This is a genomic window from Sphingosinicellaceae bacterium (assembly GCA_019285715.1).
Taxonomy (GTDB): domain Bacteria; phylum Pseudomonadota; class Alphaproteobacteria; order Sphingomonadales; family Sphingomonadaceae; genus Glacieibacterium.
The window spans coordinates 340,853-456,195 of the sequence record CP079108.1; the positions used below are offsets into that span (position 1 = coordinate 340,853).

102 protein-coding genes and 3 tRNA genes (2 of these 105 running past the window's edge) are annotated in these 115,343 nt (G+C 65.4%); 56 read left to right on the top strand and 49 right to left on the bottom strand.

Translation table 11 applies throughout. The features are described 5' to 3' along the window. The 4 genes from KX816_01700 to KX816_01715 form a co-directional block, all read left to right on the top strand. Positions 1 to 405 carry the final stretch of an arsenic transporter gene (locus tag KX816_01700; GenBank protein QXQ06809.1) on the top strand. Its footprint begins 855 nt before the window's first position, so the window shows 405 of its 1,260 coding nt (coding positions 856–1,260); its start codon lies off the left edge, out of view; the stop codon is at positions 403 to 405. Positions 406 to 577: 172 nt separating this feature from the next. Then, positions 578 to 1,057 (top strand): Hsp20 family protein, encoded by a 480-nt coding sequence (locus KX816_01705; protein ID QXQ08346.1) that lies wholly within the window; start codon positions 578 to 580, stop codon positions 1,055 to 1,057. Next, positions 1,057 to 1,284, top strand: a complete 228-nt coding sequence (locus KX816_01710; GenBank protein QXQ06810.1) for a hypothetical protein — start codon at positions 1,057 to 1,059, stop codon at positions 1,282 to 1,284. The genes KX816_01705 and KX816_01710 overlap by 1 nt, the downstream gene beginning before the upstream one ends. A gap of 72 nt (positions 1,285 to 1,356) precedes the next feature. Further along, on the top strand, positions 1,357 to 1,950 hold the full coding sequence (locus tag KX816_01715; GenBank protein QXQ06811.1) for a hypothetical protein: 594 nt from the start codon (positions 1,357 to 1,359) through the stop codon (positions 1,948 to 1,950). A gap of 66 nt (positions 1,951 to 2,016) precedes the next feature. Here KX816_01715 and KX816_01720 read toward each other — a convergent pair whose 3' ends face one another. Beyond that, entirely contained in the window at positions 2,017 to 3,264 is a 1,248-nt protein-coding gene (locus tag KX816_01720; protein QXQ06812.1) for a 3-phosphoshikimate 1-carboxyvinyltransferase, read from the bottom strand. Positions 3,265 to 3,552: 288 nt separating this feature from the next. Here KX816_01720 and KX816_01725 point away from each other — a divergent pair, with 288 nt between their 5' ends. Both KX816_01725 and KX816_01730 read left to right on the top strand, forming a co-directional pair. Beyond that, the gene (locus tag KX816_01725; GenBank protein QXQ08347.1) at positions 3,553 to 5,868 is read left to right on the top strand and encodes a TonB-dependent receptor; all 2,316 of its coding nucleotides are present in this window, start codon (positions 3,553 to 3,555) and stop codon (positions 5,866 to 5,868) included. Positions 5,869 to 6,099: 231 nt separating this feature from the next. Then, entirely contained in the window at positions 6,100 to 7,278 is a 1,179-nt protein-coding gene (locus tag KX816_01730; protein ID QXQ06813.1) for a GMC family oxidoreductase N-terminal domain-containing protein, read from the top strand. A 15-nt stretch (positions 7,279 to 7,293) separates the two neighbouring features. Here KX816_01730 and KX816_01735 read toward each other — a convergent pair whose 3' ends face one another. From KX816_01735 to KX816_01770, 8 genes are all read right to left on the bottom strand, one after another. Continuing rightward, complete coding sequence (locus KX816_01735; protein ID QXQ06814.1) at positions 7,294 to 8,355, bottom strand: aromatic ring-hydroxylating dioxygenase subunit alpha; 1,062 nt, start codon at positions 8,353 to 8,355, stop codon at positions 7,294 to 7,296. A gap of 194 nt (positions 8,356 to 8,549) precedes the next feature. Further along, complete coding sequence (locus KX816_01740) at positions 8,550 to 9,131, bottom strand: cytochrome c (GenBank protein QXQ06815.1); 582 nt, start codon at positions 9,129 to 9,131, stop codon at positions 8,550 to 8,552. Continuing rightward, a complete protein-coding gene (soxC, locus tag KX816_01745; protein QXQ06816.1) occupies positions 9,118 to 10,383 on the bottom strand; it encodes a sulfite dehydrogenase in 1,266 nt (421 codons plus the stop codon). The genes KX816_01740 and soxC overlap by 14 nt, the downstream gene beginning before the upstream one ends. A gap of 17 nt (positions 10,384 to 10,400) precedes the next feature. Beyond that, positions 10,401 to 10,619: a hypothetical protein gene (locus KX816_01750; GenBank protein QXQ06817.1), complete on the bottom strand. Its 219-nt coding sequence runs from the start codon at positions 10,617 to 10,619 to the stop codon at positions 10,401 to 10,403. After that, a complete protein-coding gene (locus KX816_01755; protein QXQ06818.1) occupies positions 10,616 to 11,398 on the bottom strand; it encodes an alpha/beta hydrolase in 783 nt (260 codons plus the stop codon). Before KX816_01755 ends, KX816_01750 begins: the two co-directional genes overlap by 4 nt. A 95-nt stretch (positions 11,399 to 11,493) precedes the next feature. Beyond that, complete coding sequence (locus tag KX816_01760) at positions 11,494 to 12,528, bottom strand: SLAC1 anion channel family protein (GenBank protein ID QXQ06819.1); 1,035 nt, start codon at positions 12,526 to 12,528, stop codon at positions 11,494 to 11,496. A 2-nt stretch (positions 12,529 to 12,530) separates the two neighbouring features. Continuing rightward, positions 12,531 to 13,001, bottom strand: a complete 471-nt coding sequence (locus tag KX816_01765; GenBank protein ID QXQ06820.1) for a nuclear transport factor 2 family protein — start codon at positions 12,999 to 13,001, stop codon at positions 12,531 to 12,533. After that, positions 12,994 to 13,743: an SDR family oxidoreductase gene (locus tag KX816_01770; protein ID QXQ06821.1), complete on the bottom strand. Its 750-nt coding sequence runs from the start codon at positions 13,741 to 13,743 to the stop codon at positions 12,994 to 12,996. The genes KX816_01765 and KX816_01770 overlap by 8 nt, the downstream gene beginning before the upstream one ends. Before the next feature lie 199 nt (positions 13,744 to 13,942). On the opposite strand from KX816_01770, the gene KX816_01775 reads away from it, so the two are divergent. From KX816_01775 to KX816_01795, 5 genes are all read left to right on the top strand, one after another. Next, a complete protein-coding gene (locus tag KX816_01775; protein ID QXQ06822.1) occupies positions 13,943 to 16,963 on the top strand; it encodes a TonB-dependent receptor in 3,021 nt (1,006 codons plus the stop codon). 168 nt (positions 16,964 to 17,131) lie between these two features. After that, entirely contained in the window at positions 17,132 to 17,626 is a 495-nt protein-coding gene (locus tag KX816_01780) for an RNA polymerase sigma factor (GenBank protein ID QXQ06823.1), read from the top strand. Beyond that, positions 17,623 to 18,645 (top strand): FecR domain-containing protein, encoded by a 1,023-nt coding sequence (locus KX816_01785; protein QXQ06824.1) that lies wholly within the window; start codon positions 17,623 to 17,625, stop codon positions 18,643 to 18,645. Before KX816_01780 ends, KX816_01785 begins: the two co-directional genes overlap by 4 nt. Before the next feature lie 584 nt (positions 18,646 to 19,229). Further along, a complete protein-coding gene (locus KX816_01790; protein ID QXQ06825.1) occupies positions 19,230 to 19,751 on the top strand; it encodes a tryptophan-rich sensory protein in 522 nt (173 codons plus the stop codon). Positions 19,752 to 19,988: 237 nt separating this feature from the next. Next, complete coding sequence (locus KX816_01795; GenBank protein ID QXQ06826.1) at positions 19,989 to 20,246, top strand: hypothetical protein; 258 nt, start codon at positions 19,989 to 19,991, stop codon at positions 20,244 to 20,246. Positions 20,247 to 20,562: 316 nt separating this feature from the next. Here the strand turns inward: KX816_01795 and KX816_01800 are convergent, their stop codons facing one another. Further along, positions 20,563 to 21,465 carry an SDR family oxidoreductase gene (locus KX816_01800; GenBank protein QXQ06827.1) on the bottom strand — a complete coding sequence of 301 codons (903 nt, stop codon included), beginning with the start codon at positions 21,463 to 21,465 and terminating at the stop codon, positions 20,563 to 20,565. 94 nt (positions 21,466 to 21,559) lie between these two features. Between KX816_01800 and KX816_01805 the strand changes: the two genes are divergently transcribed. The 3 genes from KX816_01805 to treF all read left to right on the top strand — a co-directional run bounded on the left by KX816_01805 (position 21,560) and on the right by treF (position 27,135). Continuing rightward, positions 21,560 to 22,489, top strand: a complete 930-nt coding sequence (locus KX816_01805) for a helix-turn-helix transcriptional regulator (GenBank protein ID QXQ08348.1) — start codon at positions 21,560 to 21,562, stop codon at positions 22,487 to 22,489. A 500-nt stretch (positions 22,490 to 22,989) separates the two neighbouring features. Continuing rightward, positions 22,990 to 25,425 (top strand): TonB-dependent receptor, encoded by a 2,436-nt coding sequence (locus KX816_01810; GenBank protein QXQ06828.1) that lies wholly within the window; start codon positions 22,990 to 22,992, stop codon positions 25,423 to 25,425. Between the two features lie 72 nt (positions 25,426 to 25,497). After that, positions 25,498 to 27,135, top strand: coding sequence for an alpha,alpha-trehalase TreF (gene treF / locus KX816_01815; protein QXQ06829.1), 1,638 nt, complete (start codon positions 25,498 to 25,500; stop codon positions 27,133 to 27,135). A 359-nt stretch (positions 27,136 to 27,494) separates the two neighbouring features. On the opposite strand, the gene istB is transcribed toward treF, so the two are convergent. The 8 genes from istB to KX816_01855 all read right to left on the bottom strand — a co-directional run bounded on the left by istB (position 27,495) and on the right by KX816_01855 (position 36,861). Further along, positions 27,495 to 28,274, bottom strand: coding sequence for an IS21-like element helper ATPase IstB (istB, locus tag KX816_01820; protein ID QXQ08349.1), 780 nt, complete (start codon positions 28,272 to 28,274; stop codon positions 27,495 to 27,497). Continuing rightward, positions 28,264 to 29,790: an IS21 family transposase gene (istA, locus tag KX816_01825; GenBank protein ID QXQ06830.1), complete on the bottom strand. Its 1,527-nt coding sequence runs from the start codon at positions 29,788 to 29,790 to the stop codon at positions 28,264 to 28,266. Before istA ends, istB begins: the two co-directional genes overlap by 11 nt. A gap of 1,424 nt (positions 29,791 to 31,214) precedes the next feature. Beyond that, a complete protein-coding gene (locus KX816_01830; protein ID QXQ06831.1) occupies positions 31,215 to 32,387 on the bottom strand; it encodes a tyrosine-type recombinase/integrase in 1,173 nt (390 codons plus the stop codon). A 287-nt stretch (positions 32,388 to 32,674) separates the two neighbouring features. Then, positions 32,675 to 33,997: an AAA family ATPase gene (locus KX816_01835; protein ID QXQ06832.1), complete on the bottom strand. Its 1,323-nt coding sequence runs from the start codon at positions 33,995 to 33,997 to the stop codon at positions 32,675 to 32,677. 844 nt (positions 33,998 to 34,841) lie between these two features. Next, positions 34,842 to 35,204: a hypothetical protein gene (locus tag KX816_01840; GenBank protein ID QXQ06833.1), complete on the bottom strand. Its 363-nt coding sequence runs from the start codon at positions 35,202 to 35,204 to the stop codon at positions 34,842 to 34,844. A gap of 277 nt (positions 35,205 to 35,481) precedes the next feature. Next, on the bottom strand, positions 35,482 to 35,925 hold the full coding sequence (locus tag KX816_01845; GenBank protein QXQ06834.1) for a hypothetical protein: 444 nt from the start codon (positions 35,923 to 35,925) through the stop codon (positions 35,482 to 35,484). Then, positions 35,915 to 36,310, bottom strand: a complete 396-nt coding sequence (locus KX816_01850) for a hypothetical protein (protein QXQ06835.1) — start codon at positions 36,308 to 36,310, stop codon at positions 35,915 to 35,917. The genes KX816_01845 and KX816_01850 overlap by 11 nt, the downstream gene beginning before the upstream one ends. Positions 36,311 to 36,444: 134 nt before the next feature. Beyond that, on the bottom strand, positions 36,445 to 36,861 hold the full coding sequence (locus tag KX816_01855; protein ID QXQ06836.1) for a hypothetical protein: 417 nt from the start codon (positions 36,859 to 36,861) through the stop codon (positions 36,445 to 36,447). Between the two features lie 176 nt (positions 36,862 to 37,037). Here KX816_01855 and KX816_01860 point away from each other — a divergent pair, with 176 nt between their 5' ends. Then, a complete protein-coding gene (locus tag KX816_01860; protein ID QXQ06837.1) occupies positions 37,038 to 37,352 on the top strand; it encodes a hypothetical protein in 315 nt (104 codons plus the stop codon). Between the two features lie 60 nt (positions 37,353 to 37,412). On the opposite strand, the gene KX816_01865 is transcribed toward KX816_01860, so the two are convergent. The 3 genes from KX816_01865 to KX816_01875 all read right to left on the bottom strand — a co-directional run bounded on the left by KX816_01865 (position 37,413) and on the right by KX816_01875 (position 39,214). Further along, on the bottom strand, positions 37,413 to 37,838 hold the full coding sequence (locus KX816_01865; GenBank protein QXQ06838.1) for a hypothetical protein: 426 nt from the start codon (positions 37,836 to 37,838) through the stop codon (positions 37,413 to 37,415). 53 nt (positions 37,839 to 37,891) lie between these two features. Continuing rightward, positions 37,892 to 38,713, bottom strand: a complete 822-nt coding sequence (locus KX816_01870; GenBank protein ID QXQ06839.1) for a DUF4230 domain-containing protein — start codon at positions 38,711 to 38,713, stop codon at positions 37,892 to 37,894. 294 nt (positions 38,714 to 39,007) lie between these two features. Further along, complete coding sequence (locus KX816_01875) at positions 39,008 to 39,214, bottom strand: hypothetical protein (protein QXQ06840.1); 207 nt, start codon at positions 39,212 to 39,214, stop codon at positions 39,008 to 39,010. A 150-nt stretch (positions 39,215 to 39,364) separates the two neighbouring features. On the opposite strand from KX816_01875, the gene KX816_01880 reads away from it, so the two are divergent. Continuing rightward, entirely contained in the window at positions 39,365 to 40,291 is a 927-nt protein-coding gene (locus tag KX816_01880; GenBank protein ID QXQ06841.1) for a restriction endonuclease, read from the top strand. A 372-nt stretch (positions 40,292 to 40,663) separates the two neighbouring features. Then, positions 40,664 to 41,418, top strand: a protein-coding gene (locus KX816_01885) for an IS5 family transposase (protein QXQ06842.1) whose coding sequence is annotated in 2 segments (ribosomal slippage) — positions 40,664 to 40,997 and positions 40,997 to 41,418 — 756 coding nt in all. Because the reading frame shifts where the segments join, the coding sequence is not laid out codon by codon here. Positions 41,419 to 41,765: 347 nt separating this feature from the next. On the opposite strand, the gene KX816_01890 is transcribed toward KX816_01885, so the two are convergent. From KX816_01890 to KX816_01905, 4 genes are all read right to left on the bottom strand, one after another. Next, positions 41,766 to 42,602 carry an HNH endonuclease gene (locus KX816_01890; protein QXQ06843.1) on the bottom strand — a complete coding sequence of 279 codons (837 nt, stop codon included), beginning with the start codon at positions 42,600 to 42,602 and terminating at the stop codon, positions 41,766 to 41,768. Beyond that, complete coding sequence (locus KX816_01895; protein QXQ06844.1) at positions 42,599 to 44,107, bottom strand: ATP-binding protein; 1,509 nt, start codon at positions 44,105 to 44,107, stop codon at positions 42,599 to 42,601. The genes KX816_01890 and KX816_01895 overlap by 4 nt, the downstream gene beginning before the upstream one ends. A gap of 173 nt (positions 44,108 to 44,280) precedes the next feature. Next, positions 44,281 to 46,281 carry a hypothetical protein gene (locus tag KX816_01900; GenBank protein ID QXQ06845.1) on the bottom strand — a complete coding sequence of 667 codons (2,001 nt, stop codon included), beginning with the start codon at positions 46,279 to 46,281 and terminating at the stop codon, positions 44,281 to 44,283. Positions 46,282 to 46,704: 423 nt separating this feature from the next. Further along, a tRNA-Thr gene (locus KX816_01905) sits at positions 46,705 to 46,777 on the bottom strand. Positions 46,778 to 46,913: 136 nt separating this feature from the next. On the opposite strand from KX816_01905, the gene KX816_01910 reads away from it, so the two are divergent. Both KX816_01910 and KX816_01915 read left to right on the top strand, forming a co-directional pair. After that, positions 46,914 to 47,447 (top strand): hypothetical protein, encoded by a 534-nt coding sequence (locus KX816_01910; protein ID QXQ06846.1) that lies wholly within the window; start codon positions 46,914 to 46,916, stop codon positions 47,445 to 47,447. A 91-nt stretch (positions 47,448 to 47,538) separates the two neighbouring features. Further along, the gene (locus KX816_01915; GenBank protein QXQ08350.1) at positions 47,539 to 52,269 is read left to right on the top strand and encodes an NAD-glutamate dehydrogenase; all 4,731 of its coding nucleotides are present in this window, start codon (positions 47,539 to 47,541) and stop codon (positions 52,267 to 52,269) included. 4 nt (positions 52,270 to 52,273) lie between these two features. Here KX816_01915 and KX816_01920 read toward each other — a convergent pair whose 3' ends face one another. Further along, positions 52,274 to 53,416 (bottom strand): acyl-CoA dehydrogenase family protein, encoded by a 1,143-nt coding sequence (locus KX816_01920; protein QXQ06847.1) that lies wholly within the window; start codon positions 53,414 to 53,416, stop codon positions 52,274 to 52,276. Positions 53,417 to 53,560: 144 nt separating this feature from the next. Here KX816_01920 and KX816_01925 point away from each other — a divergent pair, with 144 nt between their 5' ends. The 8 genes from KX816_01925 (at position 53,561) to KX816_01960 (ending at position 64,117) form a co-directional block, all read left to right on the top strand. Then, positions 53,561 to 55,309, top strand: coding sequence for a hypothetical protein (locus tag KX816_01925; GenBank protein ID QXQ06848.1), 1,749 nt, complete (start codon positions 53,561 to 53,563; stop codon positions 55,307 to 55,309). Between the two features lie 132 nt (positions 55,310 to 55,441). After that, a complete protein-coding gene (locus KX816_01930; protein QXQ08351.1) occupies positions 55,442 to 57,826 on the top strand; it encodes a PBP1A family penicillin-binding protein in 2,385 nt (794 codons plus the stop codon). Beyond that, positions 57,826 to 59,322, top strand: coding sequence for an apolipoprotein N-acyltransferase (lnt, locus tag KX816_01935; GenBank protein ID QXQ06849.1), 1,497 nt, complete (start codon positions 57,826 to 57,828; stop codon positions 59,320 to 59,322). Before KX816_01930 ends, lnt begins: the two co-directional genes overlap by 1 nt. A gap of 82 nt (positions 59,323 to 59,404) precedes the next feature. Beyond that, positions 59,405 to 60,634 carry a methionine adenosyltransferase gene (gene metK / locus KX816_01940; protein ID QXQ06850.1) on the top strand — a complete coding sequence of 410 codons (1,230 nt, stop codon included), beginning with the start codon at positions 59,405 to 59,407 and terminating at the stop codon, positions 60,632 to 60,634. Positions 60,635 to 60,687: 53 nt separating this feature from the next. Then, positions 60,688 to 61,380, top strand: a complete 693-nt coding sequence (gene trmB, locus KX816_01945; protein ID QXQ06851.1) for a tRNA (guanosine(46)-N7)-methyltransferase TrmB — start codon at positions 60,688 to 60,690, stop codon at positions 61,378 to 61,380. Between the two features lie 399 nt (positions 61,381 to 61,779). Beyond that, the gene (locus tag KX816_01950) at positions 61,780 to 62,412 is read left to right on the top strand and encodes a Crp/Fnr family transcriptional regulator (protein ID QXQ06852.1); all 633 of its coding nucleotides are present in this window, start codon (positions 61,780 to 61,782) and stop codon (positions 62,410 to 62,412) included. Positions 62,413 to 62,504: 92 nt separating this feature from the next. Then, positions 62,505 to 63,683: a hypothetical protein gene (locus KX816_01955; GenBank protein ID QXQ06853.1), complete on the top strand. Its 1,179-nt coding sequence runs from the start codon at positions 62,505 to 62,507 to the stop codon at positions 63,681 to 63,683. After that, positions 63,680 to 64,117 (top strand): (deoxy)nucleoside triphosphate pyrophosphohydrolase, encoded by a 438-nt coding sequence (locus KX816_01960; GenBank protein QXQ06854.1) that lies wholly within the window; start codon positions 63,680 to 63,682, stop codon positions 64,115 to 64,117. The genes KX816_01955 and KX816_01960 overlap by 4 nt, the downstream gene beginning before the upstream one ends. Here KX816_01960 and KX816_01965 read toward each other — a convergent pair. Beyond that, positions 64,109 to 64,936 (bottom strand): class I SAM-dependent methyltransferase, encoded by an 828-nt coding sequence (locus tag KX816_01965; GenBank protein ID QXQ06855.1) that lies wholly within the window; start codon positions 64,934 to 64,936, stop codon positions 64,109 to 64,111. The two genes, KX816_01960 and KX816_01965, sit on opposite strands and share 9 nt — an antisense overlap. A 41-nt stretch (positions 64,937 to 64,977) precedes the next feature. Then, positions 64,978 to 65,751 carry a slipin family protein gene (locus KX816_01970; GenBank protein ID QXQ06856.1) on the bottom strand — a complete coding sequence of 258 codons (774 nt, stop codon included), beginning with the start codon at positions 65,749 to 65,751 and terminating at the stop codon, positions 64,978 to 64,980. Positions 65,752 to 65,816: 65 nt separating this feature from the next. Here KX816_01970 and KX816_01975 point away from each other — a divergent pair, with 65 nt between their 5' ends. The 6 genes from KX816_01975 (at position 65,817) to KX816_02000 (ending at position 69,759) form a co-directional block, all read left to right on the top strand. Next, complete coding sequence (locus KX816_01975) at positions 65,817 to 66,578, top strand: ComF family protein (GenBank protein QXQ06857.1); 762 nt, start codon at positions 65,817 to 65,819, stop codon at positions 66,576 to 66,578. Positions 66,579 to 66,582: 4 nt separating this feature from the next. Beyond that, positions 66,583 to 66,840, top strand: coding sequence for a glutaredoxin 3 (gene grxC / locus KX816_01980; protein ID QXQ06858.1), 258 nt, complete (start codon positions 66,583 to 66,585; stop codon positions 66,838 to 66,840). Beyond that, positions 66,837 to 67,664 carry a carbon-nitrogen hydrolase family protein gene (locus KX816_01985; GenBank protein QXQ06859.1) on the top strand — a complete coding sequence of 276 codons (828 nt, stop codon included), beginning with the start codon at positions 66,837 to 66,839 and terminating at the stop codon, positions 67,662 to 67,664. The genes grxC and KX816_01985 overlap by 4 nt, the downstream gene beginning before the upstream one ends. Further along, positions 67,661 to 68,080: a DUF1178 family protein gene (locus KX816_01990; GenBank protein ID QXQ06860.1), complete on the top strand. Its 420-nt coding sequence runs from the start codon at positions 67,661 to 67,663 to the stop codon at positions 68,078 to 68,080. The genes KX816_01985 and KX816_01990 overlap by 4 nt, the downstream gene beginning before the upstream one ends. Before the next feature lie 17 nt (positions 68,081 to 68,097). After that, positions 68,098 to 69,612 carry a peptidase S10 gene (locus tag KX816_01995; protein ID QXQ06861.1) on the top strand — a complete coding sequence of 505 codons (1,515 nt, stop codon included), beginning with the start codon at positions 68,098 to 68,100 and terminating at the stop codon, positions 69,610 to 69,612. Between the two features lie 70 nt (positions 69,613 to 69,682). After that, positions 69,683 to 69,759, top strand: a tRNA-Arg gene (locus KX816_02000). Positions 69,760 to 69,779: 20 nt separating this feature from the next. On the opposite strand, the gene KX816_02005 is transcribed toward KX816_02000, so the two are convergent. The 4 genes from KX816_02005 to KX816_02020 all read right to left on the bottom strand — a co-directional run bounded on the left by KX816_02005 (position 69,780) and on the right by KX816_02020 (position 74,552). Next, entirely contained in the window at positions 69,780 to 71,996 is a 2,217-nt protein-coding gene (locus KX816_02005; protein QXQ06862.1) for a xanthine dehydrogenase family protein molybdopterin-binding subunit, read from the bottom strand. Then, on the bottom strand, positions 71,993 to 72,946 hold the full coding sequence (locus tag KX816_02010) for a xanthine dehydrogenase family protein subunit M (GenBank protein QXQ06863.1): 954 nt from the start codon (positions 72,944 to 72,946) through the stop codon (positions 71,993 to 71,995). Before KX816_02010 ends, KX816_02005 begins: the two co-directional genes overlap by 4 nt. Continuing rightward, entirely contained in the window at positions 72,943 to 73,578 is a 636-nt protein-coding gene (paoA, locus tag KX816_02015) for an aldehyde dehydrogenase iron-sulfur subunit (protein ID QXQ06864.1), read from the bottom strand. The genes KX816_02010 and paoA overlap by 4 nt, the downstream gene beginning before the upstream one ends. Positions 73,579 to 73,826: 248 nt before the next feature. Then, positions 73,827 to 74,552, bottom strand: a complete 726-nt coding sequence (locus KX816_02020; protein ID QXQ06865.1) for a hypothetical protein — start codon at positions 74,550 to 74,552, stop codon at positions 73,827 to 73,829. Positions 74,553 to 74,617: 65 nt separating this feature from the next. Here KX816_02020 and KX816_02025 point away from each other — a divergent pair, with 65 nt between their 5' ends. Further along, positions 74,618 to 75,658: a metallophosphoesterase gene (locus KX816_02025; protein ID QXQ06866.1), complete on the top strand. Its 1,041-nt coding sequence runs from the start codon at positions 74,618 to 74,620 to the stop codon at positions 75,656 to 75,658. Next, positions 75,655 to 76,698: a hypothetical protein gene (locus KX816_02030; GenBank protein ID QXQ06867.1), complete on the top strand. Its 1,044-nt coding sequence runs from the start codon at positions 75,655 to 75,657 to the stop codon at positions 76,696 to 76,698. The genes KX816_02025 and KX816_02030 overlap by 4 nt, the downstream gene beginning before the upstream one ends. Here KX816_02030 and KX816_02035 read toward each other — a convergent pair. The 8 genes from KX816_02035 to KX816_02070 form a co-directional block, all read right to left on the bottom strand. Next, the gene (locus KX816_02035) at positions 76,695 to 77,480 is read right to left on the bottom strand and encodes a hypothetical protein (GenBank protein ID QXQ06868.1); all 786 of its coding nucleotides are present in this window, start codon (positions 77,478 to 77,480) and stop codon (positions 76,695 to 76,697) included. The genes KX816_02030 and KX816_02035 overlap by 4 nt on opposite strands. A gap of 71 nt (positions 77,481 to 77,551) precedes the next feature. Next, complete coding sequence (locus KX816_02040) at positions 77,552 to 78,922, bottom strand: lipopolysaccharide biosynthesis protein (protein QXQ06869.1); 1,371 nt, start codon at positions 78,920 to 78,922, stop codon at positions 77,552 to 77,554. A gap of 11 nt (positions 78,923 to 78,933) precedes the next feature. Then, on the bottom strand, positions 78,934 to 80,067 hold the full coding sequence (locus KX816_02045) for a glycosyltransferase (GenBank protein QXQ06870.1): 1,134 nt from the start codon (positions 80,065 to 80,067) through the stop codon (positions 78,934 to 78,936). Further along, entirely contained in the window at positions 80,067 to 81,218 is a 1,152-nt protein-coding gene (locus KX816_02050) for a glycosyltransferase (protein QXQ06871.1), read from the bottom strand. Before KX816_02050 ends, KX816_02045 begins: the two co-directional genes overlap by 1 nt. Before the next feature lie 2 nt (positions 81,219 to 81,220). Next, positions 81,221 to 83,152 carry an asparagine synthase (glutamine-hydrolyzing) gene (gene asnB / locus KX816_02055; GenBank protein QXQ06872.1) on the bottom strand — a complete coding sequence of 644 codons (1,932 nt, stop codon included), beginning with the start codon at positions 83,150 to 83,152 and terminating at the stop codon, positions 81,221 to 81,223. A gap of 91 nt (positions 83,153 to 83,243) precedes the next feature. Further along, complete coding sequence (locus KX816_02060) at positions 83,244 to 84,788, bottom strand: DHA2 family efflux MFS transporter permease subunit (GenBank protein QXQ06873.1); 1,545 nt, start codon at positions 84,786 to 84,788, stop codon at positions 83,244 to 83,246. A 5-nt stretch (positions 84,789 to 84,793) separates the two neighbouring features. After that, positions 84,794 to 85,846 carry an HlyD family secretion protein gene (locus tag KX816_02065; protein QXQ06874.1) on the bottom strand — a complete coding sequence of 351 codons (1,053 nt, stop codon included), beginning with the start codon at positions 85,844 to 85,846 and terminating at the stop codon, positions 84,794 to 84,796. After that, positions 85,846 to 86,301 carry a MarR family transcriptional regulator gene (locus tag KX816_02070; protein ID QXQ06875.1) on the bottom strand — a complete coding sequence of 152 codons (456 nt, stop codon included), beginning with the start codon at positions 86,299 to 86,301 and terminating at the stop codon, positions 85,846 to 85,848. The genes KX816_02065 and KX816_02070 overlap by 1 nt, the downstream gene beginning before the upstream one ends. A 104-nt stretch (positions 86,302 to 86,405) precedes the next feature. Between KX816_02070 and KX816_02075 the strand changes: the two genes are divergently transcribed. After that, a complete protein-coding gene (locus KX816_02075) occupies positions 86,406 to 86,906 on the top strand; it encodes a GAF domain-containing protein (GenBank protein ID QXQ06876.1) in 501 nt (166 codons plus the stop codon). On the opposite strand, the gene KX816_02080 is transcribed toward KX816_02075, so the two are convergent. Together KX816_02080 and KX816_02085 are read right to left on the bottom strand one after the other, a co-directional pair. Continuing rightward, entirely contained in the window at positions 86,903 to 87,763 is an 861-nt protein-coding gene (locus KX816_02080) for a phosphodiesterase (protein QXQ06877.1), read from the bottom strand. The two genes, KX816_02075 and KX816_02080, sit on opposite strands and share 4 nt — an antisense overlap. Positions 87,764 to 87,868: 105 nt before the next feature. Further along, the gene (locus KX816_02085) at positions 87,869 to 90,166 is read right to left on the bottom strand and encodes an adenylate/guanylate cyclase domain-containing protein (GenBank protein ID QXQ06878.1); all 2,298 of its coding nucleotides are present in this window, start codon (positions 90,164 to 90,166) and stop codon (positions 87,869 to 87,871) included. Positions 90,167 to 90,377: 211 nt separating this feature from the next. Here KX816_02085 and KX816_02090 point away from each other — a divergent pair, with 211 nt between their 5' ends. The 7 genes from KX816_02090 (at position 90,378) to ccmI (ending at position 96,974) form a co-directional block, all read left to right on the top strand. Next, a complete protein-coding gene (locus KX816_02090; protein QXQ06879.1) occupies positions 90,378 to 91,199 on the top strand; it encodes a hypothetical protein in 822 nt (273 codons plus the stop codon). A gap of 228 nt (positions 91,200 to 91,427) precedes the next feature. Continuing rightward, entirely contained in the window at positions 91,428 to 91,721 is a 294-nt protein-coding gene (locus KX816_02095; GenBank protein ID QXQ06880.1) for a hypothetical protein, read from the top strand. A gap of 3 nt (positions 91,722 to 91,724) precedes the next feature. Next, positions 91,725 to 92,666, top strand: a complete 942-nt coding sequence (locus KX816_02100) for a FecR domain-containing protein (protein QXQ06881.1) — start codon at positions 91,725 to 91,727, stop codon at positions 92,664 to 92,666. 112 nt (positions 92,667 to 92,778) lie between these two features. Further along, complete coding sequence (locus tag KX816_02105) at positions 92,779 to 94,770, top strand: heme lyase CcmF/NrfE family subunit (GenBank protein QXQ06882.1); 1,992 nt, start codon at positions 92,779 to 92,781, stop codon at positions 94,768 to 94,770. After that, a complete protein-coding gene (locus KX816_02110; GenBank protein QXQ06883.1) occupies positions 94,767 to 95,300 on the top strand; it encodes a DsbE family thiol:disulfide interchange protein in 534 nt (177 codons plus the stop codon). The genes KX816_02105 and KX816_02110 overlap by 4 nt, the downstream gene beginning before the upstream one ends. Then, complete coding sequence (locus KX816_02115) at positions 95,297 to 95,758, top strand: cytochrome c-type biogenesis protein CcmH (protein ID QXQ06884.1); 462 nt, start codon at positions 95,297 to 95,299, stop codon at positions 95,756 to 95,758. The genes KX816_02110 and KX816_02115 overlap by 4 nt, the downstream gene beginning before the upstream one ends. 22 nt (positions 95,759 to 95,780) lie before the next feature. Beyond that, complete coding sequence (gene ccmI / locus KX816_02120; protein QXQ06885.1) at positions 95,781 to 96,974, top strand: c-type cytochrome biogenesis protein CcmI; 1,194 nt, start codon at positions 95,781 to 95,783, stop codon at positions 96,972 to 96,974. Here the strand turns inward: ccmI and KX816_02125 are convergent. The 3 genes from KX816_02125 to gyrB form a co-directional block, all read right to left on the bottom strand. Next, positions 96,971 to 97,360, bottom strand: coding sequence for a nuclear transport factor 2 family protein (locus KX816_02125; GenBank protein QXQ06886.1), 390 nt, complete (start codon positions 97,358 to 97,360; stop codon positions 96,971 to 96,973). The genes ccmI and KX816_02125 overlap by 4 nt on opposite strands. 362 nt (positions 97,361 to 97,722) lie before the next feature. Continuing rightward, a complete protein-coding gene (locus KX816_02130; GenBank protein ID QXQ06887.1) occupies positions 97,723 to 98,829 on the bottom strand; it encodes a GGDEF domain-containing protein in 1,107 nt (368 codons plus the stop codon). A gap of 190 nt (positions 98,830 to 99,019) precedes the next feature. After that, positions 99,020 to 101,455: a DNA topoisomerase (ATP-hydrolyzing) subunit B gene (gene gyrB / locus KX816_02135; GenBank protein QXQ06888.1), complete on the bottom strand. Its 2,436-nt coding sequence runs from the start codon at positions 101,453 to 101,455 to the stop codon at positions 99,020 to 99,022. Between the two features lie 199 nt (positions 101,456 to 101,654). On the opposite strand from gyrB, the gene KX816_02140 reads away from it, so the two are divergent. Both KX816_02140 and KX816_02145 read left to right on the top strand, forming a co-directional pair. Further along, positions 101,655 to 102,227, top strand: coding sequence for a PEPxxWA-CTERM sorting domain-containing protein (locus tag KX816_02140; protein ID QXQ06889.1), 573 nt, complete (start codon positions 101,655 to 101,657; stop codon positions 102,225 to 102,227). 71 nt (positions 102,228 to 102,298) lie between these two features. After that, complete coding sequence (locus KX816_02145; protein ID QXQ06890.1) at positions 102,299 to 102,598, top strand: hypothetical protein; 300 nt, start codon at positions 102,299 to 102,301, stop codon at positions 102,596 to 102,598. 9 nt (positions 102,599 to 102,607) lie between these two features. On the opposite strand, the gene recF is transcribed toward KX816_02145, so the two are convergent. Both recF and KX816_02155 read right to left on the bottom strand, forming a co-directional pair. Continuing rightward, positions 102,608 to 103,678 (bottom strand): DNA replication/repair protein RecF, encoded by a 1,071-nt coding sequence (gene recF / locus KX816_02150; GenBank protein ID QXQ06891.1) that lies wholly within the window; start codon positions 103,676 to 103,678, stop codon positions 102,608 to 102,610. A 192-nt stretch (positions 103,679 to 103,870) separates the two neighbouring features. Continuing rightward, positions 103,871 to 104,401, bottom strand: a complete 531-nt coding sequence (locus KX816_02155; GenBank protein ID QXQ06892.1) for a hypothetical protein — start codon at positions 104,399 to 104,401, stop codon at positions 103,871 to 103,873. 95 nt (positions 104,402 to 104,496) lie between these two features. Between KX816_02155 and KX816_02160 the strand changes: the two genes are divergently transcribed. From KX816_02160 to KX816_02190, 7 genes are all read left to right on the top strand, one after another. Further along, a tRNA-Arg gene (locus KX816_02160) sits at positions 104,497 to 104,573 on the top strand. A gap of 297 nt (positions 104,574 to 104,870) precedes the next feature. After that, positions 104,871 to 106,079, top strand: a complete 1,209-nt coding sequence (locus KX816_02165; GenBank protein QXQ06893.1) for a DUF932 domain-containing protein — start codon at positions 104,871 to 104,873, stop codon at positions 106,077 to 106,079. 169 nt (positions 106,080 to 106,248) lie between these two features. Further along, positions 106,249 to 108,414, top strand: coding sequence for a ParB/RepB/Spo0J family partition protein (locus KX816_02170; protein ID QXQ06894.1), 2,166 nt, complete (start codon positions 106,249 to 106,251; stop codon positions 108,412 to 108,414). Positions 108,415 to 108,471: 57 nt separating this feature from the next. Then, positions 108,472 to 109,497: a toprim domain-containing protein gene (locus KX816_02175; protein QXQ06895.1), complete on the top strand. Its 1,026-nt coding sequence runs from the start codon at positions 108,472 to 108,474 to the stop codon at positions 109,495 to 109,497. Between the two features lie 332 nt (positions 109,498 to 109,829). Next, entirely contained in the window at positions 109,830 to 110,741 is a 912-nt protein-coding gene (locus tag KX816_02180; GenBank protein ID QXQ06896.1) for a DUF2493 domain-containing protein, read from the top strand. Positions 110,742 to 110,897: 156 nt separating this feature from the next. Continuing rightward, complete coding sequence (locus KX816_02185) at positions 110,898 to 111,362, top strand: hypothetical protein (protein QXQ06897.1); 465 nt, start codon at positions 110,898 to 110,900, stop codon at positions 111,360 to 111,362. A gap of 553 nt (positions 111,363 to 111,915) precedes the next feature. Then, complete coding sequence (locus tag KX816_02190) at positions 111,916 to 112,239, top strand: DUF736 domain-containing protein (GenBank protein ID QXQ06898.1); 324 nt, start codon at positions 111,916 to 111,918, stop codon at positions 112,237 to 112,239. 42 nt (positions 112,240 to 112,281) lie between these two features. On the opposite strand, the gene KX816_02195 is transcribed toward KX816_02190, so the two are convergent. Beyond that, positions 112,282 to 112,542, bottom strand: coding sequence for a helix-turn-helix domain-containing protein (locus KX816_02195; GenBank protein QXQ06899.1), 261 nt, complete (start codon positions 112,540 to 112,542; stop codon positions 112,282 to 112,284). A gap of 156 nt (positions 112,543 to 112,698) precedes the next feature. On the opposite strand from KX816_02195, the gene KX816_02200 reads away from it, so the two are divergent. The 4 genes from KX816_02200 (at position 112,699) to KX816_02215 (ending at position 115,030) form a co-directional block, all read left to right on the top strand. Then, complete coding sequence (locus tag KX816_02200) at positions 112,699 to 112,959, top strand: DUF2285 domain-containing protein (GenBank protein QXQ06900.1); 261 nt, start codon at positions 112,699 to 112,701, stop codon at positions 112,957 to 112,959. Positions 112,960 to 113,117: 158 nt separating this feature from the next. Beyond that, the gene (locus tag KX816_02205; GenBank protein QXQ06901.1) at positions 113,118 to 113,585 is read left to right on the top strand and encodes a hypothetical protein; all 468 of its coding nucleotides are present in this window, start codon (positions 113,118 to 113,120) and stop codon (positions 113,583 to 113,585) included. A gap of 67 nt (positions 113,586 to 113,652) precedes the next feature. Beyond that, positions 113,653 to 114,713, top strand: a protein-coding gene (locus tag KX816_02210; GenBank protein QXQ06902.1) for an IS630 family transposase whose coding sequence is annotated in 2 segments (ribosomal slippage) — positions 113,653 to 114,145 and positions 114,145 to 114,713 — 1,062 coding nt in all. Because the reading frame shifts where the segments join, the coding sequence is not laid out codon by codon here. Positions 114,714 to 114,769: 56 nt separating this feature from the next. Further along, positions 114,770 to 115,030, top strand: coding sequence for a DUF2285 domain-containing protein (locus tag KX816_02215; GenBank protein ID QXQ06903.1), 261 nt, complete (start codon positions 114,770 to 114,772; stop codon positions 115,028 to 115,030). A gap of 201 nt (positions 115,031 to 115,231) precedes the next feature. Here the strand turns inward: KX816_02215 and KX816_02220 are convergent, their stop codons facing one another. Continuing rightward, on the bottom strand, positions 115,232 to 115,343 hold the 3' end of the coding sequence (locus KX816_02220) for a hypothetical protein (protein QXQ08352.1). The gene runs 1,091 nt beyond the window's last position; only the last 112 of its 1,203 coding nucleotides appear in the window; the start codon falls outside the window, past its right edge; its stop codon occupies positions 115,232 to 115,234.

Genomic DNA, 115,343 nt, shown 5'->3' on the forward strand with positions numbered 1-115,343 from the left:
GGTGGGCTGTTCGTGCTGGTTGCCGCGGTCGCTCGAACGGGTGTCACTGCGGCCTTGGCAGCGGCGTTGCGCGATGCCGCGCACGCATCGGCGATCGGTGCGGCAGCCGGTGCCGGCACGATCCTCGCGGTCGCCTCCAACCTGATGAACAACCTGCCCGCCGGGCTTATCGCCAGCAACGTCATCACCACTGCGAGGCCACCGCAAAGCGTCGTCGATGCGCTGTTGATCGGGGTCGACCTCGGGCCCAACCTGTCGATCACCGGGTCGCTGGCGACGATCCTGTGGCTGACCGCGATCCGCCGCGAAGGCGTCGATGTCGGTTTCTGGCAATTCCTGAAGGTTGGGATCGTCGTCATGCCGGCGGCGCTGGTCCTGGCGATCGCGGCGCGGTTGATCCTGTAAGCGGTCCGGCTGTCGTCATCCGGCCGACCAATACTATTTTTTGCCTTGGCGGGTCTTGAAACCGCTGGTGCCGAAACTAGTTTTTCGCTCGCCGGATGCTGAACGGTCCGGTGGTCCAGGGGTGCCCGCCAGCCCAAGCAACCTCTCGTACCCAAGTTGCTCAGAGGAGGACATGGCTATGAGAAACACGATCGATTTTGCTCCCTACCGCCGGTCTTCGATCGGTTTCGACCGTCTGTTCGATCTTTTCGATAATATTGCTCGCGCCGAAGCGGCGGATGGCTACCCGTTCTTCGATGTCGAGCAGCGCGGCGAGGATGCCTACCGCATCAGTGTCGCGGTGGCGGGGTTCACCCGCGACGAAATCGAGATCACCACCAAGCTTAATCTGCTGGTGGTCAGCGGTGCCAAGCCAGACTTGGGCGAGCAGCGCCAGTTCATCCATCGCAGCGTCGCCGCGCTGCCGTTCGAACGGCAGTTCCAGCTTGCGGACAACGTCCAGGTAGTCGGCGCCTCCCTCGAGAATGGCATGCTGGCGATCGACCTGCGGCGCGAGGTTCCGGATTCGGTCAAGCCGCGCAAGATCGAGATCGGCAACGACAACGGCCAGCAGCACCGGCTGGCATCGGTCGAGACCAGCAAGGCTGCGTGATGAACGTGCGGCTGCGCTCGCTCCTCGCGGCCGCGCGCACCGATCTGCGTTTCGGCGAGGCGCTGGGCTACGCGACCGAGAAGGACATGAGCAATCTCGTCGCTGCGGTCGACGATCTCGACCGCAAGACCAGCGGGCAGCAGCATGGCACCGGGCTGCGGGACCGGCTCGCCAGCCTGTTCGACATCGCGCGGGGTTCCAGCCAGCCCCACTCGGGCAGGAGCTGACGTATCGCCGCGCCGCTCACGCGGCTGCCGCTGCGATAATTTATGAGGAGGATCACGACGCGAAAAGTGCACTTGGCTCTGCTCGCCGGCACTACGGCAATCGCCGTGGCTGGCGCGGCGATCGCGATGAACCGCGATGACCACGTCCTGAAACTCGCGATGCCGGACGGGTCCGTGGCAAGGATCGAATATAACGGCGAGATCCCGCCGAAAGTCATCGTCTCGCCTGGGCAACCGGCAGCGTTGCCTCTCGCGTTCGATGCGCTCGACCCAGCGCCATTCGGCATGCTCGACCGCATCGCCGCGCAGATCGACCGGCAGGCGGACGCGATGCTGCGGCACGTCGCGGCGCTGCAGGCGTTGTCCGCGCCGGTCGGCGGCAAGCTCGACCTCGCTGGATACGGCAAGCTGCCGGCGGGCACCGTCAGTTACTCGGATGTCGCGACCACCTCGGGCCAGGGCGTCTGTAGCGAGAGCGTCCGGGTGACCTCGCTCGGCCCGGATCGGCCGCCCAAAGTGGTCTCCACGGGTTCGGGCAACTGTGTCGGTAGTCCGCAGGACACGACATTGGCGCAGCACCGCCAGCCGGTCGCCACGTCCGGGACCACGCAGGTCGACCTGAATACCTACAGCCGTGACCCAAAGGCAGCGACGACGAGGGCATGACCCAGCGGGAGGCCCTGCGGTCAGTCTTCCGGAAGCGCACTCGGCGCTTGCCCGTGTGCGGGCCGATCAGGCGACCGTGCGGGCCATGCTGACGCCAAGGCTCTCGAGATCCTGCCAATAGTCCGGATAAGTCTTGCGGACGCAGTCGGGGTCGCGAATGGCGACGCCCGGTACTCGCAGGGCGGCCAGCGCCATGCTCATCGCGATGCGGTGATCGGCGTAGGTTTCGATCTGCGCCGGGCCGAAGTGTAAGGCCGGCGTGACCACCAGGTCGTCGCCGTCCTCCACCGCCAGGCCCGGCGAAAGCCGTGACAGCTCGCTCGCCATCGCGGCGATGCGGTCGCATTCCTTGACGCGCAGATTGGCGATCCCGACGAAACGTACCGGGGTCGCGTTGAAGGCCGCCAGTACCGCCAGCGTCGGCACCGCATCCTGCATCTGCGCGCCGTCGATCACCGGCGGCAGGTGCGGGAATTGCCGGATCAGGTGGTAGGCTGCGGCGTCGGGCTGGGTGAAGGCTTCCGCTGCGGTTCCGATGTCGATACTGCCCCCGGTCAGCATTTCGGCCGCCCACAGATACGTGGCGGCTGAAGCATCGGGCTCAATGCGCAGGTCGGCGGCGCGGTAGCCACCGGGCTGCACGACCCAAGTCGCGTGATCCCGCTGCTCCACCCGTGCACCGAAGTGGCGCATCGCGGCGCAGGTCAGGTCGATGTAGCCGCGCGCGCCGATCTCGTCACCGGTCAACGCCAGCTCGACCGGGCACCGGGCGCCGGGCGCAAGCATCAGCAGCGCCGACGCATATTGGCTGGACAGTCCGGCGTCGATCGCGACCCGGCCGCCATCGAACCCGCCTTGCCCGTGAACGGTGACCGGTGGGCAGCCCGACGGTGCCTCGATCGCGATACCGAGAGCGCGCAGCGCGCTCACTAGCGGCCTGATCGGCCGCTTCTGCATGTGGCTGTCCCCGGTCAGCACCACGACGCCGTCCGCGAGCACTGCGGCGGCGGTCAGGAAGCGCGTCGCGGTCCCGGCGTTGCCGAGGAACAGGGGGCCGGGCGGCGCGGCAAGATGCCCGGTGCCGAGGATCACGAAGCTGGTGTCGCTGGGCTCGTCGATCGTCACGCCCATGGCCCTGAGCGCGTTGGCCATGTGCCGCGTGTCGTCGCTCTTCAAGGCACCGGTCAGGCGGCTCGAGCCGTGGGCCAGCGCCGCCAGCAGCAATGCCCGGTTGGTGATGGACTTGGACCCCGGCGGCATGACCCGGCCCCGCAGCGGCCGGGCGGGCGGGACGATAGTGAGCAGGTCGGTCATTCCGGGACTCTTATCGAGGGTCCGGCTGGCCGCGTCCACTTTCCCGGTGCGCGGGCCTGAGCGGTCGCGGCTCTAACGTGGCTTTGGGACTGAAAATATTATCTGTGTCCACAAACGCGGTCCGGCAGTTACGCTTCTCGTGCCGACGGCTGGGCCGGCGGGAATGCAGGAAAGGCCGAACGGTCGCCTGCCTGACAAGGGGTTGCCTCGATGCGGACGTGCAGATCGCTGCTACTGGGCGTGGTTTCGGCCGGCGCGCTGGCGTCCGGTGCGTTGACCAGCGGCGCGATGGCGACCGATGCGCCTGCCGCATCCGCGCGAACGCCTGACGGTTCGGCAGCACCGGAGATCGACGAGATCGTGGTGACGGCGCGCCGGCGGGTCGAGAACCTGCAGACGACGCCGGTCTCGGCGACGGTGCTGTCGGACACCCAGCTAACCCAGCAGAACATTCGCAACTTCCAGGACCTGCGTGGCGCGGTGTCCAATCTCGAGCTCGTGCCCCTGCTGTCGGGCGGCACCAGCTTCACGATCCGCGGCATCGGGCAGACCTTCAATCAGGTGAACTCTGACACCAAGGCCGGCTTCTACGTCGACGAGATGTACGTCAGCCGGCTTGAGGGCAACGACCTCTATTTCTACGATATCGCCTCCCTGCAGGTGCTCAAGGGGCCGCAGGGTACGCTGTTCGGCAAGAACACCACCGCCGGTGCCGTGCTGCTCACCACCCAGCGCCCGACCGACGAGCTTGGTGGCTACGCCCAGCTGCGGGGCGGCTCCTACAACCGGATCGATTCCGAAGGCGCGGTCAACGTGCCGATCGCCGACGGCATCTCCAGCCGCTTCAGCTTCCGTACCCAGAACGTTGACGGCTACATCAAGCACGTGCTCGACAACGACCGCAGCGGCGACATCGACAACCGCTCGGGCCGCCTGCAGCTGCGCGTCGACAAGGGGCCGCTGACCGTCGACCTGCTCGGCGAGTACGACTGGTCGCACACCGACGGCGGCGCGACCATCCCGGTAGGCTGCCTGCCCACCGCCGGCTACATCCAGAACTACGACACGCTGCACAGCGTGCCTTATTGCACCGCCTATCCAGTACTCGGGAAGGACTACACGGTCTATGGCGGCGCGACCCTGACGGCACCGACCAGCGCGCTCGTCACCGACCTCGCTGCGGGCGGCGATGCGGGGGCGGGGCGCTACGTCGGGCGCGGCCCGTTCAACAACACGGACGCGACAACCCTGAATGCGCGGATCAACTATCAGCTGAGCGATGCGGTCGCGCTGCACTCGGTCACCGCCTACCGCCGGTCGCGCGCCACATTCTACACGCCCGTCGACGACACGCCGAACGATATCTACGCCGAGTACGACGCCACCCGCAGCAAGCAGTTCACCCAGGAACTGACCATCGGCGGCACCGCTCTCGACGAGCGCCTGAGCTTTCTTGCCGGGCTGTATTACTTCCGCCAGAAGACCAGCTTTCTGCAGGACACCGGGCCGGACTGGATCGATCCGCTGGGCTACATCTACGACGCGTCGCTCAAGTACGAGAGCTATGCGGTGTTCGCGCAGGGGTCTTTCAAGGTCACGCCGAAACTCGAGCTGACGCTCGGCGGCCGCTACACCCACGACCGCAAGACCGGGGCGAGCTATGTCTTCTTCGCCGACAACGGCGCGACCTTCCTGTACAACGGCGTCCCAACCCAGTGCGCCTATTTCACCGGCGACTTCCTCGGTGGCCTCAAGAATTGCGCGGGCGCGCCGTTCACCGCGCGCGAGCGGCACAGCTGGCACGGCTTCGATCCGAAGCTGCAGCTGTCGTACCAGTGGACCGACGGCCTGTTCACCTACGTCACCGCGGCGCACGGCTATAACTCGGGCGGTTTCAACCAGCAGCTCGGCTCGCAGCCGGCGGACGGTCGCTTCCCGTCGTTCTACGATCCCGAGAAGCTGTGGTCCTACGAGGGTGGGATCAAGGCCGAGTTGTTCGATCGCCGGGCGATCGTCAGCCTGTCGGGGTTCTACCAGAAATACAGCGACATCCAGTCGGGCGTGAACATCCTGGTCGGTAACATCTCGACCCGGCAGGTTCAAAGCGCGGCATCGGCGCACGAGGCGGGGTTCGAAGGCGAGTTCGTGCTGCGCCCGATCCACGACCTGACCCTGCGCGGCAACGTCGCCTATCTCACCCAGGGCTACGACAGCATCCGGCCCAACGCCGTGACGCTGACGCTCGACACGCCGGTCAACTCGGCGCCCAAGTACACCTTCAGCGTCGCCGCCGCGTACGACCTCCATGTCGGTGCAAGTGGCACGGTGACGCCCAGCGTCGACGTCCGCGGCGTCGGTGCGAAGCCCGCGTGCCAGTCGGGGGCCGACTATGTCTGCCGGCTCCCCGCCTATGCGCTGGTCGGCTTCCGCGTCGATTACGTGCCGAGCGCGGACAGCCGTTTCCGGATCGGAGTCTACGGCACCAACGTGCTCGACAAGACCATTCAACTAGCCCGCACCGGCTATTTCGGTGACTTCGGCATCGACCGCTTTACCCCCGGACGGCCGCAGGAATTCGGTGCCGAGGCCTCGGTGCGGTTCTGACGCGGCGGGTTTCGGTGTGCCGCGGCCGCCATGCGGGCGGAGGGCAAATTGTCCGGGTGGATCAGGCAGACCGTCCGCGCGGCTGTAGATGTACCGGATCACTCCGGGACAGTGTTTTGAGACTCGGCCAGACCCGCATCGATCACCACTGCCGGCCAACCTCCGCCGCAGCGGGGTGACCGCTTTCATGGCGACTGATTCGACGTCGCGCGAACGAGCGGGGCGAGCGCGATGTTCACCGTCTTCACTTGTATTACGCCGATCCTGCGCGAGGCGACGCAGGCCTTAGGTCACCGCGATGCTGGTGACGCATGGCCTGGGGCTGACGGTCGGCAACTGGCTCGGCGGGCGCTATGCCGATCGCTCGGTCGACCGGATGCAGATCGTCACGCTGGCAGCGCTGGCAGTGATCCTCGTGGCCTTCGCTCTGCTGATGTCGTTATCCGCGACGGCCGCCGTGACACCGCCGCCACCGCCTTCCTCGATCCCGTGCGCAGCCGGCCTAACCTTGCCGTCGTTACCGGGGCGCTGGCGCTTCGGCTGTTCGTCTCGCGCACCGGCTGCGACGGTGTCGAGGTCGCGATCGGCAACCGTAGCGTGCATGTCGCCGCCGCCGAGACGATCCTTTCGGCGGGTGCGATCGACTCTCCGCGGCTGCTTATGTTGTCGGGTGTCGGCGATCCCGATGCCCTCGCGGTCCACGGCATCAAGCCCGTCGCCGCGGTCCCCGGGGTTGGCCGGTCGCTGCAGGATCACCCGCTGATGGCGGGGCTGTGTTTCAGCGCCAGGCGACCGGTCCCCGCCTCGCACTATAATCATTGCGAGACGATGGTGATCGCCAGCAGCGGCAGTTCGCGCGGCTCCGCCAATCTCCAGCTGATGGCCTTGTCGGTGCCGTTCCTGCTGCCCGATATCGGCCCGCCGCCGCCCAACGCCTTCTCGATCGTGCCCGCGCTGATGCAGCCGCGCAGCGTCGGGACGCTCACGCTGGCCAGCGCCGACCCGTGTGCGGCCGGGGTCATCGACCCCAATTATCTCGCCGAGGAGTCCGACGTCGCGACCCTGGTCGAGGCGGTCGAGCTTGCCCGGGCCATCGTTGCCGACAAGGCGATGGCCGACTGGGTGGCGACGGAAGTCTATCCCGGCTCCAGCGTCCACGGCGCAGCGCTCGCCGCCCACATCCGGCGCAGTGCGTCGCCGTTCTTCCATCCGGTATCGACTTGCCGGATGGGGCGCGCCGACGATCCTTTTGCCGTCGTCGATCCGCAGTGCCGGGTCAAAGGCGTCGCGCGCCTGCGTGTCGTCGATGCCTCGGTGTTCCCGTCGATCCCGCAGGCGATGACCAATGCCGCCACGCTCGCGCTCGCCGAGCGCGCCGCGGATCTCATTCGCGGGCGCGTCGCCGCTTAAAAACGCGCACCGTGGCTATTCGACGAGGACGACCTCGCGCTCGGGCGTCCTGGTCTCGCGCGCGATCAGTCGCCTAAGCACGCGCCGGGCATGCAGCGCGGCCCGGTCGCCGACGTTCACCGCCGGCCGCATCTCGAGGATATCCCACTGGTCGCCGATGTTGGCCTGCAGCGCCTCGATCATCAGGCGGTCCTGGGCGAAGGCATAGGCCTGTGCCTTCGCCCAGAACGGCACCGAATTGACGTTGTCGACCGCGGCCTTGATCGCCGCCCCGTAGAAATAATGTGCAGTCGTGGCGGTCTCCGGCGTGACGCAGTTGACGTTGACGATACCGCTGCCCTCCGACCTGTCCGCACCGGGCGGCTTCACGCCGACGTCGAGGATCATGTTGCTTGCCGGCGCCCAGTCCATGTCGAGCCAGAAATCGACGTTGCCCTCCATCCAGGGTTGATTGATGATCGCGCGCCAGGCCGGTACCGCCGGGGCCGAGGGGCTAAGCCAGCGCTCGGTCACGCCGTCCGGTCGCAACTCCGTGTCGTTGACCATGTTGCCGATCATCTCGGGGTTGCCCAGTACGTCGCCGTGGACGAAGTTGATGTGGGTCAGGTCGAGCAGATTATCGACCAGGAACAGATAGTTGGCCTTGACGTGCAGGTACGAGGTCTGCCCGTTCCAGTCGGGGCTGTCGCAGCAATGATAGTCGGGAATATCGCTCGGGTCGGCCAGGCCGGCGTCGCCCATCCAGATCCACAGAAAGCCGTGCCGCTCGACGATCGGATAGCTCCTGACCTTCGTGCGCGGCGCGATCGGCAGGGCGGCCTGGGTCGGGTTGGCGATGCAGGTGCCTTGGCCGTCGAAGGTCATGCCGTGATAGCCGCAGGCGATGCCGTGGGCCCCGACCTGCCCCGCCGAAAGCGGCGCGAACCGGTGCGGACAGCGATCCTGCAGCGCGGCAGCGCGCCCGTCGAGCGTGCGGAACAGCACGATCTTCTCGTCCAGCAGCGTCCGCGCGACCGGACCCAGGCGGGTGATTTCATGGGCAAGCGCGGCGACATACCAGCAGGATCGAAGATACATCGGTAAGCCCCTCCAGATTCGCATGCATGCCGCATGTCTGGTTTTCGGAAAGGACGATATGCCCGGCATGGACGCCACGCCTAAACCGGCTCTGATCGCCACGCGAGAACTGGCGCTCGCCGGGCGATACATGGGCAGTCGTCGAGCGCCCACTCGAACCGTTCCGCAGGCATTTCAATCTTCGTGACCGCAGATTATTTTGCTGGGTAACGAACGCCATGCGGCGCCCAGCGGACTTTAGTCGGGTGGACGTGGCGATACTCCTGGTCCGGGATGAATCCATCGCGGTTCGGCATGCGAACCGCGACGAGGCTGGCGCGGTCCAGACGCGCGGTGTCGGGCACGATGCCGTTGAGATTGAGCAGGTAGGCGACGACGGCATAGGTCTCGTCGGCGCTGAGCGAGCCGGGTGCCTGGTAGGGCATGGCGCGGCGAATGTAGTCGAACAGGGTTGTCGCATAGGGCCAGTAGCTGCCGATCGTCTTGATCGGCTTGTCGGTCGCCAGGCTGCCCTTGCCGCCGACCAACCGGTCCTTGGGTCCACCGACGCCGGCAACACCGTGGCAGCCCTCGCAGTTGGTCTGGAAGAGCTCGCGACCTTGTGCGGCGGTCCCCGAGCCCGGCGGTAGCCCCTGGCCGTCGGGGCGGACATCGATGTCCCACAATTGCTGTTCGGCCGGGCTGGGCGCCCGCCCGAAGTCGGGGTGGCTTCCAGCGACGGCAGCCACCGGGAGCGCGAGGAGGAGCGCCGCCGTTGCGTTGCTAAACCAGGACATTGGTCACCCTTCCGCTCTCGTCGATCGCCCAGGTCTGCTGGGCGTTGTAATGAAACAGCGCGTTGGTCCCGACGCGGTCGATCAACTGCTGCCGGGTCGGCTGGACATCGCCGTGCTCGTCGGTCGAGCGGCTCAGGATCCGGGCGGGACGACCGTCCCAGTCCCAGTCGCAGCCGAAGCGGGTCTGTGCCTTCGGCAGGACCTGTCCTTCGAGCGTCGCCTGACGCCACGACTTGCCGCCGTCGGTGCTGACGTCGACCCTCGCAATCCGCCCGTGCCCGCTCCAGGCGAGGCCGGTGATGCGCTGATAGCCACGAGCGATCTGCATCGTGCCCGAGGGCGAGGTGATGACCGAGTTGGCGTCCATGTGCAGCTGGAACTGCTGGGCGCGCCCGTCCGCCAGCAATTGCGTGTAGCGCGCCGTCTCCCACCGCGTCATCCACGGCTGGTCGCCGAACTTCAGGCGACGCAGCCACTTGATGTTGACGTTGCCCTCGCAGCCCGGAACGATCAGCCGCATCGGATAGCCGTGGGCCGGCCGGATCGGCTCGCCGTTCTGCCCGTAGGCGATAAAGGCCTCCGACATGATCTCGTCGGTGAGCGGGATGCTGCGGGCCACGCCGGCCGCATCGTCGCCCTCCGCCAGCATCCAGGTGGAGCTGCTCCGCCGCCCGACCAGCTCGGCGAGGTAGGCGAGCGGTACGCCGGTCCACTCGTTGGTGCTGACCAGCCCATGCGTATTCTGCACGGTGACCATCGGGTCGGCACGCTTCCAGTTCTCCCAGCCGTTGCCCGTGCACTCGAGGAACACGGTGCGCGATACCGACGGCATCGCCATCAGGTCCTGCAGCGTCAGGACGCGCGGCCGATCGACGAAGCCATGGACCAGCAGGCGGTGTTTCGCGGGATCGAGGTCTGGAACGCCGGAATGGCTGCGCTCGTAATGCAGGTCGGTCGGCGTCAGGTTGCCGACGAGCTGTCCGATCGGCGTCTTGGAATTGATCGCATCGGCGGGGTCGACGTTGCGGACGCCCGGTCCAGCCTCCGGCACCCGGCTCAGCTTGACGAACCCGGAGCGCTCGCTGTGCGCGCCGAGCTCGGCCCCGGGCTCGCGGGGTGGGACGTCGGCCAGTGTCTCGGCACCCGCGCGTGCCGCCGCCGCTGCGCCGCCGAGAGCGACCGACGCGACGAGGATGTTGCGGCGCGATACCGCGCGCTCATCGGTGCTTTTTGCTCGCGTGTCATCCGACATGGCTGCTTCCCCCTGATCTAGTCGCGCTGGCTAAGCAGGAACGCGACGACCTCGGCGCGGCGCTGCGGTTCCTTGAGACCGGAATAGGTCCTGCGAGTGCCGGGAACCGCGACCGCGACCGCGCTGATGAAACGGTCAAGCGTTGCCGCGTCCCAGCCATCAGGCCGCCGCCGGGCCGCCCGGTAACTGCATCGAGCGCTGTTGCCACGCTCGGCTCCTGGATCGGCACAGCTCATTGCTGCCCGGCAGCGCGCTCGATCAGCCGTGTCACTTCATGCGGATGCGAGATCATCACGACGTGCGACGCCCCCTTGATCTCGACGGTCTGCTTCGCGCCAGCGCGCTTTGCCATGAAGGCGTGCAGCGCTGCAGGTATATTCCTGTCGAGCGAGCCGTAGATGAACCAGGACGGGGTCGTCTTCCAGGCGGTCTCCCCGGCGGCGTCGTTCAGCGCCGCCTCGGTGACCGGGCGCTGCGTCGCCGCCATCTGCATCGCTGCCGGCTCGGGCACGTCGGCGGCGAACTGCTGCCAGTATTTTGCCGGATCGATGTAGAGGTCCTTGTCGCCGCTGGCCTGCACGACCGGCGGGGCCAGCGCCTGGCCGAGCGTGCCGGTCGGGAAGCGCGCGCCGAGGCTGGCGGCGCTTTCACCGGGCTCGGGGGCGAGGCCGGCGACGAAGACCAGTCCCTTGACGTTGGCCGCACCGCTCGCCGCGACCGCGATGACTTCGCCGCCGTAGGAGTGGCCGACGAGCACGACCGGACCGGCGATCGACTTGACGATGCGCGCGAGATAGTCCGCGTCGCCCGCGAGGCTGCGCAACGGATTGGCGGCGGCGATGACGCGGTATCCGTCGGCCTCGAGATCGGTGACGACCGCATTCCAGCTCGACGAGCCGGCGAAGGCACCGTGGACGAGCACGATCGTCGTCGGCTTCGTCGGGCTTTTCGCGACCGCTGGACTTGCAGCCCACAAGACGGTGCCAAGCAAGGCGGCGGTCATCAACCTGGTCATGATCCGGTTCCTATCGAGCGTTGCGTTCGGAGTGGTTGACGCATTCGGTGGCGATACCCACACCGCCTGCGCCATGATTATGTTCGACGCCGCCCTCAGCTGCTGAGTGTTCGCAGTTCGCCGCGCGCCACGCCGAGCAGGGTCCGCACGAGCAACCCGGCTATGACGGCCGAGGCGAGTGCCAGCACGGCCATCGCGACGGCATCGGTGAACAGACCCGGCCGGGCATCGGCAAAGCGCACTGCGGTCGCAGCCGAAGCCGCCAGCGGGAAGCTGACCGCCCACCACGACACGCGGAACGGGCAGCATCGACCGAGCAGGCGCAGCCGGCCGAGCAGGACGGTGAGAATGAACAGCGTCAGCGCGTACAGCGCCTCGGCGAAGATATCGACGCTGCCGGTCGTCGCGACATAGGCGGAAAAGCCGACCGCGAACGGCGCGACGAGGATCAGCAAGGTTGGCTGCAGGGCGTCGGGCAATGGTGTCTCAAACAGCAGCCGCGTGAAGATCATCGTGAACAGCGGCACGGCGAAAAACAGCCCGATCGCCACGCAGCCCACCATCAGCTCGTGCAGCGGCGGCAAGCCGAGCCCGGGCAACGCCAGCGGCACGTCCAGCAGGCCGACGACCGGCACGATCCACGCCGGCGTCGCTTGCTCGACCTGCTGACGGTTGCCCATCCAGCGATCGATGATCAGCCAAGCGAAACCGAGCATCAGGACCACTCCGACGATCCACATGCCTCGGGCGAGGCGGAGCGCCACCGGTGCAAGGACGATCGGTAGCAGCAGCAGGCTGATGATCATTGTCCCGAACAGATTGCCCGCGATCGGGTGGTGGAATTCGGCGCGCACGGCGTCGGGAGCGGCAACCGCCTTGACGAGGTACGCGGTGCCGACTGCCGCGAACGCCAGCACTGCGAGGACGGCAATGGCGTTCGCGACCCAGTCCGGCGCGGCGTAGCGCCCGGCGGCGAGCCGCCAGGCGACGCTGAGGCCCGACAGGCCCATCACCGAACCGAACAGCGCGACCGGCAGGTATTCGAGCGGCCGGGTCGTGGCGCCCGATGGTGACGAGCCGACTTCGCGCTCGATCTGTGGCACCAGTTCGAGGCCGGGCGGCTCAGCCATCGTCAAAAGCCCAGTTCGGTCAATCCGGCGTGGTCGTCGGGGCGGCGTCCGAGCGGCCAGTGGAACCGGCGCCCGGACGGCTCGATCGGATGCTCATTGATGCTGGCGATCCGCCGCCGCATCAGCCCGTCGTCGTTGAACTCCCAGTTCTCGTTGCCATAAGCGCGGAACCAGTTGCCGCTGTCGTCGTGGTATTCATAGGCGAAGCGCACCGCGATCCGGTTCCCGGTGAAGGCCCAGAGCTCCTTGATCAGGCGGTAATCGAGCTCCCGCTGCCATTTCCGCGTCAGAAAACCCTCGATCGCCGGGCGTCCGGTGACGAATTCGGCGCGGTTCCGCCAGACGCTGTCGACCGTATAGGCAAGCGCCACCCGGGCCGGGTCGCGGCTGTTCCAGCCGTCCTCGGCGAGGCGAGCCTTCAGCGTCGCGGAAGCCTCGTCGAACGGCGGCAGCGGCGGGCGGGTGTCATGCATGGCCTTCGCCTCCATCGACGAACAGTTCCGATCCGGTCACGAAGCTGGACTCGTCGGAGGCGAGAAAGAGGGCGGCACGCGCGATCTCGTCGGGGTCGCCGACGCGCGCCATTGGGACGCCGAGCGCCATCTGATTTAGCAATTCCCGCTGGTTAGCCTTGTCGGGACCCGCCAATCCGACCAGCCCGGGAGTAACCGTGGGTCCGGGGACCAGCGTGTTGACGCGAATATTGCGACCCTTGAGGTCGATCATCCAGTTGCGCGCGAGCGCGTGGACCGCGGCTTTGGAGGCCGAGTAGACGCTGAAACCCGCGGTTGCCTTGGCTGCCGCCGTCGACCCGGTCAGGATGATCGAGGCACCATCGGCGAGCAGTGGCAGTGCGCCCTGCACCGTGAACAACGTGCCCTTGACGTTGCGGTCGAAGGTGTCGTCGAAGTGTGCCTCGCTGATCTCCCCGAGCGGTGACAGTGCGCCGCCGCCCGCGTTAACGAACAGCACGTCGATGCGCCCGAAGTCGGACCCGATCCGGCTGAACAATTGGTCCAGTTCGGAAAGCTTGGCGGAATCGACCTGTAATCCGGTTCCGCCCGGAATCTCGGCCAGCGCCGTGTCCAACACCTCCCGGCGCCGGCCGGTGATCATCACCGTCGCGCCTTCGGCCGCGAACAGTTTTGCCGTGGCAAGGCCGATGCCCGATGTGCCACCGGTGATCAGTGCGATCTTGCCTGTCAGTCTGCCCATGCGGTCCTCCCGTGCGAACTCGGAACGCGCGAAAGACGTCGGATCACGATGACCCGCCGTGCGGTTCACCAGGATAGACGCAACCGCTTTGGAAATCCCCACTGCCAAATCGTACAAACTTCGGTTAACGTCCCATTCCCAGGGGTGGGCACGACATTTGCGGGGATTTGCGGCATCGGTCTGGCTGGCGACTACCGCGGTGGCGATGCCAGCCGCGGGTGCCGTCACCGTCCCGCGCTTGGCGCTTCCGGCAGGGAGCCTGTCGACCGCGCTGACCGACCTGGCGAAGCAATCCGGCATCGACATCCTGTTTTCCGAAGCGCTGATCGGTGCTCGCTCAAGTCGCCCAGTGAACGGCAGGATGACTGTCGAGGCGGCGCTCGCGACCTTGCTGGCAGGCACGAAACTCGGCTTCCATCGCACCGGCGATGGGGCCTTCGTGATCAATGCGATTGCCGACGCGCCCGCACAGCCGCTCGAGCCGGTCGCAACCATTCCGGAAATCCTGGTCGTCGGTCATCGTGCGCAGAACGGCGATATCCGGCGCACCGAAGACGATATCCAGCCCTACCAGGTGTCGACCCGCCGCGAGATCGAGGACGCGCACAGCGGCGACATCCAGGGCTTCACCCGGTCGCGCCTGCCCGCGAATGCGCAGATCGCCAGCCCGGCGCAGGACTCCGGGACCGGCCTGGGTTCGACGCGGTCGGAGATCAACCTGCGCGGCCTCGGGCCGACGCAGACGCTGATCCTGGTCGACGGTCGCCGGATGCCCAGCTTGCCGGGGCTGCCCTACGCATTCGACCAGCCCGATATCAACGGCATCCCGATCAATGCGCTCGACCGGATCGAGACGCTGACCGCGACGGCGGGCGGCATCTACGGCCCCGGGGCAACCTCGGGCGTCGTCAACCTGATCCTCAAGCGTGACTATCGCGGCGCGGAGGCTAGCATCACCAGCGGGCTGACGACGCGCGGTGACGCGCCCGAGCTACGCCTGGAAGCGCGCCTCGGGTTCACGCCGGACCATGGTCGGACCGACATCATGTTTGCGTTCAGCCGCAGCATCAGCGGCGACCTGCGCGACGGTGATCGCGACTTTGCCGAGCGCGCGCGACGCCAGCGCTATGCGAACGATCCGGAGGCAGCGCTCGGCGATCTGCCGATCGGGAATGCGATCAACATCGTTGCCGACGAGAACCTGGTGCTCAAGTCCGAGCAGGGCGGCATTGCTCTTGGCAGTCGGATCACGTCGCTGCCGGTCGGGCTCGACGGTAACGCGAGCCAGCGGAACGCCTTGCTGGCCGCCAATGCGGGACGGATCGATCTCAGCCTACCCAACACGGCCAACGGCGCCCGCGATGATATTGTCAGCCGGCCAAGCCGGCGCGCCATCCTGTTCAACGCGCGGCATCGTTTCGGAAGTTCGGGAATCGAGGCGATAGTTGATGTCATCGATACCCGTGACGATGGCCGGCTGAACGGCCCAGCCAATGTCATCGACAGCACCATATCCGCTGACAATCCCACCAATCCGTTCCAGCAGGATGTCCGCCTGTCGCTGCCGATCGATCAATTCAATTCGGTGACGTCGTTCCGCATCCACGTCCTGCGCTACACCGGCGGTCTGGTGATCCCACTGCCATGGCAGTGGCGTGCCAATCTGGAATATACTGGCGGCTTGGCCACGAGGGTTTTCCGGGACAGATCCACCGAGATCAGCGGTAATTTCTACGCCTATCGACTAGGCATCCCCGAAGAGGGCCAGCCGCCACTGGACCCGTTCGGCAACTGGGCCGAGTTCGTCGGCAATCTAAGAAGTTATGTCGGTGTCTTGAAGACCGAGCTCTCGCAGACCAGCCACCTCGCCGACGGCACCTTGCGCATGGCCGGGCCGCTCACCGTACTTCCCGGCGGCACCGCCACACTGACGGTTCTCGCGGAACAGCGCCGCGAGCGGCAGCCCGCAGGCGTCTATAATTACAATTCTGCCGACAGTATGTTTCAGTCGAATACCCCCCGGATCGCGCAGCAGACCCGATCGCTATCGGGCGAACTCCGGCTGCCGGTATCGGGCCAGGGCGGCTGGCTCCGTGAACTCGACCTGCAGCTCGCGGTGCGCGCTGACCAGGTCGAAACGACGCTTCCCGCGACCGTCATACCCACCGCGGTGAACGCGCTGCCGTTCAACAACCGCAACACGGCGCTCGCCTACACGCTGGGTGCCCGGTTCAAGCCGCTCGACGGCTTGATGGTGCGCGCAAGTGCCTCGACCGGGGTGTTGCCGCCATCGATTGCGCAGTTCGGATCGCACATGGGGCTTGCGGCGAGCAGCGATCACGACCCCAAGCGGGGTGGCGAGCAACTTGGCAGCGAAGAATTGTACACCCTTGTCCAGGGTGGCTCGGCCACATTGAAGCCCGAGCGGGCGCGGAGCCTTTCGGCCGGTGTCGTCCTGACCCCGTTCGGCGACCAGGGGCTTCGGGTCTTGGCGGATTTCACGCGCATCGACAAGCGGAACGAAATCGGCGCGATTCCGGGCGTCACCGTCGCTGGCCTGCTGAGTGACGAGGCAAAATACCCGGACCGGATTACGCGCGCTCCGCTCTCCGCCGGTGACGCCGCGCTTGGCTATACAGGCGGCATCGTGACCCGCATCGACCTGACCTCCGCCAATATCGCGCGCAGCCGCATCGACGCCGTCGATCTTACGCTCGACATGCCTTTCCAGACTCGGCGCTACGGCAGTTTTCGCGTTTACCTGAGCGCGACGTGGCAACCGACGTACTGGCAACAGGCCGAAGCCGGCCAGCCGCTGCGGCAGCGGATCGGCTACAGCGACGGGCCACTGGCCTGGCGCGGCAATGGCGGCGTCGACTGGTCGTCAGGCCGGCTGCGGCTCGGATTGAATGGACAGTTCTACTCGCACTACCGGGTCATCACATCGGATGATGCCCAGCCGGACGAGCAACTGCTCATTTATCAGGGTCGGTCGCATATTCCCGCGCAATTCTACCTCGACCTCTCGGGAGCGTACACGTTCGTCGACGGCGCGGGCGGGCTCGTGCCGCGCGGCACGCAACTGCGCGTCGGCATCCTGAATATCCTCGATCACCGGCCGCCGACCGTCGCCGAACCCTATACCCAGGGCTACAGCTACTACGGCGACCCGCGCCGCCGGCGCTTCGAACTGACTATCACAGTGCCACTCAGCAGTTGATATGGCGGGGAGTGAGGATTTCCGCGCTGCGTGCGTCATCCTAGGCGCCACCACAGGGACACCGAAGCCACGCTCGCACTCGCGCCTTGCCCGACCAAACGATTCGACCCCGTGTGCGTTACCGCTCAATATAGGTCCATGACGGGGGGGCCGAACGTGGCAGCAGCAATGCCGATTAGTGCGCAGGACGTGGTCGCCTTTCGCCCGGCGCTGGTCCGCTTCTTCCGCCGCAAGCTGCGCGACATCAACGACGTCGAGGATCTCGTTCAGGAGGTCTTCGTGCGGATTGCGGCGCGCCAGGGCGGCGAGGTCGAGAACCTTGGTGGCTATGTCTTCCAGACCGCCGCCAGCGTGCTTGCCGACCGCCATCGCCGCCGCACCGTCCGCCACGCCGACGACCAGGTGCCGTTCGACAGCGAGCGTCACAGTGGCACCGATTTCGATGCGGGGCGGGTCGCCGAGAACCGTCAGGCGTTGCAGGCTGTGGCGGCAGCACTGATGAACCTGCCCGAGCGGACGCGGACGATCTTCGTCCTGCGTCGCCTGGAAGGACAGAATTACAAGGATATCGCAGTGCAGTTCGAGATTTCGGTGAGCGCCGTCGAAAAGCACATGGCGCGCGCCGTGCAACATCTGATGACCTCGCCCGGGTGTGTCGCGTGATCCGCGAAGCCCTTACCCTCGAGCACCTGCAGAGCCTGCCCTCTGGAGAGGCAGCGGCGCTGCTGCTGGTCCGGCAGGACATGGCGGACGAAAGCGACCACGGTGACGACGGCGACGACCACGTCTTCATGCCGTGGCTCGAAAGCGATCCCGCCAACGGTGCGGCGTGGGCCCGCGCCTGCCAGTTATGGGAGCAGGTCACGCCCGATGCGCCCGAGCTCCAATCGCTGCGCGCCGCGCCTGCGGCACCAGTCGCACCCCGTAGCCGCGCTCCGTGGCGGTTCGCGATCGCTGCCTCGGTCGCCGTTGCACTGGTTGGCGGCGCGACCTTCCTCGCTCGCTGGCCGGACGGTCCGACGGCGACCCAGGTTGCCGGCGCGGGCGTCGTGCCGGTGATGCTCGCGACCGGGCGCGGCGAACGGCGCAGCTTTGCACTGGCCGATGCCAGCAACGTCACGCTCAACACAGACACCGCATTGCGGGTCGTGTTCAGCCCCGGCGGCGACCGTCGCGTCGAGTTGTTGCACGGGCAGGCGGTGTTTGCCGTCGCTCACGACGCCTCACGGCCGTTTATCGTCGCCGTCGGGGAACGTTCGGTGACCGCGCTTGGAACTCGCTTCGAGGTCCGCGCCGATCCGGGCTTGATGCGTGTCGTCCTGGTCGAGGGCAGCGTCGCGGTCCGCACCGGTGGCCCGCCGATCTTCCTGGTGCCCGGCCAGCAGCTCGTGGCGCGCGGCGACAGCCCGCCCGTGGTGAGCGCTGCCGATGTCAGTGCCGTCGGCGACTGGCAGCGCGGCGTCGTCACCTTTCACGACACGCCGCTGTCGGCCGCCGCCGCCGAACTCAACCGCTATGCCGCGACGCCGCTGCGCGTTCGCGATCCCAAGGTCGCCGGCTACCGGGTCAGCGGCAGCTTCCGCACCGACGACGCCGCGCGCTTCGCCCGAACGGTGGCCGAAATCTATCCGGTGCGTGTCGTCGCGGTCGGCACCGATCTCGAAATCGTTGCTGCCAAGTAATTCGCGCACCGCCCGCTTTGTCGGTCGGGTTTTCAAGCGGGCCTGCGTCTAATCCTGCGAGCCCCAATCGAGGGCATCGCGTAGTACCACTCCAATAGCTGCATCGACCGACACGGTAGCCTGCTCGACTATGCCGACGGCGCCTCGCGGCGCGCAGTTCTGGCCGGCGAGCTGACCGTTGCCAGCGGCGTCGCTCGCATTTCTCGACCCGGGCCGCCGTCCCAGTTCCCTCAGCTCCGCTGAAAAGACCGGCGATGAGCACGATCACGACAAAGGACGGCACCTCGATCTCCTCCAAGGATTGGGGAGCGGGCCCAGCCGATCGTCTTTCATCACGGCTGGCCGCTGAGCGCCGACGACTGGGACAGGCAGATGCTGTTGTTCCGGGCAGAGGGCTACCAATAGGAGCGATATGATACGTCTGGCAAGCGACCCCTATGCAGACATTAGTAGCTTATTCAAATCAGCCATTCATTCATGCCGGAAAGCGACCGAGGTCTCAAAAGCTGCGTTGGCTCTTGTCTGTGGACGTTCGCCGGGAACCGCGATCGGTGTGAAGGGTCCTTGTGCCGAGGAGAACGTGCATGTTGTCAGGATCACGATCGGGCGGACTACCAGCAGGGTGGGCCGCGGGGCTTTCAATCGGCGCAGTCGTCGCCGCCTTACTCGTTGGCAAGCGCGCAAGCCCCTCGCCGGACCATCCGCGAACCCAGCGCTGGTACAAGCGCCTCGAGAAGCCCGAGTTTACGCCACCAACGCCGATCTATCCAATTGCGTGGACCGCGATCGAGGCATCGCTGGCATACGGGGGTTATCGTCTGCTTCGATCTGAGCCATCACCAGAGCGCACGAAAGCCCTCGCACTTTGGACTCTGAACCAGGTCGGTATCGGAGGCTGGAGCGAAGTGTTCTTCGGTCAACGTGCACCAGGTTGGGGTACGGTAGCCTCGGCAGGCCTCGGCGCGAGCGCCATCGCTTATGTCGCTGCGGCCAGGCAATCGGATCCTGTAGCAGCCGGCCTCGGCTTGCCCCTCGTGGCGTGGGTCGCGTTCGCGACGTTGCTGTCGGAGGAAATCTGGCGAAACAATGAACCCGACGAAAGCTGACCCAAGCTTGGACATTCAGAGGCAGTTGACCGCACCTTCGAAGCGCACGCTCGTTCAGGTAAACAACCGCTGCCGATTCCATCCGTCCGAGTGCCGTGCTCATGTGGCTGCGCGCGGAGCGCATCGATGGGTTGGTTGGGGTCGATCCGCCACTTGAACCCTCTTCGAGCGGCTCGATCAGCGCAGTGGAAGAAGCGCGCGAAGCCGCGGGGGTCGTGACTCGACAGGGCGCCCGAGATGCGTGTGCGCAGCAGGCGGGAGACCTTGGTGCGAGGGGGGCTAACGCTCAAAATTACAAAGGCCTATGGTCGTCACATGGCACAAACAGAAAAGCCACTGCGTGAGCAGATGACCGATGCGATGGATGCCATCAGCAAACAGTTGGACCTGTTACGATCAGGGCCAACCATCGGCGGCCCTTCCGACGACCGTAGCGTGATCGCGGAACTGGAAGCCGAGTTCGATGGGCTCAAAGAAGCTCGAGCTAACTTATGATCTGGAGACTGTTGGATCGATAGGCGATTACCCGTGGTCAGGGATGTCTGACGGTCACCAGCATCGTTTTGCAGCTGGCTACTTCCGCTAGCGAAACAACTAGGTCAGACGTCCGCGACTTAGGCGCACCCTGAAAATGACCGCTTCGCGCAAGCGACCCAGCTCCCGATACTTGGAGCCCAATTCGTGGTTCTCTACTCCATATTTTTATTCATTCGGGCTGGCATCAAAGATGCTCTCGACCCAGAAGCCGGCGAAGCTGTTGCCCGCTGGCTTGGCGGCCAGCGACAGCGAGCCAGCGAACAACGGCAGTCGATCAGGCGTCGGTGGAAACCGAGAAATCCATCGCGGCGAGGTCGGTCAGCAGGTCGGGGCCGGTCGGCTCCCATCCCAGCCGCGCGCGCGTCCAGGCGTTCGAAGCGGTCATGTCCAACCCAGCAAATGGCGCCATCCAGCCGAAATAGTGCTCGAGCTCGTCGGCCGCGACCGAGCGGACCGGCAGGCCAGTACCCTTTCCGAGCGCCTCGGCAATGGCGCGTGCCGTAACACCTTCTTCCACCGACGCGTTGTAGCGCGCGCCCGGCTCGCCCTTCTCCAGCGCCAGTACGTAAAGCTTCGCCACGTCGCCGACATGCGCCGCAGACCAGCGCGTCTGTCCCTCGCCGAGATAGGCGACAGCCCCGGAACGGCGCGCCTCGGCGATCAGCGGCGTGATCAGCCCCGCCTTGGTGGTGTCGTGCACCTGCGGCAGCCGGATCGTGCGGACGTCGATGCGGCGGGCGGTCAGTGCCGCACCGGCGAGCTCGGTCGCGATGCGCGGGTTGGCGTGGCGCGGGTTGAGCACGTCCTCGGTCGCCGGACCGCCGTTCAACGGCGTGCCGATACCGACGCCCGACGTGATCAGGAGCGGCTTTTGCGTTCCCTCCAGCGCCCCGCCCATCGCGGCGATGTTGCGTCCGTCCTTCTTGGTGTTCTCGAAGAAGGTCTGGAAATTGTGATCGAACGCACAGTGGATCACCGCGTCGGCCGCTGCCGCGCCGCTGGCGAGCGTCTCGGGCCGTTCGAGGTCACCGCGATGGATTTCGACGCCGGCTGCCTCGAGTTGCCGGGCGCCGTCGTCGGAGCGAGTAAGGCCGAGTACCTGATGGCCTCGATCGAGAAGTTCGGGGATGACGTGCGAGCCGATAAAGCCGGTCGCCCCGGTTAGAAACACGCGCATGATGATCTCCTTCTTGCCGGGCGGCATATCGCAACCTGTCTCAAAGTGTTAAAGTAGTGACGTTATCATGGTATAACCCCTAACAGGATTGATGATGGCCAGCGAAGCGCCCAACCAACTCGGAGCCTATCTTCGCGATCGCCGCACCCGCCTCGACCCGGTGGCGCTGGGGTTCGGCAGCGACCGCAGGCGCACCCCGGGGCTGCGCAGGGAGGAAGTGGCGAGCCGGTCGAACATCAGCCCGACATGGTACACCTGGCTGGAACAGGGCCGCGGAGGTGCGCCCTCGGCCGACGTTCTCGACCGCATCGCCAAGGGCCTGATGCTGACCGAGCCGGAGCGCGAGCACATCTACATGCTGGGTCTCGGCCGTCCGCCGGAGGCGCGCTACCAGCCGGTCGACGGCATCGCCAAGGGCCTGATGCTGACCGAGCCGGAGCGCGAGCACATCTACATGCTGGGTCTCGGCCGTCCGCCGGAGGCGCGCTACCAGCCGGTCGACGGCATCAGCCCCCGGTTGCAGCGCGTGCTTGACGGGATGGTGCTGAGCCCGGCCATCATCAAGACGGCGATGTGGGACGTCGTCGGCTGGAACCGGGCGGCAGCGCTGCTGCTGACCGACTATGCCAAGCTGCCGCGCGAAGGACGCAACATCCTGCGCCTGATGTTTGGCAGCGACCAGGTCCGGCTACGGAACGAGGATTGGGACAGCATCGCCCGCTTCGTCGTCGGTGCCTTTCGCGCCGACGTGACGCGGGCGGGCGCCAACGCCAGCGCGGCCGCCACCGAGCTGGTCGCCGAACTGTCGCGCCTAAGCCCCGAGTTCGAGGCGCTGTGGCAGGACAATGACGTCGTCGCCCACGGCGAGGGGGTGAAACGCATCCATCATCCCGTCGCGGGGCTGCTGGCGATGGAGTTTTCTTCGTTCGCCGTGGAAGGGAGGCCTGAGCTTGGAATGATCATCTACAATCCTGCCACGCCAGCAGATGCCGAGCGTCTGCGATCGCTGCTGGACGTTCGCTAGAGCTGACCGCGATCGGATGAAGATGGTGGCCCAATCCTGGAAATCCCCGGTTGTTGTTCCGCTGCCAGAATTTGCCTTTCGTTCAACTCATTACGGCCGTGCATCTCGAAGCGTTGTAATGCTGTCACAGGCAGTCCCGGATCGTCAGATCGGAAGTGACAGCGCTGGATAATCGCATGGAAGGCGCTATGTGCGCGGCAATAAGGCGGTCCAAGGAAGCTCCAAATTCGACGTTTTGTAATGCGCAGGAATTCGATGCAGGCACCCGATGGGTTCGCACCGAAATGCCCACCCACACCGATATGTTCAGACTGACTAAATGGTCGATCTCGCGGCACCGGTCTTAGCGAGGTAGGACGGCCCGCTCCAGAGGAACAGGGCATCAGAGGTTTGCGATGAGTCTCACGGCTCGCCGTCGCGCCGACAGCCGCACTTGGCGGGCAGCCACTGCCGCCGAAGCTGACTTTAACAACAAAAAACAAACTCCCAAGGAAGAAGACATGACTCGTTCGAAGCTGAACCTCGCACTGCTCGCCGGCACGATACTCGGTGCCTTGCCCGCGCTCGCGCAGGGCGCCAACCAGACAGCGCCGACGTCATCGGCCACTCCCGCAGCCGCTCCTGCGCCCGACACCGCGCCGGATACGCAGGAAATCGTCGTTACCGGCAACGCCAACCGCGAGGGCATTCGCAAGCTCGACGCCAGCTACTCGATCTCGACCGCGTCGGCGGAGCAGATCCGCGAGGTCCAGCCGACCTCGACGGCCGACCTGCTCAAGATCGTGCCGGGCCTGTGGGTCGAAAGCTCGGGTGGTCAGGCCGGCGCCAACGTTTTCATCCGCGGCTTCCCGTCGACCGGCGATGCACCGTTCCTGACGGTCGAGATGAACGGATCGCCGATCATCGCGCCGTCGTCGCTCTCGTTCCTCGAAGACAGCTCGATCTTCCGGCTCGACGACACTGTCGAGCGCGTCGAAGTGCTGCGCGGCGGCCCGAGCCCGATCTTCTCGAACGGCCAACCCGGCGCCACCACCAACTTTATCTTGAAGGAGGGTACACAGGACCCGCATCTGTCGTTGCGTGCCACCTACGGCACCGAGGGCACCTATCGCGGCGATGTCGTGGCGGAGGGTCCGCTCGACGACAACACGACCTACATGGTCGGCGGCTTCTACCGCTATTCGAAGGGCTTCCGGCACACCGGCTTCGCGGGTGATCTCGGCGGCCAGTTTACCGGCAGCATCACCCACAAGTTCGATGCCGGCAAGATCACCGCTTATGCGCGCTACCTCGACGACAAGAACGCGTTCTACACCCCGATGCCGCTCCAGGAGACCAACGGTAAGTTCCACACCATCCCGGGCTTCGACGCGCGCACCGACACGCTGGTCGGCAAGGAAATCCAGAATACGCAGATCGAGACTGGCCCGAGCGTCAACGGCGGCCCAACGCAGAAGAAGGACGTCGATCTCGAGGACGGTCGCGGTTCGCGGCTCTACACGGTGGGCAGCACCTTCAATTATGACTTCGGCTTCTTCCAGCTGCAGAACAACGTCAACTTCACCAAGGGTCGGTCGAACACCTATGCGCTGTTCACGGGCAGCAACCCGCAGACCGTCGGCGAATATCTCGCCGGGCGCCCTGGCACCGTCACCTATGCCGATAGCGGCAAGGCGCTGAGTGCGGACCAGCAGACGATCCAGGCGGGTATCTGGGCGGTTTCCAAACACATCCAGAGCTTCACCGACGAACTCAAGCTGTCCAAGGAGATTTTCGAAGGCAACACGATCACCTTCGGCGGCTATTATGCGCACGTGAAGGATCATGACGTCTGGAATCTCGGCAACAACATCCTGCTCGCGCTCGAGCCGCAGGCGCGGGTGCTCAACGCGTCGCTGGTGGACGGTACTCAGCTGACCCGTAACGGCTTCACCGGTGCCAACACCTATGACGTCAACGCCTTTTACAAGAGCGACAACGTCGCTGGCTATGTCAGCGACGAGTGGAAGATCGGCAAGCTCCGGCTCGACGGTGGCGTGCGTGTGGAGCACGTGAAATTGCGCGATACCTACGAGAACAGCTCGACCGGCGATCTCGATAACAACCCGCTGACCGCCTACAACAACGGCGCGACCTACCTCAACGGCACTTTCTCCCGCGTGGGTTACTCGAAGACGCAGGTCAGCTGGACGGCGGGTGCGGACTATGCCTTCACTGGCCAGCTTAACGGCTTCCTGCGGGCCAACCACGGCGCGCTGCTGCCGCAGTTCGATGACCTGCGCGGTAACGCCACGAACACGCAGCTGATCAAGCCGCAGAGCGCCAACCAGTACGAGATCGGCCTCAAGACCGCGACGCCGCTTTACGACCTGTACCTGACCGGATTCTACAACAAGTTCCGCAACCTGATCTTCCAGGACATCCGCGTCATCGACGGCGTCGAGCAGAACTTCGTCGAGTTCGGCGGATCCCGCGCCTACGGTGTCGAGTTCGAAGCCGCGATCCGTCCCGTCGAGGGCTTCCAGCTCGCCACCCGCGGCGTGTACCAGAACGGCAAATTCCGTAACTTCGGCACCAACTCAGGCAACAACGTTAACCGTCAGCCACGATTCCAGATTGCGGCGATCCCGTCGTACACCTTCAAGACGAGCTGGGGCCAGGCACGCCTGTTCGGTACCTTTACGCATATCGGCAACCGCTTCGCCGACATCGAAAACCAGCAGCCGCTGGGCAGCTACAATACGGTCGATCTCGGTACCTCGATCGACATCAACGATCGCTTCTCGATCCAGGGCACCGTGGAGAACGTCACCAACAAGCTGGCGCTCACCGAAGGCAACGTCCGCACCGTCGGCGCCGCCGATCAGAACGGCTTCTTCCTGGGTCGCTCGATCTTCGGGCGTCACGCGACCGTCACCGCCGCCTACAAGTTCTGATCTGATCCGAACTGCTTGCCTGCCGGCCGGAGCCTCCACTCCGGCCGGTTCGTTTTATTCGAGGGACCGCCCATGACGTCGTTCTGCCGGTCGCTCGGTCTCCTGCTCGTCGTGTTTGCGTTGATCGGCGCCGCGCCTTATCCCGACGCCGCAAAGCGTGCCGTCGCGGTGTCGCGTGCGGCGGCAACTCCCGACGACGTCTATCGCGACCTCTACCGCGCGGTAGAGCTCGCGCACGTCTTCCCCGACAGCAAGACCTTCGCCGACATGATCCCGCGCGAGGCGCCCGGCGCGATCATGGCAGCCTACGCCCATGACGCCCCGCAAGGTCGTGACGCGCTCGCTGCCTTCGTTGCGCGCTATTTCCGCAAGGCCGGCGACGTCAGCCCCAAGGTCTCGATGCGCGAACACATAACTTCGCTGTGGCCGATCCTCGCGAAGCCGCCGCTGGCAGTTGTTCCCGGTGCCTCCTCCCTTCAGCTGCCGTATGCCTACGTCGTGGCGGGCGGCCGCTATCAGGAGATGTACTATTGGGACAGCTACTTCACGATGCTTGGCCTCAAGGCCGACGGCGAGCAGCCGCTGATCGACTCGATGCTCGCCAATTTCGTATCGGTGATCGAGCGCTATGGCCACATCCCCAACGGCACGCGCAGCTATTATCTCTCGCGCTCGCAGCCGCCGTTCCTAGCGCTGATGATGGACCTGTCCGACACCCACGAGCCGGCGATCGACCGACAGCGACTTGCCGCGCTTAAGCAGGAACATGCGTATTGGATGGCGGGGACGACCTGCCTCGATGCAGGCGGTTCCTGCCAACATGTCGTGCGGATGCCCGACGGCAGCCTGCTCAACCGCTACTGGGATGCGCGCGACACGCCGCGCGATGAATCCTATGCCGAGGACGTTGCTACCGCCGACGCTGCAGCACCCCGGCCTGCCGCCGAGGTGAATCGCGACCTGCGCGCGGGGGCGGAAAGCGGCTGGGATTATAGCTCGCGCTGGCTCCGCGACGGCCGTACGCTGGCCACTATCCACACCACAGACATCGTGCCGATCGACCTCAACAGCCTGTTGTGGAACCTGGAAAAGGCGGTCGCCGGGCGATGCAGGGCGATCGCCGACACAGTGTGTGCGGCCAGTTACGATCGGCAGGCTGACGTTCGCCGTCGCGCCGTCTCCACCTATCTCTGGTCCTCCAAAGATCGCCGCTTCACCGACTGGGATCGCTCGACCGCCAAGCCGACGTCCGCGATCAGTGCGGCGATCCTCTATCCGCTGTTTGTCGGCCTGGCGACGCCCGCTCAGGCCGACGCGACCGCCCGTCTCGCCAAGGCGGCCTTATTCGCCCCCGGCGGCCTGCGCACCACCACGGTCCTTACCGGACAGCAGTGGGACGAGCCCAATGGGTGGGCGCCGCTGCTCTGGATCGGCGTGCACGGGCTCGACCGAAGCGGCCACACTGCGCTTGCCGACGACCTCGCGCAGCGCTGGGTGAAAACGGTTTCGACGTTTTACGCGTGCACCGGTCGCATGGTGGAAAAATACGATGTCGACAGCGGCAAGGCCGGCGGCGGCGGCGAGTATCCCGTGCAGGACGGCTTCGGCTGGACCAACGGCGTCACGCGCACACTACTGGATCGTCCCGGCATGGCGGCCGCGATCACGTCTGAATGCCCAGCCGGAGGCATCGCGCCGGCCCCGATGTAAGTCGCCGCGCGATTTCTCGATGCGGGCGACCTCGATATCGGTGCGATCGATCCGCTAATCGAACTTGTACCTATCGCCACGCCGCCGGTGCCTGGGTCGATGTCGACGGGACCTTCGGGTTATGGGGGCGCGCTAGTCCGCCCCGCCGTCATCTTCTCGACGGGGTCGAGCAAGCGCATTCGTGGGCAACCGACGCACACAAATGGCTCAATACGCCTAACGATATCGGCATTGCCGTAGTCACCGATCGCGACGCTCATCACAACGCCATGCATTGTAGATTTCCACTGAGAAGTGACCCGGGGTTTTCATCGAGATTTGACCCGGGTGAAGTTATGTCCCGCGATGCGGGGTGTGGGTCAAGTTGATGATTTCTCCTTCCGTGTTTTGGGCGCAGCAGCGCTTGCCCTGAACCGGAAGCTGTCGTTGCCGGTTTCGAGAATGTGGCAGTGGTGGGTAAGCCTGTCGAGCAGGGCGGTGGTCATCTTGGCATCACCGAACACCTCGGCCCATTCGCTGAAGCTGAGGTTGGTGGTGATGATGACGCTGGTACGCTCATAGAGTTTGCTGAGCAGATGGAACAACAACGCCCCGCCTGACGGGCTGAACGGCAGGTAGCCCAGTTCATCGAGGATAATGAGGTCAAGGCGCAGCAGGCGCTCGGCAAGCTGGCCGGCTTTGTTCATTGCCTTTTCCTGTTCAAGCGCATTGACCAGATCGACCGTGGCAAAGAACCGGACCTTCTTGCGGTGATGTTCGACAGCCTGGACGCCCAGCGCGGTGGCGACGTGGGATTTTCCGGTGCCGGGACCGCCGATCAGTACGACGTTGTCGCCGCCGTCGATAAAGTCACCGCGGTGCAGTTGGCGGACCATTGCCTCGTTCACTTCGCTGGAAGCGAAGTCGAACCCGGCTAGATCCTTGTAGGCCGGGAACCGGGCAGCCTTGATCTGGTAGGCGATCGAGCGGACCTCCCGCTCGGCCATCTCTGCCTTGAGCAGCTGGGAGATGATCGGCACTGCCGCCTCGAACGCCGGGGCGCCTTGCTCGATAAGGTCGCCGACCGCCTGGGCCATGCCGTACATCTTGAGCGCCTTGAGCATGACGACCACTGCGGCGCTGGCGGGATCATGACGCATGGCGCAGCCCTCCATCGCGAAGACCGTCATATCGCCCGACATCGGCGAGCGGCTCTTGCGCAAGGCGCAGCGCCTGCGGGGCGTCGATCGGGGAGGCTGGCGTAGCCTTACCATCGGTGAGCCGGTGCAGAACGTTGAGGACGTGGGTCTTGGTCGCGACGCCAGCCTCCAGTGCCAGTTCGACCGCGCAAAGAACCGCCTGTTCGTCATGCTGCAGCACGAGCGCCAGGATCTCGGCCATCTCGCGATCGCCGCCGGCGCGGCGCAGTAACTGACTTTGCAGCTGCTTGAACGCATCGGGCAGTTGCGTGAACGGCGCGCCATTCCGCAGCGCCCCAGGCTTGCGCTGGATCACCGCCAGATAGTGCCGCCAGTCATAGATGGTCCGCCCGGGCAGGTGATGAGACCGCTCGATGATGCGGGCATGCTCGCACAGGATCAGCCCCTCGGCCGCCACGACGATCCGCTCGGGATAGATCCTGACGCTGACCGGGCGGTTGGCGAACGAGGCCGGCACGCTGTAACGGTTGCGCTCAAAATGCAGGAGGCAGATCGGCGAGACCCGCTTGGTGTGCTCGACGAAGCCGTCGAAGGGCCGACCCAGCGGCATCAGATTGCCGACCTCTTGCGCATGCACATCAGCGACAGTGCCGGGCAAGCTGCCGTGCTGGATCTCGCTCCACTGCGCGATGCATTGTTCCTCGAGCCAGACATTGAGCGCATCGATATCCGGGAAGCTCGGCAGTTGCTGCCATAGGCGGCGCCGCGCATCCTGCACGTTCTTCTCGACCTGGCCCTTCTCCCACCCCGACGCCGGGTTGCAGAACTCGGGCTCGAACAGGTAATGGCTGGCCATCGCGGCAAAGCGGGCGTTGACCTGCCGGGCTTTGCCGGTACCGATCCGGTCGACGGCGGTCTTCATGTTGTCGAAGATCCCGCGCTGCGGAACGCCGCCCAGAACCCGGAACGCCTGGGTCATCGCGTCGAACAGCATCTCGTGGGTCTGGAGCGGATAGGCCCGTACAATGAAGGCCTTGCTGTGTGACAGCTTCGTGTGCGCCGCCTGCAGCTTGACGCGCTCGCCGCCTATAATGGCCCAGTCTTCGCTCCAGTCGAACTGGAAGGCCTCGCCTGGCTGGAACACCAGCGGCACGAAGGTGCCGCGGCCGCTGGTCTGCTGTTCAATCTGTCGATCAGCCTTCCACGCCCGCACATATGACGCGACACGGCCGTAAGATCCATCGTAGCCCAAGACGACCAGATCGGCGTGCATCTGCTTGGCCGTGCGCTTCTGCTTGCGCGACTTGCCGGCATTGATCACCAGCCAGCCCGACAGCTTCTCGGCAAATGGGTCCAGCTTGCTCGGCCGGTCGGGAACCTTGAACTGCGGCTCAACCGTCTCAGCGCGCAGGTACTTGCGGATCGTGTTGCGCGACAAGCCGCTGCGCCGCTCGATCTCCCGAAGTGCGAGCTTCTGCCGGAAACGCCAGCGACGTACTACGCTCAGTAAATCCATGTTGATCACTCCTAATACCTCCGGCCGGTCAGCCAGAGGCAGGTCCAAACATGGGTCAAATCTCAGTGAAAACTTATGCCGCTCCCGGGTCACTTCTCACTGGAAATCTACACAGAACTCTCCTGTAGGGACGGGAGGCGCGTTTTTTACGTACTAAAGTGATCAAAAACATTTTTTGATATTCGACACTGCGCGCCAAGCTCTAACTTTGTCATTTTACGTCTGATGTTGTCGCAGACGAGCTATTCAGCCGCTCGCGAATTTGGACGGTCGAACGCGTCAGAGAACTCTTCTGGTGTGTAGGCCCATGTGTCAGGATTCTGCGCTGAGATGCGGCCTACTACGTCCCAGTCAACGCCGCTCAGCTTCTTTCCGCGGATTAAACTTCGTAGCTTTCCGGTAGCGCGATGATTTCCGGTTAAAGCGAAGCCGTAGTTCGGCCGTTTCAGCGGTAACAGTCGATCGCGCGTATATAGTGACACCTATCTGCCAAACGGTATTCCCTCAGGCATTAAGAACATTAGCATAGTTCCCCGGAGAGACCCAATTGCACTGTCGTGAAGAGCGATCGGCGCACCGACATCGGTTGTGGCCGGTCGGAGTGTTGGCCTCGTCTAGGGTTGCATTTTAGGCGGCAAGCTTGCGGTGAAGGAAGCGCCGACGACGGATGGTGTCTCGCTTGTCGCACCCGTTGCAATGCGAAAATTCCCGGACCTGGACACAGTTCAGATGTCCAGATCCGGGCTGCCTCAGTTCCGTAGCTGCTCAACGCTACGACTAGGCACTGCTAGATGCTCGAGTAGATCCCATCCTCGCTCCGCGACCAAAGGCCGGATCGAGGGCCCGTACCGGTCCCGGTCCGCAAGATGATGGCACCATGCCTCCGGTTGAAACCAAAGTCGCCGACGTAGTCGATGATCCGAGTTCCGGTACAGATGCCCTCCTCAATAAGCGCATAAATTAACGAGGAGACTCGATCATGCCTGCTCACCTGGTCTCCGATCTCTGTAAGAAGGGTCGTGATGCGGTCACGTGCGTCGCAGCCGAGGCTGCAAGAAGTCGAGCGCGTCGTCATAACTATATCCTTAATCGTAAATCTTGGGGTTAATTTGCGGCTGGAGAGTTCTGAATTAGACCTCTCCTCGGCCCATATCCTATCAGTTAATCAATGATACAAGATACTGAATGCGTTCGTTTTCGCGAATTTCCTACGAGGACGCATTTGGTAGGACCAAGTTTATTTTGAATGTGAAAGAGCAGAAACTTGGACATCTAATTTATCCACGGTTATGGCACTTTGAATAGGAAGCGGTCCCAGACTGGTCGCGGTGGGATGCCCTTAGGATCAGCCGAGAGCCGGCAGCGTGATCACATAATTACTGATTTTCTGCTCCGATCAACACGAGCCGCGACACCCCACTTCTCTATACGACTGGTGCCGCCCACCCGACGGTCAACCCTGCCGCTCCGGCCTCAACGGCCCGCATGAGCGTGTCGTTGGCGAGATGGCTGTACCGCATGGTCGACTTGTGATCGGTGTGTCCCAACACCTTGCCGACCGCGAACAAGTCCACGCCGGCGTTGATCATGAACGATGCGGCGGAATGCCGTAGGTCGTGGATGCGAAGGCCGGGGAGGCCCGCCGCCGCCCGTGCCGTGTCCCATGCCCGCTTGAGCGTGACGTAGGGCTTCAGCGTGACCGGATTGGGTAACAGCCACGGGCAGTCATCAAACCGTAGCAGTTGCTTGATGATGTCCGCTGCGGCCTGCGATAGCGGCACGTGGCGAGGCTTCCCGGTCTTCGTGGTCGGGATGAACCAAGCTTTGCGCTCCAGATCGACGTGCTGCCACTGGGCGGTCAGCAGCTCCGTCTTGCGTGCACCGGTGAGCAGCAGCAGCGCCACGATGGAACGCAGCTGCGGGTTGTCTGAGGCATTCAGCGCGGCGAACAGCCGGTCGGCTTCCTTGGCGGACAGGAACCGCTCCCGAGCATTGCTGAACCGCCGACGCGGCACGTTTCGGACCGGGTTGATCTCGGCACCGGGAAGGCCCCACTGCCGAGCCAGCTCCAACGAGCGGCTGAACGTCACCCGGATTTTTTCGACCGTGGCGGGAGCTAACCCCTCCTCGGCTTTCTCGGCGAACCATCTTGATATGTCCTGTGTCTTGATCTCGTCCAGGCGGAGCTTGCCCCAGCGCGGCACGATGTGAAGCCGCAGGACGGCTTCGGTGTTACCGGGCCGACGCTGGTAGGTCTTGGCGTAGGCGATGTGCTGTGCGGCGAGCGTGGCATAGGTCGGGATGGCCTTTCTGACCTCTTTATCCGCGGCCGGATTGCCGCCGAGCACGACCTCGGATCGTAACCTCTTGGCCGCTTTCCGGGCTTGGTCGAAAGTGATGTCGGCATAGGCACCGATTTTATGCTGACGCTGCCGACCGGCTTCGTCGATAAATCGAAGCGCGTAGGTCTTCCCGCCGCCTGAGCGCACCTCCAGCACAAAGCCGGTGGTGATGGTATCCCAGTAGTCGGTTTTACGCTTACCGGGCTCGCACAAGGCAGTTAGGACAGCTTGGGCAGACAGTTGAAGTTTGGGCATGTGTCGTCCTTTTAAATGGGCTGCGAGCGGAGCTGGAAAGGCTCCCGCGGCGGCGATGGATGGGGGTCGGCGCTTGCCGGAAGGATGACGCGATGGGTTGCGCTGGCGCGCGGCGAGCCCCCCGTCCTGGTATTCAGGGGACGCGCGGGGGCGCGCCGGGTCGCCGGGGGGCGACGGGGGTCTGTGCCAGAATCGCAGGTTTTCAGTTTCACGCTCATGACGCCGCAGCGCCGGGAGTCGAAAAACCGAAAACCTGAAATTCTGACCGGACTGCGGGGCCGGACCGGTCAGTCGGCCGGCGGGTGTTCCCCAGCCTCGGGTCCGGGCATGGCAACCGGCTCTAATAGCGCGAAGGCTTTGGCCCCGCGCCCACGGACTTCGAACGTCCAATGATGCTTGGCAGGGTCGTCGCCGGTATAAAGCTCGATGGTGCGTTGAACAGACCGCTTGCTGGCTTTGGTCATCTTCGCGACACCCTGCACCAAAGCCATCTTGTTCACTGTCCCGTGCTCGATGAAGCCTCTTACCGCATCGATGATGTCGGCGTCGGGCAACGGAGTTTCGGGCTCTTCAAAGCGGCTAGCATCGGCAGGCGTGACGGAAAGTAGCATGTCCTCATAATCGACCCCGTCACCGGACACGTAGCTGTAGAACGCTTGCTGGGCGACGTCGCCGCGCCGCTTGATGTTGTCGAAGAGAACTAGACGCTCGTTGGCGTCGTCGCTCGGAGCCGATGACAGGATATAACTGCAATCAAAGTCGTCGACAAAATCGCTAGTGCCGCCGTAGACAGGTTTGCCGTCTGGACCTGGGCGCTTGTTTGTGTGAGCTAGGCCGAGAAACGTTCCACCCTTCATCACAAAGTTGCGTATAAGGCTCGTAAACTCGCTCGCTGACTTCTTGTCCATTACGGAAACGAATTTCTTTAAAGTATCTAGTATAATAAATTGCCCCTTAGCCTGATCAGCGTCAATCATGCGTGAAATTGCAATCATAAGCGCACCCGCACGAAAGTTCTTGTAACCTTCAGCGAGCACGTTGACACCTGAGTGTTCAAGTATCTGCAGCTTAGCCACAAGCCCGGAACTACTGTCGTCGACATTCAGATAATATATATTGCCCGGATCGATGCGTTTTTCGGCTACCGCATCTATTACTAAACGGAGACACAGCAGAGTCTTGCCGGTATTCGGTGCCGCAAACCAGATGTTTGCCTGCCCGAAGAGACAGACGTTCCCCAACAAAGGTAGTTGTTGTTGGGCATTGCTCGCAACTTCATCGCTATGTCCCAGAAGTGAGAATTTCTTCAGCGGGCTTGGTGTCAATTTTGCGGGTGCGGCAGGTTGCGCCGGGGCAGCAGGCACTGGCGATGACGCGGGTGATGCTGGCGAGTGCGGAGGGGTGTCGAGTGCGGTAGGAACGTCCGACGTCCGCGCTTGAAGAGGGACCACCAGTGAGGCGGTGGAGATACCCGCCGCCGCGACCGGCGCCGCGGCTATCGTTTCGGGTATGTTCGGCGAGTGGGGCGCTGTGGGTATGATCGCAAGTGTCGCAGCATCGGAGTTTGGCGGTAATTTAGCTATGGCGGCCCTGAGGGCTTCGTTGCTCATGCGCAGATTCTTTCAAGCGATCGGAACCAAGGTTGTGACGGTTCCGGGGGTTGGCGGATGCCCGCGCTTGCGGAAAGGTATTTGTGGAGGTCGATGTTTTAGGTAGCCGCCGGCGTTGACCAACGTCCTGCGCGTGGCCGCGCAGCTTGTAGTCCAGCGGGAGCCAACGCTCGGGCCGCAGGTTTTCAGTTTCGCAGGTTTTGCAGGTCTTGTCGGTGAGCGATCTTCCGCTCGATACCCCCCCGCAAGAGGCTTCGAATCGGCTCGGCTGGCCTGCTCCGAACTCCTTCCGAGTGACCTTTTCGTATGTCTCAGGAAGGGGGTAATTGACTTAGCATAAAGCGCTCCATTTTTTGGGTGCTCCTAATCATGTGAAGAGGGTTAAAAGCACGGGTTTGAATATACAACGATGTCAGTATGTTAGGCTCGTCCTTTTTGTGCCAAATAGGTATTCTCGGCTTCATCGTTTTCACCGCCGCGGGATATATTAGGTAGTATCTAGCCCATGTTTGGCTGACCGATTTGACGAGTCTGGGATCCAGTCGGGGGAGTTAAAATCTACGTAGCCCGCGCCGCTGCCTTGCATATCAGATCACCTGTTGTTCTTCTCATTTTTCCAAGATTTTCATCCCTGATGCGGTGCCGCCGGAGTGGCCCTGGGAGCGCACCCGGCCGGCGGGGAGGGCCGAGGTATGGGTCGGGGGTCAAAGCGTGCCCACCGGAGCTCCCTGCCTGCCCAGGTTAGCGGTCGGATGTCGAGCCGCCGGGGAATGGGGGCAGCTGCGGGGGCGGCCGGCGGGCTTCAGATCGGCATGCAGCTAACAATAGGTGCTCGTTGCCGGCCCTACTCGGTTGAAGAAGTCAGACACGGTTGAATGCGCCGCAAGATTTTCTCCCTGCCCCAGAATGTCACTTTAGATCGTTCGATTCCGTCGATCTGGACAGCCGCACTCACTCCTCCAAGTCCACCGCCACTACCATCCCATACAATCAACACGCGCTCAGCCCGGTCAGGCTGCCGATAAATCTGCGGCATTATGGGCGCGTCGACATTAATCATGCATCGTTCGAGATCATACATTTTATGAGTTGTCACACCCGAATATACCGCCTTTGACTTCATTAGGCCTGGAAGGTCTTCCGCATAGGCAGAAAACGGAACGAGTGTCATGCACCCGATAATCCAGTGCTTGTAGCTTACTTTCACTATTGATCTCCTGTGAGCGGCAATTGCGTCTATTTCAAAATACTCGCTAGAAAAGACAGACAAATAAGATAATTCAAACGTCCTGAGGTGATACGGCGTAACCTTAAAAGATTAGTGCGGCGGCTTATCTTGCCAGTTCTGATGAATCAACGCGATAAATCTGACATCTCCGGACGGGCGTGCAGAGGAGGCCGGACAGCGTGCTCCGCGCGCCGGCAGGGTCACGGTATGCGTCGGGGGTCCGAGCATGCCCAGCGGGGCTCCCTGCCGGCCCAGACTAGCAGTCGGGTGCCGAGTTGCCGGGAAGCGGGGGCGGGGGCGGGGGCAGTTGCACGGCATTCAGCGGGGCGATGACTTCGTCGCGGCGGTCGGGTCGAAGTTCCGTGTCTGCAATTGCTCTGCCGATCACGCCCGCTACGGTCAAAGCTGCAAAGATCGCAAGGCAGCTCAGGGGATAGCTCTCGAACAGCCGATACGCGATGCAGAACAGGAAGAAGCCGTACGTGGCCGCGGGTCGGAAGATCGCTCCCCAGACGATCAGGGTAAGCAGCAACGCGAGGATCAATAAGGTTGCTGCTTTGAACACCGTCAGCAGCACGCACGCGAGCAGGAGTGCGCCAAGCGGCTTCACGGTGCTGACCGGTGGTGATGTCGATCGCCATTCAAACAGCTTGGAACGGCTTTCATATAAGTTGGCTGACTTTGCGGGCTCATCGGGCATACTCCCGGCACATGCCGAGCAGCTCCGGGTCGACGCCTTCGTCGTCTTGGATGAGCAGGACGTAGGCGAAGCCGGTGTCACCGACCGTATAGATCAGCTCGAACCAGCCCCCGACATCGTGCAGCCAGTCCCAGGACGGTTGGAAACCCGCTTCTCCGTAGCGGTGTCCATCGATGAAATTGATGACCGGTGAAAGGCCGATCTCATCGATGATGTCCGCCTCCGTGTCGCCGGGCTGAACGACCAGAATGTGGGTGAGCTCGGTAAGATCGCCGACATCCCTTTGCAGGTTGGCGATGCGCGACAGCAGCAGGCGTTGCAGCGAACTCTGGCGGCAGAGGAATGCAGCCGCGTCGAAGCATGCGCGGTCATGTAGTGAGATCATGAGCTTTCCTTTCAATAAAGAAAAAGCGCCCGTGGATCATCCACAGACGCTTGCGGGCCGCTCGCTGGCGGGTTGGTTGGAGGTCCGATGGTCGTGCCCGCGGTGGGCTCGGACGATCGGCCAGGCAGATGTGGTTAGGTGACCGCCGCCGCGGCGGTGTCGCTGTAGTGTCGGCAAAGGCTCAGCAAGGCCCGGTCGACGCCTTCGTTATCCAGAACCAGAACGACATGGGCGAAGCCGTCGTCGGTCATGACGAAGACCAGTTCGAAGAAGCCTCCGTGATCTTGTATCCACTCCCAGGATGGTTCGAAGCCGGGCTGTCCGAAGCGGGAGCCGTCGATCAAATTCTGCCGAACTGGAAATCCGAGTTCCGCATCGATCGCCGCCATGCTGTCGCCGGCCTCGACGACCAGAAAACGTGCAAAGCTGCAAAGCTGCGAATCTGCAGGGCTGGCGAGCTGATTGACGCGCATCTTCAGGAGCGGCCCGACCAATCGCTCAAGGGAGGCCGGCAAGCCCGCAAGCTGCGATATGTCTGTGATCATGATCATAACTTCATCCTTTGGAACAAAAAAAAGACCCCCAGCGGTGAGGCTGGGAGCCGGGTAAGAAGCGGTGCTGCGGGGACTATTTGAAAGTCACGAGGACTCTCACTTGCAGCCGCCAAGACTGGAGGGGCAGAGCGATCAGTGACGAAGCCACTCGGGCGATAGGTGGCCGAACCGTTGTGAGAGCGCTTGGCGAACTGCCAGTTATCTTGCTAAGTAGCCAGCAGTCCGACGATTCTAACCAGTGGACGGTTATGAAAATTGCATCTCTCAGCGATCAAGAATTACTGGATAGCCAGAACCTTATAGATGACTTACCTCCGGGCGAGTATCAGCTGAGCGAGACTTATGGCGGATATTTTAAGGAGTTGAACTTTCCAAAGCAGTTTGGTAAATCTTTTAAAGCGGCAGTTGTTAATGCTAGGCTCGTCAACATCAAGCTAAGCCAAATTGATACCGGCGACAAACATTGGCGCTACTATATTAAGTGCTAGCTTCACTAGTGCTTATGATGAGACGCGACACGTTCGACTTTTTTGTCTACAGTTATTCCCTTAATCACGCCCGCGAAGACCAGAGCTGTTACGACTGTAAGGGAGTCCAGAAGACGGCAAATTTGATCGAATACAATTATCAAACCCCTTTGGGTTTTTTTTATAATTGAGCCAGACACGAACAGTTAGGGCAGCCCCGTGCCCAATAAGGTCAGCTCGACCCGAAATGTCGTTATTATCATTGGTCCAGATAATCATTCTTTCTGCCGGACGATCCGGCTGTCCGTAAACATGGGGAACGCCACCAACATTGTTGAGCCTGATAATACAACGCTCGGCATCACCAATCGAAACCTCTGAGGTGAACTCAAAGTCTGGCGGGGAGCCATCAAGCTTTCCAATCCAAGTCGCACTTGCTGGACTGTGGTCAAATATTGCCACCCAACCAAAACCAATCGTCAGTGTCAGCAGCCTGAAGACTTGCATTGCCTTATCCTCATGAATAGTAAGAACCTAACGAACATATTTAGCCACCTCACCTACAGAGAGATAGCTGCGATCACCTTGACGTCCGGTTGCCCGGCGATACGGAGAGGTATCTCGAACAGGCTTGTGATGTTGCTCGTCGCCTGTCGCTTCGCTGCGTTGAGCAAGCCGGACTGCTGCGCCTGTGCGATCATTGCCCTGCGTGCGTTCGCGTAGTTGATCTTGCGCAATGCGTCCACCTGGGTTTCGCTCCAAGTCAGAAAACCACCGTTGGTCGTGGTAGCGTTCTCCGGTTGAAAGGCGATGTCTCCGACGGTGACTCTCGGCAACCGAACGGTCACGATCTTGGCTTTCTCGTTGTAGCTGACGTCTGCCAGCGAAAGCTCGGAAAGATTGACGTAGTAGTTAACCACTGCGGGCACGCTCAGCTCTTGTACCCCACGAAAAATCCACAAATTTATCCGCTGAGTTCGGATTTTCGCGGTGCCTTTGTAGGAAAATACCAACAGCTTATTTTCTTCGCGCAGGCTCTCCACGGTCGTGGCCAGCACCTTGCTCGTGTCGAACTGGATATAGCCGCTAGGTTTCGCCGGCGTACCACCCGGCCACTTATCAGCGACGAGGTAGCCGGCCGCCGTGGCGCTCAAGTGAGTGGCGATCAGCGCTGCTAGAGTGACCTTCATTTCTGTTTTGCCAGAAAAAGGTGACGGCCTTTTAAAATCAAATTTGTAGGGCGCAGGTCTCGGGGTTTTTGGACGGCGTCCCGGCGGGCCGATGGAAGGCCCGGCTGGCTTGGTATTTGTTCCATAGTAGTCTCCTTTCGTGGATGAGGTGTGACGCAGCCGGCGGCCACGGTTGAGACGTGCACGTTCCAATCCAGAGTTATCGGAACGAGACGTAAACGCTGGCGAAATTGGGTTCCTCCTCCGTGGTTCGATCGGCCATCTTCGGTCCAGTATGTAGGGTGGGCGTAAGAAACTATTTGGCCGGGAACGTGATGCGTATGCCGAAGGAGGGAGGGCGGTGGCCGGAAGCGTTGACGAAGGAGGCGCGCCTGGATCGCACCTACCTCAGCGGGGTCGAGCAGGTGGTTCGGAACCCGACTGACGGTCGGGGCGCGGGTGGCGACCGCGTTGGAATGCAAGCTGGGTGACTTGCTGGATTCAAGTTCACTCGGTTATCTCGCAGCGTCGACCCGGGGATGCCTGAAAAACCCAGTTATCGAAGAGGCGTCGGTTGGTATCATATAAGATGGCAAGTTTTGCGCGGTCATAGTCGTGCTCCCGGCACACGGCGAGAAGCGTCGTGTCGGTGTCGTCAGCACCTGAGACGAGCTCATTATAGGCAAAGCCGCCGCCACCTGCGGTCACGATCATTCTGGCCAATCCCCCCCGGTGGCACCCTGCCAGCCTCACGACGGTCACTGCGATTTCTTCAAGTATGCCTGTTTCGCATCGGTTTGCTCGATGACCAAGATAGATCTTGCGGCTTGCCCGCGCCCGAGGCTGCCTGCTACGGCCCAAAGTATGCCGATTCCCGACTATCAAACCTTGATGCTTCCGGTCCTGTCTATCGCGGCAGCAGGTGAGACACGTGTGCCGGTGGCAGCCGAGAAAGTTGCAGACCTGCTGGGACTATCTGAGGCGGAGCGTGAGGAGATGCTGCCCAGTGGCAAGCAAAGGTTGCTTCACAATCGCATTCACTGGGCCAAGTTCTACATGGCCAAAGCGGGGCTCATCGAATCGCCAAAACGTGGCGTGTTCAAAGCAAGCGACTCTGGCCTGAAGCTGCTTCTGACTAAGCCGACGCAAATCAACGTCGAGATGCTTAAATCGATTCCTTCATTTGCAAGTTTTTATGATGCATCTAACTCTGTAGAAATAATCAGTGATATCAAGCATATCACGCCTCCATCGCTTTCAACGAAGACGCCAGAAGAGCAAATTGATGCCGCACAGGTAGTCCTGCTATCCGCTCTTAAGTCAGATATCTTGTCTGCAATCGCTGAGAAAAGCTCCAGCTTCTTCGAAAGCGTAATCATCGATCTTTTGGTAGCCATGGGCTATGGGGGATCTCACGAGAACGCCGCATTGCGACTGGGGAAAAGTGGTGACGGCGGCATCGACGGAATAATCGATGAAGATCGCCTCGGGCTCGACCGGATCTACGTACAAGCGAAACGCTACTCGTCACACGTGGGCGTAGGCCGTCCCGAGATACAGGGTTTTGTCGGCAGTTTGGTGGGGCTCGGTGCATCCAAGGGCGTCTTCGTGACGACATCGAGCTTCAGCAGCTACGCCATCGATTTTGCTCGCGGCCTTCAGCAGCGGGTGATCTTGATTGATGGAGCTCGCCTCGCAGAGCTTATGGTGGAGTTTGGTGTGGGCGTGAGAGTGAGCCGCACCGTGGAGGTAAAGCGCTTGGACGAGGATTTCTTCAGCGACGAGGCATAGATTTAGCTTGGGGGCAGCCTGTACAACTCAATGCGGCTCCCCAAATCAGGCGTTACCTCAAACTTGACTCCTCCATGCTCCAGCGGTTCAGGCCCGAGCGCCCGGACCAAGTTCGACGCGACGACGCTGCCGACCCGGACTAGGGCAAGTGGGGAGCCTCGGCGCCCGCAAGCGTCCACAACCGCCCGAACTAGAAAAGTGATTTCCGCAGGTGAGTGTCCGGCGAGATCGACGCCAAGAGGTTCAGGTACAGTTACGGCTTGCAGAACCGATGCAAGGCCCTCGGCTATCTCATCTAGGATCAGGACCCGTTAATTTGCTTGCCTGTGTGGCAACCGCTTGATTCAATGGTGGTGCTGAGGAGGCGTTGCCATGAGTGATCTGATGTTGTTGTCGGAGGCGCAGATGCGCCGGATCGAGCCCTATTTTCCGCTGCCGCACGGCGTACCGCGGGTCGATGACCGGAGGGTGATCAGCGGGATCATCTTCGTGATCAGGAACGGCCTGCGCTGGCGCGATGCGCCGAAGGATTACGGTCCGCACAAAACGATCTACAACCGCTTCATCCGCTGGAGCCGGCTTGGCGTGTTCAACCGTATCTTCGCAGCGCTGGCGGCCAAAGGCGGCAAGCCCGACCAGCTGATGATCGACGCGACGCATCTGAAGGCACACCGGACCGCGGCCAGCCTCCTCAAAAAAGGGCTCTTCCCCGATGTATCGGACGCACCAAAGGCGGCCTGAACTCCAAGCTGCACGCGGTCTGCGACGGCCAGGGTCGGCCGCTGGTCATGCTGCTCACCGAGGGGCAGACCAGTGACTACAAGGGTGCCGCGCTGATGCTCGAGGCCCTGCCGAAAGCCAAGGCCATGCTCGGCGACCGGGGCTACGACGCCGACTGGTTCCGTAATGCTTTGATCGCCAAGGGCATCGCGCCGTGCATTCCATCGAAAGCTAACCGCAAAGTGCCGATCGACCATGACCGGACGCTCTACCGGCAGCGTCACCGCATCGAGAACATGTTCGGCAAGCTCAAGGACTGGCGACGCATCCACACCCGCTACGACCGCTGTGCCCATACCTTCTTCTCGGCCATCGCAATCGCCGCCACCGTCATCTTCTGGCTCTGATCAATGAGTCCTGACCATAGTCTGGCCATTTAAAAGGTGTCCTGAACCACGTTGCCACGAGCCAAAATTCACCAAGCCGAATTCGAAGCAGACCGGCGGTTTACGGCAGCGCCTATCAGCACCGTTCTGACCGGGATGATACAAGACAGCAAGGTAGATAGGTCGAGGGTAGCCGCGGGTCCGCCTGGCCGGTCGAACGCTACCGGACCGTTTCGGGCGTATAACGGCGCTCGGCACAGCGGGATGTCTGGAAAGGGTGGACAGCGATCCGGCCGCTTTAGATTCGTGGCAAACGGGGTCGGCGAGTAGTTAATCGAAACATCCAGGGTCTCGAGCAAGCCGGAATCTCAGAGCCATCCGATCCACTGATCAAGATCGGCATGAACGCTCATCGCGCGATGAAGAACTGCGCGCCAGCCATACACACCGTAAAGGCTGGCATTTTCGACCGCCTCCGCGGCCAGAAAGCCCGCGGCGTTGGGGCCGCCGGCATTGAGATACGAACGCGCGCTTCTCAGTACCGTATTGATGAGATCGTTCGAGTAGGTGTCGTAAAGCTCGATCAGTTTGAGTTTGCGAAAGTGGGCTTCGATGAGCTTCCAAGATGCCGCTGACATACCGGCCTGCTGAACAGCGAACGTCGCTCCAATCGCCTGTGCGGCCGCATTTGATACGATTGTAGCTGTTAAGAACGGCACCGCTGGGACGGCATCACGGTAGAAATGGAGATATTGCCGGGCGCCGGCATCAAGCCAATCATCGCCCTTGGTCGAATTGCAGCGCGTGCAGCATGGAACAAGGTTCAAGGCATGCGCGGCGAACTCGGGAAACTTTTCCGCCGGCAGATAATGATCGTGACTGCCTGGGGTAGTCGCGTCGCAATAAGGACACCATATGAGCCGGCCATCTGGCTGCGCCTCCTTGATCGCCTTCTTGAGTGCCTTCATGCCTTTGCTTCGACCGTAACAGGACCGCAACTCCATCTGAACTATATCAAATGTGGATGGTGGCATGTCCTGCAGCGTGTCGATCGCAAAGCGGGTCTCATAGTCAGTGAAGCGGCCACGGATTGCCGCCTGTTGGCCGACCAAAGCAGCCTTCGCCGCGCCCTTCTTGTTGTCCCTGATACCCTCGAAAAAATCGATGTAGGCCGGTGGCGTCGCGACACAGGCAAGTTGCTTCACTGCTTGGCCTGTCGGGCATAGCGCGCAAGCAAATACGCTTTCGCATTCATCCCCAGCCGGTTTGTGAATAGGCCGAGGGCGTCTTCGAGGCTCATCTTTCGCGCTATTGCCGCAAGCGCCTCGCGATAAGGGCTCTCGGCCTCCTGAGTCTTGAACACGTGCTCTGTCAGCTCCGCCACGCTCTCGCCAAAGCTCTCGAATTGTAGCGGGTCGGCATACGTCACACCTTCTTCTCGCGTGAATACGACGACACGCTTCGAGGGTATCTCCTGAATGAAGATCGGCGAGTGGGTTGCGATAATTGCATAGGACAGGTGTTCGTGGAGAATTGCTGTCAGGACAGCGAAGAGATTGGCGACCGCATTCGGGTGGAGATGGGTTTCCGGCTCGTCAAACAACACCATGCTCTCGAGCTGGAGCCAAGCAAGCAGCCCCGTCACGAAATGGCAGAGGATGGCCTGACCAGAACTAAGCCGCGCGAGGAGGTGGCTGTCCTCCAGATCGGCATCAATTTCGTCGCGGAGCTCGGCTTCGCTAAGCTCGCTTGTCTCGCCTAGGATCGTTGCGATGTGACCGATCCAATCGTGGTCTCGATTTAGTTCGCGAACGCGGCTCTTGTTCGCGCGGAAGGTGCGCTGCAAGCCGGTCTGCGACAGGTTGCCCTTCTCGTCGCGAATACCGCAATAGACGTAGCTGCTGCTCTCATCTCGAAGACTGGGACGACGAAAGCGGTCGAACGCGCTGTAAGAAACGGCCAGTACACGAGTAAAAAGGGGCTGGTCGCTTGGAAATCGCGCTTTGCGCTCATCAAATGTATTCGCGGATACTTTTCGAACCTGCGCGAGGTCCGCGCTTAGCTGCGCTAAGAAGCGAGTCTTGCCGACGGCATTACGCCCGATGACCGCGACAAGACGGCCGGGCAGCACGTCCCTTGCCTTAAAATCGAACTCGACTTGGAAGGGCTGCTCGTCATCAGACAATTTGCAGACGTAGGCGAAGGACGGTTTTTCGACGGGTTGTTCGCCGCGCGACCAAGCACTCCCAAACCTCTGCGACCGTCTAGCTAAATTCTCACGCATCAAGCCGTTGCGGAAGACCGTTGAGGTTTCGAAACGCCCTGCAAGACCGGGTCTGACGGCGATATCGCGCAACGCGGTCAGAACCTCTTGGGCACCACTGCCAAAGGTATCAAACATCCATGCGTAATATCGTTGTGACTGACCCAGGGATATGAAACTGGAACCGATGTCATCGGTAAATCGATCGGGAGGATCGCTTTGACCATAGACCAGCCAGTCGCTATTTTCTTCAGAACCTTGCAAAATTTTAGTTTTACCAACCGAACTCCGTGTACCATTTGAATTAAACCACAATAGGTCAAATCTCACCTTACTGCCATAATCATCCCAATCATCACCTTGAATGACGAAAGTGTTTTTTAAGCCCGCTGGTATCGGATCGTCATAATCGATCGAAACAAAGTTTAGCTTGGGTGTGATAGGCATCTAGGATCCTGTCAGGCAGTTAATTTGCAGATATGTTAAAAATCCAGACCGAGCGCTACTCGTCTCCTCGTGCAACCACTCCTCGGCGATGAAAACGGCAGGCAGTCAATCAGGCCCGAACCGGAACCTCTTCGCTTGGCTGTGGCTGCCCCAAGCGCGGGAGGGTCCGGTGCTCATCTGACCGCCGGCTCATCGATGTCCGTCAGCTTCCTTGAGAGCGCGGCAGATATCGACCGATTAACCTCTTCGGGAAGAAGTCCAAGGTGATCAAAAAAGCTTTTGTTTCGGAGCTCGGCGTCCCGAAACAATTTCTTATAGCTGATCACGCGAATGGACGCGTTGCGGTTCGTCGAGAAACCGTAAAAACCGAGTCCATCTGGTGTTGGATGCTGAGCAACACTGCGACGTAATTTGTTTTTTGCGCCCTCGCTCAGGTCGCAGATCACAATACACTCAAATGGCGTGCCGTCATTAATTTCGTCGATGATCTGCCCATCGGCGTCCCGGACGGTCTTACCACGCAGCTTCTCGATATAGCCGAGAACCTGATCAATTGGGTCGCTGCTAAGTCTCTCATCGCCAGGCCGCTTGAACTCGATGATCACGACCGGATCGTTGGTCCCCTCGCGTCGAAACCCAAAGGGATTGAGAAATAGGAGGTCGGGTTCTTGACTTGCACCCTCAATACCAAGAGAAGACAGCGTCTTGTCTGATGCAAAAAACTGATAGTAGGATAGTAACTCGTCGATAAGCCAAAGATTATGCTCGGTGTAGTTTTTTGATGTCAGCATCTTGCCCATGGGGCAGATGAATTCGTGAATAGAACGTTCTAGCTCGTACGAGCGCCTATCCGGGTCCGAGTATCTGAGCATCGACCGTGCTATCTGGATTATCTGGTGTCGCTTGAGAGTGTATTCAGCCAAGCGGAGCTTGGCGTCATCGCTCACCTTCTGCAAAAGCGCTTCAACCGCCGTATCTGCACCGGGCTTGGGTTCTGGTTCGTCGTGCTCCATCCGGCGAATTTGGGCGCGGACCTTCTTCTCGTGCCGGTACAGCAGCGTAAAAAGTGTCTTGGCAATATCCTCATCGGACATGCTGGGCGAAAGCCCCGCCACATAGCGATCGACATCATCAACGGAGATGGCAAGCTGTGGGTGTTCTTCCAGAAGACTGACTACAAGATGCTTTTGCTCAGTCCTAATACTATGAATATGGACGGACAGAAATCTCTGCGCAGATGCGAGCGCAGCATCTTTAATGGCTTCGATCTCCTCTTCCCGCGCCTTGAAGCTCGTCCTTTCCTGATCCACCTTCTCGTCCAGAAAGGCGCCCCGGATGACGCAGGCATAGGCCTTTCGGTTCTCTAGCCCCTTCAGTGCAAACTTCTTCTCAATTTCAATGCTTTGCACCACACGGCCCTGGGCTGTCAGCAGGATCGAGTTTGAGAGTTCGCGCGCGATTTTAGGATCGACATAGACATGGGTGATAGAGATTACGCCAACCGCATCCGAGACATAAACATCTTCCGAGTTTTCGACATCGAGGCGCGTGCTTAGATACTGGCCTACATTGACCTCGCGCTTGCCCATCCGCACGACGAGCTGGGGCATGCTACCGGCAATGAAGAACGGGAAGAAATGGTGGGAGAGACTTCGCGACAGGAGGGCCATAGACAATTTCTTGTCGTCTTCTTTTGCCCCAACCAGAGAAATGGTTGTCCCCTGGGGAGCGCCATCTGACGCAGATCGTGTCAAATTCTCGCGCGAATCCTCGTGCTGCGGTTGGAAGCGGAACGAGACGGAGTGGCTACCGACCGCCGACTTATATGTGCTGCGAACGTCGATTTGCTTGAAGGCCTTTAGCCAGACCAGCCGGCCGACCCCTCGGCCGCCAATTTCGGCTTTCTCCATTGTGTCACAGACGTTGAAAGAGTCGAGGTGGCGATCATTTAGCCCGATCCCGTTGTCGTGCACCACGACGTCCTCGATCGCTTTGTCGGCATTCTTCGAAACGTTCACCAAGATGGCGCCGGGTGCGATGTCGGAACCTTCGGCAGGACGTTCCTCGATTGCCTGAACACCATTCATGACTGCTTCGTAGATCGAGTAAAGGAGGGCGGTCCGCCCATCTGGAAGCCGCATGTTCCGGATGCGGCCCTCAATATCGAATTTCATCTCCACCCCGCTAAATTTCCGTAATGATCAAGCCTCTCAGCGGTCTCGGGTCAAGGCTCGCGCGTACTATTGATCAGCGGCAGCCACGGGCTCGCGGCAAAGGGGACTGAACTGTGGTCGTGACGTGCGCTGATCGGGTCGCTTGTACGCGATAAACGAATGACCTGAGTTCGGGAGGGGAGAGCTGGCCGCGGATGGCAAAAGGCGGTCTCGTCACCGCGAAGCGCATGGCGATAGCGGCAACGCTGCTTGTCGTCCGTGACGCGGCGGCGGCTTAGTAGTACGTCGATGAGCGGGTCAACACGGGGGCAAGCGTAGGTTTTCCGTTTCCCCTAGCCGAAGCGGCCCAAACAAGGCCCAAGCGACTTGCCTATCCTAGGGCCTCTGCCCGGATGTGTCGGGTCTATCTACTGAAAGGCCCGGTGCCGCTTAGGTGACTCGAACACCTGACCCCATCATTACGAATGATGTGCTCTACCGGCTGAGCTAAAGCGGCGTACCCGGGAGGCGGGGCCTTAGCAGGGGGGGCAGGCGCGGGCAAGCGTGGTGCGGGCAGATGTCGGCGCGGCGCGGCGCCGAGCACGGTGCAAGTCAGGGGCGGGGCCGCCGTAACCTCTGGCCTGGAGGTGCACATGCGTGATCACGGCAACCATGACGGTGTCCGGGCCAGTCCGCTCTGCGAGCCGTGCTTCGAGGCACCGCCGCGGCTATCGGGGGCAGAGCGCCGGCTGTCGACGCGCGCGGCGGCGGCGTTCGCCAGTGGCGAGGGCAGCCACGCCTTCCGCGACAACGCGGTGACGCTCGACCGCGATGCGGCCGGGGGCGGGTTGGTGCGGACCGTCGGGCGACTGGTGTCGTCAGCCTTCGCGCTCCCCGCTGGGCCGCTGGGGGAGCCGCCCGAAACCCTGGCAGCGGCGTTGGCGATGGCATTCGCGAGGCTCGGCGAGACCGGCGAAGTGACGCCTTTCGAGGCGGCGGTAGCGACGCCGAGCGCGGCCTGCGTGCTGCTCCGCGGCGTGCTGCTGCCGACGGCCACCGGCGGTGACGCGGTGCTAAGCTGGAAGCAGGTGCTGGACGACGACGCTACCGCACGGCTGCGTGCCGAACTGTTACGCGAGATGCGGCCACGCGCTGCCCGCAGCGCGGCGGTCGACACCTTTGCTTAGCCTGCCGAGCGTCCCGCATGCCTTGCCCCGGGACCGGCGCGGACGCATAAGGCCGCCGCGTTCAAGGCGGAGCACAGTGATGGCGACGATCATGGCGACGGCCGGGGGCAATCTCGCTCCGACGGTCGACGACGCGCTCACCGCCGCGCTGTTCGATACAGCATTGCCGGGCGAGGCCGAGAGCATCGACGCCGCTACCCGTGCTGCGATCGTCGCCTTCGTCGGCGCGACGGCGGCCCGGCGCGCACCCGGCGGACCCGTACTCGCGCTGGACACGGCATCGGGCTCGGCCACGACTCGCCGCCGGCTGGCGCTGGCCATCGTCAACGACGACATGCCGTTCCTGGTCGATTCGGTTGCTTCGACAATCACCGCTGCGGGACTCGATATCGACCGGCTGCTCCATCCGATCGTCGACGTGCGCCGTGACCACGACGGTGCATTGCTCGAGATCGTCGGCTTCGGCCACGGCGCGGCCAGCCCCGGCACGATCCGCGAGTCGATTATCTACATCGAGTTCGAGCGGGTTTCCGCCAAGGCGCGCGGCGAGCTCCAGGCCGAGCTGACAGCGGTGCTCGGCGACGTCCGCGCCGCCGTCGAGGACTGGCCGGCGATGCTGGCGATCCTGCGCGCCGCGACCCGCGACCTCGTCGAGAATCCGCCGCCGGTGGCGCCGCACATGGCGGCCGAGGCGACCGCCTTCCTCGACTGGCTGGCGGCCGACAACTTCACCCTGCTGGGCGCGCGCCGTTATGCGCTCACCGGCGACCTCGACGATCCGAACTTCGAGGCGTCGGGCGAACCCGGGCTCGGGCTGCTGCGTGATCCCGCCTACCCGATGTGGGACGGCGACAGCGCGCGGACGCCGCCGCAATTGCGCCGGGTCCTGAATTCGCCGGAGCCGCTACTGATCACAAAGTCCGGCGCGGTCTCGACCGTTCACCGCCGGGTCGCGGCCGACCTGATCGCGGTCAAGGGCTTCGACCATGCCGGGCGGGTGATCAGCGAGACGCGCTTCGTCGGCCTGTTCACCTCCGCCGGTCTGGCGATGAGCCCGCGCCAGGTGCCGCTGCTGCGCCGCAAGGTCGGCGAGGTCATCGACGCGCTCGGTTTCGCCAAGGGTGGGCATACCGCCAAGGCCCTCGTGCATGTGCTCGAAGGCTTCCCGCGCGAAGAGCTGTTCGAGGCGAGCCCCGCGCGCCTTAAGACGATGGCGCTCGGGCTATTGTCGCTCCAGGATCGGCCCCGGCCCAAGCTGTTCGCACGTGCCGATCCGTTCGGGCGCTTCGTTTCGGTGCTCGTCTATGTGCCGCGCGACGACTATACCTCCGGGGTCCGCGAGAGCGCCGGCGCGATGCTGGTCGCGGCGTTGGGCGGCAAGCTCGCGCGTTTCGAGGTCGAGCTTCGCGCCGAGGGCCTGGCCCGCGTCCACTACATCGTCGACACTTCTGGTAGCGCGTCCGGCTTCGACGAGGCCGATCTCGACGCGCGCCTGAACGCACTGGTTCGCGGCTGGGACGAGGCGCTTGAGACGGCGCTGGCCGAGGCGTCGGGTGGCACCCGCGCGGCGCGCCTGTCGCTGACCTATGGCGGGACATTCTCGGCGAGCTACCGGGCGCAATATTCGGCGACCGAGGCGGCGGCGGACGTACTGCTGCTGTCAATGCTGGCGGACGAGAACGACCGGGCGGTCGAGATCTACCGCCGCCCCGACGATGCGCCGAACCAGTTGCGGCTGAAGATCTATCGTCTCGGCCAGATCATCCCGCTGTCGGACGCAGTGCCGGTGCTCGAGAACTTCGGGCTGCGTGTCATCGAGGAATTCCCGTTCGACCTGTCGGGCGGTAGCCTCGGCTGGATTCACGATTTCCTGCTCGAGGCGCGCGACGGGGTAACGCTCGACGCGGGCATCCTCAAGCGCTGCGTCGAGCCGGCCTTGCGCGCGGTGCTGCTCGGCGAACAGGAGAACGACGGCTTCAACGCGCTGGTGCTGGCGGCGGGACTCGAGGCCGAGACCGTCGGCTGGCTGCGCGCGTATTTCCGCTACCTGCGCCAGACCGGGGTCGCCTACGGGCTGCAGACGATCGTCGATGCGCTGCTCCGCTATCCGGCGCTGACCAAGGAGCTGGTTGCGCTGTTCCGGTCGCGTTTCGCCCCAGACAGCGGCGACCGCGACGGCACGGCGGCGTGCGAGCGCATCGAGGCCGGGCTCGCCGATGTCACCGCGATCGACGACGACCGCATCCTCAGGCTGTACCGCAGCGTCGTCCTGGCGACGCTCCGCACCAACGCCTTCGTGCCGGGCGGCCCCGAGGCGCTGGCGTTCAAGCTCGACAGCGCACTGGTTCCCGACCTGCCGCCGCCGGTGCCGTACCGCGAGATCTGGGTGTTCAGCCCGCGGGTCGAGGGCATACACCTGCGCGCTGGCCGCATTGCGCGTGGCGGTTTGCGCTGGTCCGATCGCCGCGACGACTTCCGCACCGAGGTGCTCGGGCTGGTCAAGGCGCAGAAGGTCAAGAACACCGTCATCGTGCCGACCGGTTCGAAGGGCGGCTTCTACCCGAAGCAGTTGCCGAGCCCGGCCAACCGCGACGCGTGGCTGGCGGAGGGTACGGAAGCGTACCGGATTTACATCCGGGCGTTGCTGTCTCTGACCGACAATCTCGACGCGGCCGGCACGGTGCTGCCGCCGGCGAATGTGGTCTGCCACGATGCGCCCGACCCGTATCTCGTCGTCGCCGCCGACAAGGGCACCGCGACCTTCTCCGACATCGCCAACGCGATCAGCCTCCAGCACGGTTTCTGGCTCGGCGACGCCTTCGCCAGCGGCGGCGAGCACGGCTACGACCACAAGGCGATGGCGATCACCGCCAAGGGCGCCTGGATTTCGGTCCAGCGCCACTTCCGCGAGCTCGGTGTCGACGTGCAGACCGCGCCGATCCGCGTCGTTGGCTGCGGCGACATGTCGGGCGACGTGTTTGGCAACGGCATGCTGCTCAGCCAGACGATCCACCTGCTGGCGGCGTTCGACCACCGGCACATCTTCCTCGATCCCGAGCCCGATGCTGCGGCCAGCTTCGCCGAGCGCCAGCGCATGTTCGTGCTGCCGCGCTCATCGTGGGACGACTACGACAAATCCGTGATCTCGGCAGGCGGCGGGGTCTATCCGCGCAGTCTCAAATCGATCCCGATCAGCGCGGCGGTGCAGGCGGCGTTGCACGTCTCCGCCGACCACCTGTCACCCGACGAGCTGATCGTCGCCATCCTGAAAAGCCCGGTCGACCTGCTCTGGTTCGGCGGCATCGGGACCTATGTGAAGGCGGAGGCCGAGACCAGCATCGCGGTCGGCGATCGCGCCAACGACGGCCACCGCGTCGATGCGCGCGACGTCGGGGCCAAGGTCATCGGCGAGGGCGCCAACCTCGGGCTGACCCAGGCCGCGCGCATCGAATACGCGGCCAAGGGCGGGCGCATCAACACGGACTTCATCGACAACAGCGCCGGCGTCGACTGCTCCGACAACGAGGTCAACATCAAGATCGCGCTCGGCTCGGAAGTCGCTGCGGGGACGCTGACCGAGGCCGACCGCGACACCCTGCTGGTCGCCATGACCGACGATGTCGCGGCGCTCGTGCTCCGCGACAACACGCTGCAAACCCAGGCGCTGAGCATCGCCGAGCGCGGCGGCGCGGGCGCGGTTGGCGGCTACCTCCAACTCCTCCAGACCCTGGAGGTCAGCGCCGCGCAGCTCGACCGCAAGGTCGAGGGGCTGGCCAGCGACGAGATCCTGATCGCGCGCGCCCGCACCGGCCATGGCCTCGAACGGCCCGAACTCGCGGTCATCATGGCCTACGCCAAGATGGCGATCTACGAGGCGCTGGTCGACTGCACGCTGGTCGACGACCCGAGCCTGGTGCCCGACCTTCACCACGCCTTCCCGCGCGCCATGCACGAGCATCACGTCGCCGCCATCGACGGCCACCGGCTGCGCTCCGAGCTGGTCGCCACCAAGCTGGCGAACGCGCTGATCAATCGCGGCGGGCTGACTCTGCCGTTCGAGCTGGCCGAGGAGATGGGCGTCGGGCTGTCGGAGGTCGCGGGGGCGTTCGTCGCGGCGCGGTCGCTGTTCGACTTTCCGGCACTTTGGGATGCGATCGAGGCCGCCGACGTGCCCGGCAGCGTCCAGCTCGACCTTAACGTCGCGGCGGTTGCGGTGCTGCGAACCCAGATGGCCGACCTGCTGCGCTCGGGCCATGGTCTCACCCCGACGGTGCTGGTCGAGCGACTGCGCCCGAGCATCGCGCGGTTGGGGGAAGGTATTTTCGACTTGCTGCGCCCAGAACCCCGCGCCCAGATCGAGGTAATGCGGACCGACCTGACGACGCGCGGTGCACCCCCCGAACTCAGCGAGGTGCTGCTGCGCATTGCGGCGCTCGACGGCGCGGTCGGGGTTGGGCTGCTGGCGGCGGACCTGCACATCGATGCCGCGCAGACGGCACGCGCCTACACAAGGCTCGGCGAGGCGATGGGCCTCGACTGGGCCAAGGGGGCGGCGGCGTCGCTCAACCCCGACGATCCGTGGGAGCGGCTGCTGCAGGCCCGGTTGGTGCGTGATTTCGAGCATCTCCGCATCGACCTGATGCGGCGCATCGTCCAGCCGGACGGCGACCCCGTCGAAGCGGTCGAGGCCTGGCTGACGGCGAAGGAGGACCGCGTCGCGCGTGTCGCGGGGCTCGTCGCGCGCGCGCGGTCGGGGTCGGCGGTGACGACGGCGATGCTGGCGCATCTGGATAGCCAGGCGCGGTCGGTGCTGGGGGGGTAGCCCCTCAGATCGTCCGCGACACGATCTCGCGCATGATCTCGCTCGTCCCGCCAAAAATCCGCGTCACCCGCGCATCCCGCCACAGCCGCGCGATCGGGTACTCGTTCATATAGCCCGCGCCGCCGTGGAGCTGGAGGGCGACGTCGCACGCCTCCCACTGCAACTCGGTGTGCCATAGCTTGGCGGCAGCGCCTTCGGCCGCGGTCAGCTCGCCGGCTAGATGCCGCTTGATCGCCCAGTCGAGGTGGGCCCAGCCGACCTGCAGCTTGGTCTTCAAGGTCGCCAGCTCGAACTTGGTGTTCTGGAAATCGAACACCGTCTTGCCGAACGCCTTGCGGTCCTTGGTGAATTTCACCGCCTCGTCGAAGGCGCGCTGCGCCCCGGCTTGCGCCGACACCGCGATCGACAGGCGCTCCTGCGGCAGCTGGCTCATCAGGTACGCGAAGCCCTTGCCCTCCTCGCCGAGGCAGTTGGTGATCGGTACGCGGACGTCGTTGAAGAACAGCTCCGAAGTGTCGGCGGAATTCTGGCCGATCTTGTCGAGGTTGCGGCCCCTAGCAAAGCCGTCGCGGTCGGCCTCGACCAGGAGCAGTGACATGCCCTTGGCACCGAGTTCCGGGTCCGTCTTGGCGACGACGATGATCAGGTCCGCCGACTGCCCGTTGGTGATGTAGGTCTTGGAGCCGTTGACGACATAATGGTTGCCGTCGCGGCGCGCCGTGGTCTTGATGCCTTGAAGGTCGGAGCCGGTGCCGGGCTCGGTCATCGCAATCGCGGTAATTGCCTCGCCGCTGATCATCAGCGGCAGCCATTTGGCCTGCTGCTCGGGGCTGCCGTAGTTGACGATATAGTCGCAGACGATATCCGACTGTAGCGTGATCCCTGCCGACGACCCGGCATAGCTCAATTCCTCGTCGATCACCGCATTGTAGCCGAAATCGAGGCCGAGGCCGCCGAGGTGCTCGGGGATCGTCGGGCACAGCAGACCGGCATCGCCGCATGCCCGCCAGAACTTCCGGTCGACGACCTTCTCGTGCTCGTAGCGGTCGAGGTTGGGGATCAACTCACGGTCGAAAAGCTTGCGGACGGTCTCGCGAAACTGGCCGTGGTCGGCGTCGAATGCGGTCCGGGTCGAGGTGTCGAGCATGGCTGAATCTCCCGCATACGGAAGTGCCGCAGGTTGACGTGCGCGTCAACCACCGCCGGATTTCATTAACGAATGCTCAATATTAATAGAGTATTTAGGAAGTGTTCGGGCACAGGGTCGGTGCAGGACCAACAAGAAGCAAAAATGGGTCGCGTCGCAGCGAAACCTAGCCGCCTCACAGGCGCGGCGCTTCATGAGGACCGACCAATGGCTTCACCACCCAAAAAATTTGCGATGCAGCACAACCTCGGCGACCGCCGGGGCATGGATGAGGCGGTCGCCGGCGGCTACGGCCGCTTCGGCCGCATGTTTCCCGACCAGATTGGCATCGAATACAACGAGGAGGCGCTCTGGCAGCTCGCCGAGACGATGATCAAGAAGGAAGATCCGGGGCAGTTCTTCAATTTGGGAGACGAGGACGAGAACCCGACGATCCCGGCCGGGTACACATATTTCGGGCAGTTCGTCGATCACGACCTGACGCTCGACCAGACCGGTATCGGCGAACGCGAGTCCGATCCCGGAGCGACTTCCAATTTTCGTACGGCACGCCTTGATCTCGACTCGGTCTACGGTCGTGGTCCGTTCGGCAGCCCCCATCTTTACAGCAACGATTTCACGCTGCTTACCGGCGCCGACATCACCCCGCCCAAACCAGGCCCGGTGCAGACTCGGCACGACCATCTGCGAGGCCCAGCCGACCACGCCCTTATCGGCGATCCTCGCAACGACGAAAACAACATCGTCGCGCAGATTCACACAGCGGTTATCGCCTGTCACAACAAGGTGATGCGGACGGCGTCGCTCATGGCGGGGGTCCATCAGCGCTGGGAGCGGTTTCAGCGCGCGGCGCAGATCACTCGCTGGCACTACCAATGGGTCGTCGTTCACGACTTTCTCGCGAAGGTGACGCACAAAGCGATTTACGCCGATGTGATGAGTTCGGGCAGTCTGCCGCGACTGCGTTACTACAACGCGCCCAGCGCGAAATATCCGTACATGCCCATCGAGTTCTCGGGCGCGGCGTACCGGTTCGGACATTCCATGGTACGACCGAGCTATGCGTTGAACGCTGTCGTCGGTGTCGACCAGGAGCATCCGATGCAGCCGGGGCAGATCCAGAACCGTCGCATCCCGATATTCGATGCGGCACAATCCGACGTGCATGGCGACCTCCGTGGTTTCCGAAAGATTCCCGCAGCGTGGGGGATCGACTGGGGCTATTTCCTGAAAATGCCTGGGCGCATGCCCGAAACTCAGCATCTCGGCGCAGGCGCGCTGCAGCCGTCGTATCGGATCGACTCGCTGCTAGTGCGTGGTCTCGCCGTGCTGCCCGACCATATGGCGGAGACGGAACGCAAGCGCAGCCTGCCGTTCCTCAACCTGCTCCGTGGCTCGATGATGCGGTTGCCGAGCGCCGAACAGGTGGCCAGTCGAATGTCGTTGCCGACAGGCGGCGTCGGCACCTTCCCGCTGCTCGATCCGGTAACGATCTGGTCGGCGGGTTCGCGCTTCGCCAAGCCGGTCGAGGACGACCTGACCGAACTGCGTGACCGGCGCGCCGCGCTCGCGCCAATGTTCAAGGACGGCCTTGGCCAGAACCACACCCCGCTGTGGTATTATATCCTGCGCGAGGCCGAGTGGTATTCGACGTGGAGTGCCGATCAAAACGACCCGGAGGGCAGCGGCAAGCACGGCGGCGAGGCGGATATCTTCGGCGGCCATCATCTCGGGCCGATGGGGAGCACGATCGTGCTCGAGACCTTCATGGGGCTGATGATCGCCGATACCACCAGCATCCTTCACAAGCCGGGCTGGCGGCCGATGGTGCCGATCGCCGACCCGACCAAGGATTTCGGCCTCGCCGAACTTATCGAATGGGCCCTGACATGAAATCGGCTCGGCCTGACGCGGTCGTCATCTAAACAGTCGCTGGCCGCCGCTCCACGCAATGCTATAGCGCAACGCGATGGAGCGGTGGCTTTGACCCGGACGAGGCGCGTGTTGGCATGGGGCGCAGGTGCACTGCTGCTTGCAGTGCTGGCCGTCGGGCTGTTGGCGTGGTCGGCGATCAAGGACCTGCCCGACACCGCGACCCTGAGCAAATACACCCCGCCGCTGCCGTCGACGGTGCGCGCCGCCGACGGCACGGTGCTGACCAGCTTCACCCGTGAGCGGCGTATCTACCTCGGCTACAAGGACATTCCGCCGAAGCTGATCGAGGCCTACATCTCGGCGGAGGACAAGACCTTCTTTCAGCACCACGGCATCGATTACGCCGGCATCGTCGGCGCGGTGTGGACCAATCTGAAGTCGTTCGGCACCGACAAGCGCCCGGTTGGCGCCTCGACGATTACCCAGCAGGTGGCGAAGAATCTCCTGCTTACCAACGAAGTCTCGCTGACCCGCAAGCTCAAGGAAGCGGTGCTGGCGTGGCGGCTCGAGAACGCCTTCACCAAGCCGCAGATTCTCGAACTGTACCTGAATCAGATTTTTCTCGGGCGTAACTCGTACGGCGTCGAGGCGGCGGCACAGGCGTATTTCGGCAAGGGTGTCGCCGACCTCGACCTCGCCCAGATGGCCTACATGGCGATCCTGCCGAAGGCGCCGTCGACTTATAGCCCGACCACCGAGCATGGCCGCGAGCGCGCGTCGGCGCGGCGCAATTATGTGCTCGGGCGGATGGTTGCGAACAGCTACATCACCCCCGCCGAAGCAGCCGCCGCGGAGGCCGAGCCGATCGTCGCGGTCAAGGGCTTCACGCCGCGGGTCACCAACGTCGGCGACTACTTCCTGGAGGACGTGCGCCGCAGCCTGATCGACCGCTTCGGCGAGGCGCAGGCGGACGGCCCGAACAGCGTTTACGGCGGGGGCCTGTGGATTCGCACCTCGATCGACCCGTTCATACAGGCAACCGCCGAGAAAGCGCTGCGCGATGGCCTCGTACGCTACGAGAGCGGCAAGCCGTGGCGCGGGCCGCCGGCGCATATCGAGCTCGGCGACGGCTGGCCGACGCGGCTCCGGCAGGCGCGGATCGCGACCGGCTACCCCGAATGGTACCCAGCCGTCGTGCTGTCCAAGGACAGCAATGCGGCGCGGCTCGGGTTCGCCGACGGCACCGAGGGCGAGCTCCCGGCATCCGCCGCGCAACGCCTTCTGGTGGGCACCAATGTCCCCGCCTCGCAGGCGCTCAAGCCCGGCGACGTCATCCCGGTGGCCAAACTCGGTAGCGGCTACGCGCTGCGGCAGGTGCCGCTGATCTCGGGCGGCATGGTCGTCGAGGACCCGCGTACGGGGCGCGTGTTGGCGATGGTCGGTGGCTTCGATGCACGCGCCCAGGCCTTCAACCGCGCGACCCAGGCGCTGCGCCAGCCGGGTTCGACCTTCAAGCCGATCGTCTATGCGACCGCGCTCGACAATGGCTTCACCCCGAGTTCGATCGTCGTCGACGCGCCCTATTGCGTGTTCCAGACCAAGCGGCTGGGGCAGAAATGCTTCAAGAACTTCAGCGGTGGCTATGCTGGGGCGCAGACGATGCGCTGGGGCCTCGAGCAGTCGCGCAACCTGATGACCGTCCGCATCGCCTACAACACCGGCATGGACAAGGTCGTGCGCACGGCCTCCAATCTCGGGATCGGCAAGTATCCGGCGGTGCTCGCGATCGCGCTTGGGGCAGGCGAGACGACGGTGCTGCATCTGGTCAACGGCTATGCCCAGCTGTTCGACGGCGGCCGCCAGCGCGTGCCGACGCTGGTCGACTGGGTCCAGGACAAGAACGGCAAGACGCTCTACCGCGCCGACACCCGCGATTGCGAAGGCTGCGAGGCCGCCGACTGGCACGGCGAGGCGATGCCGCGCCCCGGCGGCGCGCCCAAGCAGGTCATCGACGCGCGTACCGCCTACCAGATCGTCCACCTGATGGAGGGCGTCGTCACCCGCGGCACCGCGATGGGCCTGGCTTCGATGAACCGGCCGCTCGCGGGCAAGACCGGCACCACCAGCGGCCCGAACGACGTGTGGTTCGTTGGCGGCACCCCGCAGCTGATCGCCGGGCTCTACATGGGCTACGACCGACCGCGCTCGCTCGGCGGCTACGCGCAGGGCGGTACCATCGCGGTGCCGATCTGGCGGCAGTTCGGCGAGACCGTGCTCAAGGACGCGCCGAAGCTGCCGTTCGTGATTCCCTCGGGTATCCGCATGGTCACCATCGAGCGTCGCTCGGGCAAGCGGGTCTACGGGGTCAACCCGACCGACGAGCGCAAGGCACTGGTGATCTGGGAGGCGTTCAAGCCCGCCAGCGAGCCGCGCCGCACCGGCAGCCTGAAGCAGCAGGACATGCTCGCGGGCAATGCCGGCAAGCGCGTCCGCTCCGACGCCGACTTCCTCAACAACGCGGGCGGCATCTACTGATGAGCCCCTGGCTGCGGCGGGGCTTGGCGCTCGCTGCCGGGGCCCTCGCGGCGACCGGGTTCGAGCCATTCGGGGCTTGGCCGCTGACCATCATCGCAATCGCCGTGCTGATCTGGCTGATCGGCGAGGCCCCCAATCGCCGCGCCGCATTTGGGACCGGCTGGCTGTTCGGCTGGAGCCACTTTGCGGTCGGGCTGACGTGGATCGCCACCGCCTTCACCTACCAGGCCAAGATGCCCGCCGCGCTCGGCTGGGTCGCCGTCATCGGGTTGGCGATGTTCCTGGCGCTCTACACCGGCTTCGCGGCATTGATTGCCTCGTTCGGACGCAGTCGGCTGGGCCGGGCGCTCCTGCTCGCGCCGGCGTGGATGCTCGGAGAGTGGTTGCGCGGCCACCTGCTGTCGGGCTTTGCGTGGAATCCGCTCGGGGTGGCGCTGATCGATACCGGTGTCGCGCAACTCGCGAGCGCCTTCGGTGGCCTCGGCCTGTCGGGGCTGGTGGTACTGGCGGGAGGTGCCGTCGCCATTGGCGCGACCTACAACCGCGTGACGGCGATGCTGACGTTCGGAGCGCTGTGCGGGTTCACGCTGCTCGCGGGCGTCCTTGTGCCGGACGCGCTGCCGCCCACCACGACGATCGTCCACCTTGTCCAACCCGACATCGGACAGTCGGAGAAATACGACCCGGCGCTCGAACAGGAGCATTTCCGCCGCTACCTTACCCTCACCCGCAACGCTCTCGCCGCACCCCATGCTCCCGCCATCGTCGCCTGGCCCGAGGCCGCAATCCCGTTCGAGGTCGAGGACGATCCGCAGGTTCGCGCCGTGCTGGCAAGCGTCCTCAAGCCCGGCGACCTGCTGATGTTCGGCGGCGAGGCGCTGGTCCGCGACACGCACGGCGAGATCACCGCTGCGACCAACAGCCTGTTCGTCCTCGACTCGGCCGGCATCCTCCACGGCCGCTACGACAAGGCGCACCTGGTGCCACTCGGCGAATATGTGCCCGCACGCGGCATCATGGAAGCGATCGGCCTGGCACGCCTGACGCCGGGCGACATCGACTTCCTGCCCGGGCCCGGTCCACGGACGCTGGCGCTGCCTGGCTTTCCCGCCGCCGGCATCCAGATCTGCTACGAGATGATCTTCCCGGCGCAGGTCGTCGACGAGGCGCACCGCCCGGCATGGATCCTGAACGTCTCCAACGATGCGTGGTTCGGCCCATCGGGACCGGTTCAGCACCTCGCCCAGGCCCGGCTGCGGGCGATCGAGGAGGGGCTGCCGGTCGCCCGCGCCACACCGACCGGGGTCAGCGCACTGATCGATCCGCGCGGGCGGCTCCTTCACACCGTCGCCCCGCACGTCATGGGGGTGATCTCGGCACCGCTGCCCGCGCCCCTGCCGCCCACACCGTTCGCGCACTTCGCCCACTGGACCAGCCTCGCGTTCGGGCTGCTCCTCGCCGCCGCTGCTGCATGGACAAGCCGCAGGCGGATATAAGGATAGCTTTATATCCTTGCGGGGGCCGCGCCGTTTGGCCTAGACGCGCCTTCGTTCACCAGTCCTACCTCCGGAGCTCCAGATGGCGCGCAGCAGCTTCCTCTTCACCAGCGAGTCGGTTTCCGAGGGGCATCCCGACAAGGTTGCCGACCAGATTTCTGACGCCGTCGTTGACCTGTTCCTCGCCGGCGATGCTCAGGCCCGCGTCGCCTGCGAAACCATGGTCACCACCCAGAAGATCATCGTCTCGGGTGAAGTCCGCTCATCTGACCGCACCCTGATCGACGAGCACGGCGTGCTGACCGAAGACGGCAAGAAGCGCATCGAGGCGGTGGCGCGCGCCACGGTCAAGCGCATCGGCTATGAGCAGGAGGGCTTCCACTGGGAGACCGCCGAGTTCGAGAACAACCTGCACGCCCAGTCGGCGGAGATCGCCCAGGGCGTCGACGCGTCCGGCAACAAGGACGAGGGCGCCGGTGACCAGGGCATCATGTTCGGTTACGCGACCGACGAAACGCCCGACTACATGCCGGCGACGCTGCACTACTCGCACCGCATCCTCGAGCGGCTCGCCGCCGACCGTCATTCGGGCGCAGCACCGTTCCTCGAGCCCGACGCGAAGAGCCAGGTCACGCTGATGTACGAAAACGAGGTGCCGGTCCGCGCCACCGCCCTCGTCGTCTCGACCCAGCACGCCGCCGACTATTACGACCATGACGGCAAGGGTAACCCCGCCAAGTACAAGGAACTCCGCGACTACGTCGTCGGCGTACTGAACGATGTGCTGCCCAAGGGCTTCGTCACCGACGAGACGGTGATCTACGTCAATCCGACCGGGCGCTTCGAGATCGGCGGCCCCGACGGCGACTGCGGGCTGACCGGGCGCAAGATCATCGTCGACACCTACGGCGGCGCCTCGCCGCACGGCGGTGGCGCATTCAGCGGCAAGGACCCGACCAAGGTCGACCGCTCGGCCGCCTACATCACGCGCTACATGGCGAAGAACATCGTCGCCGCCGGCCTCGCGCGCCGCGTCACCATCCAGCTCAGCTATGCCATCGGTATTGCCGAGCCCCTGTCGCTGTACGTCGACACCCACGGCACCGGCACTGTCCCCGAGGCGGCAATCGAGGCGGCCCTGCCGCAGCTCGTCAAGCTGACCCCGCGCGGCATCCGCGAGCACCTCGGCCTCAACAAGCCGATTTACGAGCGCAGCGCCGCCTACGGCCACTTCGGCCGCACCCCCGACACCGAAGGCGGCTTCTCGTGGGAGCGCCTCGACCTCGTCGACAAGCTCAAGGCCGCGGTCTGAGCGACGATAGCCTAGGCGACGGCGGGTCTGGCACGGGCCCGACCAACCACGATGTGACCGACCCGACCACGACCCGGCGGCTGTATGGCCGCCGTCAGGGCCATGCCCTCAGGCACGGCCAGGCGGCGCTGGTCGAGGCGCTGCTGCCGCAGGTCGTGGTGCCGCCCACCGGTCCGCTCGATGCGACGACGTTGTTCGGGGATGCCGCCGGCGCGAGGCGTCCCCTGTGGCTCGAAATCGGCTTCGGCGGCGGCGAGCATCTCGCGGCGTTGGCGGCGACAAACCCCGACGTCGGGGTGATCGGCTGCGAGCCGTTTCTCAACGGCGTCGTCAGCGCGCTCAACCACATTCGTGACGGCGAACTCGAGAACGTCCGGCTTTATATGGGCGACGCGCTCGACGTTCTCGACCGGATCGCCCCCGCCAGCCTGTCGCGCGCCTTCCTGCTCCACCCCGATCCGTGGCCCAAGCTGCGCCATGCCCGGCGTCGTTTCGTCAATCCGGGTCCGCTCGACCTGCTCGCCGACCGCATCCGCCCGGGCGGCGAACTGCGGATCAGCACGGATCATCCGATTTATTTGCGCTGGACCTTGATGCAGATGGCGGTTCGGGGCGATTTCAAGTGGGTCGCGGCTGGGCCGGCTGATTGGCAGCTGCGCCCGGACGATTGGCCCGCAACGCGCTACGAAGCCAAGGCACGCCGTCTTGAGCATGAGGTCTGGTATCTTCGTTACCAGCGCGCTTGAGTATAGAGTCCGTTCGGCGCTGTTACGATTTTATCGATGCGCAGAGTGCGGCAAATAAGCTCCCCTGGCACCCCGCAATAATTCCAGTAAATGCGGTGAGCAGTTTTGTACGATATAGAACTGAACAGGAATTCGTGGGTGCTTATTTACCACTCGTATGACGGAAATATTGAAACAGGTCCGTAAGCGTACCGACAACGTTCCGCTTCGGTTCCAGACATGCTCATGCTAGAGGGCAAAAATCGCCAGTCTGATTTCCGGGCACTGGCGGCCGAGAGAGTTTTTTCTCCCGCCCCGAATGACGGGGTGGGAATGTCCGGACCGGACCAGGAATCGCTAAGAAACATACTCCTGTCGCGGCTTTCAGCGGCGGATTACGAGCTTCTACGTCCGAACCTGATGGCGGTCGATTTGTCGATCGGCGAGACGCTGATCGAGCCCGATGCGCCGATCACCTACAGCTGGTTTCCCGAACACGGCATCTGCTCGCTGATCTCGTCGACGGCAACCGGCCGGCAGGTCGAGGTGGCGCTGGTCGGTCGCGACGGCCTGGTCGATACCGCCGTCGTCCACGGCACCGACCGCACGCCGTTGCTGTGCTTCGTTCAGATTTCCGGCCATGGCTGGCGCATCCGGGCGGACGCGTTACGCAAGGCCGTCGACAGCAGCCCGACGCTGGAGAAATTGCTGCTCGCTTACGCCCAAACAGTGTTCATCCAGGTTGCGCACACCGCGCTCGCCAATGCCTCGCACACGATCGGGCAGCGCCTCGCGCGCTGGCTGCTGATGTCGCAGGACCGCCTCGGCGAGCCCGATATCCACCTGACACACGAGCGCTTGTCGCTGATGCTCGGGGTGCGCCGCGCCGGCGTCACCGTCGCCATCCAGACGCTGGAGCGCGCCGGGCTGGTCGCGGCCCGGCGCGGGGTCGTCAGCGTCATCGACCGTGCCGGCCTCGAACATCATGCCGGCGACGGCTACGGCACCCCGGAAGGCGAATACGAGCGGCTGATCGGCGTCTCGATCGCATAACACGCCTTGCCACACATTGGCCCGTACTAGCCTGCGCGGTTTGTTGTGCACCGCGCTTGCGTGCGGGCCGGCGACCCCCGACAGTCGCCAGCGTGACGATCATCCTCGCGACCTGGGAGCTCGGCCGAGCCTTCGGCCATGTCGCGCACGTCGCGCCGCTTGCCCGTGGCCTGGCGCGGCGCGGGATCGCCACCGCCTTTGCGGCGCGTGACCTGCTTACCGCGTCGAGCCTTAGTGATCGGCCCTTCGCACGTATCCTCCAGGCCCCGATCCACCAGCGCAGCGTGCCTCGCACCCCGACGTTAACTTACGCGCGCGCCATCGCCGACGGCGGCATGGCCGACGTCGACACTGCCACCGTATTGGTTGCGGCGTGGCTCCAGCTCATCGACGGCGTTCGTCCGGACGCGTTGTCGGCAGAGTTCGCGCCCGCCTCGCTGCTCGCGGCGCACGTCGCGGGTCTCCCTGCCGTCCGCGTCGGCACCGCGTGGGCCTGCCCGCCCGCAAGCGAGCCCTTGCCCAGCCTGATGCCGTGGTTGCCCGACGACCCTGCGGCGCGGACCGCGGCGGGTGCGGGCGCGGATGACGTCGTCCGCACGATCTGCCGGCGCTTCGGCGCGCCGCTGCTCGACGGCCTGCCGGCGCTGCTCGCCAAGTCGCCGCGGTTCCTCGAAACCTGGCCGGAGATGGACCACTACGGCGCTGCATCGGGTGCCACTTACTATGGCGCAATGACCGGGCTGGCTGCGACCGCACGTCCGGCCTGGCCCGACGCGAGCGGGCCGCGGACCTTCGTCTACATCCCGGGCGACCATGCTGGAGCGGTGCCCCTCGCCACCGCGCTCGCGGCCCTGGGCTGGCCGACCCTGTGGCACGGCCCGACCCCACCGCCGGACTTGGCCTCCAACATCGCCTATACGGCAGCTCCGGTCGACACGGCGCATATCCTTGGCGAGGCTGCACTCTTCGCCGGTCGAGGCGGCCACGCCACCGGCTGCGAGGCGATCCGACAGGCATGTCCGCAACTCGTCATCCCCGACACCCTGGAGACGGCGCTTCTCGGCTGGCGGCTCGAACGACAGGACCTGGCAAAGCTGCTCGGCGAGCGGCCAGCCGCAGCGAACGTGCAAGCCGCGCTGGAAGCATTGGCTGCCGACACCCGTATTGCGGCCGCCGTCACCGCCGCGTCGGCACGCTATGTGAAATACGATCCGTTTGCCGCCGAGGACGAACTCGCGCGCGACATCGCCACCGCCGTCGGTCTGGCATGATCGAAGATTGCCCCGGCCCCGCCGTGCGCCCTGGCATTAGCCTTGTCCTTGCCGTCGCGGCAGCGCTCGTCGACGCTGACGGTCGGGTCCTCGTCGCCACCCGCCCGCCTGGCAAGTCGATGGCGGGGCGCTGGGAATTTCCAGGCGGCAAGATCGAGGCCGGTGAAGCCCCAGAGGCAGCGCTGGTCCGCGAACTCGCCGAGGAACTTGGCATCGACACCACTGCTTCGTGCCTCGCACCGGCGGGTTTCGCCAGCCACGATACCGGGGACAAGCACCTGATCCTGTTGCTGTTCGTCTGCCGGCGCTGGAAGGGCACGGCGGTGCCGCTCGAGGGTCAGGAACTGCGCTGGATGCGGGTGCCCGAGCTGTTCGGCCTCGACCTTCTGCCCGCCGATCGCCCGCTGGTCGGCTTGCTCGACGCCTTACTCTGAGCGCCGGCGGAGCACACTCGCCAAACTGACCTGCCCACTTCCGCGCGCCAGCGGCTTCGGCTGCGACGACGCCGGTGCCCATCCAGTCAGGGTTATGACATCGATCGCCACCTCGATCCGCCCGTCCGCCCCGGCGCGCTTAGAAAACCGCCGCGCCGCGTCCGCCAGCACGTCGCGGCGCAGCGGCACGCGACCCATCAGGATATTGCCCTCGCCGCTGCCGTGGAGGTCCCCCAACGCCGCGAACAGATTGTCGTAGCGCACCGCCAGCCGATCGATATCGACCACCGGCAGCGCGAACCCGGCGCGGTTGAGCAGTGCTCCCGCCTCGCGCGCGTCGACCATCGGCGCGACCCGCGCCGCCGCCCGGCCGGTCAGCGCGCTCTCGGCCGCCAGCAGGTCGGCGCGCAATTCGCCCAGCGTCGCGCCACCGAACAAGCTCGCCACGAACAAGCCGTCGGGAACCAGCACCCGCCGCGCCAGGAGCAATGCGCCGGGCAGGTCGCCGACGTTCTGAAGGGTGCCTGCCGAGACGACGAGGTCGAAGCTGGCATCGGCGAAAGGGAGACGGTCCTCGTCGCCAACGACGTCGAAGCCCATCCCGAGGCCGAGCCCGACGGTCTGCGCTCTGGACGGCAGCAGCTCAGCGACGTTTCCTCCCAGATCGAGCACGCGCGCAAATTCCCGCCGCACCGCGGTCAGCCGTTCGGCGACGTTCTCGGCCAGCGCGCGGTGCAGAAAGTCGTGCTTCGCCCGCGTCGCGCTGACCCGCAGCGCCTGTGCCCGGCGGGCCCGACGGTCGAAGATGCTGGCCGACATGTGCCGCCTATGCCCGAGGCCGAGCTGCGGTGAAAGCCGCGCTACTCGTCGGTCGCAGGCGGCATCCCGGCGATCTTGCGCGCCGCGTGGAGCAACTCGACTGGCAGCATCGCGATGATCGTCGAATTATGCTCGACCCCGATCTCGGTTAGCGTCTGCAGGCGACGCAGCTCGAGCGCGCCGGGCGACGCTGCGATCGTCGCGGCCGCCTCGGCGAGCTTGGCCGAGGCCTCGTTCTCGCCTTCTGCCTTGATGATCCGTGCCCGCTTCTCGCGGATCGCCTCCGCCTCGCGGGCGATGGCGCGCTGCATCTGCTCGGGGATGTCGATGTCCTTGACCTCAACCGCATCGACGTCGACGCCCCACTTCGCCGTCGTCACCGCCAGCAGTTCGAGCAGCCGCTTGTTGATGCCGAGGCGGTCCTTCAGCAGGTTGTCGAGGTCGCTCTGCCCGATCGCATCGCGTAGGCCCGTCTCCGCCCCCTGGATCACTGCCGCCTGCCAGTTCTCGACCGCGGTCACCACCATCGCCGGATTGGCGGCACGGTACCACAGCACGGCGTTGACCCGCACCGCGACGCCGTCCCGCGTGATCGTCTCCTGCGTGTCGAGCTGGACGGTGATGATCCGGATGTCGACCTTCTGGACCCGGTCGATCAGCGGGATCAGCCAGTACCAGCCCGGGCCCTTGGTGGTCCCCAGCCGCCCCAGCCGGAACAGTACCGCGCGCTGGTACTCCTGATTGATCCCGAAGGTCTGCGACCCGAGTACCAGCAGCACGAACAGCAAGATCAGCGGAATGATCGCGAAACCCATCGAATGCTCCCCGGCAATGCGGCGCTTGTAGCCCTTCGCCGCCTGGCCTCATAGACTGCGCCCCGATGACCGCGCTCACCCTCCCGACGCGCTGGCTCGCCGCTGCCGGCACCACGCTTCTCGACCTCGTGCTGCCGCCGCGCTGCCCGGCGTGCCGGGAAATCGTTGCCGACGACGGGCGGTTTTGCGCGCCGTGCTGGGGGCAATTGCGCTTCCTGACCGCGCCGTGGTGCGCGGTGTGCGGCGACCCGTTCGACCATGACCGGGGCGACGGCGCGCAGTGCGGGGCCTGCTTGCTCAAGCGACCGCGCTACCGGACGGCGCGGGCGGCGCTGGCCTACGAGGGCGCGGCGCGGACCGTGCTGCTCGGCTTCAAGCACGGTGACCGCCAGCATCTGGCGCGCGTGATGGCACCGCAGCTGGCCCGCGTCGGGGCGAATGTGCTCGGGGCCGAGGCTCTGCTGGTGCCGGTGCCGCTGCACCGCTCGCGGCTGTGGTCCCGGGGTTTCAACCAGGCGGCACTCCTGGCGCGGGCGGTCGGCAAGCGCACGCAGACACCGCTCGCGGTCGACGCGCTCGTCCGGGTAAAGTCGACGTTGCTCAGCCGGGGCCTCGGCCGCCAAGCGCGGGCACGCAACGTCCAGGGCGCGTTCCGGGTCGCCCGTCGCGAGCAAGTGCGAGGGCGAAGGATCGTTCTGGTCGATGACGTATTTACGACAGGCGCAACCGTTGAGGCGTGCGCCCGGGTGCTGCTTCGCGCCGGTGCCGCTTCGGTCGACGTCTTGACCTGGGCCCGGGTTGTGCGCGACGGTCCCAGCAGGAGTTGAAGCGATGCCGCGGGTCGAGGTCTATACCAAGTTCTTTTGCCCGTACTGCTGCCGGGCGACGGCGCTGCTGAAGAAGCGCGGCCTGTCGTTCGAGGAGTACGATATCAGCATGGGCGGCCCCAAGCGCGCCGAGATGCTGGAGCGCTCGAACGGCCGCACGACGGTGCCACAGATTTTTATCGGCGGCGTCCATGTCGGCGGCAGCGACGACCTCGCAGCGGCCGACCGCGACGGCCGGCTGGACGCGCTGCTCACCGCGTGACCCTTCGCATCGGGATTTTGCAGACCACGACCGGGATCGACGCGAGCGAGAACGCGCGGGATCTGGTCGCGGCGATCACCGGCTTGGCGGGGCAGGGTGCGCAACTGGTCTTCACCCCCGAGATGAGCGGCGTCCTCGACCGCGACCGCAAGCGGCTGGCGCTGTCCCTGACCACCGAGGCCGACGACCCGGTGCTGGCGGCGGTCCGCGCGGCGGCGCGGGAGCACAAGGTCTGGGTCGAACTCGGCTCGCTGGCGCTGCTGCCCGAAGCCGGGGCCGCTCTGCCGGTCAACCGCTCGCTGCTGGTCGACGACTGCGGCGAGGTCGTAGCGCGCTACGACAAGATCCACTTATTCGACGTCGACCTGGCCGGCGGCGAGCGCTACCGCGAATCGTCGGGCTACGCGCCCGGCGGGCAGGCGGCGGTGGCGTCGACCCCGTGGGGCAAGCTCGGGCTGAGCGTCTGCTACGACGTGCGTTTCCCGGCGCTGTACCGGGCGTTGGCGGGTGCGGACGCCGCCATCCTTAGCATTCCCGCCGCATTCACCGTTCCGACCGGAGTGGCGCATTGGCACATCCTGCTCCGCGCCCGCGCCATCGAGACCGGCTGCTTCGTCGTCGCTGCGGCGCAGTCTGGCCTCCATGCCGACGGCCGCTCGACCTATGGCCACTCGCTCGTCGTCGACCCGTGGGGCGAAGTCCTGCTCGACATGGGCGAGGGCGCGGGCGCTGCGGTCGTCGACCTCGATCTCAAGGCGGTGGCCTCGGCGCGAGGCCGCATACCGGCGCTCGCCAATGCTCGCGACTTCAGGTTGCCGGCATGATCGTCTTCGACCTGCGCTGCGGCGAGGCCCACGTCTTCGAGGCATGGTTCGGGTCGACCGCCGACTACGACAGCCAGTCCGCGCGTGGTCTCGTCGCCTGCCCGATCTGCGGCGACGGCGACATCGGCAAGGCAGCGATGGCACCCGCCGTGCCGTCGAAGTCGAACCGCGCCGCATCGCCGGCCGAGGTCAAGCAGGGCCTCGCCGCCCTCGCCCGCGTCCAGGCCGAGGTTTTGTCCAAGTGCGACTATGTCGGCGGCAACTTCGCCAATGAGGCCCGCGCCATCGACGCCGGTGAAGCGGTCAAGCGCGGCATATACGGCGAGGCGACCAGGGCCGAGGTCGCCGGCCTCGTCGCGGATGGCATCCAGGTTGGCCAGGTGCCGCTGCCGATCCGCGCCAAGGCCGACGCTTGAGCGACCGGGGAACCTGCATGAAAAAGCTCGCCGCACTGCTCCTCGGCCTCGTTGCGCTGACGCCGCTCTATGCCCAGGACGCCAGGCCCACGACACCCGACGCCAGCACCAAATCCGATGGCGCGATCCCGCCGCCGATGGTCTCCGTGACCCATCGCAAAGGCGTCTTCGGCGGCGTCGCGGTCACCTACACCGCGACCGCCAGCGAGACCTACCTCAAGGACAAGAACGACAAGCCCGCCGCCGCGATCTTCTCGACCACCTACATCAAGGACGGGCCCGTCGACCCGCGACGGCCGGTGACCTTCCTGTTTAACGGCGGTCCGGGCTCAGGCTCGGTGTGGCTCCACATGGGCGCGTTCGGTCCGAAGCGGGTGCGTATCCCCGACGCCAAGGACGACGGCGCGGCACCCTACCCGATTGTCGACAACCCGAATTCGCTGCTCGATGCCACCGACCTGGTGTTCATCGATCCCGTCGGCACCGGCTTCTCGCGCGCGCTCGGCAGCACCGATCCCAAGACCTATTGGGGCGTCACCTCGGATGCCAAGTCGGTCGCCGCGTTCATCAGGATCTGGCTCGACGAGCATGGTCGCTGGAACGCGCCCAAGTTCCTCGGCGGTGAAAGCTACGGCACGACGCGCTCGGCTGCCGTGACCCACGAACTTGAGGGCGGCTACAACGACGTTGCGCTGAACGGCGTCATCCTGATCTCGACGATCCTTGATTTCGGGGCCGAGTCCGAGACCGAAGGTAACGAGATGCAGTACGTCGTGACGCTACCGTCGATGGCCGCGACCGCCTGGTACCACAAGCACCTGCCCGAGCAGCCCGCCAACCTCGAGGCGTTCGTTCAATCGGCGCGGGACTTCGCGAGCGGCCCGTACCTGACCGCGCTCGCCAAGGGTAATTCACTGAGCCCGGCCGAGCACGACCAGATCCGCCGCCAGCTGGCAGGCTTCATCGGGTTGAGCGAAACCTACATCGAGAACGCCAACCTGCGCATCACGCCCGACCGGTTCTACAAGGAACTGCTCCGCGACCGCGGCCTGACCATTGGGCGGCTCGACACCCGCTACACGGGCGTCGACTATGACAAGGCCGGCGAGAGCCCCGACAACGACCCGAGTTTCTACGGCATCGACGGGGCCTACACCGCGGCGATCAACAGCTACGCGCGCGGCGACCTCGGTTTCAAACCCGAGCGCCAGTACGTCACCATCGGCGAGGTCGGCGACTGGGACTGGAAGCTCGGCGACGGGCGTGGCGACCGTGCTGCCTACCTTAACGTCGCGCCGTACCTGAGCCGGGCTCTGCGCGAGAACAGCCGTCTGAAGGTCTTCGTCGGACAGGGCTATTTCGACTTTGCGACACCGTTCTATGGGGCCGAGTACTCGCTCAACCGCACTGGCTTCCCAGCCGGCCGGGTCGAGTTCCATTACTATCAGGCCGGGCACATGATGTACGTCCACGACGCCGACCTAACCAAGCTCAGCGCCGACATCCGCGACTTCATTGCCCGCCAGCGCTAGCGCCGAAGCAGGCGACAGCCGCAACGGGCCGTTGACGCGCCCCGCGCAGCGCGGCTACCCAACCGCCGATGCACCCGTAGCTCAGCCGGATAGAGCGACGGTTTCCTAAACCGCAGGTCGTGGGTTCGATTCCCTCCGGGTGCACCACATAGTCGTCCGAGCCGAACTCACGCCACCAGTGGCAACCGGTCCATGAACTTGTCGAGGGTGATCGGATAGTCGCGCACGCGGACGCCGGTCGCGTTGTAGATCGCATTGGCGATCGCCGCGCCGACGCCGCAGATGCCGAGTTCGCCGACACCCTTGGCCTTCATCGGCGACGAGATCGGGTCCACCTCGTCGAGGAACACGACATCCTGGTGCGGGATGTCGGCGTGAACCGGCACCTCGTAGGTCGCGAGGTCGTGGTTGACGAAGAACCCCAAGCGCGTGTCGACCGCGAGCTCCTCCATCAGCGCCGCGCCGGTGCCCATCGTCATTGCGCCGATGACCTGGCTGCGCGCTGACTTGGGGTTCAGGATGCGGCCCGCCGCGCACACTGCGAGCATGCGGCGAATGCGGGTCTCGCCGGTGTAGGCATTGACCCCAACCTCGACAAAATGTGCGCCAAAGGTCGACTGCTGGTAGTGCTTGTCGAGGTCGCCGTACTCAATGTGATCCTCGGCGGTGAGCACGCCGTCGTGGGCCGCCTCGCCGAGCGGCCGACTGCGATTGCCCGAGCGCACGTGACCGTCGACGAACTCGACGTCGGTCACGTTGAACCCGAGCTTTTGCGCTACGGCCTCGCGCAGCTTGACGCACGCCGCATAGACACCCGAGGTCGAGTTGTTGGCACCCCATTGGCCACCCGAACCGGCGGATGCAGGGAAGTCGGAGTCGCCAAGCTTGACGACGATCTTGTCCAGCGGCAGCCCCATCATCTCGGCGGCGGTCTGGGCGATGATCGTGTAGGTGCCGGTGCCGATGTCTGTCATGTCAGTCTCGACCGTGACGACACCCTTGCGGTCGAGCCGGACGCGCGCCGCCGACTTCATCAGCATGCTGTTCCGGAACGCCGACGCGACGCCCATGCCGACCAGCCACTGGCCGTCGCGGACCTGACCAGGCTTGGCGCTGCGCTTGTCCCAGCCAAAGCGAGCGGCACCATCCTGGAGGCACTGGACCAGTTGGCGTTGCGAGAACTTGCGACCGGGCTTCTCCGGGTCTTCCTGAGTGTCGTTGATAACCCGGAACTCGACCGGGTCCAGCTTCAGCTTCTCGGCCATCTCGTCCATGGCGATCTCGAGCGCCATCAGGCCCGGTGCCTCGCCCGGCGCGCGCATAGCATTGCCCTCGGGCAGGTCCATCACCGCGAGCCGCATCAGGGTCATGCGGTTGGCGCCGGCGTACAGCAGCCTCGTCTGCGAGACCGCGGTCTCGGGCTTGCCGTCGGGCAGGTTGCCGGACGTGCTTTCGTGGGCGATCGCGGTGATTGTGCCGTCGTGGCCAGCACCGATGCGGATGCGCTGGATTGTCGCCGGCCGGTGGGTGGTGTTGTTGGCGATCATCGGCCGCTGCAGTGTTACCTTGACCGGGCGCTTCGCCGCCTTGGCGCCGAGCGCCGCCAGGACTGCGTCAGCGCGGACGAACAGCTTCCCGCCGAACCCGCCGCCGATATAAGGCGAGTCGATGCGTAGTTTGCCCGGGGAAATGCTCAGGGCTTTGGCGACATCGCCCTTCGACCAGGCGATCATCTGGTTCGAGGTCCAGACAGTGAGCTTATCACCGTCCCACGCCGCGATGCTGGCGTGCGGCTCCATCATCGCGTGGGTCTGGCCCGGCGTAGTGTAGGTCGCGTCGAGCTTGACCTGCGCAGCCTGGAACGCCGGCTCGAAGTGACCGACGCGGTCGATCGGCGACGAACTGTCCTCGTTATTCTCGTCAGCCTCGAGCGGCGCGGACGGCGCAAGCGCGGCTAGGTCGAACTGGCCCTTGCTGCGGGTGTAATCGACGCGGACAAGGTTGGCGGCGGCACGGGCCTGCTCGAAGGTTTCAGCGACGACCAGCGCAACGGCCTGATGATAATGCTCGACGTCAGCACCGCCGAACAGGTGGGCAATATTGTTTTTGCCGAGCGGTAGCTTCGGCATGTCGAGCGTCGAGATGACCGTGATTACGCCCGGAGCAACTTTCGCTGCCGAGAGGTCGATGGCATTGATGTGGCCCTTCGCGATCGCCGAAGGAACGATGTAGCCATAGGCCTGGTTCGGCACGACGTCGTGGCGTTCATAGGCGTAGGGTGCGGTGCCGGTAGTCTTGAATGGCCCGTCGATGCGGTCGTGCGGCTTGCCGACGACCTTGAGCTGGTCGATCGGGTTCTGGCCCGCAGGCGTGTCGAACTTCATGCTGTCCTCGCTTCGGCCATCACCGCTCCGAGTGTGCGCTCGACCAGCGGGACCTTGAATGCGTTGTCGTGAGTGGGTTTGGCGCCAGCGAGCAGTTGCGCTGCGACCGCCTTCGAGCCTTGCAGCATCGACGCCTCCGCCGTCTCGACCCGCCACGGCCTGGGCGCGATGCCGCCGATCGCGACGTGCCCGCTGCCGTCGTGCTGGATGATCGCCGCAACCGACACCAGGGCGTAGGCGTACGACGCGCGGTCACGGACCTTGTGGTAGAAATGCTGGCCGCCGACCGGCTTCGGCAGGGTTACCGCGGTGATCATCTCACCCGGAGCCAGCGCGTTTTCGATGTGGGGCGTCGTACCGGGCAGGCGATGGAAGCCGGCGATCGGGATCGTCCGCACTGCGCCGGCAGCATTGATCATCTCAACGCTGGCATCGAGCACGCGCATCGCGACCGCCATGTCGCCGGGATAGGTCGCGATGCAGGCGTCGCTGACCCCGATCACCGCCAGCTGCCGGCTGTAGCCACCGATCGCCGCGCAACCCGAGCCCGGTCGGCGCTTGTTGCAGGCCTGGTTGGTATCGTAGAAATACGGGCAGCGGGTGCGCTGTAGCAGATTGCCCGCAGTCGTCGCCTTGTTGCGCAACTGGCCCGAGGCCCCGGCGACAATAGCGCGCGACAGGACGCCGTAGTCGCGTCGAATGCGCTCGTCGCTGGCAAGGTCGGTGTTGCGGACCAGCGCGCCGATGCGCACTCCGCCCTCTGGGGTCGCATCGATCTTGTCGAGCCCGAGGTGGTTGACGTCGACGAGGTGCTGCGGCGCTTCGATCTCGAGCTTCATCAGGTCGAGTAGGTTGGTCCCGCCTGCGATAAACTTGGCGTTCGGCTGGCGCGCGACCGCGGCTGCGGCCTCGGCGGGCGAGCCTGCGCGCTCATAGGTGAACGGCTTCATGCGCGCTCTCCAGCGACTTCGGTCATCGCTTCGAGGATATTGGAGTAGGCTCCGCAGCGGCAGATATTGCCGCTCATGCGCTCGCGCATCTCGTCGTTCGTGATCGCGGGCGCGGCGGTCAGGTCGGCGGTGACATGGCTCGGGATGCCGGCCCTAATCTCGGCGAGTACGGATACTGCAGAGCAAATCTGCCCAGGCGTGCAATAGCCGCACTGGTAGCCGTCATGCGTGATGAATGCCGCCTGCATCGGGTGCAGGTCTCCCGGTGTGCCCAGGCCCTCGATTGTGGTGATCTTGTCGCCGTCGTGCATGACTGCGAGACTGAGGCAAGAGTTGATCCGCTTCCCGCCGGCAATCACCGTACACGCGCCACACTGGCCGTGGTCGCAGCCTTTCTTCGTGCCGGTCAGCCGGAGATTCTCGCGCAGCGCATCGAGGAGCGTCGTGCGGGTATCGACCTCGAGTTCGCGGTGCTTGCCATTGATCTCGATCGCCACCTTGACCAATGACTGCTCAGAAGCACCCTGCGGTCTCGGTGCGCCGGTTGCTGGCACCGCTGCCAGCGCCGCCGACGTCACACCAGCGACCATGACGCCCCGGCGCGAAACTTCGATATCGCCAATACCCTGCATGTTACGTCACTCCTGGATTCGCCGGCCCAGCCGATCGAACCCGTCAAAAATCCGATATGACTATTCCGGCACGGGCGACCACTCGCTCGAACCGGTACGCCGCAATGTGTAGAATTCATGCGACCTCAACGGTCGGACAACCGGTTGCGGTCCATCGAAAACGTCGCGGTGCGGCATTTTATGCTGCGTCGCCGCATCAGCGGCTGGTTGCCGGCCGCTGATTTATACTGAACGTCGCCGCGCTGCGGTCAGTCTGACTCCACCCGCATCTTGTCGGTCTTGTGGGAGTGGTGCTGGATCGTGTCCTCGGGGTCGTCGTGGATGACGCATTGCGGTACCTGGCTGAAGCTCCACGGACCACCCTCATCGGGCCGCTCGAGGATCCAGACGACATCGAAGCGGTCATCAGGCCAGTGGCCGGGGCAGGGCAGTTCGCCGCCGGCGATCTGCCGGGCAAGGGTCGCGATGTGATTGTGGTGCCAGGCGATCAGCACCGGGCTCGGCGCGGCGAGCGCGGCTGTGGCCAGGTAGCGTTCCTCGCCGTTGGCGTGATCCGCGTTGACCGGAATACCGAGCGCTGCGGCTAATGGTTCGACCGTGCGCTGCGCGCGCATGCTCGGGCTGAACTCGGTCACGGCCGAGGCAAAGATCGAGCGTGGCGTGGCGATTGGCTCGGCGGGCGGACGATCACCAAAGGGTACGAAAAAGCGGACCAGCGCCCCGGCCCGCTGCCAGCCGCGGACGGTCAGTTCATGCTTGTCGTGGACCCCGTCGAACGTGACGCCGCGGTGGGGGCTACCGTCGCCAGGCTTCTCGGCGTGGCGGATAATCATGATCTTTGGCATGGCGATGAAATCGTGCTCCAATGTCGTCGCGTGCGTTCTATCTGCCACTGATGGCGCATCTTTCCAGCCGGTGCCACTGGCTTGTGCCCCGGCTCGCACGTTGACATCGAACCGGGCGGCGTGTCCCATCGCTCGGGCTTGACCGGGGGCGCGTCATGTTCGGCCGACTGAGGACGCATCTGGGGATACTGCTGATGGCACTTGCCGCGTTACCGGCAGCTGCAGCGCATACCGCCACCCCGGTCCACCGCATCGTTGCGGTCGGCGATCTTCACGGCGACTTCAGTGCCTGGCGCGACATCGCGCACGCCGCCGGGCTGGTCGACGGCGCAGGCAAATGGAGCGGCGGCCAGACGGTGCTGGTCCAGGCCGGAGACGTCCCCGACCGCGGCCCGGACTCGCTCAAGATCATCGCCGACCTGATGCGGCTCCAGGGTGAAGCTGCGCACGCCGGCGGCAAGGTCATCGCGCTGGTCGGCAATCACGAAGCGATGAACATGACCGACGACCTCCGCTACGTTTCGTCGAGCGAATACGCAGCGTTCGTCGATAGTAACTCGGAGGCGCTGCGCCAACGTGTCTTCGAGGCCAACCGGGCGGCAATCGACGCCGACTACCACCGGCGTGACCCGGCCATGACCAGCGATGCTGTCAAGCAGGCATGGCTGGCAGCGACCCCGCCGGGGATGCTCGAGCATCAGGCGGCATGGCATCCCGACGGCAAGATCGGGCGCTGGGTCGCCGCCAACCCGGCGGTCGCGTTTATCGACGGCACATTGTTCGTCCACGGCGGACTGAGTGCTGCCTACGCCGCCATACCGATTGCCGAGATCAACCGTCGCGTCGCGGTCGCGCTGAAGGCTCGCGACATGGCGCCGGAATCGATCATCAACGACCAGGTCGGGCCGCTCTGGTATAGGGGCCTCGTCGCATCGGCGGGCGACAAGCTCGAGGCCGGGGAGCCGGCAGCGGCACCGCCCGGCACCACGCCAGCCCTGACCATCGAGCAGGAGCTCGATCTGGTGCTCCGGGGCTTCGGGGCGAAGCGCATCGTTATCGCCCACACGCCGATCTTGTCGGGCATCGCGGTGCTCTACGGCGGGCGTCTGGTGCGGATCGATACCGGCATCTCGGCGGTCTATCGTGGCACGCCGAGCTATCTGGAGATCGTCGACGGCAACCTCGTTCCGCACGCCGTGGAACGATCGGCGCCGCTGAAAACGGGGGCAAGATGATGCGACAGGCATGGCGTTGGGCGCTGGCGGTCTTGGCGATTACCGGAACGGCGAGCGCCGTGGCGGCCCCGCCCAAGCCGCTCTTCGCGAGCAGTGAGATGCTCCACCTAACGCTCATGGCGCCGGTCGGGATGCTGGCCGGACCTGCGGACGCGAAGCGGGTCATCGACGGCACGCTGAGCGTCGGCGGTCCGGCTCCCGAGACGCTGCCCGTGAACCTGTCGGCGCGGGGCATCACCCGCCGCGCCCACGATGTCTGCCAGTTTCCGCCGATCCGGGTCGAGTTCCCGCAGAAGCCCGGCCTAGGCTCGCTGTTCAAAGGCCAGAAGAAGCTCAAGCTGGTCACGCATTGCCGCGCCGCGCCCGGCTTCCAGCAGTATGTCCTGCTCGAGTACGCCGCCTACCGGCTGTACAACACGCTGACCCCGCAGAGCTTCGCAGCGCGGCTTGCAACGATCGACTATGTCGACGCTGGCGGCCGTCCGATCACGACGCGCCTCGGCTTTTTCATCGAGGACGCCGATGATATGGCGAAGCGCAACGACCTGCGGGAATACAAGACCAAGGCGCGAATTCCGGTTGCCACGCTGCCCCCACGCGAGGCGGCGCGCTTCGCAGTGTTCGAATACATGATCGGCAACCTCGACTGGGCGATGACGGCCGGCCCGGCCGGCACCGACTGCTGCCACAACTCGCGGCTGATCGCGCCCGAGGGCGCAACGGCCGGCTTCGTGCCTGTGCCCTACGACTTCGATTTTGCCGGGCTGGTCGACACGCCTTACGCGGTCTCGCCGAACGAGATCCCGCTCCCGAGTGTCCGCACGCGACGCTACCGGGGCTTCTGCCGCCACAACGACGAGGCGCGTGCCGTCATCGCGGAGCTGGTGGCGAAGCGGTCGGCGCTGCTCGCGGTGCTCGACGGCATTCCCCAGCTCGAGGACAAGACACGGCGCAAGGCGATGGGCTATCTCGGCAGCTTCTTCGACCAGGTCGGCAGCGACGCCGACATCAATTCGAAGTTGTTCAAGACCTGCGTCTAGCGGGACGGCAGATCAGGAATTACCGGGGCGGCGGGGCGAGTCTCGACCGTCTCGATAACCTCGGCGACCATCGCGGTCGTTGTCGTCACGGTGCTGCCCGGTTCGACGTGGTGCCCATGGCCGGGGTGCTCGAACTCGCCGAGGAAGCGCTTCATGTCGGCGCGCTCGCCGTAGTTGGTGAACCACAAGGCCACGAAGCAGAAATTGAATGCCGCCGAGCTGACGATTGCAAGCTCGACTGCGCCAATCCCCGCCGACAGTCCAATGCCGATGGCGAGCAGGATGAACAGCAGGTCGCCGGAGCTTTTCAGCGTGTTGCGGTAGCGCGCCGCGCCCGCGATCCCCGCCAGCGAGAACGACAGCGCCAGCGAGTTCTGAACAACGACGACGATGCTGGTGACGACCAGTGGCAGCACCACAATGGTATCGATCAGCGATTGGTCGTAGTCGCCCGGGTTACGGATCTTCATATAGACCCAGCTGACCGGCAGCGAGGCGATCAGCGACCCGGCAACCGCCGCGACCAGCCAGATCAGGCTGCCCCCGAACGATGCCATGTGGTTCAGCCTGGCACCGGCATAGGCCTGTGTCGCGGCGACGTGCGAGGTATCGGTAAGCGATGCCAGGGGCTGCGCACCGTCGGCCTGTGCGATCAGAGCCTGGACCCGGCCGATCGGCAGGTAGCTTTCGAGCTCCGGATTGAGCCACAGCGCAGCCCCGACGATCGCCGCAAGCGCCGCGTAATAGAGGACGAGCCTGACAAGCAGTCTGATCGCCGGCATCTGGTTCGTCCCCCCGGGCGCGGTGCCCGGATCAGGCTATGGCATTTGCCGGGCCAGCGCAAAATGAAGCGTTAGCGCTGTACCGCGCTACCCGCACCGCTGGCGCGCCAGACGAAGCTGCCGAGGAGCAGCGCAACGGCGGTCGCGGTCAGCAGCGCGTGGAAGCCGGCCCCGGCCAGCCCGAACCGCAGCATCAGGAGCGGCAGCAGCGGCAGCAGCCCGAGCGCGCAGATTGTGTTCGCCGCCACCGACAACCCGGGCCGCCCCAGCGCGACGAGCGCTGCGCTGGCGGGCGGCGCAACCAGCAGCACCGTGCGCGTCGCCACCAGCCACAGCATCAATGCACCGGCGGCCGCGAACGGCTCGCCGCCGATGAGGATCGCCAGGGGACGGCCGAAAATCGCGACGACGATGACAAACGGCACCGCGACCGCGAACGCGATCAACACCGCGCGGACGACGACATGCCGGACTTCGCGGCCGCTGCCGCCTGCCGCGACCAGCCGCGCCAGCTCGGCATAGGCGGCCTGCCCGAGGTTTCCGGCGGGCTGCGCGATGACCGTGGTGGCGCGCTGGGCGACGGCATAGACGCCCGCCGCCGCCGGCCCGAGGATCCAGCCCACAGCCAAGGGCGCGATGCGCTGCGCCAGCTCGCCGAAAGTGATGTCGGCGTTGGCGGCGAGCATGAAGCGGCGGATGCCGGGGTTCTCGGCAATCGCGCCGCGCGCCGACCCGATCAACCCGACGCCCCGCAGTTGCCGTCGCGCCACCATCCACCCGAGCAGCCACATCGCCGCCCACTCGGCCAGCGCCGCGACCAGCCACGCGATCAGGAAGCCGCGCAGCCCAGCGCCCAGGCCGAGCGCGATCAGCGCCCCGGCGAGGCGGATCAGCGGCGACACGAGATTGTGTATTCCGAGCAGGTCGAAGCGCCCCATCAGCTGCAGGTAACCCGCCGGCGCCGAACGGATCGTCGCGAGCACCGCAAAGCTGTACGGCACTGCGAACGCCAGCGCCTCCGGCGACCAGCCGAGGCGAGGGCCGAAGAACGGTGCCATCACCGCGGCCGCCAGGACCGCGACGGCACCGCACGCGAGTTCGACGACGCTGGCCAGCCGCAGCAGGCGGACAAGGCGCTCGGGATCGTCGGCGCGGATAGCCTGCGCACCGTAGCGCACGACGGCGTGCCAGCCCGGAAACTCGATGATGCCACCGACGGTGATCGTGTAGGTGTGGACCAGTATCAGTACACCGTAGTCGCGCACGCCGAGCGCTCGCAGCGCGATCACCATGTAGGCGAGGCTGACCAACCCGGCGACCGCCTTGCCGCCCATCAATTTTCCGAGGTTGCCGTAGATGCGGCCCACCATCCCGTCAGCCAACCCGCCGTCAGACAGGCTGGCGTCTTCGGTTCGCACCGGCGGGCGATCGGCGATCGGCATGGACAGCACGACTAGCGCGCTTCGAGCAGAGGACGAAGGGCCGCGATGTGCGCCTCGATCGACGCTTCGATGCCATAGGCCCGCGCGAGCTCGCGCAGGACGGTGGGCTTGTGGGTTCCGTTGAGGCTCGCATCGACGGCCCGGGCGAAGGCCTTGATGTCGCCGCGCGGCACGACGGCGCAGCGCTCCGCCCCGGCGAGCAGGGCATGGACCCCGTCGAAACAGTCGGTCGTCACCACCGGCACGTTGCAGGCGAGCGCTTCCAGGACTGCGGCGGGCAGCCCCTCGTAGTCGGAGGACAGCGCGAACAGGTCGGCGCGCTGTAGCCACGGCAGGACGTCCTCGACGAAGCCCGGCATGTCGACACGGTCGGCGATGCCGAGCGCGCTGGCCAGCGCCTCGAGCTTGGGACGCTCGGGTCCATCTCCCAGGATGACCAGACGCGCACCCGCGCACGTGACCCGCGCGAACACCTCGAGCAGCCGGTCGAGGCGCTTCTGCGGCATCATTCGTGCCAGTGTCAGGATGATCGGCGGGCCATCGAACGGGCGCTGGTAGTCCGCGAGCATGGCCGGGGAAATATAAGCGTTGGGGGTCGTCCGGAAGCGGCTCGCGATCCGGGGATAGAGACCCGACAAGGTGCCGCGCTCGGCATCGGTCAGGGTCAGGACGCTGTCGTAATTGCCGAACACGAAGCTGTACAAGCGCCGCCGGTAGGACTTGAGGACCGCGCCACGGTCGCGCGGGCGCAGGACCGGGTTGGTCACCTTCATCGCGTAGCGCGGGCCGCCCCGACGATCGCGCCGCGCCGACAGGCCGGTGACCAGCCCCATGTTGTTGCTGCTTGCCAGCACCACGGCGGGTCGCAACGCCTCGGTTTCGCGGCGGATGAAGGCTCGACCGCGCACCAGTTCAAGATGCCGCGATCCGGTCGGCGGCCCGGCGCTTACGAGGGTGACGCTGGGGTCGAGGAGGTCGAGCATCGCGGCTTCGCCCTCGCCACCGTCGCGGAGCACCGCCATGCCGGTCGGGATGCCGGCACGCGCGAAGCCGTTCGCCAGCAACACCCCGACCCGGTCGGCGCCGCCCTGGCTAAAGCGGTGCATGGTCATCAGAATGCCGCCGTCGAGCGGGCGGGTGGCCATCAGTCCGGCATTCCGGCGACCATCGCGGCGACGTGGCTGGCGACCCCGCTGGGAATCGAATAGCGCTCCGCTACCGCCCGCAGCCCGGTCGGGCGGCGCGCGCCGAGCCGGGCGTCGATCATGCCCGCAATGGTTGCAGGGTCGGTCGCCTCGATGATCGCGCAGCCCTGGGCGCCGTCGACGATCGCGCGGGCCGCCGGGAAACAGTCAGTACACACCACCGGGCAGTTCGCCGCCATCGCCTCGAGCACGACCGCAGGCAGCCCCTCGTAGTCGGACGGCAGCACCATCATCTCGGCCGCGTGGAATGCCTCCGCGACGTCGGTGACATGGCCCGGCAGGCTGACGCGGTCGCCAAGCCCAAGGCGCTCGACCAGCGCGGTCAATGCGGCACGATCCTTGCCCTCGCCGAGGATCTTGAGGTGGACGTTCTTGTCGCGGACCAACGCGAACGCCTCGATCAGCCGCTCGAAACGTTTTTGCGCGGTCAGGCGGCCGATGCCGAGAATGAATCGCGGTGCGTCCGGTCCCGCTTTGGGTACTGCGAGCATCGAGGGCGTGACATAGGGGTTGGCGACGTCGTGGAACAGGCCGGCGAACTCCGGGAAGGCGGCGCGCATCTCGGCGCTCTCGGGGCTGCTCAACGTCCACACGGCCGTGGCGGCGCGGAAAGCGCGACGATAGCTCCAGCGGCGGATCCGCTTGATCAGCCCACCGTGGCGCGAAGAAGCGACCGGGTTGGTGGTCTTGAGGAACATCCGGCTGTCGTCCAGCCCGGCGCGCGACCTTGCCTCCGCCGTGACGAGCGCGACGTTGTTGGCGGCAGCGATGACGATGTCGGGCGACCGCTCCCGCAGGTGGCGGACCAGCCGGGGTAGTCCGCGGAGCAGGTCCAGCGGGCGCGGACCGTTCCAGTCGCCGAGATAGCGTACCGTGATGTCGCTCCCCATCAACTTGACGATGATCCCCTCGACGTCGCCGCGGCTTGTGAAGACGACCAGTTCGACGTCGATCCCCAGGTCGGCGAAGCCGCGCGCCAGATAGGCCGCGACGCGCGGGCTGCCGCCCCGGTCGAACTTGTGCAGGATCAGGCTGACCTTCTTGCCGGCGAGCGGGTGTGGGAGCGCGTCGAGGCGGAACGCCGTGGCCACGGTCAGGCGGCCTTGGCGATGGCAGCGGCGCGCGAGGCGCCGATGCCCTGATCCTGCCACCACAGGCTGAACACCGAGATCGCGTAGAGCATACGGCTGTGGTCCGCTTCGCCGAGGCGGTGTTCGCGGAACAGCGTCTCGACGGCGGCGGGGTCGAGGTAGCCCGCGCTCGAGGCGCCGCTGCCGTTCCACGCGTCGCGCGCGAACGCCCCGAAGTCGCCGCGGAACCACTTGGCGAGCGGCATCTGAAAGCCCTGCTTGGGGCGCTTGAGGATGGCGGCTGGTAGCCACGGCGCGATCGCCTGGCGCAGCAGGTACTTGCCGACATTGCCACGCAGCTTGAACTCGGCCGGTACGGTCAGCGCCCAGTCGACGAAGACGTGAGACAGCATTGGCACCCGCGCCTCGACCGAGTGCGCCATGCTGGTGCGGTCGAGCCGGGTCAGCATCGCCGACGGCATGTTGACGGTCAGGTCGGCGCGCATGAAGCGCTCGAGTGCAGTCGCGCCATTATCGCTGTCCGGGAAATATTCCGCCTCGAGGGCTTCGTACGACCCACCCGCTTCGTGGCGGTTCCAGAACTCGCGGCTGTAGATGCGTTGGCGGATGCTGCGGCGGCTGATCTGCGTCGCGGCGAAGAACTGCGGGTAACCGTCCGGCAGCGCAACGAACTCGCCGAAGCGCTGGGCGTGCTGGCGGAGGTAGGCGAGGCTGGTCGAGCCGCCCGTCGGCATCCGGTCGACCAGAGCGAGCAGCGGCGTCAGCGCAGCGATCTTCGGACGGTGGCGCTCGATGTCGCGGGCATTGCGGTGGCGCTTGTAGCCGGCGAACAGCTCGTCGCCGCCCTCCCCGCACAGTACGACCTTGACGTGCTCCGCTGCCAGCTTCGAGGCGTACCACGTCGGCACCGCGGCCATGTCGGCGAAGGGCTCGTCGAAGCAGCGCTGGACCGCGGGCAGCACGTCGATCGCCGCCCCGACCTCGAGCGGCAGGACGATGTGCTCGGCACCGAGGTGATCGGCGATGGATTTCGCAGCGGCGGTCTCGTCGATCGCGGCACCCGGATAGCCGATGGTGAACGCCTTGACCCCGGTCTGCCCGGCCTGGGTCATCGCCGCAAGCACCGCGGCGGAGTCGATCCCGCCGGACAGGAACGCGCCGACGGGGACGTCGGACTGGAGATGACGCTGGACGGTCGAGACGAGCTGCTCGCGCATCCGCTCAGTCCATTCGGCTTCCGATGCCGGTGTGGCGGTCCCCGGCTTCGGCACCCAGAATGCCTTGGTCGCGGGCGGGCCGTTCCGCGGCACGATCATGAAATGACCGGGGTCGAGGGTGTAGACCTGCCGGAAAATCGAGCGCGGGCGGCGGACGTGGCCGAAGCTGAAATAATCGTGCACCGCGCGGTCGCAGACGTCGAAGCGCAGCCCCGGCACCACCCGCAATGCCTTAAGTTCCGAGGCAAAGGCGACGCCGCCATCCTGCTCCGTGACATACAGCGGCTTGATGCCCAGCGGGTCGCGCGCCAGCGTCAGTTGCCGCTCGACATTGTCCCAGATCGCCACGGCAAACATGCCCTCGAGCCGTGCCCACGCGTCGTTGCCCCAGCAGGCGAAGGCGGCGAGGACGGTCTCGGTGTCGCTGTGACTGGTAAAGCCGAAGCCGCGCGCCGTCAGTTCGCGGCGCACGTCGAGATGGTTGAAGATCTCGCCGTTGAAGACGATCGCATACCGCCCGCCGGTCGCCGTCATCGGCTGGTGGCCGCCGGCGACGTCGAGGATGCTCAGGCGGCGCATGCCGAAGCCGAAATCGCCGTCGACGAGCACGCCGTCGTCGTCGGGGCCGCGATGCCGGATCGTGTCGCACTGCGCGGTGATCGCAGCTGGCGTGACGCTACCTGCGCCGCGCCGATACCAGCCGGCAATTCCACACATGCGCCTGGCTCCTGTGCCACCCGCGCGGGTGGCTACCGGCTAGGACGCCGCGGTCCCGCCGGTTCCGCACCGGCCTGAGCCGGCGCGCACCTCAGTCGAGTGCGACGTGCGGGGTCTCGCCGACGATCTTGGGCGGGCGACGCATCAGCAGGAGCAGCGGCAGCGTCCCGAACGTCACCCACATCAGCAACCGGTAGACGTCGATATAGCCGATCATCGCCGCCTGCATCGTCACCACTGAATTGAGGTACGTCATCACCGTGTCGCCGGTCGCGCCCAGTTGCCCGACGATCGAGGGATCCACCGGGAGCGTGTACGGCGTCAGCGCGCTGCCGATGTCCGCGTGCGCGACCTGGGTCTGCTGCGCCAGCACCGCGACCACCAGGCTGACCCCGATCGACGCGCCGACGTTCCGTAGCAGCGCGTAGAAGCTTGCGGCATCGGTACGCAGCTCGGGAGCCAGCGTCGCGAACGACGCGGTGTTGAGCGGTACGAACAGGAAGCCCAGTCCGAAGCCCTGGAGCAGCCCCGACCACAGGATCGGTCCCATCCCCATCTGCGGCGAAAACCCGCTCATCATCCACAGCGACAGCGCAGTCAGCAGCAGCCCGACCGCCATCAGGTGGCGCGGGTCGAAACGCGTGATGACGCGCCCCATCAGCAACATCCCCGCCATCGTGCCGACGCCGCGCGGTGCCATCACGATGCCGGCGGTGACGACCGGGTAGCCGTACAGCGCCTCCAGCATCGGTGGCATCAATGCCGAGGTCGACACCATGATCGCGCCGACCAGCGTGATGAAGCCGAAGCCGGTCATGACGTTGCGGTCAGACACCAGGCGGCGGTCGAGGATCGTGTCATGCCCGGTGGCGACGTGTACGCAGAACATCCAGAGCGCGGCGATCGCGGTCGCGGCCTCGATCCGGACCTCCCACGACTGCAGCCAGTCGAGTTGCTGGCCGCGGTCGAGCATCAACTGCAGCGCCGCGACGCCGATCGACAAGGCCGCGAAGCCGAACATGTCGAAGCGCCGCTTGATGTCGCCGCCGCCGGGCAGCCACGCCACCGCGCCAAACAGCGCAAGCAGGCCGAACGGCACGTTGACGTAGAACACCCAGCGCCAGTCGAAGCTGTCGGTCAGCCATCCGCCGAGGACTGGCCCCATGACCGGGCCGATCATCACGCCGACGCCCCACAGCGCCAGTGCCTGGCCGTGCTTCTCACGCGGGTAGGCATCGAGCAGAAACGCCTGGCCGAGCGGCACCAGGAACGCCCCGAACGCCCCCTGCATCAACCGGAAGCCGACCATCTGCTCCAGCGACTGCGCCAGGCCACACAGCATCGACGCGCCGATGAAGCCGGCGATGGCGAGCACGAACAGCCGCTTGCGCCCGACCACGCCGGCCAGCCAGCCCGTCAGCGGCGTCGCGATCGCCGACGCGACGATATAGCTGGTCAGCACCCAGGTGACGGTGTCCGCCGCGGCGCCGAGGCTCGCCTGCATGTGCGGCAGCGCGACGTTTGCGATGGTTGAATCGAGCACCTGGAGGAACGTCGCCAGCATGACGACGCAGGTGACCAGCAGCGGGTGGACGGGGGCCCGCTCGGCCTCGAACGGGGCGGCAATCGACGCCATCGTGCCTATTTGCCGCTACGAATGTCGACCGTGACGTCCGCCGACAGTCCGGCGAGCAGCGGCACCTTCGGGGTACCGTCGATGGCGATGCGGACAGGTACGCGCTGGACGACCTTGACCCAGTTGCCGGTCGCGTTCTGCGCCGGCAGCACCGAGAACTCGCTGCCGGTACCGGCGCCGATGCTCTGGACATGGCCCTTCAGCGGTGTCCCCGGATAAGCGTCGAACTTGAGCGTCGCGGGCTGGCCGACGCGCATGTGCTCGAGGTCGGTCTCCTTGAAGTTGGCCTCGACCCAGCGCCGGTCGGACAGCACCAGGCTGAACGTCGGCAGCCCGCTGACGACGATCTGCCCGACCTGGACCTTGTCGGTCTGGCTGGCGATACCGTCGGCGGGCGCGTGAATGACGGTGCGGCGGAGGTCGAGTGCGGCCCGATCGCGGGCGGCCTGCGCCGCCATCACCAGCGGCTGCGCCGCCGCCGAGCCACGGCTCACCATGGCGCGCGCATTGGCGAGATCGGCCTGTGCCGAGTCGAGTGCCGACCGCGCCTGGGCCAGCGCGAGATCGGCCTGCTGGAAGCGCGCGCGGGTGGTGAAGCCCTCCTTCAGCAGTTGCTCCTGCCGGGCGAAATCGAGCTCGGCGTATTTTACCGCATCGCGGCGGCCGGCGAGGTCGGCACCCTTGCCGGTGACGGTGGTCCCGAGTTGCGCTGCCTGCTGGCGGGCCTGGGCCAGCGCTGCCTCGCGCTCCGCGAGCACGATCCGGAACGGCTCCGGGTCGAGGGTGAACAGTACGTCGCCGCGCTTGACGTGCTGGCTTTCGTGGACGTTGACGGTCGCGACCCGGCCGGTGACATCGGCCGAGATCGAGACCTTGTCCTGCTGGACATACGAGTTGTCGGTCGACACCGACCGGCCGCTGGTCAGCCACAGATAGCCGCCGCCGAGCACCAGCAGCAGCGGCACGACGACCATTAGCAACGGGCGGCGCAGGCGCTGCCACAGCGGGGCGCGGGGCGGTGCGACAATCAGATCGGCGGTGGGGGTACGCGCGTGCATCAGGCGGCTCCGGTGGCGGTGCGGGCCTCGGGCGGGCGGGCCGAAAGATTGCCGCGGACTTGTGAAAGGCCCTCGCGCATCACGGCGCGCTGCGCCTCAGGGATGCCGGCGAGCGCGCCCTCGACGACATCCTCGCCGACCTGCCGGAGCTGGTCGAGCAGCGGGTGCGCGGCATCGGTGAGGAACAGCCGCCAGGCGCGGCGATCGGCGGGATCGGCGCGGCGCTCGACCAGCCCAGCATCCGCGAGCCGATCGACCATGCGGCACAGGGTAATCGTCTCGACCTCCAGATAGTCGGCAAGGCTGGTCTGGTTCGACCCCTCCTGCCGCGACAGAGCGAACAGCACCTGCCACTGGGCCCGGCTGACGCCGAGCGCACGCGCGCGACCATCGAAGCGCCGCCGCAGCAGGCGCGCCGCATCGCTCAACAGGAACGCAAGCGAGTCTTTAGTCATGCCTGAATAATAATGTGCATGCTTGTTATATGCAACCTCGTGAGGCGGGCTTGGCGCGGGTGCGACACTTCTGATATGCGGCCCGCCCTGATCGAGGAGCGGCAATGTTCGAAGCGCAGGTGCTGGGCGGCCACGACAAGGTCGAGGATTATGCCGAGCTGGCGCGGCAAGCGGGCGGGCTGTTCGCCAGCGAGCGCGACGCCATCGCCAACGCCGCCAACCTCGCTTCGCTGCTGTTCTGGAGCTTGCCCGACCTCAACTGGGCTGGCTTCTACCTGCTGCGCGACGGCGAGCTGGTCCTCGGGCCATTCCAGGGCAAGCCCGCCTGCATCCGCATCGCGCTCGGACGCGGCGTCTGCGGTGCCGCGGCGGCGTCGCAGCACAGCGTCGTCGTCGAGGATGTCGAAGCCTTTCCGGGACACATCCCGTGCGATGCAGCGTCACGCTCGGAACTCGTCGTGCCGCTGGTCTCGGCCGGGCAACTGGTCGGGGTTATCGACCTCGACAGCCCGAGCCTCGCGCGCTTCGATGCCGAGGACCAAGCCGGCATCGAGCGGCTCGCGGCGCTGTGGCTGGCCGCGAGCGACTGGGCGGCGCTGAGCTAACCCCCTGCCGCCCTCTCCGCGACGATCTTCGATACCTCAGGCACCATGCGGGCGTTGAAACGCGCCAGCACCGGATGGTCGCCGCCCGCTCCGAACTGGGTGACGAGGTCGCGCCCGTTCCAGTAGTGCAGCGCGAACCCGGGATCCTCGGCGACGATCATGTCGCGGCCGTCGGGCTTGGCGGTGTCGAGGTCGCGGAAGTCGAGTGCGACCTGAGGTGCGGTCGCCGGGCAGACGCTCAGCGTGCTCCCGCCGAAGCCCATCAGCATGCCACGATGGAGGTGACCGCTGAGCAGGCGAATGACCTGCGGGTGCTTCGCGATGACGGCGCGCAACCGCTCGACCCAGAGCGCATCGCCGTCCTCGCTCATCCACGCATTACCGCTGTCGAGCGGCGGATGGTGGAGGGCGACCAGCGTCGGCCGACCGGTTTCGCGGGCCAGCGTTTCGTCAAGCCATGCGGCGCGCTCGTCGCCGAAGCTGCCGCCGTGACGGCCCTCCTCGAGGGTGTCGATCATGACGATCCGTAGCGGCCCGTCCTCGACGACGTAACGAATGTCACCCCCAGGCTGGCCCATCGGCAGGTCGTTGAAGACCTCCAGGAAATGCGCACGGATGTCGTGGTTGCCCGGGATCGGCCAGACCGGGAAGGGCAGGGCGTCGAAGATGTCTTTCATCGTCTGGTACGACGCGACGGTCCCGTGCTCCGACAGGTCGCCGGTCGCCAGCATGACGTCAGGCACGCGACCATCCTCGAGCAAGGCCGCGATCACGCTGTCGAGGCGCCTGCGGTTCAACTCGTTCGGATCACCGGGCTGAAAGCCCAGGTGCATGTCCGTTATCTGCGCGATTAGCATCGCTGATCCATGGCGCGCGGCCCCCTCACCGCTACCATCTTTCGATACGATACGATGCACCAGAGCGATGCGCCGCAAACCTGTAAGCAACTCATAAACACGACGTCACTTTTCCATCGCCTGGTAGACGCCGTCCCAGTCCGCCCCCGGTGGTGCCTCGCGATAGGCACTAATCCGGTCGGCGTAAATGCCCGCGAGCTTGGTCAGGCCGTGCCGTGCGAGGTTCGGGCCGAGTGTATCCAGAATGCGGGCCGCTCCGTTCCAGTCCTGCCGGCGGTAGCTGGCGATCAGCGCATCCTGTTCTGCCGCCAGCGCGGCATGATCCGCGGTGGCGCGCTCCGGCGTCGCGAGCAGTGCGAAGAGATGCTCCGGCGCGTCGCGTCCGACGACCCGCACCGCATCCAGATCGAGCATCGCGAAACCGTCGAGGCGCACCGCCAGTTCGCTGCCGACCGCGACCTGGACCCCGTAGTATTTGGTCAGCCCCTCGATCCGGCTGGCGAGGTTAACCGTGTCGCCGAGCAGCGAATAGGACAGGCGCTGCGCCGATCCCATGTTGCCGACGCAGCAAATGCCGCAATTGAGGCCGATGCCGATCTTCACCTCGCCCGGCCAGTGGCTGCCGGGCGGGCGGGGGCTGAGGGCGTTCAGCTCATGGAGCTTGTCGACCATCAGCAGAGCGCCGCGCGCCGCATTGACCGGATGATCGGGGTCGTCGAGCGGGGCGTTCCAGAACGCCAGGATCGCGTCGCCGATGTACTTGTCGATCGTCGCCTTCCGGGTCAGCAGGATGTCGGTCATCGGAGTCAGGAACTCGATCAGGAACTTGATCAGCTCCTGCGGCCCGAGCGATTCCGAGATCCGGCTGAAGCTTCGGATGTCGCAGAACATCACCGTCATGTCGCGCTCCTCGCCGCCGAGTTCGAGCTGCCCCGGATCGTCGGTGATGCGCTTGACCATCTCCGGCGACAGATAGCGGTCGAAGGCCTGGCGGATGTAGGCCCGAGCCCGCTCCTCGCGGTAGAAGGTGAAGCTGGTGACCAGCAGATAGGCCGTAACGATCGCCAGCGCCGGGATGGTCGGGTCGACGAGGAGTTGCTGGTCGCGGTAGGCGAACCACGAGCCGGCGAAGCACCCCCCGAGCGCGACCAGCGCAACGATGCCGCCCCAGGTGGCGCCGAGCCGCGGCAGCGACAGCGACAGCAGCAGCCCGAACAGCACGATGCCCGCACGCTCGACCCCGGGCGCCCAGTCGGGCCGCACCACGAACGCGCCGAGGATCATCTGTTCGACAGCCTGCGCATGGACGACCACCCCCAGCTCGCGGTCGGCGATCGGCGTCGCCACCAGGTCGCGCAGGCCCGCCGCGCCAGTGCCGACGAACACGATGTGGCCCGCGAACAGCGTCTGCAGCGCGGCCGGCGACAGCGCCCCGGTCAGGATCTTCCACGCCGGCACGATGCGGTCGGGGCGAGGCAGGGTGTAGTTCATCCACAGCTCGCCAGCGGGCGTCGTCGGTACCTCGAACTGCCCGACCTTGAGCTTGACCACGCCGGGCGCGCCGCCGCCCATCTCGCCGCTGCCGTCGGTGCCGCGGATGACGATGGTCCCCGCGCCCTGCGCCACCCGCAGCGCCTCGAGGCTGAGAGACGGGACGACCTGGTCCCCGACGCGGGCGAGCAGCGGGGCCCGCCGGATGATGCCGTCGCTGTCGCCTACGATCGAGACGAAGCCCGCCCCGGCGGCGGCCTTGGACAGGATCGTCAGCGGCACGATCGCGCCTTGGAACGTCGGCAGCGCGGCGTCGACCGGCGAGCCGAGGACCGCCATTCCGGCCTTTTGCTCGGGCCGCGTGAAGTTAGGGTCACGGGTCAGGAAGAAGCCCGGGATCGACGGTGTCTTGGCCAGCGTCCGCCCCAATAGCACGTCGTGGTCGGTCATGCGCGCCACCGCGTCGAAATTGCCCGTCGCGTCGGGGCTGGCCGCCAGCATCTTGGCGATCCGCGCCGGCGAGGTCCGGTCGCTCTCCGAGAACACCATGTCGAAGGCGATCGCCGACGCCCCCGCATCCGCGAGCAGCTGGGTCAGGCGGGCGACGTCGGTGCGCGGCCACGGCCATTGCCCGAGCCGGCGCAGTGTCTCGTCGTCGATGTCGACGACCCGGACCGGAGCGGCTTTATATTCACGCGGGTTGGCGCGCTGGTAGGTGTCGAACAGCAGATTGCCGAGCTGGCGCACTGCCGGCACTTCGGCGACATGCAGCGACAGCAGGATCAGCGTCGCGACGACGCCGGGTAGCGCGAGCAGCAGCCGGCCCGTCGCCAGCCCCCGCAGCCGGCCATTCAGCCGTCCGCGAATCGTGGCGAGTCTTTCCCGCAGCGTCGATGATGAAAGCGCCGCCATACCCCGCCGCCAACATAGCGCGCGCTACGTCCGGCGCCAGCGACTTCGTTGCAGGTCCGTAAAAAGTTGACCACGGCGCCGATACTCGCCTAGGCTTTCCTCAATACCCTTCGGTCGCGCGTTTGGGTAAGGGGTTCGGGGTTAAATGACAGGACGTTTCGCCGTTTCGCGCGGAGCAGTCGCGTGTTTCACGCCCTACGGGTCGTGTTTCATGCTGCTGGCGTCGTCATGTGCACTGCTGACATCGGCCGCAGCGCACGCGGACGTGCCGATCTATCTGTCAAGCGATGGCCGCGCCAGCGTCAATCCCGATTTTGCCGACAGCCCGCCGGTTGCCAGCGATCCGGACTACGGCAATGTCCTCAGGGCGCCCGACGATGTCGAGTTTACCCTCGCTTATGCCCAGAAGCGCGCCAACGCCGGCGACCTGCTCGGCTCGGCGGCGGCACTCGAGCGGCTGCTCCTCAACAAGCCCAACTGGCATTCGGCGCGGCTGTTCTATGCCGCCGTGCTGATCCGCCTCGACGACCTGCAGGCGGCCAAGCGGGAACTCGCATTGCTCAAGGACGTCGACCTTAGCGCCGACCAACGCGCCGACGTTGCCAAGTACGACCGCCTCGCCAACCGCCAGACCGCCAAGACGCGCTTCTCGGGGCAGGTCGCGGTCGGCTTCGCCTACGTCAGCAATGCCGTCGCGGCTCTGGCCAACGCGGTCGACCTGGGTGCCGGAATTCCGATCGAGGACGATGGCCTGTCGGTGGTGACATCGGGCAGCTTGTCCGCCGCAACCCAGCTCGGCAGCAATGCCGAATTGTTCGCAACGCTGTCGGGCCTGTCGAAGAACGACATCTCGGGCCCGGACCAGCGCTATTTGCGCGGCGACGCGACGCTTGGCATCGGCTTTGCAGTCGGCGGCTTCGGTTTCCGCGCGGCGGGCCTGGTCCGCGATGTCTCGATCTTCGGGAACCATTACGAATTCGACGCCGGTGGCCGCCTCGAGGTCACCCGCCGCCTGTCGCCGCGCACCGGATAGAACGCCAGCATCGAGGTCGTCGACCAGAATTACGACGAGCCCGGCTTCGCGATCGACCCGCTCGGCGGCAACGGCCGCGACGGCACCCGCGTCGATGGCTCGATCGGCTTCTCGCACCGGCTGACGGCGCGCCAGACCATCGCCTTCGACGTCGGCTATGAGAACAAGGACGCCGACTACAGGCCTTTCGCCTACCAGGGTGCGCACTTTAGCGCGGCGTACTCGGCGTTGCTCGGCCGCGGCTCGTACTTCAGCCTCGTCGGCTCGGTCCGCGACTACCGCTACAAGGCCCCCGACCTGCTGTTCACCACGGTCAAGCGTCACGACGTCCGCAGCTTCGCGAGGCTTGCCCTCGGCGCACCGCTGTCGGCGTTCACGACCGCGGGCTCGACCGCCGACTTCCGCGAGCGCCTGCTGCTCGAGGGCGCGCTGAGCTACACCCGCCGCGATGCCCGCGAGCCCTACCTCGACTACGACAGCGTAGGTGCCGAGACGCGGCTGATCTACCGGTTCGGGAGTTAGCCGATGCGCCGCACCCTCGCTCTCGCCCTGTTGGCCCTGTCGGCAGTCGCCTTGCTCGCCACCGCTCCGGCCCTGGCGCAGGCCAACGTCGCCGCCGCGATCGGGGTCAACGCCGCGATCCGCAATCAGGTCTCGATGAAGACGGCCGCCGATGCCGCCCCGCGCCCCGCCGTATTGCGCGAATCGGTCCACCTCGCCGACCAGATCTCGAGCGGCCCGGCCAGTCAGCTTCAGGTCCTGCTCCGCGACCGCTCGATCTTCACCATCGGCGCGAATGCGCGGATGGCCATCGACACCTTCGTCTACGACCCCGCGCGAGGCACTGGCGACCTCGCGGCTTCGGTCGCCAAGGGGGCCTTCCGCTTCATGTCGGGGCGGACGCTCAGCAAGACCGGCGGCACCACCGCGGTGCGCACGCCCGTCGCCTCGATCGGCGTCCGCGGCACCATCGTCGAGGGCGTCGTCGGCGACGATGCGATCCTCACCGCCGAGGGCGAGCCGGGCGTGCCCAAGTCGGGCAGCGACCCCCAGACCGCAACGCTCATCGTGCTGCGCGGTCCCGGCCCGCGCACCGACGGCCTCGACAAGCCGGGGTCGATCGAAGTTACCTCGGGCGGCAAGACGGTGCTGATCGACAAGCCCGGCTACGCGGTCTTTATCCCCGGCCCCGGTCAGCCGCCAATCGGCCCGTTCCTGATGTCGGCGGAAGCGTTCGCACGGCTGGCGGATCTGCTGCGCCCGCCCCCCACCGGCAAGGGCGGCGACGAGGGGCCGTTCGACATCGCCAGTGCATCCGTCGCCAGCGGCGAAATCCTCCAGCAGGCAGAATTCTCGGCGCACGTCGTTTACGACCCGGTGTTCACCGAGCTGCCGGTCGTACGCTCCGACGATCTCGGGGTGCCCTGCGCCGGCGGCAGCGGCGGCGGCAAGGTCTGCCCGCAATAGGCTAAGATCAGACAAGCTGGAGCAGAACGTTCTTGACCTTGGCTGCCATCGGTCGAGGCGCGAAGCCTGCGGCACCCGCGCCGCTCTACCAAAACCCGCCCGAGCGGCTAATATGGCCGCGAACCGTGGAGGGTACGCCGCCTTGACCGCCGAAATAGGCCAGTTCGCGATCATTCTCGCGCTGATCATAGCCTGCCTGCAATCGGTCGTACCGATGGTCGGCGCGTCGCGCGGCGATCCCGCGCTGATGGCGTTCGGCCGTACGGCCGCGCAGGTCCAGGGCCTGCTTGTGCTCATCGCTTTCGCCGCACTGGCGCGGGCCTTCGTGTCCCAGGACTTCTCGGTCGCTCTGGTCGCCGAGCACTCGAACATCACCCAGCCGATGATCTATCGTTTCGCCGCGAGCTGGGGCAATCACGAGGGCTCGATGCTGCTGTGGATCCTGATCCTCGGCATTTTCGGTGCCGGCCTCGCGACCTTCGGCGAGGGCATCCGCGAGGGCCTGCTGGCGCGCGCGCTGGCCGTGCAGGGCATGATCGGCGCGGCGTTCCTGGCGTTCCTGATCTTTACCTCGAACCCGTTCGCGCGGCTCGATCCGTCACCCCTCGATGGGCAGGAACTGAACCCGCTGCTGCAGGACCCCGGCCTCGTCCTCCACCCGCCGTTGCTCTACCTCGGCTACGTCGGTTTCTCGGTCGCCTTCTCCTTCGCCGCTGCCGCGCTGATCGAGGGGCGCGTCGATGCCGCCTGGGCGCGCTGGGTGCGGCCGTGGATCCTCGCCGCGTGGACCTGCCTGACCGCCGGCATCGCACTCGGCAGCTTCTGGGCCTATTACGAGCTTGGCTGGGGCGGCTGGTGGTTCTGGGATCCGGTTGAGAACGCCAGCCTGATGCCGTGGCTGATGGGCACCGCGCTCCTCCATTCGGCGCTCGTCCTCGAACGCCGCGGCGCGCTGATCAGCTGGACCGTCCTGCTCGCGGTGTTGACCTTCTCGCTCAGCCTGATCGGCACCTTCCTGGTCCGCTCCGGCATCCTCACCTCGGTCCACAGCTTTGCCGTTGACCCGCGCCGGGGCGTCTTCATCCTGGCGCTGATCATCGGCGCAACCGGCACCGCGCTGGCGCTGTTCGCGTGGCGCGCGCCGGCGATGAAGTCCGGGGCGCTGTTCTCCAGCATCAGCCGCGAGACCGGCCTGACGCTCAACAATTTGTTCCTGATGGCGGCGACCGCGGTGGTCTTCCTCGGCACCTTCTACCCGGTGATCATGGAGGCGGTGAACGGCGACAAGATCTCGGTCGGGCCGCCGTATTACAACATCACCTTCGCGCCGCTGATGGCGATCCTGCTGGTGCTGGTCACCTTCGGGCCGCTGCTGCAGTGGAAGCGCGACGGCCTCAAGCCGCTGCTGGCGCGGGTGAAATGGCCTGCCGTTGCGGCGCTGGGCGTCGGCGTCGCGGCGCTACTCGTGCTCGGCTTCAAGGCGGTCGCGACGGGTGCGGGCTTTGCGCTTGCGGCGTGGCTGATTATCGGCGCGGGGCTGGTCCTGCAGCGCCGCTGGCATGTCATCCGCACCACCCCGATGAGCGTTATCGGCATGGTCCTGGCGCACGCCGGGCTCGGCGTTACCTGCGCCGGGGTCACCGCGATGAGCAGCTTCGCCGAGTCGAAGGTACTGGTGATGCGCCCCGGCGACACCGTCGCCATCGGACCGCACAAGGTGACATTGGTCGCCATGCGCGACGTCCAGGGCGTCAACTACACGGCGTCACAGGCCGATTTCTCGGCGCGCACCGGCTCGACGATCCGCGACCTCGTCTCGGAGCGGCGCTTCTACCCGAACAGCCGTAGCCAAACGACGGAGGCCGGCATCGGCGGTAGCATCGCGGGCAACATCTACGTCGCGATCGGCGCGCCCGATCCGGCAGGCGGGCTGACCGTGCGGGTCTACAACCACCCATTGGTCGGCTGGATCTGGGGCGGCGCGATGCTGATGGCGCTCGGCGGCGTCGCCTCGCTCAGCGACCGGCGCTTCCGCATTGGCGCGGCTACCCCGGCGCGGTTGCCGCTGCCGACACCGTCGCCCGGACTGGTCCCCGCCGAATGAAGCGCGCGCTGTTCATCCTGCCGGTCGCGCTGTTCGCGCTGCTCATCGTCGCGTTCGGGATCGGGCTGACCAAGGACCCGTCGGTGATCCCGTCGCAACTCATCGACCGCCCGCTGCCGGCGTTCGCGCTGCCGGGCCTTGCCGCTGCTGACCCGGGCTTCGCCAGCACAGAGCTAAAGGGCCAGCCGCGCCTGCTCAACGTCTTCGCGTCGTGGTGCGCGGCCTGCCCGCAGGAGCATCCGATGCTGACCAGCATCGCAGCGTCCGGCGTCCAGGTCTATGGCATCGACTGGAAGGACACGCCCGCGGAGGCGCAGGACTGGCTCGGCCGGCTCGGCAATCCCTACCACAAGATCGGCAGCGACCCGACCGCGCGTACCGGCATCGACCTTGGGGTTACCGGCGTGCCGGAGACCTTTGTCGTCGATAAGCGTGGCCGCGTCCGCTACAAGCAGATCGGCCCAATCGACCAGACCGCGTGGGAAACCATCCTGAAGCCGATGCTCGACAAGCTCGCGGCGGAGGCATGAGGGGCTGGCGCGCGGGCCTCGTCACGGCACTGCTGCTCACCACCCCTGCACTCGGTGTCCTCCCCTCCGAGCAACTCGCCGACCCCGTTCTGGAGGCCCGCGCGCGCAGCATCAGCCAGGAAATCCGCTGCGTCGTCTGCCAGAACCAGTCGATCGACGACAGCGACGCGCCGCTCGCCGCCGACCTCCGCGTCATCGTCCGCGAGCAACTTCGGCTCGGCAAGACCGACGAGCAGGCCAAGCAATATCTGGTCAGCCGCTACGGGAGCTACGTCTTGCTGCGGCCGCCGTTGCGCCCCGATACCTGGCTGTTGTGGCTCGGGCCGTTCGCCATCCTCGGGCTGGGCGGGCTCGGCGTGTTCGCGTATTTGCGCAGCCGGCGCGGGCTCGAACCTGTGGCGCTGACCGCCGACGAACAGACCCGCCTTGACGAGCTCATCCAGCAGGACGAGCACTAGGTTACATGAAAAGGCACGTGAATTGATGTGGTTGTGGGCGGTGCTGACGGTCATCGTCGGCGTGGTCGCGGCGGCGATGACGGTGCCGCTGGTGCGGCGTCACGAGGCGCGCGGCGGTAACCGCAGCGCGGCGGCGATCGCGCTCGCCGAGCAGCTGGCGGACATCGACGTACAGGCGGCGAACAATGCCGTCGACCCGAAGGAAGCCGAGGCGCTGCGGATCGAGGCGCGCCGCCGCATGCTTGGCGCGGCGCGGGTCGCCGACCGCCCGGCGCGGCCACTCGGCAATGCGGTGCTCGGCCGGCTGGCGATGGTGCTGGCGGCGGTGGTCGCGGTCTCGGCGACGGCGCTTTACTCGACGCTCGGCCGCCCCGATCTATCCGGTCCGGCCGCGGTGCCGCCGCCGCCCTCAAGTTCGCAGGCCCAGCCCGGCGCCGGCGAGATCGCCTCGATGATCGGGCAGCTCGAGGCCAAGATGGCCGCCAACCCCGGCGACCCGGAGGGCTGGCGCATGCTCGGCTGGTCGTACTTCCAGACCCAGCGCTTCGCCGACGCCGCGACCGCTTACGGCAAGGCGGTCAAGCTTGCCCCGACCGGCCCCGGCTTCGCCAGCGCCTACGGTGAGGCTCTGGTGCAAGCGGCGCAAGGTGTCGTCGGCCCCGAGGCGAAGCGCCAGTTCGAGGCGGCGTACAAGCTCGACCCCGCCGACGCCCGAGCCCGCTATTTCCTCGGCATGGCGAAGGAGCAGAGCGGCAACCACAAGGGCGCCATCGACGACTGGCTGGCGCTCCTCGCGACCGCGCCCGCCGATGCCCCGTGGGCGGCGGAACTGCGCCGCGTCATCGGCACGACCGCCAAGACTGCTGGCATCGACGTCGCCCCGCGCCTTGCCGCGATCGTGCCGCCCCCTCCCGCAGCTCCCGTAACCACCGCCCCCAACCCGAGCTCCGACCAGGTCGCCGCGGTCAAGTCGATGGCGCCGCAGGCGCAGCAGGCGATGATCCGCGGCATGGTCGACAACCTTGCTGCCAAGCTCAAGGCCAACCCGAAGGACGCCGCCGGCTGGGTGCGCCTGATGCGGGCGCGAATGGTACTCGGCGATACCTCAGCGGCGGGGCAGGCGAAGGCCGACGCTCTGACCGCGCTCAAGGGCGATGCGGCGGGTACGGCGGAGGTGACGCAGGGCGCGGCGGCAGTGGGCGTGCCGGGCAGCTAGCTCGCCTTCGCCAGCATCTCCCCCATCAGCCGGTGCAGCAGGTTCACTGCCTTCAACGGCCGCACCATCACCTTGAAATGGGTGATCAGCCCGGCCTCGTCCCACCAGATCATGTCGACGCCGTTGATCTGGATGCCCTCGATCTGGCTGGCGAATTCGAGCACCGCGCTTCGTTCCGCCGCCCATTCGCCGGTGTACTCGAAGCCGGGGCCCCCCAGCACCTGCTCGGCGCTGGCGAGGTATTTGAAGACGATCTCGCGGCCACGCTGCGGGGTGTGGACGACCGGGCTTTCAAACATCGCGTCCGGATGGAGCATCGTGTGCAGATCGGCGTGGTCGTGGCTGCGGATATAGTCGTGCCAACGCTGCAGGACCGGATCGCGCATCGCTCGTCTCCTCTCCGCTCGCCGGGGCGGAGGCATCGAGTAGCACGCAGGCGTAGTTGGACAAAATAACCAAAACGGCACACGTATGGCCGACGCCGGTCGTTGATCCTCGTGCCTATAATTGCCCGGGCGCTCGTCTCCATCGCGGCAGTGGGTCAGGCTGCTTGATCCGGCCGATCCGCCGCGAGACCGAGCCCCCCCAACACACCCGTTGTGCCCGGCCGCGACGCTGCGGGTCCCGGCGCCTCCGCGTCGGCAGGGGGCGGGGACGGAGCGAGGGTCGAAGCACACTGCGACACTTAACCAAGGTCCGCTAGTGGGCGCCATCGATCGTTGGGCGGCCCATCTACCCCCCTGCGCCGTCATCGACCCTGCGGCACGCTTTCGCGCTTTGCGACAAGGAGGGCATTGTCCGCCTCCGATATCAGGCCGGCCAATGAGATAGTGGCGGACCCGGCGACGGCCGAGCCTATGCTGACACCGACCGCGATGACATGCCCCTTAGCAAGATATGGGGCCGAGATGGCTCGGTTCAGGGCGTCGGCGTACACCTCGACCTCCTTGTGACTTCGGACACGGTGCTGGACGACGACGAACTCGTCGCCGCCGGTGCGGGCAGCGACATCACCGGGATCGATCGAACCGCGTATCCGCTCTGCGATCTGCCGCAGCAGTTCGTCGCCTGCCGGATGACCGTAACGGTCGTTCACGGGTTTGAAGCGGTTGAGGTCGAGACAATGGACGGCGAGCCGGATGTCCTCGTCGTTCGTGCGCTGCAGCCGGTCGAACCCCTCCCGCAGCCCCAGGCGATTGGCGAGCCCGGTCAGGGCATCGTGCCTGGCAACGCTCGCCAGGTCGTTACGCTCGTCGATCTGGCGTCTCAAGTTGTTGTAGCCGCTCCAGACGCTCTCGAGCCCGCCCAGTAGAAACAGGATGCAGGTCACAGCCAGCAGGTAGTGCCCGAGGTCGCCACGCATTGCGGCCGCGGCGACGACTGGAGTCACCACCAGAATCAGAGCCACCGTACAGGTTCGCGGCCGCGCCAATCCTCGAACGACGATGCCGGAGCTGTGTCCAAACAAGAGGGCCGTCGCGAGCAGTTGCGGCATGGGTGATGGGCTGCCGAAGTTCAGCGCCGTCAAACTGCCGACCGCCGCAGAAAATACCCAGCCGCTATAAGCGTGCCGGCGCTCCCACCACTGAGCCCGGGCGACGGTCAGGGGTATAGGCGGTCGATATCTGAAACGCAGGGTCAGGAGAAGTTTATAGAAAGTTGCGGCGGTTCCAGACACGGCGATGGCCGCCACCCAGGTCTTGCCTTGTGCACCGGCTTCCCAATACGAGAACGCCGCCACGGTTAGGAAGACGAACGCTATGATGATCGTGGGCCATAACACCAAGTAGATCGCCGAGATCAGTTCGATACGAACGGCATCGGGCTCGGACCTGGGGCTGGAACGAGCTGGCATGAACCGTGCTCGCACAGCAGGTCATTAGAAAGAATGAAGACGAAAGAGCGAGGCAGGTTTGCTGAAGATGGCAGGCGACCTGCGGGGGCTGTCGGAGCGCGATGAAAGTCCGCCAACGGGCGTGCGTCGCCGTCCGCCGATCCGCCTTGAACTACCCGGTCGCCACGAGCAACGCGACCGGGTGCACCCCTCAAACGTCCAGATTCGCCACCGACAGCGCATTGTCCTGGATGAACGCCCGCCGCGGTTCGACAATGTCGCCCATCAGCTTGGTGAAGATCTCGTCGGCGACGTCAGCCTCGTCGACCGTGACGCGGAGCAGCGAGCGGGCGGTCGGGTCGAGGGTGGTTTCCCACAATTGCTCGGCGTTCATCTCGCCGAGGCCCTTGTAGCGGGCGATTGACAGGCCCTTGCGGCCGGCCTCCAGCACCGCGCCGAGCAGTTCGGAAGGGCGGCGGATGGCGATGCTGCCGAGCTTTGATGGTTTCGCGTAAGAGCCCGCATCCTCGGCGGCGAGGGCGTGGAGCTTGCGTGCCTCGGCGCTAACCAGCAGGGCGCGGTCGACGATAAAGTGGTCGGTGACACCGCGGTCGGCGCGGCTGAAGTGGTAGCCGCCATCCGCCGCCGGCTCGACCAGCCAGCCCTTGATGTCGGAGCCGTGCTCCAGCCACGCCGCGGTCCGTGCGGCGGCTGCCTCGAGCTTGGCCCGGTCGTCGCCGATCGCGGGATCGAGCGAGCCGGTCAGCGCCAGTGCCTCGACCAGCAGCGCGTCGTAGCGGCGCGGCACGTGGGCGCTGAGCGTCTTCATGCGCCGGGCATGCTCGACCAGCGCACGCAGGTCGTTACCGGTGCGCAGGCCGTCAGCGGACTGGAGTTCGAGCCCATTGAGCCCGGTGTCGACCAGATATTCGTCGAGCTCCGGCTCGCCCTTGAGGTAGACCTCGGAGCGGCCGCGCGTGACTTTATACAGCGGCGGCTGGGCGATGTAGAGGTAACCGCCTTTGATCAGCTCGGGCATCTGACGGTAGAAGAAGGTCAGCAGCAGCGTCCGGATGTGCGCGCCGTCGACATCGGCGTCGGTCATGATGACGATCTTGTGATAGCGCAGCTTCTCGATCTTGAACTCGTCGCGGCCGATGCCGGCACCGAGCGCCTGGATCATCGTGCCGATCTCCTTGGAGCCCAGCATCCGGTCGAAGCGCGCGCGCTCGACGTTGAGGATCTTGCCCCTTAGCGGCAAGATCGCCTGGAAGGCGCGGTTGCGGCCCTGCTTGGCCGAGCCGCCGGCGGAGTCGCCCTCGACCAGGAACAGCTCCGACAACGCCGGGTCGCGCTCCTGGCAGTCGGCCAGCTTGCCGGGCAGCGAGGCGATGTCGAGGCCGCCCTTGCGCCGGGTCAGGTCACGCGCCTTCTTGGCGGCTTCGCGCGCGGCAGCGGCGTCGATGATCTTCGACATGATCGTGCGGCCGTGCGCCGGGTTTTCCTCGAGCCATTCCGCCAACTTGTCGGCGATCAGGCTTTCAAGCGGCTGGCGGACCTCGGATGAAACCAGCTTGTCCTTGGTCTGGCTGCTGAACTTGGGGTCGGGCAGCTTGACCGAGATGATCGCGGTCAGGCCCTCGCGCATGTCGTCGCCGGTCAGCGTGACCTTCTCCTTCTTCAGCACGCCGGACTTGTCGGCGTAGTTGTTGAGAGTCCGGGTCAGCGCTGCGCGGAAGGCAGCCAGGTGCGTGCCGCCGTCACGCTGCGGGATGTTGTTGGTGAAGCACAGGACCTGCTCGTAGTACGAATCGTTCCATTCGAGCGCGACCTCGATGCCAATGTCGTCGCGCTGGCCGTGGATGGACACCGGCTCGGCGATAAGCGCGGTCTTCGACTGGTCGAGGTACTTCACGAACGCTGCGATGCCGCCCTCGTAGTACAGCTCGACGAGCTTTTCCTCGGCGTGGCGGGCGTCGGTCAGGAACAGGCGGACGCCCGAATTGAGGAACGCCAGTTCGCGGAAACGGTGCTCGAGCTTGGCGAAGTCGAAGTCGATGATCTTGAAGGTGCTTGGCGCCGGCAGGAAGGTGATCTCGGTGCCGCGACGGTCGCCTTGCGGTCCGACGATGGCGAGCGGCGCCTCGGGAACGCCGGTGCGGAACTTCATGTAATGCTCGGAGCCCTCGCGCCAGATGCGCAGTTCGAGCCAGTCCGACAGCGCGTTGACCACCGACACGCCGACGCCGTGGAGTCCGCCGGAAACCTTGTAGGCGTTGTCGTCGGAATTGTTGAACTTGCCGCCCGCATGGAGCTGCGTCATCACCAGCTCGGCGGCGCTGACGCCTTCTTCGCTGTGAATGCCGGTCGGAATGCCGCGGCCGTTGTCGGCGACGGTGACGCTGCCGTCGGCGTTCAGGCGGATGTCTATCCGATCGCAATAGCCGGCCAGCGCCTCGTCGATGGCGTTGTCCGAAACCTCGAACACCATGTGGTGCAGGCCCGAGCCATCATCGGTGTCGCCGATGTACATGCCCGGGCGCTTGCGCACGGCATCGAGGCCGCGCAGCACCTGGATCGCATCGGCGCCGTAGTCGGCGCGTTCGGAGTCGCCGCTGGGATCGGGCGTTACGGGCGTGTCTTTCAAGCGTATTCCTTCCGGGGCGCGGCCGCGCCGTCATTCCCGTAACATATAGGGATTTGCGCGCGCGTACGCGAGGGGAATGCGAGTCTCCGAGGCGATCGGCCGACCCGGTTCCACGAGGCGGCGATTATTCCGACTCCGATACGAAATCGTCACACGACTTCCGTAGTCACTGACTTGGGGCAAATCCGGGTGAACGAGCATGTCAGTAAAATTTATCGTCGCTACAATCGGGCTGGTACTGGCGGGGTCGTCGGCGAATGCGGCCGAACTCATCGCCAACGGCGGGTTCGAGACCGGTGATTTCACCGGCTGGACGCGCTCCGGCACACTCGGGAACACGTCGGTGGATGCCGCCGCCGCGGACACCGGAGGCTTCGGCGCATCGTTCTCGCCGAATCAGGTCGGCAGCATCCTCCAGAATCTCGCGACCGTCGCGGGCCGAACCTACACGCTCCGCTTCGACCTCGCCCACGACATCGGCCCGGCGACGGCGACCAACAGTTTCAGTCTCGATTTCGGCGGCGTGCCGTTGCAGAGCTTCGGCAACTTCGGTGCGTTGTCCTACACACCGCTGACCTTCACGGTCATAGCGACAACCGCGGTGACCCAGCTGAAATTCAACTTCCGTGACGCGCGCATCACGTCGTTCTCGCTCGACAATGTTTCCATGACCGACAATGTCCCCGAGCCGGCAACCTGGGCACTGCTGGTCGGTGGCTTCGGACTGGTCGGTGCCACGATGCGTCGTCGCCGCGCCGTCCTGGACGCCTGAGGGGCACAAGTCTGCCAGTCGCGTCGCTCGACCAGATATGTTACGATGGCGTTTCGTCTGGGGAGACTGACATGCGCTATCGTGCACCGATCGGCATACTGAGCCTGCTGCTGGCCACACTCGCTGCCGCTGGACCCGCCGCCGCCGGCCCTCGCGATGTTTCGAGCGGGCAGGGGTCCGGCAAGGTCAACGTCCAGGACCTGCACTTCTCGAGCCGCGCCGAGGCTGCCACCAGATGCCCGGGCGGGGTCGCCGACCAGCCTGACGGCAGCTTCGCGTGCAGCGCCTCGTCGTCCGCCGAGCCGGCCGGCATGGCGATCAACGAGAAGGGCACCGCGGGCACCAAGCCCAAGCCGACCACGCCCAAGTAAACCCCGCCGCTAGCGACTCACCCGTCCATCGCTGACGTTCAGCCGCTGCGCTGCAATGCCGTCGAACAGCGCCGCCTCGGTGCCGGTCATCCAGACCTGCGCGCCGGTGCCCTCCAGGCGCTCGAACAGAGCTGCGCGCCGCCCCGGGTCGAGGTGCGCGGCGATTTCGTCGAGCAGCAGCAGCGGAGTCCGCCCGAGCTTGTCCGCGACTAGCCCAGCGTGCGCCAGGACGATGCCGATCAGCAGCGCCTTCTGCTCGCCGGTCGAGCCACGTGACGCCGGCTGGCCCTTCGCCGCATGGATCACCGCGAGGTCGGCGCGGTGCGGACCGACCGTGGCGCGGCCCGCCGCCGTATCGGCAGCGCGCGACTGGCGCAGCGCGCTCGCGAGGTCGGCGGGCGACATGTCGTCGAGACTGACGCGCGCCGCAGGAAAGGGGCCAGGGAGTGCTGCCGCCAACGCTGCGTCGAGCGCTGCGACGGTCTCGACGCGCGCCGCCGTCACCGCTTCGCCATGCTCTGCCATCTGCCGTTCGAGCGCGTCGAGCCATTGCGGGTCGGGAGTCGTATCGCCCGTCAGTAACCGCGTCCGCGCCCGCATTGCAGCGTCGTAGCGCGCCGCCTGGCTGGCATGGCCGGGCACCAGCGCCAGCACGAGCCGGTCGAGGAAGCGCCGCCGTCCGCTGGCAGGCTCGCTGAACAGCCGGTCCATCACCGGGGTCAGCCACAGCACCGACAGCCATTCGCCGAGTGCTCCCGCCGGTGCTGCCGCGCCGTTGATGCGGAGTAACCGTCGGTCGGGCGCAGCGGCTGCGACGCCGGTGCCGATGGCGACGTTACCCCCTGGCGCCGCGATCTCGACCGCGATGCCGAAGCCACCCGGACCGCCGCTGCGCGTCATCTCCGACAGCGGCAGGCCGCGGAGGCCGCGTCCGGGCGCAAGCAGCGAGATCGCCTCCAGAAGATTGGTCTTGCCCGCCCCGTTGTCACCGGTGACCGCGATCAAGCCAGGCACCGCGACCACGTCGGCGGTCGCGTACGAGCGGAAGTCGGTGAGTGTCAGGCGTGTGAGGTAGGGCACGTGCCCGCTTTAGGCGCTTGCCGACAACCGCGGCAAACGACAGCATCCAGACTCGCGACCCGGGCCGGCTCGCAGCGCGGGTAACGGACACGGGCGATGGTCGTAGCGACCGGGCGGCGACTCGGGGCAAGATGGTTGCGCCGTGCAGTGGTCGGCGTGGCGTGGTCGGAGCTCCGACGCCCGGACGGCAGCCTAGCGCTTGATGCCTGCCCGCACGGCATAGGCCTTGGCTTGCTCGGCCTTCAGCGCCTCGACCTTGTCGATCCAGACACCGACTCGCGCCAGCGCGGCCGATACGTCGGTTCCTGCCGCAGCCTGCCGGGCAAGATCGCCGGCGAGTTCGTCGAACCGGTCGCGCAAGTCGCCCGCCTGGCCGCCCAGCCGGTCGAGCCGCGTCTGCTCAAGCTCCACGTCGGCCTCTGCTTCGGTGCCCGTCTTGCCGTTCGCTGCGGCGGTGTCGGCGAGCTGCGCCCGCAGCCGCTTTTCAAAGGCTGCGACGTCGCGCTCGAGGCTCGCCTGGCGCGTCGCCGCGTCACGGACGGTATCGTTGGGCATTGCTGCTGCTGGAGCACTGCTGGCGCCTCCCACAGCCCCTGCGGCGGCCGGACGCGCCACCAGCGGCTGCACTTCGCCCGGACGCAGGGCGAGGCTGGGCCAATCGCCCCGCGGGCCCGCGGCGCAGGCAGCGAGCATCAGCAACGAGAGCAGAGCGGAGCGGAACATTGCAGCCGCGTTTAGGGCGGAAGCCACAAACCGGCAAGCACCCGCGGTATCCGCTTGCCATGCTCGCACCGACCGCGTATCGGCTCGCTCCCCAAGCGCCCGTAGCTCAGCTGGATAGAGCATCAGACTACGAATCTGAGGGTCGGACGTTCGAATCGTTCCGGGCGCACCATAAATTCAATAACTTAGCCGTTTTTACCGTTTGAGCCGCATGTGCTCAAACGGTTTTTCAAACGGTAATCGCTGGCCGACACGGTTCATGCCGCTTGCATCGCTCAATCCGTAACCGTGCGCGATGAGCGAATCGACGACGCGGAACGGCCTCAAGTTTGGAGGGACCGCGCATTGGCGTCCCCCCCCTCGCCCGAGCGACGCCCCTCAAATTAGAGTGAGAGAGCGGCTGCGCTTTCCGTGACGGGTTCGAGGTCGAGAGAAAGTCTCGCGGCCGCTCGTCGCGAAAGGCTTTGCCATGATCAAGAACGATGTGCGGCACGACGTAGGTGTCAATGCCGCGCCGGTGACGAGCGGCTTCAAGGTGGATATCTCGCGAGGGCAACGGATCGGCCGCGTTTCCTCGGAATGGTTCTCGCGCCCCGACGACGAGCGTTACCTGTCGCTCAGCACGCTACACGCCGCCGTCCGCACGCGCGCTGAGCGAGCCACGGCACGCACGGTCGAGACCAAGGCGCTGCGCGTCGAAGCGCGCACCAACGACGTTAGCCGCCTGGCGCTCGCCATCCCCGGCTGTTCCGAGCCGGTCGCCCCGACCCACTGGTCGTTCGGCCAGCTGTGTGGACTCGTCGGCACACCCGCCGGATACCTCCGCCAGCTGCCCGCACTGCTCGCCGGCATCAACCTCCAGCACGGACTAACCTCGCACCGAGCCGAGCTGGTAAAGACGCTCGAAGCCGACGATGGCCGCATCGAACTTCGCGCGGTGACCGGACCTGACTATGGCCGTATCTGGGATCACGAACTCGTCGAGGCGGTGATGCGCATCGCCGGCGACGGGGTTGGCGACACCCGCTGGAAGGTACCGGGGACGCTCGACTGGTCGACGATGACACACAACCCGTTCGTGGAGGTGACCAAGGATACGACGACGCTGTATGCCAGCGACCGCGACGTCTTTCTGTTCCTCGTCGATGACACCCATCCGATCGAGGCCGGGCGGCTGCCGAACGGCGATCCCGACCTCTACTTCCGGGGCTTCTATTGCTGGAACTCGAAGGTTGGCTCGAAGACGCTCGGCATGGCGTCGTTCTTCCTCCGCGCCGTCTGCATGAACCGCAACATCTTGGGTGCCGAGGGCTTCGAGGAAGTGTCGATCCGTCATAGCAAATTCGCCGCGCATCGCTTCGCCCACCAGGCGGCACCCGCGCTTGAACGCTTCGCCGACAGCTCGGCGGGCGCGTTCGTCAGCGGCATCCGTGCGGCGCGCGAGCGGATCGTCGCGCGCACCGACGAGGACCGCGAGGCCTTCCTGCGCAAGCGCGGCTTCTCCAAAGCCGAGACGACAACGATCATCGCCACCGTGCTCGGCGAAGAAGGCCGTCCGCCCGAGAGCATTTACGACTTCGTTCAGGGCATCACCGCCGTCGCGCGTGATCGTCCGCACCAAGACGCCCGCCTCGAGCTCGAGACCCGCGCCGCAAAGCTGATGGCTAGCGCACGATAGCGTCGATCCGCAAAACCGCTTCGGCGGTTTTGCGGTTATCCGGTTCTACGCCTCTCCGACGCTCGGTTCTCCGGCTCGCCGCTTCCTAGAGGAAGAGGTGGGCTGGAGTTTCGTGACGGGTCGAGGGTCGAGAGAGAGGCTTTCGACCGGCCCGTCATGGAGAAGCCCCGTGACCAAGTCCGTCCAGAAGATCGCGCTCAGCACCTCGCGCGACATTCCTTTCGACAAACTGGTGCTCGCCCAGTCGAACGTCCGCCACGTCAAGGCCGGCGTCGGCATCGAGCAGCTCGCCGAGGACATCGCCCGGCGCACCCTGCTGCAGAGCCTGACCGTCCGTGCCGTCGTCGGCGACGACGGTGTCGAGACCGGCATCTATGAGGTGCCCGCCGGCGGTCGCCGGTTCCGCGCGCTCGAACTGCTCGTCAAGCAGAAGCGACTGCCCAAGACCGCGCCGATCCCGTGCGTCATTCGCGAGACCGGCCTCGCCGAGGAGGACAGCCTCGCCGAGAACGTCCAGCGCGCTCCGCTACACCCACTCGACCAGTTCCGTGCGTTCCTGGCGATGCGCGAGCGCGGCATGGGCGAGGAGGAGATCGCAGCCGCGTTCTTCGTCACCCCTGCCGTGGTCAAGCAGCGGCTGCGGCTCGCCAGCGTGTCGCCGGCGTTGCTCAACGTCTATGCCGAAGACGACATGACACTCGAACAGCTGATGGCATTTACCGTCAGCTCCGATCACGAGCGGCAGGATGCGGTATGGGAGGCAATCCAGCGCTCCTACTCGCGCGAGCCGTATGCGATCCGCCGCATGCTCACCGAGGGCGCGGTTCGCGCCAGCGACAAGCGCGCGGTGTTCGTCGGGCTCGAGGCGTACGAGGAGGCAGGCGGCACGATCCTGCGCGACCTGTTCCAGGCCGACGACGGCGGCTGGCTGCAAGACCCTGGCCTCCTCGACATGCTCGTTTCCGAGCGGCTGCGCGAGGAAGCGGAGACGGTTCGTGCGGAATGCTGGCGCTGGGTCGATACAGCGCCCGACTTCGCCTACGGCCACACCTACGGCCTGCGCGGCATCGTCGGCGAACGCCATGAACTCACCGCCGATGATGAAGTGGCACGCGAAGTTCTCGTCACCGAATACGCCGAGATCGAAGCGGCGCACGCCGGCGGTGCAGATCTGCCCGACGAGGTCGATGCCCGGCTCGGCGAGATCGAGACCGCGCTCGAAGTCTATGACAACCGCTCCGCTGTCTACCGACCCGAAGACCTCGCCATCGCCGGTGCGTTCGTCAGCATCGACGGTAGCGGCAAGCTGCGGGTCGAGCGAGGCTATGTCCGGCCCGAAGACGAACTGCATGTTGTGTCGCTGCTCGACGACGGTACCGGCAGCGGTGACGGCGACAAGAGTGCAATCGCGCCGAATGGCGACGGTGACCACAACGGCGTCGATCCGGCCAGCAGCGGCGGCATCGGCACCGGCGCGACCGAGCCGGAGGAAGACGAAGGTCTCGAGCCGCTTCCCGACCGGTTGCTGACCGAGCTGACCGCTTGTCGCACCGTGGCACTGCGCGAGGCGATCGGGCGGTCGCCGAAGGTCGCGTTCACCGCCGCGCTCCACGCGCTCTGCCTCAAGTTGTTCTACCACTACGCCCAGGACAGCTGCGTCGAGCTCGATATCAAGAGCGTGTCGTTTGGATCGGGTGTTCCCGGTCTCAACGACTCGGTCGCGGCGACGACGATCGATGCCCGGCACCGCGAGTATGCCGAGCGGCTGCCGCGTGAACCCGGCGAGCTTTGGGATGCGCTTGTCGGCTTCGGCGACGACGACCGTGCGAGTCTGTTCGCGCACTGCATCGGCCACGGCGTCAATGCGGTGCACGAGGCCTACAACCGGCGGCCCCGCGCGCTCGCGCATGCCGATCGGCTGGCGGCAGCGGTCGATCTCGACATGGCGCAGGCGTGGACGCCGACGGCCGAGAACTTCATCGGCCGGGTGACCAAGGCCCGGATCGTCGAGGCGGTTCGCGAGGCTAACGGAGACGCGGCTGCCGGCCGGCTGACGGGGATGAAGAAGCCCGACATGGTCGCGGCAGCCGAGGTGCAGCTCGACGGCACCGGCTGGCTGCCCGAGCCGCTGCGCACGCCGGGCCGGTTCATCGAGAAGGCAGATGGCGAGCCGGTCGTCGACGAGTCGGCTGCGATCGAGGCAGGCGACACTGTCTCGACCGACACCGTCGAGGAAACGGCGGCAATCGACGGCGAACAGGCCATCGACGACATCGACGCCCACGACGAGACTGACGACGTGCACCTCCCCGCGCACGCCCTCGCCGCCGAATAGCTCAGCGCCAACTGGGGTCCGCTGGCAACAGCGGGCCCCTTTTCATGGAAGCGCCCCATGTCGAGCCCCGCCGCCGATCTTGCCGAACGCCTTGCCTGCGACGCGGAAGCCGTCTGCCGACATTATCTGCCGAACGGTCGCCGCGCCGGACGATATTGGCTGGTTGGGGATGTCGCCGGAACGCCCGGACGCAGCCTTTACGTTCGCCTGTCTGGCCCAGCCAATGTTGCTGGCGCCGGGAGCGCCGGCAAGTGGACCGATGCCCACACCGGCGAGCACGGCGACCTGCTCGACCTGATCGCCGCCAACCGGCGCCTGACCTGCCTGCGCGACACGCTCGACGAAGCCCGCGATTTTCTGCGAATGCCTCGACCAGAGGTGAAGACCGATCGCCAACCCGTGCCGGTCGGATCGCCCGCTGCGGCCCGCCGACTTTGGGCGATGGGCAAACCACTGCCAGGCACAATCGCGGAAACGTACATACGGCAACGCGGTATTACGGCTCCCCTGGTCGATGTGCCGCTGCGCTTCCATTCGCGCTGTTACTATCGCGACGACGACGGAGATAACTCCCAGACTTGGCCGGCATTGCTAGCAGCCGTGACCGATGCCGAGGGTGCGATCACCGGCGTCCACCGCACCTGGCTTAATCCGACCGGTGGAAAGGCGCCGGTAGCGAGCGCGCGGAGGGCGATGGGATCGCTGCTCGGCAACGGCGTGCGCTTCGGTCGCGCCGATGTTATAATCGCCATCGGCGAGGGACTCGAAACGATGCTGTCACTCCGCAGCGTGTTCCCGACGCTGCCGATGGTCGCCGCATTGTCGACCGCGCACCTCGGGGCTTTCGATCCGCCTGCTGGACTGCGCCGCATCTATCTTGCCGCCGATCGTGACAACGCTGGCGACCATGCGGCGGGACGGTTGGGCGCCCGAGCTGAAGCGATGGGCATCGAGGCGATCCGGCTGCTTCCGACGCGGGGCGATTTCAACGACGATATCCGCGCGTTCGGGGCGGATGCGATGCGGACAGCACTTAGGCCCCAACTCGCTCCGGAAGACGTCGACCGGCTGATTGTCCTGTAGCAACGAGCGGACGATAGCTGGCTGACCGAAGGATCGGCGGCAGCAACATCTCCACACCGGAGCCGACACGCGCGCTGGCAGCCCTTCGAGAGGGTCGTGTTCTTGCCGGAAGCGCCGGGCGGCAAGCGCCGCCCTGAGCCGGACCGCAACGGCGGCGGACGACTTCTTTCCCCGGGCGGTGCCCGCCCTCCTCGCGGAAGCAAACAAGCCGCCCGCCGCCGTCCTCCGCTCCGCTCCGGCCGTGCCGGTGCAACCCGTCTCCACTCCCGGCCGCGGCACGACCACGGAAGGGCCGCGAGAGGCGCGGGACCCGCCGGTTGAGGAGATGTACCATGACCGACGATAGCGACGAACCCCAGACCGCTTCCGCTGCGCTGCTGCAGGAACTTCAAACCTTCGGCTGGCGACCGTTCCAAGACGAGCCCGACCCGCGGCCATTGCCCGAACCCCGCCGCGCCGGCGGTGCCGTCGCAGACATCTTCGACGCGCTCGTCTCAACGCTGGCCGAAACCCGCCTCGAACCCGACCTCGACGATCTGCTCTGGGGCCAAGTCAACGTCTTCCAGCGCAAGATCGAGCGCGTCCAACGCGAGCTCGACGACAACGAGGCGGCGCAGCAGCGCAGCCAGCGCGACCAGGACGGTTCCGAGGTGCGCTCGGTCGAACTCGAGCGACTGCTCGCGCAAGGCCTGTCGCTGATCGAGCGGCGCAACGCGTTCGAAGCGTTCCGCGATATCGCCGCCGACCTCTATGAAACCCATCTCGGCCAGCCGTGGCGCTCGCGCAGTGGCAGCCGGGTCAACCACGCAACGATGACCGCCACGATGATCGACAGCCGCGACTTCATCGCCGCCAAGCGCCGCAGCGAGACCGAGGTGCTGCTGCCGCCCGGACCGCGCATCGCCTTTACCGGCGGCATCGACTGCAACGACCATACCCGCATCTGGGCGGCGCTCGACAAGGTCCGTGTGCGCCATCCCGACATGGTGCTGATGCACGGCGGCACACCGAAGGGGGCCGAGCGCATCGCCTCGCGCTGGGCCGACCACCGCAAGGTCGCGCAGATCGCGTTCAAGCCCGATTGGACCCGCCATGCCAAGGCCGCGCCGTTCAGGCGCAACGACGCGATGCTCGAGGCGATGCCGATCGGGGTGGTCGTGTTCCCGGGTTCGGGCGTGTCGGCCAACCTCGCCGACAAGGCCCGCGCCAAGGGCATCCGGGTCTGGCGGTTCAGCGACGGGTGAGGGCCACGGCCTCTAACAACACGTAAATGCACGCAGTCGCGGAGTCGCATCGCCGACTTCGCGGTTCTCCGCACGCCCGGAATCGAGTATGTTGTGATGAGCGTCATGGTGGTTGGTGGCGGCGCTCGCATCGACTTTTGTCGTGGGAGAACCGCCATGTTGCTTGGACTTTTTGCAGTTGCCGCCGTCGCCTTCCTCGCGTGGCTGCTGTTCACCTTCGCCGTCTACGCCATGCCGCTGATGATCGGCGTCACCGTCGGCATCGCTGCGTATCACACCGGCGCGGGAATACTCGGCGCCCTCGTCGTCGCTCTCGTCGTTGCCGCGCTGGTTGTCGCGTTCGGCGAGCTGGCGTTTGCCAAATTGCGGTCGCCGATCGCCCGGACCCTGCTCGCACTGGCCTATGCCGGCCCGGCGGCGGTCGCCGGCTATCACGCGGTCCATGGCATCGCGAAGCTGTCGGTGCCGTCGCCCACGTGGCTATTCGCATTCTCGGTCGCCGGGGGCATCGCCACCGGCGCGGTCGCACTGGCCCGATTGGCGAGCACCCCGCCCGTCGCCGCGCGGGGCATCGACCCGTCACATCACGTCGGCAGCGGCAGCGAAATCAGACTGGGCTGAGCTTCCCGCACGGCCTCAAGCAGGTTGGCTTTCGATCGGGCGGTCATGGTCGTCGAGCATGGCCCCGATCATCGCCGTTGATCCGCCAAAGCCTCTGGCGGTCCACCTCGACTCGGGTGGTCAACGGGAACGCTAGGTCGCAGAGCCGGGTAGTTGCCGCAGTGTCTCCGGCGACGGGGTGGTTCCGACCGCACGCTGGCACCTGTTTCTGTACGCTGACCGCAGCCGACGCTTGAACTTCGGGTCCGCCACGGGCGGTCTCTCCCTGGGCTGAGCGAGACCGCGTCATCACGGCCTCTCGATTGGCCTGATCTGGCCGAAGGACGGCTGCGCCTCGACCGCCTTGCCGCAATGGCTAGGCGAGGACTTTCTTCCCCTGCCGCGCGCGGCATTCCTCGCGAGGCAAGAAAGTCCGTACCTCAGCCATCCTCCGCTGCGCTGCGGCCCGTGTCCGCGGGCTTAGCCCGGGCCGGGTGCGTCGTCGTTCGCCTCCGGCCGACGACAAGCCATCGAGGCCGCGATGGTCGCGGGCTCGATCACAAGGAGAACCACCATGGCGAACATCGGCAACTTCAAGAAGGTCGGCAGCGAGTATCAGGGCGACATCGTCACGATGCAGGTGCAGGCACGCAACGTCCGCATCGTCCCCGAGGACAACCGCACCAACGACAAGGCTCCCAGTCACCGCGTTTTCGTCGGCCGCGCCGAAATCGGTGCCGCCTGGAGCGAGACCTCGAAGGCGGGCCGCGACTATCTCTCGGTCAAGCTCGACGATCCCAGCCTGCTCGCACCGATCTACGCCAACCTGTTCGAGGCCGAGGGCGAGGAAGGTTTCAGCCTCGTCTGGACCCGCGGTCGCAAGCCGAACGGCGACTGACGGCAGCGCGACGCCCCGCCCGGCAACGGGCGGGGCGCTTCGCTACGGCTTCCGCTTAAGCCGCTTGATCGGAGGTTGCTGAGCAACTTCTAGCGGCAGCTCGGCGAACAGGTCGACCACGGCGATGCCGAGCGCCGTCGCCAGCTCGGCCATCGTCTTCAGCGTCGGATTGCGCCGACCCTTCTCGAGACCGCTGAGATATTGCTGGCTGAACCCGCATTGATCGGCGAACACCTCCTGCGACCAGCCGCGAGCACGTCGCCGTTCGGCGACGTTCCTCCCGACCAGGTGCCAGATATCCATCCCGCTCGGGATGGCGACCCACACACTTTAATGTTATCAACTCTAGTATGTATCGATGCGGCATCGCGCCATGCGCGCGGTAAAGCTTTGCACTTGCAACACCCGCGCGTGCGAGGTTAACGATCAAGCCATCGATCCAGCGCGCGAGGGCAGGCGATGGACTATCCCCTTCTTGACGAGCCGCCGGCTGACGCAGTCGTCACCGACTACGATATGGCACATGCCGGCTGTTATCTCCGTCTATTGGATGCTGACGCCGAGAAAGCGGACTGGCGTGAGGCGGCAACGCTTGTGCTCGGCCTGGATTGCATTGCCGCTGCGGATCGTGCGCACCGAGTGTACTCAGCGCATCTCGAACGCGCGCGTTGGATGACGCGCGAAGGGTATAAGCATCTGCTTACGGGCAGAAAAGATTAGTTCCACGTAAAACGTTGCTGCGCAGATGCTGCAAGAATGTCGCAGCGGCAACCTGCAGCAAATTTGGTAGTTTACTACTCCCGGGAGTCGAAGCAGGGCTCGCGGCCAACGCGGAGCAGGTCGCATGCCGTCGCCTGACTGGCGGTCCGGACGCGGGTATGAAGATGTCGCAGCCAGCGGCAGGCGCGGTCTTGCTTGGGAATTTCTGCGGCGCAATCCAGATTATGTCGCCGAGTTCGGCGATGGCAGCGATAGCGCTTCGTCCGATAAGGACGAACGCGTCGAGCCTTGGGGGTTGCGATTTCGCGGCAGACCCTTCGCTCGGCTGGCGATCTGCCAATGCCTTCTGGCGGCCGGAGGTCGCAGCCGATGTGGTGTCGTTCGCTTCGTCGCCCGCGAACTTCAGCGGCGGGCCGACAGTCGCTGATCTGCAGCGTTTTGCTGTCGTCACACGACTTGCCACCGATGGACTGCACCTGCTTTGGGATGACCGAACCCAGCTATGGGTTACGGGCGACGCTCGAGGCGAGCAGCCACTCGTCGCGTTGCTTCCACTCGACGAAAACTCAGCGCGAAGACTGATCGCGACCACGTTTGCGAGTAATACCAGATCCCTTGGTCTCTGACTCAACGCGGGGGATTCCCAAGCAGGTCGTGATCTGATTCAACATCGCATGCTGTGGGAGGTTTGCGGTGGCATCAGCGGTTGGGCTTCGGGACGACTTTGACGGGGCTGGTCTTCGGCGGCAGGCGCGACTGAGCGGGCACGCGAACCAGGTTCGGCGGTTGCTGGCGCTGGCGGTGATTTACGATGGCGGTGCGCGGCACGAAGCGGCGCGGGTCGGTGGTGTTGGTCTGCAGACGGTTCGGGATTGGGTTTTGCGGTTCAATGCCCAAGGCCCTGATGGCTTGCTGGATGGCAAGGCACCTGGTCCGCGCCCGGTACTTGGTCCCGAGCATAAGCGGGCGCTGGCTGCGATCATCGAGCAAGGCCCGATCCCGGCCTCGCATGGGGTGGTGCGCTGGCGGATCGTTGACCTGATCCAGTGGCTGTTCGACGACTATGGCGTGTCGGTGAGCAAGCAGACCCTGAGCCGTGACCTGCGCGCCATGGGCTACCGCAAGCTGACGGCCCGGCCCCGGCATCATGCGCAAGGGGCCGATGCCATCGACGTTTTTAAAAAGACTTCCCCGCTCAGCTGGCAGCGATCGAAGCGACGCTCCCAGTTGGCACGCCTATAGAACTCTGGTGGCAAGACGAGGCCCGGGTCGGCCAGAAGAACGGCATCACGCGGCGATGGGCCAAGCGCGGGACCCGGCCATCGGCGCCCAAGGACCAGCGCACCACGTCGGCGTATATCTACGGCGCGATCTGCCCGGCCGAGGGCAAAGGCGCCGGTCTGGTCCTGCCACGCTGCAACACCGAGGGGATGACGCTGCATCTCGCGGAGATATCCGCCGCCGTGGCATGCGGCGCCCATGCCGTGCTCCTCCTCGATCAGGCGGGGTGGCACGGCTCAAGGGCGCTGGTCGTTCCGGCCAATATCACCCTCTTGCCGCTGCCACCCAAGTGCCCCGAACTCAACCCCGTCGAAAACGTCTGGCAGTTCATGCGCGACAACTGGCTGTCGAACCGCATCTTCAAATCCTACGATGACATCCTCGATCATTGCTGCTTCGCCTGGAACCGTCTCACCGATCAGCCGTGGCGGATCATGTCGCTCGGACTGCGGACATGGGCGCATGGGTTCTGATCAGAGAGTCTTGGTATAACAGGCTTGCCGGCGTACGGGGGCCGTCGCCGGTCAGGATGACGGCGCAGGCACGCAATCGCTTTGCGCTTCGGCTTCGCGCACTGGATGGATTACGTGACGGGGCGACCCGCCGTGCAATCGCGATCGGCCTCTTTGGCGCTGCCAGAGTTCCTGACGGCGTTGCTTGGAAGTCCAGCGAGCTGCGGAGCTTGATCTACCGGCTTGTCGCCGATGCGCTTGCCCTGTCACGCGGCGGCTACCTCCAGCTCCTGGGACAACGGATTGGGGTCGTCAGCGGCTTAGCGACTTTCGAGTGATAATTCAGAAAAACTGCCATCTGTTGGGCAGTTGAGTATTCGGAAAGATCTCAAAATCAGACATTTACAGCTGACTCGCCGTTTCCCTGATTCTGCAACCATGTGCCCGCCTCTACGCCAAGAATGGAGTCAACCGGCGGGAGGCGGTGACCCTCTGGGCGCGGGAGCGAGAATCCACTGAAACGTGCTGCACTTGGCGGATCAAACTCGATCAATCTCCAGCACTGGTGCGAACCCGCCGCCGGGAGTTCGCATGTTGGTTGTTTGACCTTGGTAGAGCCTGGCGGCTGCTAAGATAGGTAGAGCCCCATAA

Bases quoted from the DNA above. Each gene is read 5' to 3' on its own strand.
- KX816_02180 (QXQ06896.1), top strand. From the start codon at position 109,830: ATGACCGACGATAGCGACGAACCCCAGACCGCTTCCGCTGCGCTGCTG.
- asnB (QXQ06872.1), bottom strand. From the start codon at position 83,152: ATGTGTGGAATTGCCGGCTGGTATCGGCGCGGCGCAGGTAGCGTCACG.
- KX816_02190 (QXQ06898.1), top strand. From the start codon at position 111,916: ATGGCGAACATCGGCAACTTCAAGAAGGTCGGCAGCGAGTATCAGGGC.
- KX816_02060 (QXQ06873.1), bottom strand. From the start codon at position 84,788: ATGGCGTCGATTGCCGCCCCGTTCGAGGCCGAGCGGGCCCCCGTCCAC.
- KX816_01970 (QXQ06856.1), bottom strand. From the start codon at position 65,751: ATGGGTTTCGCGATCATTCCGCTGATCTTGCTGTTCGTGCTGCTGGTA.
- KX816_01755 (QXQ06818.1), bottom strand. From the start codon at position 11,398: ATGACCAGGTTGATGACCGCCGCCTTGCTTGGCACCGTCTTGTGGGCT.
- soxC (QXQ06816.1), bottom strand. From the start codon at position 10,383: ATGTCGGATGACACGCGAGCAAAAAGCACCGATGAGCGCGCGGTATCG.
- KX816_01835 (QXQ06832.1), bottom strand. From the start codon at position 33,997: ATGAGCAACGAAGCCCTCAGGGCCGCCATAGCTAAATTACCGCCAAAC.
- KX816_01805 (QXQ08348.1), top strand. From the start codon at position 21,560: ATGGCCAGCGAAGCGCCCAACCAACTCGGAGCCTATCTTCGCGATCGC.
- KX816_02115 (QXQ06884.1), top strand. From the start codon at position 95,297: ATGAGGGGCTGGCGCGCGGGCCTCGTCACGGCACTGCTGCTCACCACC.
- KX816_01725 (QXQ08347.1), top strand. From the start codon at position 3,553: ATGGCGACCGATGCGCCTGCCGCATCCGCGCGAACGCCTGACGGTTCG.
- KX816_01770 (QXQ06821.1), bottom strand. From the start codon at position 13,743: ATGGGCAGACTGACAGGCAAGATCGCACTGATCACCGGTGGCACATCG.
- KX816_01950 (QXQ06852.1), top strand. From the start codon at position 61,780: ATGGCGGTCGATTTGTCGATCGGCGAGACGCTGATCGAGCCCGATGCG.
- KX816_02215 (QXQ06903.1), top strand. From the start codon at position 114,770: ATGACGGCGCAGGCACGCAATCGCTTTGCGCTTCGGCTTCGCGCACTG.
- KX816_02065 (QXQ06874.1), bottom strand. From the start codon at position 85,846: ATGCACGCGCGTACCCCCACCGCCGATCTGATTGTCGCACCGCCCCGC.
- KX816_01960 (QXQ06854.1), top strand. From the start codon at position 63,680: ATGATCGAAGATTGCCCCGGCCCCGCCGTGCGCCCTGGCATTAGCCTT.
- KX816_01845 (QXQ06834.1), bottom strand. From the start codon at position 35,925: ATGCCCGATGAGCCCGCAAAGTCAGCCAACTTATATGAAAGCCGTTCC.
- metK (QXQ06850.1), top strand. From the start codon at position 59,405: ATGGCGCGCAGCAGCTTCCTCTTCACCAGCGAGTCGGTTTCCGAGGGG.
- KX816_01720 (QXQ06812.1), bottom strand. From the start codon at position 3,264: ATGACCGACCTGCTCACTATCGTCCCGCCCGCCCGGCCGCTGCGGGGC.
- KX816_01975 (QXQ06857.1), top strand. From the start codon at position 65,817: ATGACCGCGCTCACCCTCCCGACGCGCTGGCTCGCCGCTGCCGGCACC.
- KX816_01765 (QXQ06820.1), bottom strand. From the start codon at position 13,001: ATGCATGACACCCGCCCGCCGCTGCCGCCGTTCGACGAGGCTTCCGCG.
- KX816_01990 (QXQ06860.1), top strand. From the start codon at position 67,661: ATGATCGTCTTCGACCTGCGCTGCGGCGAGGCCCACGTCTTCGAGGCA.
- KX816_02200 (QXQ06900.1), top strand. From the start codon at position 112,699: ATGGACTATCCCCTTCTTGACGAGCCGCCGGCTGACGCAGTCGTCACC.
- KX816_02025 (QXQ06866.1), top strand. From the start codon at position 74,618: ATGGCACTTGCCGCGTTACCGGCAGCTGCAGCGCATACCGCCACCCCG.
- KX816_02130 (QXQ06887.1), bottom strand. From the start codon at position 98,829: ATGCCAGCTCGTTCCAGCCCCAGGTCCGAGCCCGATGCCGTTCGTATC.
- KX816_02100 (QXQ06881.1), top strand. From the start codon at position 91,725: ATGCGCCGCACCCTCGCTCTCGCCCTGTTGGCCCTGTCGGCAGTCGCC.
- KX816_01780 (QXQ06823.1), top strand. From the start codon at position 17,132: ATGCCGATTAGTGCGCAGGACGTGGTCGCCTTTCGCCCGGCGCTGGTC.
- KX816_02070 (QXQ06875.1), bottom strand. From the start codon at position 86,301: ATGACTAAAGACTCGCTTGCGTTCCTGTTGAGCGATGCGGCGCGCCTG.
- KX816_02175 (QXQ06895.1), top strand. From the start codon at position 108,472: ATGTCGAGCCCCGCCGCCGATCTTGCCGAACGCCTTGCCTGCGACGCG.
- KX816_01910 (QXQ06846.1), top strand. From the start codon at position 46,914: ATGCGTGATCACGGCAACCATGACGGTGTCCGGGCCAGTCCGCTCTGC.
- istA (QXQ06830.1), bottom strand. From the start codon at position 29,790: ATGGATTTACTGAGCGTAGTACGTCGCTGGCGTTTCCGGCAGAAGCTC.
- lnt (QXQ06849.1), top strand. From the start codon at position 57,826: ATGAGCCCCTGGCTGCGGCGGGGCTTGGCGCTCGCTGCCGGGGCCCTC.
- treF (QXQ06829.1), top strand. From the start codon at position 25,498: ATGACGTCGTTCTGCCGGTCGCTCGGTCTCCTGCTCGTCGTGTTTGCG.
- KX816_01790 (QXQ06825.1), top strand. From the start codon at position 19,230: ATGTTGTCAGGATCACGATCGGGCGGACTACCAGCAGGGTGGGCCGCG.
- KX816_01965 (QXQ06855.1), bottom strand. From the start codon at position 64,936: ATGTCGGCCAGCATCTTCGACCGTCGGGCCCGCCGGGCACAGGCGCTG.
- KX816_01925 (QXQ06848.1), top strand. From the start codon at position 53,561: ATGGGTCGCGTCGCAGCGAAACCTAGCCGCCTCACAGGCGCGGCGCTT.
- KX816_01875 (QXQ06840.1), bottom strand. From the start codon at position 39,214: ATGATCGTGACCGCAGGTGGCGGCGGCTTTGCCTATAATGAGCTCGTC.
- KX816_02145 (QXQ06890.1), top strand. From the start codon at position 102,299: ATGCGCTATCGTGCACCGATCGGCATACTGAGCCTGCTGCTGGCCACA.
- KX816_02105 (QXQ06882.1), top strand. From the start codon at position 92,779: ATGGCCGCGAACCGTGGAGGGTACGCCGCCTTGACCGCCGAAATAGGC.
- KX816_02020 (QXQ06865.1), bottom strand. From the start codon at position 74,552: ATGGGACACGCCGCCCGGTTCGATGTCAACGTGCGAGCCGGGGCACAA.
- KX816_01915 (QXQ08350.1), top strand. From the start codon at position 47,539: ATGGCGACGGCCGGGGGCAATCTCGCTCCGACGGTCGACGACGCGCTC.
- KX816_01810 (QXQ06828.1), top strand. From the start codon at position 22,990: ATGACTCGTTCGAAGCTGAACCTCGCACTGCTCGCCGGCACGATACTC.
- KX816_01760 (QXQ06819.1), bottom strand. From the start codon at position 12,528: ATGGCTGAGCCGCCCGGCCTCGAACTGGTGCCACAGATCGAGCGCGAA.
- KX816_01865 (QXQ06838.1), bottom strand. From the start codon at position 37,838: ATGCAAGTCTTCAGGCTGCTGACACTGACGATTGGTTTTGGTTGGGTG.
- KX816_01850 (QXQ06835.1), bottom strand. From the start codon at position 36,310: ATGATCTCACTACATGACCGCGCATGCTTCGACGCGGCTGCATTCCTC.
- KX816_01750 (QXQ06817.1), bottom strand. From the start codon at position 10,619: ATGAGCTGTGCCGATCCAGGAGCCGAGCGTGGCAACAGCGCTCGATGC.
- KX816_02035 (QXQ06868.1), bottom strand. From the start codon at position 77,480: ATGCCGGCGATCAGACTGCTTGTCAGGCTCGTCCTCTATTACGCGGCG.
- KX816_01995 (QXQ06861.1), top strand. From the start codon at position 68,098: ATGAAAAAGCTCGCCGCACTGCTCCTCGGCCTCGTTGCGCTGACGCCG.
- KX816_01900 (QXQ06845.1), bottom strand. From the start codon at position 46,281: ATGAAATTCGATATTGAGGGCCGCATCCGGAACATGCGGCTTCCAGAT.
- KX816_01795 (QXQ06826.1), top strand. From the start codon at position 19,989: ATGCGTGTGCGCAGCAGGCGGGAGACCTTGGTGCGAGGGGGGCTAACG.
- istB (QXQ08349.1), bottom strand. From the start codon at position 28,274: ATGCGTCATGATCCCGCCAGCGCCGCAGTGGTCGTCATGCTCAAGGCG.
- KX816_02010 (QXQ06863.1), bottom strand. From the start codon at position 72,946: ATGAAGCCGTTCACCTATGAGCGCGCAGGCTCGCCCGCCGAGGCCGCA.
- KX816_02165 (QXQ06893.1), top strand. From the start codon at position 104,871: ATGATCAAGAACGATGTGCGGCACGACGTAGGTGTCAATGCCGCGCCG.
- KX816_02185 (QXQ06897.1), top strand. From the start codon at position 110,898: ATGTTGCTTGGACTTTTTGCAGTTGCCGCCGTCGCCTTCCTCGCGTGG.
- KX816_01855 (QXQ06836.1), bottom strand. From the start codon at position 36,861: ATGATCATGATCACAGACATATCGCAGCTTGCGGGCTTGCCGGCCTCC.
- grxC (QXQ06858.1), top strand. From the start codon at position 66,583: ATGCCGCGGGTCGAGGTCTATACCAAGTTCTTTTGCCCGTACTGCTGC.
- paoA (QXQ06864.1), bottom strand. From the start codon at position 73,578: ATGCAGGGTATTGGCGATATCGAAGTTTCGCGCCGGGGCGTCATGGTC.
- KX816_01920 (QXQ06847.1), bottom strand. From the start codon at position 53,416: ATGCTCGACACCTCGACCCGGACCGCATTCGACGCCGACCACGGCCAG.
- KX816_01880 (QXQ06841.1), top strand. From the start codon at position 39,365: ATGCCGATTCCCGACTATCAAACCTTGATGCTTCCGGTCCTGTCTATC.
- KX816_01710 (QXQ06810.1), top strand. From the start codon at position 1,057: ATGAACGTGCGGCTGCGCTCGCTCCTCGCGGCCGCGCGCACCGATCTG.
- KX816_01800 (QXQ06827.1), bottom strand. From the start codon at position 21,465: ATGCGCGTGTTTCTAACCGGGGCGACCGGCTTTATCGGCTCGCACGTC.
- KX816_02085 (QXQ06878.1), bottom strand. From the start codon at position 90,166: ATGGCGGCGCTTTCATCATCGACGCTGCGGGAAAGACTCGCCACGATT.
- KX816_01730 (QXQ06813.1), top strand. From the start codon at position 6,100: ATGTTCACCGTCTTCACTTGTATTACGCCGATCCTGCGCGAGGCGACG.
- KX816_02075 (QXQ06876.1), top strand. From the start codon at position 86,406: ATGTTCGAAGCGCAGGTGCTGGGCGGCCACGACAAGGTCGAGGATTAT.
- KX816_02040 (QXQ06869.1), bottom strand. From the start codon at position 78,922: ATGCCGATCGCCGATCGCCCGCCGGTGCGAACCGAAGACGCCAGCCTG.
- KX816_02030 (QXQ06867.1), top strand. From the start codon at position 75,655: ATGATGCGACAGGCATGGCGTTGGGCGCTGGCGGTCTTGGCGATTACC.
- KX816_02110 (QXQ06883.1), top strand. From the start codon at position 94,767: ATGAAGCGCGCGCTGTTCATCCTGCCGGTCGCGCTGTTCGCGCTGCTC.
- KX816_01735 (QXQ06814.1), bottom strand. From the start codon at position 8,355: ATGTATCTTCGATCCTGCTGGTATGTCGCCGCGCTTGCCCATGAAATC.
- KX816_02080 (QXQ06877.1), bottom strand. From the start codon at position 87,763: ATGCTAATCGCGCAGATAACGGACATGCACCTGGGCTTTCAGCCCGGT.
- KX816_02125 (QXQ06886.1), bottom strand. From the start codon at position 97,360: ATGCGCGATCCGGTCCTGCAGCGTTGGCACGACTATATCCGCAGCCAC.
- KX816_02045 (QXQ06870.1), bottom strand. From the start codon at position 80,067: ATGGCCACCCGCCCGCTCGACGGCGGCATTCTGATGACCATGCACCGC.
- KX816_02205 (QXQ06901.1), top strand. From the start codon at position 113,118: ATGAAGATGTCGCAGCCAGCGGCAGGCGCGGTCTTGCTTGGGAATTTC.
- KX816_01705 (QXQ08346.1), top strand. From the start codon at position 578: ATGGCTATGAGAAACACGATCGATTTTGCTCCCTACCGCCGGTCTTCG.
- KX816_02195 (QXQ06899.1), bottom strand. From the start codon at position 112,542: ATGGATATCTGGCACCTGGTCGGGAGGAACGTCGCCGAACGGCGACGT.
- KX816_01895 (QXQ06844.1), bottom strand. From the start codon at position 44,107: ATGCCTATCACACCCAAGCTAAACTTTGTTTCGATCGATTATGACGAT.
- KX816_01830 (QXQ06831.1), bottom strand. From the start codon at position 32,387: ATGCCCAAACTTCAACTGTCTGCCCAAGCTGTCCTAACTGCCTTGTGC.
- KX816_02140 (QXQ06889.1), top strand. From the start codon at position 101,655: ATGTCAGTAAAATTTATCGTCGCTACAATCGGGCTGGTACTGGCGGGG.
- KX816_01740 (QXQ06815.1), bottom strand. From the start codon at position 9,131: ATGTCCTGGTTTAGCAACGCAACGGCGGCGCTCCTCCTCGCGCTCCCG.
- KX816_02155 (QXQ06892.1), bottom strand. From the start codon at position 104,401: ATGTTCCGCTCCGCTCTGCTCTCGTTGCTGATGCTCGCTGCCTGCGCC.
- KX816_02005 (QXQ06862.1), bottom strand. From the start codon at position 71,996: ATGAAGTTCGACACGCCTGCGGGCCAGAACCCGATCGACCAGCTCAAG.
- KX816_02090 (QXQ06879.1), top strand. From the start codon at position 90,378: ATGCTGCTGGCGTCGTCATGTGCACTGCTGACATCGGCCGCAGCGCAC.